The sequence below is a fragment of the Mesorhizobium sp. B2-4-6 genome (genome assembly GCF_006442775.1).
GTDB lineage: Bacteria > Pseudomonadota > Alphaproteobacteria > Rhizobiales > Rhizobiaceae > Mesorhizobium.
Window position 1 is genome coordinate 55,629 of the sequence record NZ_VFVI01000001.1, and the last position, 114,432, is coordinate 170,060.

Genomic DNA, 114,432 nt, shown 5'->3' on the forward strand with positions numbered 1-114,432 from the left:
CCGCTCCTGGACGCATCTGAGGACGCTGCGGCTGGCCGACGGGCCGGACGCGGTGCACCGGCGGCAGGTGGCGCGCACGGAACTCAGGAAATACACGCAGGAAAAGGTCTGACGATCATGACGCGTCCATCGCAAATGCGGGGCTTGCTGCTTGTCGGCGACGGTTACACCAGGACGCCTTCGGCGGCCGCGCTGGAGGCGATGGAGCCTTACCTCCAGCCCGGTAACATAGCCGTGCCGGCGCCAGGGCCGACACAGGCGCTGATCAAGGTCAGCCTCGCCTCGATCAATCCGTCCGACATCGCCTTCATCAAGGGCCAGTACGGCCAGCCGCGGGTCAAGGGCCGGCCGGCGGGTTTCGAGGGCGTCGGCATTGTCGTCGCCACGGGCGATGATCCCTATGCAAGGAGCCTCGCAGGGAAACGCGTCGCCTTCGCCACCGGCGTGTCGAACTGGGGCGCCTGGGCGGATTATGCCGTCGCCGAGGCGGCGTCCTGCATCCCGCTCATCGATACGGTGCGCGACGAGGACGGCGCCGCGATGATCGTCAATCCGTTGACGGCCTTGGCCATGTTCGACATCGTCAAGCAAGAGGGCGAAAAGGCCTTCGTCATGACCGCTGGCGCGAGCCAGCTCTGCAAGCTGATCATCGGGCTGGCGAAGGAGGCGGGTTTCCGGCCGATCGTCACGGTGCGTCGCGACGAGCAGATCCCGCTTTTGAAGGAGCTCGGCGCCGCCCATGTGCTCAACGAGAAGGCGGGAGATTTCGAGGCGGCGCTGCGCGAGGCGATGAAGGCTGAGCAGCCGCGCATCTTCCTCGACGCCGTTACCGGCACGCTGGCTTCCGCCATCTTCAACGCCATGCCGAAACGCGCGCGCTGGATCGTCTATGGCCGGCTCGACGCCGAGCCGACGGTGATCCGCGAGCCCGGCCAACTGATCTTCCAGCACAAACGTGTCGAAGGTTTCTGGCTGGCCGAATGGATGCGCCAGTTCCGCGACAGGCTGGGCCCGGCGGTGCTGGAAGCGCAGAAGCGCTTTTCCGACGGACGCTGGTCGACCGACGTCAATGCGGTTGTGCCGCTGGACGAAGCGATGGCGCGGCTGCCGGCCGAGCTCGCCAAGCCCAGCGGAAAGGTGTTCATCAAGCCGTAGGCACCCCCCGGGCGCCGATCGCAGCTGTTCAGACCACGGCCAACGCCTTGAACACAAAGCTGTGATCGACAAGGTGGCGGCGGAAAAACGCCGCTGTTGCGCCGTCCTTTGCCCCGCGCCGGTAACAGCCACGCTCGTATGTTCTATTTCATTTCGATGTGATATCTCGCCGGCGCTGAAGGCCAGGCGGCGATGGGAACGCCATCCTAGTCGGAACGCGGGGTGCGCTATGACGGTAACCAAGCCGGTTTTCGACCGTTTGGGGTTTTGGCTGTGGGTCGGGTCGTTTCTGATTGTGCTTGGCCTGGCGCTATGGTCGCCCGATACCCGTTCGGTGGTCTATATCTACAGACATGGCAGCGAAGCTTTCCTGAGCCGTGAACCGCTGTATCACGTCCAGGCCGCGATGGGGTATCTCTACGCGCCCGCCTTCGCCGCCCTTTACGTTCCCCTGGTGAAGCTCGGGCCGCATCTGGGCAGCGTTTTGTGGCATGTGCTGGGCTTCGGCGCGCTGACTTTCGCCGCAATGCGTCAGGTGCGCAAGATCGACGGCCAGGAGCAGACATGGCTGCTGTCCTTCGGCCTGTTCCTTGCCTTGCCAATGGCGCTGGCGGCGCTTCGCAACGGCCAGGCGACGATCCTGCTCACCGGGGCGTGCTGGTTTCTCACGCTCTCGGCGCTCGAGGGGCGCCGAGCTGAAAGCTTCTTCTGGGCCACGCTTGCGGTCATAGCCAAGCCCACGGCGATCATCATGCTGCTTCTGGTGGGAGCGCTGCGTCCCCGGCTGATACCGGTGCTGGTGCTGGCGGTGCTCGTCGTGCTCGCCGTCCCCTACGGCTTTGCGCCCGCGGACTACATCAACGCCCAGTACCACGATTTCTTCCGCATGCTGACGTCGATGACGATCGACCCAACCGGTCCCTTCGTTCCGGCCGACTTCACAGCGCCTTTCACGCGGTTTGGGATGCCGCTGTCCGAAGCCGGGGCGACGATCGTGCGCGTCGTCGCGGGGTTGCTTACGCTTTGGGCGGTGCTCCAGTTGGACCGCAGGCTGGACTCCAACATCGGCGGACTGGCCATATTCCTCATTGCGGCGTTCTACATGTGCGTCTTCAATCCGCGGGTCGAGCAGAACACCTATGCCATGGTGGCGGTGCCAGCCGGCCTTTCCATCGCCCTGATGTGGCGGGAGAAGGAAAACGCGGTCATGCGCTGGTTGCCGGCGATACTCCTCTTCGTTACCGGACTGACCAGTGTCGATCTCCGGCTGCACGCTCTTTTCCACTTGTGGCTGTGGCCAATCAGCACCAGCATAGTCGCCTGCATGCTTGTCGCCTGGTTCTGGGGGCGAGGCAGGGACAAAGTGCCGACCCCCGGAGCCGTCGCGCATGGCTGAGATGCTCGACGTCATCGCGCCGTTCTTCAACGAGGCCGAATCCGCGATCGCCTTCGTCGGGTTGCTCGACAGGCTGGAAGCGGCCGTGGCCGAGCGCTTCGGCATGACCGTCCGCAAGATACTGGTCGACGACGGCAGCCGCGACGGCAGCGCCGAGACATTCGCCGCGGCGTTGTGGGGCTCGTGGGAGATCGTGCGGCTCAGCCGCAATTTCGGCAAGGAAGCGGCGGTGCTCGCCGGACTCGATCATTCCCGCGGCGACATGGTCCTGATCATGGACTCCGACCTCCAGCATTCCATGGATATCAGCCTGAGGATGATCGGCGAACTGGTCGAGAATCCCGAAATCGATGTCGTCTACGCGCAGAACGACCGGCGCGAGGGGAGCTGGCGGCGCAGCCAACTGGCGCGGCTCTTCTACAGGCTGATCAACAGCAGCCAGCGCTTCGATATTCCCGAGAATGCCGGAGACTTCCGTGTCATGCGCGGCGCGGTGGCACGTGCCTTGACCAGCGTGCGCGACAAGCGGCGTTTCAACAAGGGCCTGTTCGCCTGGGCCGGCTTCCGCCAGAAGGCCGTGCTTTACTCGCCGGAAAACCGCTCCGGCGGCACGTCGAAATGGACCAGGTTCAACCTGATCGCGTTCTCGCTTGAAGGGTTCACCTCGTTTTCCGTGATCCCGCTGCGCGTCATCAGCCTCATCGGATTGCTCGCGGCATTCGCAGGTCTCGCCTATGGCGTGAAGGTGCTCTTCGAGGTGCTGTTCTACGGCATCGCCGTGCCAGGCTACCCCAGCATCATGGTCGCCGTCGTGCTTTTTGGAGGCCTCAACCTGGCGCTGCTCGGCTTGATCGGCGAGTATGTCTGGGTCACGCTCAGCGAAAGCAAGGACCGGCCCGTCTACATCGTGCGCGACGTGTTGCATGGCAATGCCGCCGAGCAAGTTGCTTCCGAGAGATGACCAGGTCGATCCGCCTGATCGCCGACGACTACGGGCTGGCGCCGGGGGTATCGGGTGCGATCCTCGACCTCATCGAGCGCGGCCGCCTGACCGGGACCAGCTGCATGACCGGCTTTCCCGAATGGGAAGAGGCGGCGGCGCGCATCAGGCCGTTCCGTCGAAGCGCGGCCGTCGGGCTGCACCTGACCCTGACCGATCAGATGGCCGTGACCGGATCGTCCAGCCTGGCGCCGGACGGCAAGTTGCCCGGGCTTGCCACTCTTGCGCTGCCGGTGCGGCGCGAGCGTATCGACGAGCGGGATGTTCATGCCGAGCTCGACGCCCAGTACGACCGCTTCGCCGAAGCGCTGGCCGGCCCGCCCGACCACATCGACGGACACCAGCACGTGCACTTCCTTCCGGCGGTGCGGAATTGGCTGCTTGCCCGATTTGGGGAAAGTGCGCGTAGGCCGGCGCTGCGAGGCGCGCCGGGACTTCCCGCCCTGGACGCGGCGGCGGCCAAGATCGCGGCGATCGCGACGCTGGCCGTGGGCTTCAACAGATCGATGCAACGGGCGGGCTTCAGCCTCATGACGCCGCTTTCCGGCATCTATGACTGGCGGAAGCCGGAGAAATTCGCTTCGACGCTGCGCGCCGCGATCGACACGTTGCCCGAACAAGGGGTGTTCATGTGCCATCCGGGCCGTGTCGATGAGATGCTGCGCGCTCGCGACCCGATGCAAAGCGTGCGCGAGGTCGAATTTGACTTTCTAACGTCAGACGATTTCGGCATCAGCCTCAAGCGGGCCGAAGCCCGTGTCATGGACGGCAATGCATGAGCGGGGCCGGCCAGCCGCGGCGTTCGACCGGCAACAAGATCGTCCGTTTTGCCTTGGTCGGGCTGGTGAACACCGGCATCGACCTTGCCGCTTTCTTCCTGCTGCTCGAGCTCGCGGTGCCGGCTTTGGCCGCCAATGTCGGCGCCTGGTTCATCGCCGTGCTCTTCTCCTTCGCGGCGAACGGCTTCTGGTCGTTCGAGCGGGACCCGAATATCCGGCTGCACCATTCCTTCCTGCGCTTCGTCTCGCTTGGAGCGCTGATTTCGCTTGGCGTCTCCAGTCTCTCGATCGCCGTCCTGGCCGGGGCCATCGGCGTGTGGCCGGCCAAGATCATCGGCGTCGTGGTGGCGGCGGTGCTGAACTTCCTGGCGGCGCGCTGGTCGATCGAAGGCCGGTTGTCGAGGTAGTCTACTCGGCCGGCTCCGCATCGGGATCTGATCCAACCATGATCTTTCCGAAAGCTGGTTCCCACTTTTCGGGATCATGGTCGATGTAGGCGGCTTCCTCGAGCTCACGCTTCAGGCGCGCTTCCTCGTGCGCTTTCGGCGTGACGAAGCGGCCAAGCAAGAGATAAGCGACAGGAGTCAGGAACAAAGTCGAGACGGTGGCGAGCCCTAGGCCGCCGACGATGACCCAGCCCAGCGCGACGCGGGCTTCCGCACCGGCGCCGGCGGCGAGCACCAGCGGCACGCCGCCGAGCACCGTGCAGATCATGGTCATCATCACCGGGCGCAGCCGAATGGTCGAAGCCTGTTCTATCGCTTCGCGCACGCCGAGCCCACGGTCGCGCAACTGGTTGGCGAACTCGACGATCAGGATGCCGTTCTTGGCCATGACGCCGACCAGAAGGACCAGTCCGATCTGGCTGTAGGCATTGAGGCTGGTACCCGACAGGAGCAGCGCGAAAATGGCGCAGGCGAGCCCGAGCGGCACCGTCGCCATGATGATGACGGCGCTGACGAAGCTCTCGAACTGGGCCGCCAGCACCAGAAGGATGATGACCAGCGAGAAGCTGAAGACGGCGATCATGGCGTTGTTGCTCTCGCCGAGCGTCGCGGCTTCGGCGAGCGGCAGGATGCGCGCGCCGGGTGGCAGCAGCGGCGCCGCGATCTGATCGGCGCGGGTCAGCGCCTCGCCGAGCGCGAAGCCGCTGCCGAGATTGGCGGTGATCGCGACCGAGGGCTGCTGCTGCTCGCGCGTCAGCGACGGCGGCACGGCGCGCTCGGTCAGCGTGGCGATGGTCGACATCGGCACGAAACGGCCATCGGACGTCTTCAGGAAGATGTTTTCCAGGTCGGTCGGGTCGTTGATCGGGTTGGTCGTCGAGACCAGCTTCACGCCATAGCTGCGGTCGGCGATGTAGACGTCGACGACATCGTTGCCGTCGAGCATGGCCTGCAGCGTGTCGGCCAGCCCGGTGATGTCGATGCCGAGATCGGAGGCGCGTTCGCGATCGATGGCCACGGCAAGCTGCGGCTGCGTCGGGTCGACGGAGAGACGCGGCGTCTGGAAGCGCGGATCCTGACGCATCTCGTCGACGATCTTCACCGCCGCCTCGCTCAGCGCCTTGCGGTCGTTGCCGACCAGCGCGAATTGCAGGCCGTTGCCGGCGCCGCGAATGCCGAGGCTGTTCGGCTGCACCGGAAAGACGCGCACGCTCGGTACCTGCCTGGTCAAGCGGCTGATGTCGGCCATGATCTCCTGCTGGCTGCGGCTGCGCTCGTCCCAGGGCGCCAGCGTCATCACCATGAAGCCCGAATTGTAGGAGCCGTTGTTGCCGGCGTTTTCGAAGGTTGAGCGGATCTCGCCGGAATCGCGCAGCGGCTGGATCAGCCGCTCGATCTTGCGCATCTGCTCGGTCGTGTAGTCGAGGCTGACGCCTTGCGGCGCGCTGATGCGCAACAGCACCACGGCACGGTCTTCCGTCGGCGTCAGTTCCTGGCGGATGGTGCCGAACAGCGTGAAGGCGGTGCCGGCGAAAATGAGCGCGACCAGGACAACGATCCAGGGCGCGTCGAGGCAAAGACGCAGGCAATGCTTGTAGAGCCCGTGCAAGGCGCCGCCGATCCGCGCGCCGATGCCGGTACCGCCTTCATGGTGAAGCGATGCGCTGGTCAGCATGCGCGAGGCAAGCATGGGGCAGAGCGTCAGCGCGACCATGCAGGAGAGCAGCACGGACATCGCCAGCACGAAATCGAATTCGCGGAACAGGCCGCCTGTCTGTCCCGGCAGGAAGGAGATCGGCACGAAGACGGCAACCAGGGTCAGCGTGGTGGCGACGACGGCGAAGAACACTTCCTGCGTGCCCAGCACCGCCGCGGCGCGCGGCCCCATGCCTTCGTTGCGGCGTCGCACGATGTTTTCGAGCACGACGATGGCGTCGTCGACGACAAGGCCGGTCGCCAGCACCAGCGCCAGCAGCGTCAGGATGTTGACGGAGAAGCCGGCGAGATAGATCGCGGCGATGGTGCCGATCATGGCGACGGGCATCGCCAGGCCGGGGATCAGCGTGGCGCGCCAGTCGAGCAGGAAAGCGTAGATGACGACGAGCACGATCGAGACCGACAGAGCCAGCGCGATCTCGACTTCATGCACGGCGCCGTTGACGAAGACGGCGTCGTCGCTGGTCACCTTGATGGACATGCCGGCGGGCAACGTCTCCTGCAGCTTGGCGACGGCGGCCCTCACGCCGGTCGAGATGTCGAGCGTGTTCGATTCCGCCTGGCGTATGATGCCGAGGCCGATACCGGTCTTGCCGTCGGAGCGCAGCGAAGTCTGGCCGATATCCGGCCCGAGCGTCACGGTGGCGACGTCGCGGATACGGGTCGCGCCGCCGATGACGATGTTCTCGAACTCCTCCGGCGTGGTCACGTCGGCGGTCGTGCGAACGATGAGGTCCTGATTGGTCGTGGTGATCGAGCCGGCCGGGGAATCGAAGGCGACCGAGGCCAGCGCCTTTCGAAGGTCGGCGACGGTGAAGCCAAGGCTCGCCAGTTTGTTCTGGTCGACGTCTATGCGGAAGATCTTGTCGCGGTCGCCGGAAACCTGGACGTCGGCGACACCCGGCACCGCGGCGAGCTCGTCCTCGATGCGGTCCTGCACGAACACCGTCATGTCCTGCACCGACATGGTGTCGGAGGTGACGGCCAGCCGCATCACCGGGTCCGAATTCGCGTCGGCCTTGACGATGCGCGGCGCGTCGGCAGTCTCGGGCAACTGATTGGTGATCCGGCTGACGGAATCGCGCACGTCGGAGGCCGCGACGTTGAGGTCGACGCCGTCGTTGAATTCGATGGTGACGCGGCTTTGGCCGAAGGAGGACGTGGACGAGATCGACTTGACGCCGGAAACGCGCGCGACGGCGCCTTCGATCGCGTCGGTCAGCTCACGGTCGACGGTTTCGGCGGCCGCGCCCTCGAAGGTGGTGTTGACGGTGATGACGGGGCGGTCGACATCCGGCAATTCGCGGATCTCGACGCCCCAGAAGGCAGCAAGCCCGGCAACCGCGATCAGCGTGTTGAGCACGAAGGCCATGACCGGCCTGCGGATGAAAAGCGCCGTCAGGCCAGATCCCGCGGCGGCGTCGCCGGCGCCGCTCATGAGCCCTCGGTTCCGGCGGCGCGATCCTCGCCGGCGATGCGGACATCGCCGCCTTCGCTGACGCTCTGCGTGCCTTCGGTCACCACCATGTCGCCGCTCACGACCGGAGCATCGATCAGCACGGTCTCGGTGTTGCGCTGGATGATGCGCACCGGAACGCGCTTGGCCTTGCCGTTGTCGACGGCCCAGATATAGGCGCCGTCGGTCCCCCACTGGATGGCGAGCGGGCTGACTGCCGGATAGGTATCGCCGGGGAACCGCATGGCAATCTGGAAGGACATGCCGGCGCGCAGCGAATCGGCGGGATTGGCGATCGTCGCCTTGACGAGCAGCGTGCGGCTGTTTTCGTCGATATGGTTGTCGATGGCCGAGACGGTGCCGGTATAGACCTGGTTGGGGTTGGCCAGAGGCGTGGCCGACAGCTGGGCGCCAGCCTTGACCGCGGAGGCGAAGCGTTCCGGCACCCAGAAATCGACCAGGATGCTGGAGCGGTCGTCGAGCGTGGCGATCGCCGACTGGCTGGTGACATAGTTGCCGGCGGCGATCGGCAGGATGCCGACGGTGCCTTCGATCGGCGCCACGATCGAGCGGCGCTCGAGCGCGAGCTCGGCATCGCGCAGCGCCAGCCTGGCGTTGGCGAGCGTCACCTGGGCATCGGCGACGGCAACGGGCGTGGCCGCATTGGACGCCCTGAGCGACTTCACCCGGTCGAGCTTGGACTGCGCATCCTCGATCGCCACCTGGGCGCGGTCGCGCGCGATCACTTCCGTTTCGGAATCGAGCCTGGCGATGACATCGCCCTTTTCTACATGCGTGCCGGACTGGACCAGCAGTTCGGTAAGGCGCCCGGACGAATATGGATTGACGGTGACGGTCGCGTTGGCACGGCCGGTGCCGATCGCCTGCAGCCTGTCGTTGATGGTGGCGGTGCCGGCAGGCGAAGCGACGATGGTGACGATCTGACCGGCGCGGTTGCGTCCGGACTGGCCGGGACCAGCGGCGGCGCTTTCTGTTGCAGGAGGTGTCGCGGCGATGGCCCAGTCCATTCCCCAGCTAGCCAATATCTGAGGCGCGCTGGGATAAAAGCGTGCCCAGGCGGCCACGGCGGCGATCAGAATCACAAGCGCTGCAACAATCTGTTTCCAGCTCGACATCGACACTCCAGCGGCAGGATTCGTCTGCCGGATTCCAGCGGAAGCAGGCACTTCGACGATACGGGCTGGGGGCGAAAACCGGCCACGCCAAACCCCAATATCAGCGGTTTATGGCAATTATCACGCAATCGTGCACATTAAATCTCGGTAACGTGAGGTCCGGACGCGGTTCGGACTCTTGCGTTTGCCGCATTTGGCAACCGGCAACCGGTTTCCGCCTCGCTAGCGCAAGCTCTCCAGATCGCGGATGCGCTTGGCGCCAGCCGCTTCCAATTGCCTGGTCACGGCGCCGATGAGGGTTTCGGCGACCACGAACAGGGCGGCGGAGGAATCCCAGGCCGACGGCACGGCGGTACGTCCGGCGATCACGTGGCGGGCGAAGCGGGCGATCGGCGACAGCCACTGGTCGGTGAAGAGAATGATCTGCACGCCGCGGTGATGCGCCTTCTCGGCAAAGCGGACGAGACTTTCCTGGTAGCGGCGGATGTCGAAGATCACCAGGACGTCTCGCTTGCCCATGTCGATCAGGCGGTCGCGCCAGATGCTCTCCTGGCCGGCGAGGTGATAGACATCCGGCTGGATGATGGCGAGATGGGCGGCCATGTAGCGGGCCAGCGGATCGGTGAAGCGGCCGCCGATGAGGAAGGTCTTGCCGCGCCGCTCGGCAAGCCGTGCGGCTATGTCGGCAAGCTGTCTGTCGGTGAGGTGCCGGAAGGTCTCGCGCATGTTGTCGAGCGTTGCCTCGAGCATCGGCGAGACGGCGCCGCCGGCCGAGCTTGGATCGAGCGTGCGCGAAGCGGGCGACTGCAATTGCGCCGCCAATTCATCCTGCAGCGCCGACTGGAATTCAGGATAGTTCTGGAAGCCGAGCCTGGCGACGAAGCGCAAGATCGTCGGCGAGGACACGCCGGCCGCGGCCGAGAATTCGGCGACCGTCTTCAGTCCGGTCAAAGGATAGTGAATCAGCGTCTGGGCGGCGCGGCGCTCGCCGGCCGGCATCGTCCCGATCCGGTCCGAGATCAGTTCGGCAATGCTGGAAATCATGTTTTCCCCCGCCTGTTGGCCGCCCGCCGCCGTTTTCCCGAATTCGCGTTTGACAAAGCCGGTTAAACTGTATGAAATCATTCATAGGGACGCAATGAGACAAAATACGTAACATACGATACAGCGCTCCCCCAGGGGACGGCAGCATGGAGAAAGCACGGCCTGTCAGCCTTGCACCGTCTGAAACCGTAAGGGTGACCAACCCTGCCGGATCCAGCCCCTTCGTCTTCACCTGCGACCACGCCTCCAACGTCCTTCCCGCCGAGTTCGGAACGCTCGGCCTGCCGGCCGCGGACCTTTCGCGCCATATCGCCTGGGACCCGGGCGCGCTTCCCGTCGCACACTGCATGGCCGAAGCGCTCGACGCGACCTTGATCGAGACCCGTGTGTCGCGGCTCGTCATCGATTGCAACCGGCCGCTGGACGCGCCGGACCTCGTTCCGCCGGTCAGCGAGACGACGGCCATTCCCGGTAATTCGGGCCTGTCCGACAAGCAGCGCGCCGCGCGGATCGATCTTGCCTGGCGCCCGTTCCACGACACGATCGCCCGGATCATCGACGAGCGGCTGGCGCGCGGCCAGGAGACACGGCTGGTGTCGGTGCACTCCTTCACGCCGATCTACAAGGGCAAGAGCCGGCCATGGCATATCGGCATCATCCACGACGAGGATCGCCGCCTGGCGGCGCCGCTGATATCGGCGCTGCAGCGGCTCTCCGGCGTCACGGTCGGCGTCAACGAACCCTATTCACCGGCCGACCGCGTCTATTTCACGCTGGAACGGCACGCGCGTTCGCGCGGCCTTGCCTGCGCGATGATCGAAATCCGCAACGACGAAATCGCCGGCGATGCCGGGCAGCGGAAATGGGCGGATCTGCTCACAGGCATATTCTCGAATCTGGAGCCCGACGAGGCCAGGGGCTTCCGACCGCGCGCAATGGGAAAGTCAGTAGGAACGGCCAGCCAAGAACGACAGGGGAACTCCAACATGACAACAGATCACGCAGAGAAATCGGAGGACGTAAAAATCCTTCACAGCATGGGCTATGCCCAGGAATTGGCCCGCCGCATGAGCGGCTTCTCCAACTTCGCCATTTCCTTCTCGATCATTTGCATTCTGGCCGGCGGCATCACGTCGTTCCCGCTGGCGATGGGCACCGGCAGCGGTTTCGAGGCGACCATCGGCTGGGTTATAGGCGGCCTGTTCGCCCTTGTGGTCGCGGCTTCGCTCGGCCAGATCGGTTCGGCCTATCCTACCGCCGGCGGGCTTTACCATTGGTCGTCGATCTTGGGCGGGCGCGGCTGGGGCTGGGCAACGGCCTGGATCAACCTGCTCGGCCTGATCTTCGTCGTCGCTTCGGTGAATGTCGGCGTTTACCTGTTGTTTTCCGGGCTCGTTGCGGGACCGATCCTTGGCCTGGACACATCGACCTGGGGTTTCTGGCAGCAGACGACGGCGGTTGTCATCATCACCGTCACCCAAGGCCTGTTCAACCATCTCGGCATCAAGACGACGACGATGTTGACCGACTTTTCAGGATACCTCATCCTCGTTGTCGCGGTCGTGCTGACGCTGACCTTCCTGATCTGGGGCGCGCATGGCTTCGATCTTTCGCGGTTGACGACTTTCGTCAACACGACCGGCGATGCCGGCGGCGGCTATGTTCCGACGGCCCGCACGGCGCTGGTGGCCTTCCTGATCGGCCTGCTTTACCCGCTTTATACGATCACCGGCTTTGACGCCTCGGCGCACACCGCCGAGGAGACGCACAATGCTCGCACCGCAGTGCCCAGGGGCATGATACACGCGGTTCTGTGGTCTCTCGTCTTCGGCTTCGTCATGGCGGTCTCCTTCGTCCTCGCGAGCCCCGATCTCGTGGCGACCGCAAAGGACGGCGGCAATGCCTGGTTCAACCTCTTCAACAACCTGCCGGCGCCAACCTGGCTGAAGGATCTGCTCGGCATCTGCATCGTGCTGGCGAATTATCTGTGCGCGCTGGCCGGGCTCACGTCGACCTCGCGTATGATCTTCGCCTTTTCGCGTGACGGAGGCCTGCCGGGGTCGTCTTTGTGGAAGCAGGTTTCGCCGACCTGGCGCACGCCCGTCCCGGCCATCTGGCTTGGCGTCGTGCTCTCGATCGCGGCCACGCTCTATTCGCCGGCCTTCGCAGCGTTGGCAGCAGGCTGCGCTCTCTTCCTTTACGTCTCCTATGCCATGCCGGTGGCGGCAGGCCTGCTTGCGGAAGGCAAGACTTGGACGGAGTTCGGCCCGTTCCGTCTCGGCGTCTGGTCAAAGCCTTTCGCCATCGTCACCGTGCTCGGGGTTCTGGTGCTGATGTATGCCGGCATCCAGCCGCCCTTCGACATTCTGATCAACTACGCCATCGGATTGATCATTCTGCTGGTGGTTTTGTGGTTTGGTATCGAATCGCGGCGTTTCAAGGGACCGCCGGTCGGTGCCGACATTGCTCGTCGCGCGGCGGAGATCGCGGCCGCGGAAAAAGCAGTCGGCCAGACGGCGAGCTAACGGCAAACGCAATATCGCCCGGTCGGCTCAGGCCGATCGGGCATCGAGGTGCAGGACCGGCCAGCCAAGAACCATAGGGGAATTCCAACATGACGACACCGGGTTATACAGACGTCGACAAGGCGGAGGACGTGAAAGCCCTCCACAGCATGGGCTATGCCCAGGAACTGGAGCGGCGGCTCAGCCGCTTCTCGAATTTCGCGGTTTCGTTCTCGATCATCTGCATCCTGTCGGGCGGCATCAATTCGCTGGCCCAGGCCACGTCGGGCGCCGGCGGCATCGGCATCGGCATCGGCTGGCTGGTCGGCTGCTTCGTGTCGCTCACCTTCGCGGTTGCCATGTCGCAGATCAGCTCGGCCTATCCGACGGCCGGCGGCCTCTACCACTGGGGCTCGATCCTCGGCAATCGCGGCACCGGCTGGGTCACGGCCTGGCTCAACCTGCTCGGCCTGATCACCGTGCTGGGCGCCATCAATGTCGGCACCTGGACGTTCTTCATCGGCGCCTTCGGACCGGCGCTCGGCATCGAGGGCACGCTGACCAACCAGATGATCTTCTTGGTCGTCATCACCGGCGCCCAGGCGCTGATCAACCATCTCGGCATCAAGCTGACAGCGAAACTGACCGATTTCTCGGGATATCTCATCTTCTTCGGCTCGATCCTGATCGCAGTGGTCTGCCTGCTTTCGGCCGAGACCTGGGATTTCAGCCGCCTCTTCACCTTCCATAACTACTCCGGCGACGCCGGCGGCGGTGTGTGGCCATCGGTTTCGAACGCCTGGGTGTTCGCGCTCGGCCTCCTGCTGCCGATCTACACGATCACCGGCTACGACGCCTCGGCGCATACGTCGGAAGAGACCATCAAGGCAGCCTCTTCGGTGCCGCGCGCGATGGTGATGTCGGTCGTCTGGTCGGCGCTGTTCGGCTACCTGTTCCTGGCCGCCTTCGTGCTGATGATCCCGAACATGGACGACGCCGCCAAGCAGGGCTGGAACGTGTTCTTCTGGGCTTTCGACCAGCGCGTCAGCCCCGGCCTCAAGGAGTTCGTCTACCTCGTCGTGTTCATCGCGCAGCTGCTGTGCGGTCTTGCCACCGTCACCTCGGCCTCGCGCATGATCTTCGCCTTCTCGCGTGACGGCGGCCTGCCGGGCTCGGCAGCGCTTGCCAAGGTCAGCCCGACCTATCGCACGCCGGTGGCGGCGATCTGGACGGCCTCGATCCTGTCGGTGCTGTTCGTGTGGGGTTCGACCCTTGTTTCGGTCGCCGGCACCTCGGCCTATACGATCGTTGTATCCTGCACGGTCATCTTCCTGTTTTTGTCCTTCATCGTGCCTATCGTGCTCGGCATGATGGCCTGGGGAACGCCGAAGTGGGACAAGATGGGCCCGTGGAACATGGGGCGCGCCGTCTTCATGCTGTTCGGCGTTCTCTCGATCCTGTCGATGATCCTGATCTTCGTCATCGGCATCCAGCCGCCGAACGACTGGGCGCTCTATATCACCGTCGGTTTCTTCATCCTGACGGCGATCGTCTGGTTCGCCTTCGAGCGCAACCGCTTCCAGGGTCCGCCGCTTGGCGACATCATCGCGGCGCGCCAGGCAGCGATCAAGGCGGCCGAACAGGCGGTCGGCGAGACCGGCCACTGATACTTCGCCTCATGGCCATGGCCGGCGCAACGCCGGCCATGGTTTTGTTTCCCCTCAATCGACAAGCGCTGGAGTGCCAAAGGAATGGCCGGGAATTTCTCGTTCGATCAGTTGAAGAAAGCGGTCTCGAACGGCGAGATCGACACGGTGCTGGCCTGCATCGTCGATATGCAGGGCCGGCTCTCGGGAAAACGCTTCCTGGCCCAGTATTTCGTCGATTCCGCGCATGGCGAGACGCATGGCTGCAACTATCTCTTGGCCTGCGACATCGATATGGAACCGGTGCCGGGCTACAAGGCGGCGAGCTGGTCGAAGGGCTACGGCGACTTCGTCATGAAGCCGGACCTGTCGACGCTGCGGCGCATTCCGTGGCTGGAGAAGACGGCGCTGGTCATCTGCGACGTGCTCGACCACCACACGCATGACGACCTTGGGCACTCACCCCGCGCGATCTTGAAGAAGCAGGTCAAGCGACTGCAGGAGCGCGGCTATATCGGCTATTTCGCCTCCGAGCTCGAATTCTACCTGTTCAGCGAAACCTACGATTCCGCGCGCAAGAAGCACTGGCAGGGACTCGACAGCGCCTCGCCCTATATCGGCGACTACCAGATCGGCATCACCAGCAAGGAAGAAGGCGTCATGCGCCGGCTTCGCAACGAGATGGAAGCGGCGGGCATTCCGATCGAGAATTCCAAGGGCGAGTGGGGTCCGGGCCAGGAAGAGATCAATGTGCGTTATGCCGAAGCGCTCGACATGGCCGACCGCCACGTCATCCTGAAGAACGGCGCCAAGGAGATCGCCGATTCCGAGGGCAAGGCCATCTCCTTCATGGCCAAATACAATTACGGCCTCGCCGGCAATTCCAGCCACATCCACAATTCGCTGTGGAGCGCCGATGGCAAGACGCCGCTGTTCTTCGACAAGAAGGCCGATTGGACGCTGTCGAGCCTCGGCCAGCAATGGGCGGCCGGGCAACTCAAATACGCCAAGGAATTCACTTGGTTCCTGGCGCCGTACATCAATTCCTACAAGCGCTTCCAGGCCGGCACCTTCGCGCCGACCAAGATCATGTGGAGCGAGGACAACCGCACCGCCGGCTTCCGGCTGTGCGGCGAGGGCACCAAGGGCATCCGCATGGAATGCCGCATCGGCGGCGCCGATCTGAATCCCTATCTCGCCTTCGCGGCGCTGATCGCGTCCGGCCTTGCCGGCATCGATGAGAAGCTGGAGCTGCAGAAGCCGTTCGTCGGCGACGCCTATCAGGCCTCGCGCCTGCCCGAGATTCCGAAGACTTTGCGCGACGCGACCGAGACGCTGGCCAAGTCGAAGATGCTGAAGCAGGCCTTCGGCGACGACGTGATCGAGCACTATGTGCACACCGCCCGCTGGGAGCAGTTCGAATACGACCGCCGCATCACGGATTGGGAGCTGCACAGGGGCTTTGAGAGGTATTGAAGCTGTAATCCGTGTTGACTGAACGTAACTAAAGCTGTAATTTCGGCCAGTTAAGTTCAGGAGCGTGAAATGGGAAAGTATTCGCCTTTGCGTTCGTACCTCATGGCTCAAGCCGGTGAGCGGGTTCCGATGTCGTTCAGCGACATCGAGAAGCTGCTTGGCGAAAAGCTGCCGGCGTCCAAGCAGTATCCGGCTTGGTGGAGCAACAACCCCAGCAACAATCCGATGACAAAAGAATGGCTGGCCGCGGGGTTCCAGACGGAGTCGGTCAATATTGGCGGCGAAAATCTGGTGTTTCGGCGCACCCAGGCAGGTTCGAGTGGCTCAGAGGGGTTTGGTGAATCGGCTCAAGCCGAAATCAGTGGAACACCGTCAAGACACCCGATCTTCGGCTGCATGAAGGGGACGCTTACGATCATGCCTGATGTCGATCTGACGGAGCCTGCCGACCCGGATTGGGGCAAGCTTTATGAAGACTGAGAACCTTCTGTTGGACACCTGCGCGGTCATCTGGATTTCGCAGGACGCACCGATTGCCGAGACGGCGACAAGGGCTATCAGCAAGGCTCCTCAGTCCGGCAGGCTGAATGTATCAGTCATGACGGCATGGGAGATGGGCATGCTCGTATCGAAGGGCAGGTTACCGTCGACGAAGACACCCGATCGCTGGTTCGACGAGTTCGTCAACGCGGCGGCCGTCACGGTGGAAGAGGTGACGCCGCGCATTCTCATTGCGGCCTCCTACCTGCCAGGCGTCGTTCACAACGATCCGATGGATCGAATTCTGATAGCCACCGCGCGGGAGCGCGATCTGACAATCGTAACGCGTGACAGGGCCATTCTGGCCTATGCAGCGCAAGGTCATATCCGGGCCATCGCCTGCTGAGAACAAGCAATTGGAGACGTCTTGTTGGAAACCGTAAAACTCAAATCCCCCATCGATGGCTCGATCTATGCCGAGCGGCCGGTCGCGAGCGACCAGGCGATCAACGCGGCCGTCGAGCGCGCCAGGGCGGCGCAGGAGAAGTGGGCCGAGACGCCGGTCGTCGAGCGCGGCAAATACATGTTGGCGATGCTGGAAGCCCTGGTTGCGATGACCGACGAGATCGTGCCCGAGATCGCCTGGCAGATGGGCCGGCCGGTGCGGTATGGCGGCGAGTTCGGCGGCGTCAAGGAACGCACCAACTACATGGTCGAGATCGCCGAAGCCGCGCTGAAGCCGGTGCTTGCCTCCAATACGAAGGACGGCTTCCGCCGCTATGTGAAGAAGGTGCCGCTCGGCGTCGTGCTGGTGATCGCACCGTGGAACTATCCCTATCTGACCGCCGTCAACACCATCGTGCCGGCGCTGATGGCCGGAAGCGCCGTCATCCTCAAGCATGCCGCGCAGACGCTGCTGGTCGGCGAACGCTTCAGCCAAGCCTTCGACAAGGCCGGCCTGCCGAAGGGACTGTTCCAGAACCTGGTCATGAACCACGCCCAGACCGAGAAGCTGCTCGGCTCGGGCAAGATCGACCATGTCAATTTCACCGGCTCCGTCGGCGGCGGCCGCGCCATCGAGAAGGCGGCCGCCGGCACCTTCATGACGCTCGGCCTCGAACTCGGCGGCAAGGACCCGGCCTATGTGCTGCCCGACGCCAAGATGGACCATGCCGTCGCCAATCTTGTCGACGGCGCCTTCTACAATTCAGGCCAGTGCTGCTGCGGCATCGAGCGCGTCTATGTGCATGAGAAGGTCTATGACGAGTTCGTCGAGGGTTTTGTCGCCGAGACCAGGAACTATGTCGTCGGCAATCCGCTGGACCAGGCGACCACGATGGGGCCGATGGCGCAGGCGCGCTTCGCCGACCTGATCCGCGAGCAGAAGGCAGAAGCGCTGCGCAAGGGCGCCAGGGCGCATATCGACATGAAGGTCGAGAACGACAAGCCGGGCTCGCCCTATCTGGCACCGGAAGTGCTGACCGACGTCGATCACCAGATGAGCGTCATGCGCGAGGAGAGCTTCGGGCCGATCGTCGGCATCATGAAGGTGCGCAACGACGAGGAGGCGATCGCGCTGATGAACGACAGCCCCTATGGGCTGACCGCCTCGATCTGGACGCGCGACGCGGAGCGCGCAATTGCCATCGGCGACCGTGTCGAAACCGGCACCGTGTTCATGAACCGCTGCGACTACCTCGACCCGGCGCTGGTCTGGACCGGCGTCAAGGACACCGGCAAGGGGGCGGCGCTTTCGGCCATCGGCTACGACAATCTGACCCGGCCGAAATCCTATCACCTGCGTGAAGCGATCTGACTTTTTGAAAGACAAGACATGTCCAAGCTCATCTCCAAATGGAACTATCCCACCACCGTCCGCTTCGGCGCCGGCCGCATCAAGGAACTGCCAGACGTACTGGCTGCGGCGGGTATCAAGCGCCCGCTCTTCGTCACCGACCCGGGCCTGGCAAAGCTCCCGGTTGTCGCCTCGACGCTGAAAATCCTCGACGACGCCAAGGTTCCCTATGGCGTGTTTTCAGAGGTGAAGCCGAACCCGGTCGAGTCCAACCTCACCGCCGGCATCGCCGTGTTCAAGAAAGGCAAGCATGACGGCGTGATCGCCTTCGGCGGCGGCTCGGCGCTCGACCTTGGCAAGCTGATCGCCTTCCAGGCCGGGCAGACTCGGCCCGTATGGGATTTCGAGGACGTCGGCGACTGGTGGACCAGGGCCAACTCGGACGCGATCGCGCCGATCATCGCCGTGCCGACCACGGCGGGAACCGGCTCCGAGGTCGGCCGCGCCGGCGTCATCACCAATGAGGCGACCCACACCAAGAAGGTCATCTTCCATCCGAAGCTTCTGCCGGCGATCGTCATTGCCGATCCGGAGCTGTCGGTCGGCATGCCGGCCTTCATCACCGCCGGCACGGGCATGGACGCGCTGGCCCATTGCCTCGAGGCCTATTGCGCGCCGGGCTATCACCCGATGGCCGACGGCATCGCGGTGGAAGGCATCCGGCTGGTGTTCGAGAACCTGCCCAAGGCCTTCGCCAACGGCAAGGATCTGGTCGCCCGCGCCCATATGATGAGCGCCGCCGCCATGGGGGCCGCGGCCTTCCAGAAAGGGCTCGGCGCTATCCATTCGCTGTCGCATCCGATCGGCGCGCTCTATGACACCCATCACGGCATGACCAATGCCGTGTTCATGCCCTATGTGCTCGCCTTCAACAGGGAGAGCATCGAGGAGCGCATCGCCCGGCTCGCCGCCTATTGCGGCATCAAGGGCGGCTTCGACGGCTTCGCCAAGGCGATCATCAAATTGCGCAAGGAATTGAAGGTGCCACACGCGCTCCCCGGCCTGATCAAGGGCCTCGACATGGACAAGAAGCGCAAGGCGCTGATCGCCGACATGGCGGTGGTCGACCCGACCGCCGGCGGCAATCCGGTCAAGCTCACCAAGAAAGCGGCCCTGACGCTGCTCGAAAATGCGATCGCCGGCTCCGTCTAAGAGCCGGCTTTCAATGCCGAAGAGTTGAATCAAGGGGCGTGCCAGAGCGGAGGGAGAGGGCAAAAGGCAAGGCGGCTAACCATTAGCCGGAAAATTAAGCGCGGGCTAATTGCTACAGTCCGTTAAAAAGAGTTAACTTTTTTGGCCGCGGGGCTCGGGTTTCAAAAAGCCTTCATCTGGCTGTCACACGAAAACGATACCCGCATCGCAGGCGCCCAACAGCGCCAGTTCAACGGAGAGAACACATGTTCAAGTTCACGGGGAAAGTGCTTTCCCTCTCGGCTGCGGCGCTCTTCGCGTCGACGGTGATTTCGTCTGCGGATTCGCTGGACGATCTCGTCAAGGCCGCGAAGGCTGAAGGCCAGCTCACCACCATCGCGCTTCCGCATGACTGGTGTGGCTACGGGGCAGTGATCGACGCTTTCAAGGCTAAGTATCCGGAAATCAAGATCAACGAACTCAACCCGGACGCCGGCTCGGGCGACGAGGTCGAGGCGATCAAGGCCAACAAGGACAACAAGGGCCCGCAGGCGCCCGACGTCATCGACGTCGGCCTGTCGTTCGGCCCGACCGCCAAGGCCGACGGCCTGCTGATGCCTTACAAGGTGTCGACCTGGGACTCGATTCCGGACAGCGCCAAGGATGCCGATGGCGCCTGGTACGGCGACTATTACGGCGTGCTGTCGTTCATGGTGAACAAGGACCTGGTCAAGGAATCGCCGGCCGACTGGGCCGACCTGCTGAAGCCGGAATTCGCCAATTCGGTCGCGCTCGCCGGTGATCCGCGTGCTTCGAACCAGGCCATCCAGGCGGTCTATGCCTCCGGTCTGTCGTCGGGAGCCGCCGCTGGTGAAGCCGCCGGCACCGCTGGTCTCGACTTCTTCAAGAAGCTCAATGCCGCCGGCAACTTCGTTCCGGTCGTCGGCAAGCCGGCGACGCTGGCCCAGGGCCAGACGCCGATCCTGATCAACTGGGACTACAACGCGCTTGCCGGCCGCGACACGCTGAAGGGCAACCCGCCCGTCGACGTGATCGTGCCGAAGACCGGCGTCGTCGCCGGCGTCTATGTGCAGGCGATCAGCGCTTACGCGCCGCATCCGAATGCCGCGAAGCTGTGGATGGAATACCTCTATTCCGACGAAGGCCAGATCGGCTGGCTGAAGGGCTACTGCCACCCGATCCGTTTCAACGATCTCGCCAAGAACGGCAAGATCCCGGCTGACGTGCTGGCCAAGCTGCCGCCGGCTGAGGCCTATGCCTCGGCGGCTTTCCCGACGCTCGACGAGCAGGGCAAGGCCAAGGAAGCCATCAGCAAGAACTGGGACGCCACCGTCGGCGCCAACGTCAAGTAAGACTTGAAGACCACCGGGCGGCCACTTGGCCGCCCGGCTTTCCCTCGAAAACGGTGCCGGGCGCATGACCGATCTATCGCTTTCAAATCAGTCTGTTGCCACCAAGTCTGCGCCGCCGAACGAGGCGACCGCCTTCCGCCTGCCGACGCAATGGATCGGTGTGGCCCCATTCTTCGTCTTCACACTGATGTTCCTGATCATGCCGACGCTTTATCTCGTCATCGGCGCGTTTCAGACCGGGGAAGGCGGGTTCACGCTCGACAACATCCTGCAGTTGGTCAGCGATCCTTCAATCAGCAATTCCTATTGGGTTTCGATCAAGATCAGCTTCTGGTCGGCCATCGTCGGCGCATTTGCCGGACTGGCGATCGCCGTGGCCATCGTGCGCGGCGGCCTGCCCAGCTGGGTTCGCTCCGCGACGCTGACCTTCTCGGGCGTCGCCTCCAATTTTGCCGGCTTGCCACTTGCCTTTGCGTTCATCGCAACGCTCGGCCGCGTCGGCATCGTGACGGTGCTGCTGCGCGACATATTCAACCTCAACATCTACGCGTTGGGGTTCAATTTCCTGACCACGTGGGGCCTGATCGTGGTCTATCTCTTCTTCCAGATCCCGCTGATGGTGGTCATCATCGTGCCGGCGATCGACGGTTTGAAGAAGGAATGGAACGAGGCCGCCGCTACGCTTGGCGCCACCCAGTGGCAGTACTGGCGCATGGTGGTGATACCGGTGCTGTTTCCGAGCTTCCTAGGCACCGTCATCCTTCTGTTCGCCAACGCCTTCGGCGCCATCGCAACGGCCTATGCGTTCGCCGGCCCGCAGCTCAACATCGTTCCCATCAAGCTCTATTCGCAGATCAACGGCGATGTGCTGCACAACCCGCAGCTCGGCTACGCGATCGCCTTCGGCATGATCGTCATCACCGGACTGGCGAATGTCTTCTACATCTGGTTCCGGACCCGTTCCGAGAGGTGGCTGAAATGAAGTCGGGCAAATTCTGGGCCTGGGTCGTCTTCGGAATCGGCACGGCCTATTTCTTCATCCCGCTGCTGGCGACGTTCGAGTTTTCGCTGCGCATGCGGCGCGGCGTCCATTCCTTCGACGCCTATCAAGTCGTGCTCGGCGATCCGCGCTTCCAGGCGACGTTCCTGTATTCGGTGGTCGCCGCGATCTTCACCATCATTCTCGGCGTGCTGATCGTGGTGCCGGCCGCCTATTGGATTCGTCTCCGTTTGCCTCAAATCAGGCCGATCGTCGAATTCATCACGCTGCTGCCGCTGGTCATTCCGGCGATCGTCATCGTGTTCGGCTATATCCGTATGTACGGCTCGAATTCGCCGCTGCCGTTCCTGGCCAGCGATCTCGGCGCCAGCGCCCTGCTGGTGATCGGCTATGCGACGCTGGCGTTGCCCTATATGTACCGCGCCGTCGACACCGGTCTTCGTACCATCGATGTCAGAACGCTGACGGAAGCCGCCCAAATCCTCGGCGCCGGTTGGGCCACGATCATTACCCGGGTCATTCTTCCCAATGTACTGATCGCCGTTCTGTCGGGCGCCTTCCTGACCTTCGCCATCGTCATCGGCGAGTTCACGATAGCCAGCCTGCTGAACCGTCCGGCCTTCGGCCCCTATCTGCAGAACATCGGCGCCAACCGCGCCTACGAGCCGGCGGCACTTGCCATCATCGCCTTCGCCATTACCTGGGGCTGCATGTCGCTGATCCAGATCCTGTCCCGTTTCGCGCCGAAATCGGCGAGCCGTCCGAATTGACCTGAGAGAAAAGCCATGGCCGAGCCATTCCTGTCCATCCAGCATGTGCGAAAGTCCTACGGCGCCAACACCGTGGTGCAGGATTTCAGCCTCGACGTAGAGCCCGGCGAGTTCGTCTCCTTCCTGGGGCCATCCGGCTGCGGCAAAACCACTGTGCTGCGCATGGTCGCCGGCTTCGAAGAGCCCTCGGCCGGCAAGATCGTCGTCGCCGGCAAGGACATCACCAGGCTGAAGCCCAATCAGCGCAATGTCGGCATGGTGTTCCAGGCCTACGCGCTGTTCCCGAACCTGACGGTGGCGCAGAACATCGCCTTCGGTCTGAAGGTGGCTGGCATGTCGAAGCCTGACGCGGACAAGCGCGTTGCAGAGATGCTCGACATGATCAAGCTGCCGCAGATGGCCGATCGCTATCCCTATCAGCTGTCCGGCGGCCAGCAGCAGCGTATCGCGCTCGCGCGGGCAATTGCTCCGAAACCCAAACTGCTTTTGCTCGACGAGCCGCTGTCGGCTCTCGACGCCAAGGTGCGCGTGTCGCTGCGCGAGGAAATCCGATCGATCCAGAAGAAGCTCGACATCACCACTATCTTCGTCACGCATGACCAAGAGGAGGCGCTGTCGATCTCGGACCGCATCGCGGTGATGTATGGCGGCAAGGCCGAGCAGGTCGGCACGCCGTTCGAGATCTACAACCGGCCGGCAACCAAGTTCGTCGCCAATTTCGTCGGCACGCTCAACGTGCTCGAAGGCAAGGTCACCGACGCCTCGACGGGCAAGGTGCAGGTCAACGCCCAGGAAGTCTCGCTCAAGGGCAAGCTCAATGGCTCGAAGTCCGGCGATATGCTGTCGCTGGCGCTGCGGCCGGAAGCGATTTCGCTGGCACGCCAGCCCGGGCACGACACCAGCCTTTCGGGCGAGATCGCCGAAGTGCATTTCCTCGGCTCGGTCATCCGGGTGCGCGTCGGCATCGGCGGCAACACGGTGTCGCTCGACACCTTCAACAACTCGACGACGCCGCCGCCGATCGTTGGCGACAAGGCGGATATTTCGTTCTCGTCGGGCGATATGCTGGTTCTGCACTGACGGCCTGGCCGTCTTGACGCCGATAAGACAGGCGAAGCCTTTGCGCCGGCCGAGGGGTAACCCGTCGATCGGCCGGGGCGCGGCCTGCCGGGTACCACAGGCCTTGTCGGATAAATCAACAGTATCCTGCTTCAGGGTACTGCCAAGCTTCGTGCTTCGCCGTTACGATAAGCCATGGCGCTGTTCGAACTTACCCTGATCCTGCTTCTCATCGCCGTCGCGCTGACGGCGGTATCGCGATGGCTGGAGGTACCTTACCCGTCGCTGCTGGCGCTTGCCGGAGTCGGGCTTGCCTTCGTGCCGGGCGCGCCGGTGATCGAGATCGATCCGGAACTGGCGCTTGCGCTGTTCATCGCGCCGGTGCTTCTCGATGCCGCCTATGACACCTCGCTGCGCGACCTGAAGCGCTATCGGCTATCGCTGGTGCTTTTGGCGCTCGGCGCCGTCATTTTCACCACCGTGGCGGTTGCCTTTGTCGGCTGGAAGATGGCCGGTCTGCCGATCGCGGCGGCGATCGCGCTGGGCGCCATCGTCGCGCCACCGGACGCTGTGGCGGCAAGCGCGGTGCTCAATCAGTTCAAGGTGCCGCACCGCCTCACCGCGATCCTGCAGGGCGAGAGCCTGCTCAACGATGCCACGGCGCTGTTGATCTACCGGATATCGGTTGCGGCAGCCATCGGCACGCTCATGCTCAAAGACGCAGTGCCGGTCATCCTGCTGGCGACGGTCGGCAGCGTTGTCGCCGGCTATCTGTTCGGCCGCTTCTCGCTGCTCACGCTGACGCGCATCGAGGATGCGGCAAGCAGCACTGTCGTGCAGTTCGCCGGAACCTTCGCGGTCTGGATCATTGCCGACAGACTCGGCCTTTCCGCCATCATCACCATCGTCGTCTATGCCATCACCATCGCGCGCACCGCGCCACGCCGCATGTCGGCCCGACGCCGCGTCAGCACCTATTCGGTCTGGGAATCGGCCGTGTTCGTACTCAATGTGCTGGCTTTCGTGCTGATGGGCTTGCAGGCCCGTTCGATTGTCGGCCGGCTTTCCGGCGACGGCCAAGGCGAAGCCTTTCTCTTCGCCGCAACGGTGCTTGCGGTCGTCATCGTGGCGCGCCTCGTCTGGGTGGCGGGCTATGTCGCGGTCATACGCTGGTTTGCCCGCCATGGCAGCGAGGAAGAAAGGCGCGATGCACCGACATTTCGCGGCGCCGCGCTTGTGGGCTGGTGCGGCATGCGCGGGCTGGTGACGCTGGTGGTGGCGATTGCCTTGCCGGCCGACTTTCCCGGCCGCGATCCGATCGTGCTGGCCGCCTTCGCGGTCGTCCTCGGAACGCTCGTGCTGCAAGGCATGAGCCTGAAGCCGCTGCTGCGCCGGCTCAATTTCGAGCGGGATACGACGATCGATCGCGAGGTGGCCGAGGCGCGCGTCGCCATCATGCAGGCCGCGCTCGATGTGCTGAGCCGCAAGACGTCGGCCGCTGCCGCCGTCGTGCGCGAGCAGTACGAGGCTCAACGCCGGATCGCCGAAAATCCCGACGACGCGCAAGCCGCGACGGAATACGACCGGTTGCGTCTCTACGCCATCAAGCGGCAGCGCGACAGGTTGGAGGAACTGCGCAGCAATGGCACGATCGGCGACGAGGCCTATCACCGGCTGGAAGAGGAGATCGACTGGTCGGAACTGGCGGCGTCGCCCGCCGGAAGCTTCCAGCCACTGACGACCTATTAGAGCGCAGCGGTTCGCTGGTCTCCGTTGGACTATTCCCCCTGGCCGCGCGGCACATTGCAACACCACCGGCGGGGCGATAGAGCGGCTCACCGAAGGCGGTGAACCACTCTACTCTTTGTTTTGACGCAATTCCGGACGGAAAACCGCTCACACTTTTCCTGCAATTGCGCTACTGCGATCACCAGAAGTGAGCCGGTTAATCAATGAAGCTGATCAGCTACAACATCCAGTACGGCTATGGCAGCGACGGGCGCTACGATCTCAGCCGCTGCGCCAGGCTGGCGAACGGCGCCGACATCATCGCGCTGCAGGAGGTCGAGCGGCACTGGCAGCGCACCAATGAGGACGATCAGCCCGAGATCCTGTCCAGCCTGCTGCCCGACTATTACTGGGCCTATGGCCCGGCCTTCGACATGGACGCCAGCGCGAGCCGCGACGGCCGCGTCTTCAACCGCCGGCGGCAGTTCGGCACGATGGTGCTGTCGAAGCTGCCGATCATCTGGTCGCGGTTGCACACGCTGCCGCTACGGCGCACGCTGAGGCCGCTCAACACCCGCAACGCGGCGCTGGAATGCATGATCCGCACGCCGGCGGGAGCGGTGCGAGTGCTTTCCTTGCATCTGGCGCATATCGCGGCGGAGGAGCGGCTGGAGCAGATCGACTATCTCAATGCCGAGCATCGCCGCGCGCCGTCCGACGGCGGCCCTTGGAGCGGCGTCGACGACGAGCCGCAGCGCAACTGGACGAACGGCCAGACGGAACCGGAAAATCCGTTCGCGGCGATCTGGCTGGGCGACTTCAACATGGAGCCGGGCAGCGCCGAATACCGGCGTATCGTCGGTAGCACGCCCTACCATCGGCGCGCCGCTTACATCGACGGATTCGTCGATGCCGTAGCGGTCGCCGGCGAGTCCGGGCCGGACTTCCATACGCACGAAAAGATCATCGATGGCAGGCTGGCGAAACGACGGCTCGACCATTGTTTCGTCGGCGGCGGGTTGGCCGATCGCGTGCGTTCGGTAACCGCCGATATCGGCGAGGTGGCTTCCGACCATTTTCCGCTCAGGGTCGATATCGATCTGGAAACGCCTTTCGGCTCGACAAGGTCGATGAAACCGACATGACGCTGTTCGTCTTCCTGGCGGTGCTCTCGGCGGCGGCCATGCATGCGATCTGGAACGCGCTGGTCAAGGTGCATCTGGACCGCTTTCTGTCGATCACGCTGATGACGCTCGGCATGGGATTTGCGGCGCTGTTCGCACTGCCTTTCGTCGAGTTTCCGAGGGCCGAAGTGTGGCCCTACATCATCGCCTCGGTGATCTTCCACATGGGCTATCGCACCTTCCTGGTCGGCGCCTACAAGGCGGGCGATTTCGCTCAGACCTATCCGCTGGCGCGCGGCACCGCACCGCTGCTCTCGGCGCTAGGCGGCATCTTCGTGGTCGGCGAGGTCCCGGCGCCGTTCGCCATCGTCGGCATCGTGCTTCTGTCGGCAGGCACGCTGGTCATGTCGTTCCGAGGCGGCGCGCATGTGGAGAAGCTCAATCTGCGCGCGGTCGGCTTCGCGCTCGGCACATCGATCTTCATCGCCAGCTACACACTCTCCGACGGCAGCGGCGCGCGGCTCGCGGCAACCGCGCAAAGCTATGCGGCCTGGCTGTTCGTCTGCGATGCGGCGTGGGCGCTCGTGCTGTGCATTGCGGTCCGCGGACCGCAGTCGCTTCCGGTGCTGGCACGCGACTGGAAAGCCGGGCTGTTCACCGGCGTGCTCAGCGGCGCGGCCTACTGGATCGTGATGTGGGCAATGACCAAGGCGCCGATCGCCTCGGTCGCATCGCTGCGCGAGACCTCGATCCTGTTCGCCATGCTGATCTCTGTGCTGGCGCTGGGTGAAAAGATGACGGCCTGGCGCGCAGCCGCGGCGCTCGGCATCGTTGCCGGCGTCGCGGCGCTCAGGCTCGGATAGCGGGCGCCGTCTCGCGGAAACGGCGCCCTCTATCTTTTCAATTGCGGACGGGCCGCGGCGAAGTCGCCGAGTCTGACTGTTTCACCCTTTTCCCGGAATTGCTCCAACCTCATGGTCCAACACGGTCATCACCTGGCCGCGCTTCTCAGGGCTGAAGCGGATGACGATGATGATGCAGACCGCGACCACACCGGCGAAGAGCGCCAGCGCGTAGCCATAGCTGCTGCCGGGCGCTTCGGCGATACCAGCCTGATACGGACCGCCATAGGACGCAGCGAGATTGCCGGCCTGATAGATGAAGCCGGGCAAGGTCGCCCGCACCGAGCCCGGCGATAGCTCGTTGAGATGTACCGGAATGACGCCCCAGGCGCCCTGCACCGCCACCTGCATGATGAAAGCGCCGATCGCCAACATGAAGGGCGTGGTCGTGTAGGCCCAGAGCGGAATGGCCGGCAAGGCGATCAGGCAAGCGAGCGTAATGGCGTTGACGCGGCCGATCTTCTCGGACAGCGCGCCGAAGGCCAGTCCGCCGACAATGGCGCCGATGTTGGCGACGATGGTGATCCAACTCACCGTATGCGGATCAAAGCCATGCTGCTTCTTGAGGAAGGTTGGATAGAGATCCTGCGTGCCGTGGCTGAAGAAGTTGAAGAACATCATCAGCACCACTGCATAGAGCGCGATGCCCCAGTGCTTCCGCAGCGTTTCGAGCAACCCTGGCTTCACGTGCTGGCGGGCTTCGACGAAGGCTGGCGATTCCGGCACATGCGAGCGGATGAAAAGCACGATCAGCGCCGGCACGAAGCTCAGGAGGAACATGGCGCGCCAGCCGAAGGTGAATTCGCCGATCTTCTGCCCGTAGAGCAGCCCGTAGACCACCGCCGCCAGCAGGTAGCCGGCCGGATAGCCGCATTGCAGGATGCCCGAGACCAGACCGCGCGCGCTCGGCGGAATGGATTCCATGGCAAGCGAGCTGCCGAGACCCCATTCGCCGCCCATGGCGATGCCGAACAGGGCGCGCAGCGCCAGGAAAATGCCGAGATTAGGCGAAAAGGCGGCTAAAGCGCCGATCACCGAATAGCTGACGATGTTCAGCATCAGAATGGGCTTGCGGCCGTATCTGTCGGCAAGCATGCCGAAGAAGAACGCGCCGATGAAACGCGTCGCCAAGGTCAGGAACAGCGCTTTGGAGACCGCCGGCACGTCGGTCTGGAATTCCGTTGCAATATCGGTGAGCAGGAAAGTCAGAAGGAAGAAATCAAAAGCGTCGAGCGTCCAGCCGAGGAACGACGCGAGTACGGTTTTCCTCTGCTCGGTGGTGAGGTTCAAGACGGTCCTCCTTTTGCATCCCCCAAAAGCAACGATATGTTCCAGGGCGGGTAAAAGAGAACCGGACTGCTGCCGGTTTTAAGCCGGCGAGCGGTCACATTTGCGTCACCTCGAGATCGATGACCGTCAGCCCCTCGGTGCCGCCTTCGAGGGCGGCGACCAGACGGGCGCCGGCGCGCTGATGCGCTTCGTGCACCAGATAGGCGTCACGCGCGGCGGCGTCGCGGAAGTCGATGGTGAAGCCGTGGCCGAAGCCGCGCGCGAACGGCTCCGGGCTGACATTGGCGCTGAACTCCACCTTGCCCATGCCGTCGATGACGGCGCGCAAGGCTTCGAGATCGGCATGGATCGCCGCCCGCTCGGTTTCAGGAACGTCGTCGCGAAAGCGGACAAAGACGCAGTGACGGATCATTATCGGTGTCTCATGCCGCCTGGTTGCCCTTGAACACGGCCGGCGGCAGCGGCTCGCGGCCGAGGATGAGGTCGGCACCTTTTTCACCGACCATGATCGTCGGCGCATTGGTGTTGGAGGACGGCACGCGCGGCATCACCGACGCATCGCAGATCCGGAGGCCTTCGATGCCGCGCAGCCTCAGGTCCGGCGTCACCACGGCCATCGCATCATGGCCCATGCGGCAGGTGCCGACGGGGTGATGATCGGTCTTGGAGGTGCGGCAGGCATAGTCGATGAGGTCGGCATCGCTCTCTAGGTTTGGCCCGGGCAGCACCTCGCGAAGTACGTAGGGGGCAAGCGCCTTCTGCCGCATGATCTCGCGCGCCAATCTAAGGCCCTTGATCGACATGTCGCGATCATAGGGATCGGACCAGTAGTTCGGATCGATGAGCGGATGATCGGCCGGGTCGGCGTTCTTCAGCCGCACCGTGCCGCGCGAGCGCGGGCGCAGGAAGGCGGAGTTCAGCGTCACGCCAGGGTTCTTCAGTTTTTCCACGCCGGCCTCGATGCCGGAGCCGAGGCCCAGATGGAACTGGATGTCGGGGGAGGCGGCCGTCGGGTCGGCGTACCAGAAGCCGCCGGTCTCGAACAGGCTCGAGGCGACCGGCCCCTTCTTGAGCAGCAGGTACTGCAGACCGGCCCATAGGGTGCGGTGCAGCTTGGCGTAATTGTCGTAGGTGTGGTCGCCGGTGCATTCGGCGATCACGAACAGGTCGAGATGGTCCTGCATGTTGGAGCCGACGCCGGGCAGGTCGTGAACGGGCGTGACGCCGACCGATTTCAAATGGTCGGCCGGGCCGATGCCCGACTGCATCAGGAGCTTGGGCGAACCAATGGCGCCGGAGGAAACGATCACCTCGCGTTCGGCGTGCAGGATCGTCTTTTCGCCGCCAGGTCTGTCGACAATCTCGACGCCGACGGCGCGGCCCTTCTCGACGACGACGCGGGTGACCAGCACATCGGTCCTGACCGTCAGGTTCTTGCGGGCGCCGATCGGCTTCAGATAGGCGACGGAGGCGGATGAGCGCCGCGCATTCTTTTGCGTCAGCTGATAGTAGCCGACGCCCTCCTGGCTCGCGCCATTGAAGTCCGGGTTGAAGGGTATGCCCATTTCCTGGCCGGCGCGGAAATACGCCTCGCAGATCGGCAGCGGCGAGATCGGGTTGGAGACACCGAGCGGTCCCTGGTCGCCGTGAAAATCATTGGCGAAGCGCTGGTTGTTCTCGGCGCGCTTGAAATAGGGCAGCACGTCGCGATAGCCCCAGCCGGCGAGACCTTCCTCCTTCTCCCAGGCGTCGTAGTCGCGGGCGTTGCCGCGCGTGTAGATCTGGGCGTTGATCGACGAGCCGCCGCCGACCACCTTGGCTTGGGTGTACCAGAAGACGCGATCCTTCATGTGCCTCTGCGGCACGGTCGACCAGCCCCAGGAGGCGATGCCCTTCGTCATCTTGGCGAAGCCCGCCGGCATATGGATCAGCGGATGCCAGTCCTTGCCGCCGGCTTCGAGCAGCAGGACGGAATTCGACGGATCCTCGCTCAGCCGGTTGGCGAGAACGCAGCCGGCCGGACCGGCGCCAACAATGATGTAATCAGCCATTGTTCCTCACAAGCGTGGCACGGAGAGCGCGCCGTCGACATCGATGATCGATCCGGTCGAAAAGCCGAACTTTCCGGAGGCAAGCGCGGCCACGACGGCCCCGATATCGGCGGCTTCGCCCCAGCGTTTTGCCGGCACCAGGCCGCTTTCGATCAACGCGTCGTATTTGGCGGAAACGCCCGCCGTCATGTCGGTTCGGATGATGCCAGGCCGGACCTCGAACACGCCGATATTTTCCGCCGCGAGTCGCACCGCCAGGTTCTTCACCCACATGGATAGGCCGGCTTTCGAGACGCAGTAGTCGGCGCGCTCCGGCGAGGCCATGGCGGCGCTCACCGAAGTGATTGTGATGATCGATCGGGCCGCATCCGAATGGGCTGCCAGCATTGCCTTGGCGACGGCCTGGCTGAGGAAGGCCGTGCCACGCAGATTGATGCCTAATGCGCGGTCGAAATTCTCCGGCTTCAGGTCCAGCAAGTCGCCGCGCACGACGGCTCCGACGCCGGCATTGTTGACCAGGCAGTCGATGCGGCCGAAGGCGCGCGTGGCGGCACCGATCAGCGTTGCATGATCGGCAAGGTTGGCAATATCACAGCGGTGGTAGGCGAAGGCTGCACCGCGGGTCGTGATGTTCTCTATAAGGCGTTCGGTGGGGTCGTCGGCAAGGTCAGCGACAAGAATGTCGAATCCCGCATCGGCCAAAGCCTCGGCGCAAGCGAGCCCTATGCCGCGCGCGCCGCCGGTGATGATGGCTGCCGGACGGGTCATGCGGCGAGCTCCGTCTTGCGGATGTGGTCAGCCACGCGCAACGCCTGCGCCGCGATCGATAGCGCCGGGTTGACGGCGGCCGATGTCGGCAGGAAGCCGCCGTCGACGACGTAGAGGTTCTGGTGGTCCCAGGCGCGGCAGAGCGGATCGAGCGGCGAGGTGGCCGGGTCGTTGCCCATCTTCACCGTGCCGCACTGATGCGAGGGCGTGCGCTTGTCGAAGGGCCGTGACAGCACGATCGGATAGCCGCAGGCGCGAAGGTTCTCTCGCATAACCTTGGCCAGGCCTTCCAGCGACTGCATATTGGAGCGCCGCCACTGCATGACGATCTCTTTGCCGTCGACCGTGATGCGGCTTTCCGGATCGGGAAGGTCCTCGCACATCAGGTACCAGTCGACGGCATGGCCGGCCATGTAGTCGAGCGCGAATTTCGGCATCGTCTTCACATTGGCCTTGAGCATGTTGCCGTCGATCTTGCCGAGGAGTTGCACATTGCCGAGCGGCTTGCCGCCCTTGCCGTCGGACAGATAGTAGTCGTTGAGCATCAGCGTCTTCTGGTAGACGCTGTCGTTGCGACGGCGCGGGTCGATCGCCAGCATCGCGCTCGAATTGTGATTCATGAAATTGCGCCCGACCTGGTCGGAGCTGTTGGCGAGGCCCTTGCCGCCTTTCTTGCTGGTATTGGGCGACGGCGAGCGCAGCAGGATGGCGGCCGAGTTGATCGCGCCCGCCGACAGGATGACGAGCTTCGGCGACAGCGTCTTTTGCCCACCGTTCTGGGTATAGTGGATGGCGGCGATCGACTTGCCGTCCGGCGCGGTTTCGAGCCAGTCGACATGGGCCCCGGTTTCGAGCCGGATGTTCGGATCCTTCAGCGCTTCGGTCAGCGGACCGGTCTGCGCGTCGATCTTGCCCTGGCCGGTGTTGGGGAATGCGTCCCAGCCCGTCTTGCCGTCTTTCAGCCAGGCCTCGATGTCGACGCCGAGCGGCAGCGATGCCGGATGCAGTCCGAGGCTCTTCAACTCGGCGCGGGCGCGCGCGATCGGCGGCTCGTCGGGCACCGGCTTGAAGGCGTAGGGGATCGAATGGAACGGCTCGGTCGGGTCCTCGCCGAGTGAGCCGCGCACGCGAAAAAGCTGCTCGGCTTTCGAATACCAGGGCTCGAACTCGTCATAGGAAAACGGCCAGGCCGGCGAGACGCCGCCGAAATGCTCGAGCTCGGCAAAATCCTCCTTGCGGTAGCGGATCAGCACCGCGCCGAAGAACTTCGAATTGCCGCCGACATAGTAGTAGTTGCCGGGGTTGAAGGCAGCACCGCCGGCCTCGCGCCACATCTCCTTCGGCCGGTAGTGCTCGTCGACGAAGATGGAACGCGTCGAGCGCGCATGCGGTGTCGCGGGCAGCGGTTCGCCGCGCTCCAGAATCAGGATCGAGGCGCCGCTGCCGGCCAAGCCGGAGGCGATCGTGGCGCCGCCGACGCCGGAGCCGATGATGACGATATCCGGATTTTTCATAGATCTTTGTTTTGCTGCATGTCGTTGCCCCAAAACCGGACCCAATTTTGGGCGAGAGGCATCAGAGGATGCGCTTCTCGGTCGCGGGGTCGAAGAACACCGCCTTGCTGAGGTTGAAGGCTAAAGGCGTGCTGGTGCCGGGCTGGATCCTGGCATCGGCCCGCAGCCGCGCCACGACGCCCTTGCCACCCAGATTGGTCACGGCGAACGTATCCGAACCCGCCGGCTCGACCACTTCGATATGGCAGTCGGCGGTGGCAATGTTCGAACCGTTGCGCTCGGCGCCTTCCGGGTCGGTCAGCGCTTCGGGGCGCACGCCGAAGATCACCTGCTTGTCCTTGAAGGCCGCAAGACCGGTAGGTGCGCCCGGCATCGGCAGCACGATCGGTTGGCGCGCCTCGCGGTCCAGCACCACCGACAGCCCATTGCCATTGGCGTCGATCTTGGCCGGGATCAGGTTCATCGCCGGCGAGCCCATGAAGTCGGCGACGAAGATGTTGGTCGGGTTGTTGTAGATCTCGGCCGGCGTGCCGAATTGCTGCACCTCGCCGTCGCGCATCACCGCGATCTTGGTCGCCAGCGTCATCGCCTCGATCTGGTCGTGCGTGACATAGACGATGGTCGTGCCGGTCGTGGCGTGCAGGCGCTTGATCTCGATGCGCATGTCGACGCGCAGCTTGGCGTCGAGATTGGAGAGCGGCTCGTCGAACAGGAAGAGTTTCGGGTCGCGCACCAGCGCGCGGCCCATGGCGACGCGCTGGCGCTGGCCACCGGAAAGTTGGCTGGGCTTGCGGTTGAGCAGGTGGCCGATCTGCAGGACCTTGGCCACCTTGTCGATCGCCGCCTGGCGCTCGGCCGCCGGCACGCCGCGCATCTCCATGCCGAAAGCGATGTTGCCGGCAACCGTCATGTTGGGATAGAGCGCGTAGCTCTGGAACACCATGGCGATGTCGCGCTTGGAAGGATGCAGGTCGTTGATCGCGCGGCCGTCGACGCGGATCTCGCCCTCGGTGATCTGCTCCAGGCCGGCAATGGTGTTGAGCAGCGTGGACTTGCCGCAGCCGGACGGGCCGACCAGCACCAGGAAGCCGCCCTTTTCGAGCTCGACATTGATGCCCTTCAGGATCTCGACATTCCCGAAGCGCTTCTTCAGCCCATCAATTTCCAGAAAAGCCATGATCGTTCCTTCCGAAAGAGATCATCCCTTGACCGCGCCAGCCATCAGCCCGCGCACGAAATAGCGGCCGGCGACGACATAGACGATCAGGGTGGGGAGCGCGGCGATCATCGCCGCCGCCATGTTGACGTTGTACTCGACCACGCCGGTCGAGGTGTTGACGACATTGTTCAGCGCCACCGTCATCGGCATCACGTCGCCGGAGCCGGCATAGGCGGACGCGAACAGGAAGTCGTTCCAGATGTTGGTGAACTGGTAGATCACAGTCACAACGATGATCGGCAGCGAATTGGGCAGCATGATGCGCCGAAATATCTGGAAGAAGGACGCGCCGTCGACCTGTGCCGCCTTCACCAGTTCGGTCGGGAAGGCCTCGTAATAGTTGCGGAAGAACAAAGTGGTGAAGCCGAGGCCGTAGACCACATGGACGAAAACCAGGTTCACAGTTGAATTGCCGAGGCCGAAATTGAACCCCGTCGCGTTCTGCAAGCCAGCGCCGAAGCGGCCGAGGCTGCCGAGGATCGTCGCCATCGGCAACAGCACCGACTGGAACGGGATGAAGCAGGCGAACAGCATCATGGCGAAAACCATCGTGTGGCCGCGGAAACGCCATTTGGTCAGCACATAGCCGTTCAAGGCGCCGAGCAGCGTCGAGATCAGCACCGCCGGAACGACCATCTTGATGGAGTTCCAGAAGTAACCCTTCATGCCGACGCAGGTCAGGCCCGAGCAGACTTCGCTCCACGCCTTTATCCATGGCGCGAAAGTGGGCGCATGCGGCAGCGCGAGCATGTTGCCGTTCTGGATCTCGTCCATGGTCTTGAACGAGGTGACGAGCATGACGAAGAGCGGCATCAAATAGAAGATCGCGAACAGCGCGAGCAGCCCATAGATGACGATGCGGTTGAGGGTCCTGGCGCGGACGCCGCTTGCGGCCTGGCTGGCGGGTGAAGCGACAGCGCTCATCGCGACTTCTCCCTGAGCTCGGAATAAAGATACGGAACGATGATGGCGGTGATGGTCATCAGCATGATCACCGCACTTGCCGAGCCGACCGCCATCTCGTTGCGCTTGAAGGTGAACTCATACATGAAATTGGAGGGCAGCCAGGCCGAGCCGCCGGGCCCGCCGCTGGTCAGCGCCACCACCAGGTCATAGGACTTGATGGCCAGATGCGCGAGCACGATGAAGGCCGATAGGAAGACCGGCCTGAGCAGCGGGATGACGATGCGCCGGTAGAGCTGGAAGGTGGATGCGCCGTCGATCTGCGCAGCCTTCATGATCTCGCCATCGATGCCGCGAAGGCCGGCCAGGAACATTGCCATGACGAAGCCGGAAGCCTGCCAGACGCCCGCGATCACCACGGTGTAGATGACGAAATCCTTGTTCTTGATCCAGTCGAAATGGAAGCTCGTCCAGCCCCATTGATGCAGCGTCTGCTCCAGCCCGAGGCCGGGATCGAGAAACCACTTCCAGGCGACGCCGGTGACGATGAAGGAGAGCGCCATCGGGTAGAGGTAGATCGGCCTCAAGACACCTTCGCCGCGGATTTTCTGGTCGAGCAGGATGGCCAGGAACAGGCCGAGCGCAAGGCAGATTCCGATATAAAGGAAGCCGAAGATGCCCATATTGGTGATCGAGGTGTACCAGCTCGACGGCGGGTCGCTCTCGAAGGTCCAGCGCCATAGCCGCTGATAGGCGCGGGGGCCGGTGATGGCATAGGACGGGAAGGTCTTGGAATTGGTGAAGGACAGGTAGATCGTCCACAGGATGAAGCCGTAGACGAAGACGATCGTCGCCGCGAAGCTTGGCGCCAACACGATCTTCGGCAACAGGTCCTGCAGCCGCGAACGGACCGACGCGCCAGGGCGGGCGTCGTGCTCCGGTGTCAGCTTGATCCGGGTTTCGGCAACTGTGCTCATCGGCTTGTCCAGTACCGGTTTGTCACGGGACCGACCGGCGCGAACCCACGCCAGCCCGAGCAATCCCGGACCTCGCTTCGGTAGAAGACCTCCCCCGCCAGGCAGGGGAGGCTCAGTTCAAGGCACGCTTACTTGGCGTCGTCGATTGCCTTGACCAGCTCGGTCACGGCTTCGTCGGAGGTCTTGATCTGACCATGGACGAACTTCGACACGACATCCTTGTAGGCGTTGGCGACGGCCGGCGGGGCGCCGTAGCCCTGCGCCAGCGAGCCGAACAACGTGCCGCCTTCATTGGCCTTCTTCAGGTCGGCGATACCCTTCTTGCCGCAAGCGTCGAAGTCGGTGTCCGGCACGTCGGTGCGGGCCGGGACAGAACCCTTCACCACGTTGAAGGCCGACTGGAAGCTCTTCGACAGGGTGGCAGTGGCCAGAGCGACCTGGGCGGCCTTGCGGTCGTCTGGAACGTTGAACATGCCGAACATATCGGAGTTGTAGATCACCGAGCCGTCGGTGCCTGGGAAGCGATAGCACAGGAAGTCGGTGCCCGGGGCCTTGTTGGCGGCGTGGAACTCGCCCTTGGCCCAGTCGCCCATGACCTGAACCAGCGCGTCGCCCTTGATGACCATGGCGGTGGCAAGGTTCCAGTCGCGGCCCGAGAAGTTCGGGTCGACATAGGTGACCAGCTTGGCGAGGTTGTCGAACGACTTCTTCATCGTGTCGGACTTGAGCGACTCTTCATCGAGGTCGTTCATCGCCTTCTTGTAGAACTCCGCACCGCCGGTCGACAGCACGACGGAGTCGAACATGGTGGCTTCCTGCCAGTTCTGGCCGCCGAGTGCCAGCGGGGTGACGCCGGCCGCCTTGGCCTTGTCGAGCAGGGCCACGAAGTCGTCGAAGGTCTTCGGCTCGGTGCCGCCGATCTTGTCCATCACCGCCTTGTTGATCCACAGCCAGTTGACCGAGTGGACGTTGACCGGAGCCGCGACCCACTTGCCGTCATAGACGGAGAACTTCTGCAGGGCGGCCGGAACCGACTTGTCCCAGCCTTCCTTCTTGGCGGTCTCGGTCAGGTCGCCCATGACGCCGGCGGCGGCGTAGTCGAGCACGGTGTAGCCGAGCATCTGCGATGCGGTCGGATAGTTGCCTGCCGCGACCATCGCCTTCAGCGCGGTCATGGCGGCGTCGCCGCCGCCGCCGGCCACCGGCACGTCCTTCCAGGCATAGCCTTCCTTGGCCAGATCCTGCTTCAGCACGTTCAGAGCAGCCGCTTCGCCGCCCGACGTCCACCAATGCAGCATCTGCACTTCCTTGACGTCCGCGGCATGCGCCGAGAACGCAAAGCTCGTCGCAAGAGCCGTTCCGATAAGCATTTTGCGCAACATGTACTACCTCCCTTGTTGCATACACATAACCGGCGCATATCCGCCGGGGTCTCCCAACTCAGCCGACCCACCACCCGGTGCGCTGGCCGCGATGAAACTGGATGGTCTTTTCCTCGGTATAGTCCTCGACGGCGCGCTTGCCGAGTTCGCGTCCCAGACCCGACTGCTTGTAGCCGCCGAAGGGCAGTTCGGGATAACCTTCCATGAACGTGTTCACCCAAACCGTCCCCGAACGCACACCGCGCGCCACCGACATGCACGTGTCGACGCCGGCGCTCCACACCCCTGCGGACAAACCATAGGGCGTGTTGTTGGCAATGTGCAATGCCTTTTCAATCGTTTCAAAAGTGAGCACGGACAGCACCGGTCCGAACACTTCCTCGCGCGCGATCGCCATATCTTCTGTAACGTTACGGATGATGGTCGGATCGAGATATTGGCCGGCATTGGATGCAAGCCGGGCGCCACCGGTGAAAACGTTGCCGCCGTCGGTTTTCGCCGCCGTTACGTAGCCGGCTACCTTTTCCACATGATCGGCGGAGATCATCGCGCCGACCTTGGTGCGGTCGTCGAGCGGATCGCCGACGCGGACCTTTTGGGCCAGCGTCTTGACCGCGTTGAGGAAGTCGTCGGCAATCGCCTCATGCACGATCAGGCGGCTGCCGGCATTGCAGCATTCGCCGGCGTTGAAGAAGCCGCCGAACACGGCGGCGTCCGCCGCCGCTTCGAGGTCGGCGTCGGGGAAGACGATCTGGCCGTTCTTGCCGCCGAGCTCCATCGAGACTTTCTTCAGGGAATTGGAGGCGGCCGCCATGGTCATCTTGCCGACGCGGGTCGAGCCGGTGAAGGACACCATCTCGACCAGCGGATGGCTGACCATCGGCGCGCCGACATCGGCGCCAAAGCCGGCAAGGATGTTGACGACGCCGGCCGGTAATCCGGCCTCGAGCAGGATGTCGCCGAGCACGAAGGTCGAGGCCGAAGTCATCTCGCTCGGCTTCACCACCGCCGTGCAGCCGGCGGCGAGCGCGAAGGGCAGCTTCTGGCTGACGATCAGGAAAGGGAAATTCCACGGCGTGACGATCGAGACGACGCCGATCGGCTCGCGCAGCACGACGCCCAACATATCGTCGCCGAGATTGGCGTAGCTTTCGCCATGCAGCGTGCGGGCGAGCGAGGCGGCATAGCGCCAGATGTCGATCGCGCCGCCGATCTCGCCGCGCGCCTGGGCGATCGGCTTGCCGGATTCCAGCGCATCGAGGCGGGCGATCTCTTCCAGCCGAGTCTCGATCAGGTCGGCCGTCTTCAGCAGAACCGCCGCGCGTTCGGATGCTTTCATGCGCGGCCACGGGCCGGTCTCGAAAGCCTTGTGCGCCGCCTGAACCGCAGCTTCGACGTCCGCTGCGCCCGCTTGGGCATAGCGGGACACGACGAAGCCATGGCCGGGACTGGCACGCTCGATGCTGCGGCCGTCGCGGGCTTCGACATGCCTGCCGTCGATCAGGAGCTTGTAGGCCCTCGGCGCCTGGGACGCCTCGGCCGGCATGGCAATATTGAGCGGTGCGTTCATCGTTTCTTCTCTAGGATCTCGAAAAGGCTGGCTTCTGCTTGGCCTTGAAGGCGCTGACGCCGGCCTTGAGGTCGTCTGTCAGCGCGATGAAGCCACTGGCCAGCGCCTCGGTCGCGGCGGCGTCTTCCTCGCCCTCGGCAACGCCGATCATCAGCTTGGCGGCCTCGGTCGCAAGCGGGCCGCGCTCGGCGATCTTCTCGGCCCAGCCCTTGGCTTCATCGAAAGCCTTACCGGTTTCGACGACACGGTCGACGATGCCGTGCGCCAGCGCGTCAGCCGCCAGGAAAATCTCGCCGCCAATCGCTATCCGGCGCACGATCTGTGCACCGAAGCGGCGCACGGCGCGCTGTGTGCCCGACCAGCCCGGCACCACGCCGATTGAGGTTTCCGGAAAACCGAGCTTGACCTGGGTTTCGGCGACGCGGAAATCGCAAGCGGCGGCCAGTTCCAGCCCGCCGCCCAGCGCGTGGCCGGAGAGCACCGCGATGGTCGGTTGCCGGAGCCGCGCCAGCCGGTCGAAGACACGGTGGCCGTAGCGCACCCATTGTACCTGGAAGTCGGCGGCACTCATCGCCCGCCAGGCCTCGACGTCGCCGCCGGCGCAAAAGCCCTTCCCTTCGCCACGGATGAGCACGGCGCGAACGCCCTCGGCCAGTTCCGCCTCGTCAAGCGCCGTTTCGAGCGCACGCAGCATCGGGATGTCGAGCGCGTTGAATTTATCCGGCCGCCGCAGCGTGACGATGCCGATGGCGCCGTCCTGTTCGAAGGTGACGAGGCGCTCAGCCATGGGCGACTCCAATTGATGCACCGCCATTCAGCGACAGGCCGATCAGGCGGTCATGATAGAGCGCCGCTGGTGTGACCTTGAGGTCGTTGGCGACGGCGAGCGGGATCTCAGCCTGCGACAGCACATCGCGTTCAAGGTCGATGCCGGGCGTGAGTTCCGTCACCATCAGGCCGTTTGGCGTCAGCTTCATCACGCAACGTTCGGTGACATAGGTGATGTCCTGGCCTTGGGCGACCGCGCGCTTGCCGGAGAAGGAGATGTGCTCGACCTCGTTGACCACCTTCTTGACCTTGCCTTCGGCGTCGATGCGGATGCCGCCATCGGCCAGCGACAGTTTGGCGCCGGCGTTGAAGAAGCCGGAGAACACGATCTTCTTCGCCCGCGCGGTGATGTCGACGAAGCCGCCGGCGCCGGCGGTGACATGCGGCCGGGCCGAAAGCTTCGAGACGTTGACCGAGCCGTGGCGGTCGATCTGCAGGAAAGACAGGAGCGAGGCGTCGAAGCCGCCGGCCTGGAAATAGATGAACTGGTGCGGCGAGGGCATGATCGCCTCGGCATTGGAGGCGCAGCCGAACTTGAAGTCGAGCAGCGGCACGCCGCCGACCGCGCCCTGCTCGATCACCCAGGTGACCTTGCCGTGCTGGCCTTCCTCGAGAAGGATGCGCGGGACGTTGGCCGAGATGCCGAAGCCGATGTTGACGGCCATGCCGTCGCGCAATTCCATGGCGACGCGGCGCGCGATCACCTTCTGCACGTTCATCTCGGCATTGCGGAAGCTCGACAGCGGCCGGAAGATTTCGCCCGAGATCGCCGGGTCGTAAGGCGTCAGCGTCGTCTGCAACTGGTCGGGCGCCACCACGATGTGGTCGACCAGCACGCCGGGCACGCGCACGTCATGCGGCTTCAGCGTGCCGTTTTCGACGACGCGCTTGACCTGCGCAATGACGATGCCGCCGTTGTTGCGGGCCGCCAGCGCCTGCTCCAGCCCGCCGAGATAAGCGCCCTCATGCTCGTAGGTGAGGTTGCCGCGCTCGTCGGCCGTGGTGGCGCGAATGATCGAGATGTTGGGAACGATGGCGCGGAAATAGAGCCATTCCTCGCCGTCGAACTGCTCAACCGAGACGATCGGCTCGCTGGCTGCCGCATTCATGGCGCAGCCCTGGTGACGCGGATCGGCGAACGTGTCGAGGCCGACCTTGGTCAGCACGCCGGGGCGCTTGGCGGCGGCCTCGCGATGCATGTCGAACAGGATGCCGGATGGCACGTTGTAGGCGGCGACGGAATTGTCGCCGATCATCTTCCAGATATGCGGCGGCTCGGCGGAGGAGGGGCCGGACGGATAGGAGCCGCAAAGCGTGCGCTTCAACAGACCCGGCTTGGCGAGATGGTCGATGCCCTTGATGCCGTACATGTCGCCGGCGGCGATCGGGTGCAGCGTGGTGATCGACTTCGGATGGCCCTCCGTGTCGAAACGCTCGCCGATCGCGGCAAGCACCGCGTCCGGGCAGCCAAGGCCGCTCGACGACGACACCGAGACGACCATGCCGTCCTTGATCAGGCTGGCGGCGTGGGCCGCCGAGACGAGCTTGCTCACGCGAGGCTCCCGAGTTGCGGGTCGATAGCGACGGTCTTGCCGGTCTTCGCCGACTGCAAAGCCGCTTCGGCCGAGGCCAGCGACCAGATGCCGTCCTCGCCGGTGGCCGAAGGCTGGCCTTTGTCCCGGATCGCGGCATGGAACTGGCGCAGCGAGCGGGCGTAGAGGTCCTCGCGGTCGAAGCTCAATTCTTCCTCGCCCTTGGCCGTGCGCAGCAGCACCGAGCCGACCGGCTTCTGCGTCATCACATTGGTGGCGATCAGCGAGCCTTCCGAGCCATGCACCTCGAAGCCGGTGCCGGCGAATTTTGTCGTGAAGCCTTCATGCGACTGCGCGATGACGCCCGACTTGAAGCGCCAGATGCACATGGCGCCGTCCTCGAGGCCGCCGCCGGCCATGCCCGCCGACTGCGTGAAGGCCGAAATCTCGACAGGATCGTCGCCGAGCACGAAGCGCAGCGTGTCGGCATCATGCACGGTGATGTCGAGCACCACACCGCCGCCGGCCTCGGGCTTGGTGATGCGCCAGCCCTGCAGGTTTTCCGGCAGGTAGACGGAATGGAAGACGCGCGCCGCGACCGGCTTGCCGATACGACCGGCGGCAATCGCCTCGCGCATGGCGCGATGGGCGCCGGCATTGCGCAAATGGTGGTTGGTGCCGAAGACGATGCCGGCGGCCTTGGCTGCCGCAACCATCTTGCGGGCATCGGCGCTGGTCAGCGCCAGCGGCTTTTCGCACAGCACATGCTTGCCGGCCTTGATTGCGGCAAGACCCTGCTCGAGATGCAGTTCGTTGGTGGTCGAGATGTAGACGGCGTCGATGTCGGCGTCGAGCAGCGCGTCGAGGGTCGAGACGGCGGCCGGAATGCCGTTCTCGCCGGCATAGGTCTCGGCGCGCTCGGGATTCGAGCTCATCACGGCGGCGACCTCGCCATCGGCCTGCGCGCGGATGGCATCGATCATGAACTGTCTGGCGATCGTGCTGGCGCCGATCAATCCCCATCGCACGCTCATGCCGCGTCTCCCACCTGGCTGTTGCGGTCCGGGCCGCTGCTTTCCCGCACGACCAGGCTGACGGCGCCGATATGGTCCTCGGCGCGCGTGGTGCGCGACTGGATCATTTTCAGCATGACGTGAGCGGCGCGCTCGCCGAGACCCGCTGTGTCGACGGCGACGCTGGTCAGCGCCGGACTGTAGTGCTCGGCCTCGGCGACGTCGTCGAAGCCGACGACGGCAAAGTCCGTCCCCGCCTCGAGACCTCGTTTGCGCAATGCCAGCATGACGCCGAAGGCAACCGCATCGTTGAAGCAAAGTGCGGCTGTCGCTGGCTGCGCTGCGGCAAGCGCTGTCTCCAGGCAAGCCATGCCGCCCTTGCGGCTGGTTTCGCCTTCGACGATCAGCCGGTCAGAGGCCGGAATGCCAAGCGTTTCGCAGGCTTCGAGGAAACCGCCCAGTCGCTCGTGATAGACGACGAGATCGGGCGATCCGCCGAAGAATGCCAGGCGGCGATGGCCCTTGCGGATCAGATGCTCGGTGGCAAGTACAGCGCCGCGATGATTGTCGGGCGCGATCACCGGGATGCGGCTTTCGGGCAGCCGGCGCATGGTAAAGACGATCGGCACGCCGGCCGTTTCGATGCGGCGGAAGGCGCCCGGCGTGGTGCCGCGCGCCGGCGAGACGATCAGCCCGGCCACACCCTGCTCCATCAGCGACTTCAGCACCTCTTCCTGGCGCACCGGGTTTTCCGCGGTGTTGGCGATGAAGGGGACGACGCCCGCCGCCTGGAAAACGCGCTCCATGCCGACGGCAAGCTCGGCGAAAAAGGGATTGGTGAGATCGTTGATCACCATGCCGATGACGTTGGAGTGGGCCTTGCGCAGATTGGCGGCGCCGCGGTTGTAGACATAGCCGACATCCTCGATCGCCTTGCGCACCTTGGTCGCGGTTTCAGGCCGGATCAGCCCGCTGCCCTGCAGCACGAGCGACACCGTCGATTTGGACACGCCGGCCTCGCGGGCGATGTCCAGGATCGTCGCCTTGGCCCGGCTGGCCATCCTCGTCCCGTCCTCCGTGTTTTCGATCGAATTTATTGGAACGTTCTAATCATCGTTCGAAATCAGAGTCAATTGCGATTCCGATGAGATTCAAAAAATTGATTGGAGCGGTTCAATATCTCAAGGAATGCAAGGATTGTTCTAGGGACACCGATGCTCTACCGGACTGGGTGCCTTGAATCATAAAGGTTCTTGATTTATTGGAACGTTCCATTTATAGCGACCGCAACGGGAGAGTTCCATGGACATCATCTTGCCTGCGGCAAATGGCGACCGGGTCAGCTACCGGCTCGTCGGCAAACCGGTCGAACCGAGCATGGGCGCGCGGTTTTCACGCATCGCCTATGCCGCCGCCCACGTCGTTGCCGACCCCATCGCCATGGCCAATCCATGGTCGCGGCCAGCAGTCGACTGGGACAGGACGATGGCGTTTCGCCATCATCTGTGGCGGCTCGGCTTCCGCATCGCCGAGGCCATGGACACGTCCCAGCGCGGCATGGGTTTCGACTGGGCGAGCGCGAAGGAGCTGATCCGCCGCTCGATCGCGGAGGCTAAAACGGTGGCGGGCGCCGACCTCGCCTCGGGGGCGGGGACCGATCATCTGGCGCCGACGGCGGCCAAAACGGTCGACGACGTCATCCGCGCCTATGAAGAACAATTCGCCTTCATCGAAGGCGAGGGCGGCAAGGCGATCATGATGGCGAGCCGCGCGCTGGCGGCGATCGCCAAGGGGCCTGACGATTATGCCCGCGTCTACGACCGCATGCTCTCCCAGGCGTCGGGCAAGGTCATCCTGCACTGGCTGGGCGACATGTTCGATCCGGCGCTCAAGGGTTATTGGGGCAGCAACGACTTCGACGCCGCGCTTGACACGGTCGTCGCCATCATCGGGCGGCACGCCGACAAGGTCGAGGGCATAAAGATATCGCTGCTCGATGCCGAGAAGGAAGTGCTGCTGCGCGGCCGCCTGCCCGGCGGGGTGGTGATGTTCACCGGCGACGATTTCAATTATCCGGAACTGATCGCCGGCGACGGCAGCCGGCATTCGCACGCGCTGCTCGGCATTTTCGACGCCATCGCACCCGTGGCAAATGCCGCGCTGGCGAAGCTGGCAGAAGGCGACAAGGCCGGCTACGACGCGCTGATGGTGCCGACCGTGCCGCTGTCGCGCAAGATCTTCGAGGCGCCGACCGAATACTACAAGGCCGGCATCGTCTTCATGGCCTGGCTGAACGGGCACCAGAACCATTTCACCATGATCGGCGGCATGCAGTCGGCGCGCGGCATATGCCATTACGCCGACGTCTTTCGGCTCTCCGACCAGGCCGGCCTGCTGGCAGACCCAGAGCTTGCCGTCGCCAGGATGAAGACCCTGCTGGCGATGGCGGGCATCTGAGCCCATCCCCCGCGCGGGGGATTTGCGTTCCGCCGGTAAATCGTATTCGCTTGCCGAAATAGGCGGGGACGAATATGGCAATGGCGGACAAAGTCGCCCTGGCAGACAAAGTTGCCCTGGCAGACAGGGTCGCCCTTATCACCGGCGTTACCGGGCAGGACGGGGCTTATCTGGCCGAACTGCTGCTCGGCAAGGGCTACACCGTCCACGGCGTCAAACGCCGGTCGTCCTCTTTCAACACCGAGCGCGTCAACGACATCTATGTCGATCCGCATGAGAGCGGGGCGCGCTTTTTCCTGCATCATGGCGATCTGACCGACGCGACCAATCTGATCCGCCTCGTGCAGGAGACGAAGCCCAGCGAAATCTACAATCTCGGCGCGGAAAGCCACGTCCAGGTGAGCTTCGAGACGCCGGAATACACGGCCGATGCCGATGCGCTGGGGACATTGAGGCTTCTGGAGGCGATCCGCATTCTCGGCCTGGAGAAATCGGTGCGCTTCTATCAGGCTTCGACCTCGGAGCTTTATGGCGAGGCGGCCGAGGTTCCGCAAAGCGAGAGCACGCCGTTCCGGCCGCGCTCGCCCTACGCGGCGGCCAAGCTCTATGCCTACTGGATCACGGTCAACTACCGCCAGGCCTATGGCATGTTCGCCGCCAACGGCATCCTGTTCAACCACGAGAGTCCGACGCGCGGTGAAACCTTCGTCACCCGCAAGATCACGCGTGCCGTCGCCGCGATCCATCACGGGCTGCAGGACACGCTCTATCTCGGCAATATCGATGCGTGTCGCGACTGGGGCCATGCGCGCGACTATGTCGAGGGCATGTGGCGCATCCTGCAGCATGACGAGCCGGACGATTTCGTGCCTGCGACCGGCCAGGCGCATTCGGTGCGCGAATTCGTGGAACTCGCCTTCGCCGAGGCCGGACGCATCATTCGCTGGCAGGGCAGCGGCGCCGATGAAGTCGGCATCGATGCTGCCCCCGGCGCCGCGCTGGTGCGGATCGATCCGCGCTACTTCCGGCCCACCGAGGTGGACACGCTGGTCGGCGACGCCGCCAAGGCAAGGAGCCTCTTGGGCTGGTCGCACACCGTCGGCTTCAAGGATCTGGCGGCGGAAATGGGTCCGCGCCGACCTGGCGCGCGTCGGCAGCGCAAGACGTAACGGTCGTTCCACCTAGAGGTTGCGTTATGGACAAGAGCTTCGATCTAGAAGGAAAGCGAATTTTCGTAGCCGGCCATCGCGGGATGGTCGGCTCGGCGCTGGTGCGCCGCCTGGCGGGCGAGAATTGCGAGATCGTGACGGTGGCGCGCAGCGAACTCGACCTTCTCGACCAGGCCGGCGTGCGCCGCTGGATGGAGGACCGGCGGCCGGACGCGGTAATCATGGCGGCCGCCAAGGTCGGCGGCATCCTGGCCAATGACAGCTTCCCGGTGGATTTTCTCTACGAAAACCTCGTCGTGCAGACCAACGTCATCGAGGCCGCCTTCCGCAGCGGGGTGCAGAAGCTCCTGTTCCTGGGCTCGTCCTGCATCTATCCGAAGCTTGCGCCGCAGCCGATCCCGGAAGACGCGCTGCTTACCGGCCCGCTCGAACCCACCAACGAATGGTATGCCGTCGCCAAGATCGCCGGATTGAAACTTTGCCAGGCCTACCGACGGCAATATGGCGTCAACTACATCTCGGCCATGCCGACCAACCTCTACGGCCCGGGCGACAATTTCGACCTCGACAGCAGCCATGTCGTGCCGGCGCTGATGCGCAAGGCGCATGAGGCGAAGCTCACCGGTCAAAAGACCCTGCAGGTGTGGGGGTCGGGCCGGCCGATGCGGGAATTCCTGCATGTCGACGACGCGGCCGACGCCTTTGTCTGGCTTTTGAAGAATTATTCCGGCGATGGCCACGTCAATGTCGGGAGCGGAGAGGACGTCACTATCGCCGAGCTTGCCGGCACCGTCGTATCGGTCGTCGGCGCCGGCGCCGCCATCGTGTTCGATCCGACGAAGCCGGACGGCACGCCGCGCAAGCTGATGGATGTCTCGCGCCTTTTCGCGACCGGCTGGCGTCCGAAATACGCGCTGCGCGATGGGCTGAAGGAGACCTATGCGTGGTTCCTCGAACATATCGAGAAGGGCGATATCCGTCTTGGCGCGGCATGACCCAGCCTCGACCGTGATCGCCGCCACCAGGACCGACGGTTTGGGTGGCCGCCTTCTGGCTATGGTCAACGCGAAGTCCCTCGCCGACACGCTTGGCTATCGCTTCGGCTTTGCCTGGGGGCCGATGCATGACGACAGATTTCACTCGGTCGAGAAGGTCGACAAGATATTCTCCGCCGATTTCATCGACAGACACTGGCTGGGGGAGAGGGTCGAACCCTCGGGTTTCGATGTCCTCGAGGAGATAGCCTTTACGCGTGCCAGTCTCGATGCCGCGGCGGGACGGCAAAGTTTCCGCGGCTGGATCTGCAACGAGTTTGAGATACTGGATTTTTTTCAGGGCCGACCCGAACTCGTCCGACGATCGGAGACATTGCGGGGTTTTGGTTTTTCCCAGGCCGTGAACCAGGCGCTCGATGCCGCCGACAAGCGTCCCTTTCCAGGGCCGATCGCCGCTTTGCACCTTCGCAGCGGCGACATCGTCCGCGGCAAGTATCGCTTCATGCTGGATTTCAGCGACAAGGTCGTGGCCTCGACCTTGGTCAAGGCCGTCGCGTCGGAGCTGTCGTCGAAAGGCCTGACAACCTTGCTGATCGGTCAAGATCGCGCGACGCTTGAATATCTGCGGTCGGAAACCGGAGCATTGCTGAGCGACGATCTGGGATCGGCGGAATTCGGGGATGAGACGCTCAAGGCATTCTTCGAAATGAGGCTGATGGCGCGGTGCCGGACAATCTATGCAGGCAGCAGCGTCTATGCGTCGATCGCATCGACGATGGGCGATGTCGCTCTCGTCCACCCGAAAACCTTGTTCGACGGTTCGAGAGCCGCGGAAATGATTCTGGCCGAACTGAGCCGCCATCAGACAGACTACCACCCGCTCGAAGCGGCCTTCGGCTATCAAAGCGCATTTCTAGATCTCGAAGATCAAATCAGCCCCGAGCGGGCAAGAGACATCCTCGAAAAGGCTCACACGCTGGATCCGCAGAACGACGTCTATCCGCTCAAAATCGCGGCGGCGTTCTTTCGCGAGCGCGACTATCGGTCAGGCGAAGCCGTTTTGAAGGCCCTCATGACGGGACAATTCGAAGCCTCTCCGGCAATGCCAGTGCGAGCGGTTGGCGTGCTGGTCTGCCGGACATGGCGTGGCGATGTCATGTCGAAAGATTTCGAAGCTTTCTTCGCGGCCGCCGCAGAGGGGCATCCTTACGCCGCGGCGTGCTCGGCGCATATCCTCCATGAAGCGTTCGGGAAGGTGAAGCCGGCGCTGCGGATGATTGCGAGGTCGCTGGAGGCGGAACCGGCCAATGCCTTGTTCAAGAGGATCAAACGGCACATACGGCCATTGACGACGCCTCGGTCCGGTCTTCTGGCGAAAGCGCGGCTGCGGCTCTGGAAGGCCGGGGTCCGAATATAGGCGACTGCCGCCATGCCCCTATCTCGAGTTCGTCACCGGCCATTTGTTGCACATCAACGGCGGCGCGCTCATGGTGTAGGCCTGCAATCATCAGGGAGCGCTTCAGCGTGAAGGGATACTGGCTCATCGTCGCAACAGAGATTTCGGACCAGGAGGCTCAGGCCGAATATGGCCGGCTGTGGAAGCCTATCGGCGAAAAGTACCAGGCGCGGACCAACACGACAAAACAGCCGCCTCTGCTCGTTGAGGCGCGCGATGCCGGCCGCATGATCCTGGTGGAATTTCCGTCCCTGGAGATCGCCAAAGCCTGCTATGCCGACCCGGCCTATGAGGAAGCCAAGCGCTTCGCGCTCAAGGCGTCGAACCGTATGCTCGTGATGTTCGAAGGGGATCTCGGGTAATCGCTATCTGCGGCGCCGCCAGACAGCCACGCGCAGGATTCTGTACTCGCCGGATGCCCAAGTTATTGGAAGGATGGTGGGCGTGACAAGGATTGAACTTGTGACCCCTGCAATGTCAATGCAGTGCTCTCCCGCTGAGCTACACGCCCATCCGAAGCCGCGCATACACCACTTTTGATCCGGCGCGTCAATAGCGGGAATGTGGAAAGACGGCTTCCGTTTGTCGCATCGGCGCAGCATGCGCCAACGCTTCCCTAAAGACGGCTCAGGCCGCCTGCAGCATCTTCTCGACCTCGTTGACGAGATCGCGCAGATGGAAGGGCTTCGACAGCACCTTGGCGTCCTTGGGCGCCTTGGAATCGGGATTGAGCGCGACCGCGGCAAAGCCGGTGATGAACATCACCTTGAGGTCCGGATCGATCTCGGTGGCGCGGCGGGCAAGCTCGATGCCATCCATCTCCGGCATGACGATGTCGGTCAGGAGCAGCGAAAAAGGTTCCTCGCGCAGCCGCTCATAGGCGCTGGCGCCATTGTCGAAATCGCTTACCTGGTAGCCGGCGCGTTCCAGCGCCTTGACGAGGAAGCGGCGCATATCGTCATCGTCTTCCGCCAGCAGAATGCGTGCCATCATGTCCCGTCCGAATCACCCGCCCCAAGCCTGCCGCCGGGCAAGGCCGTTAACCATCCTGTATATGAGGTGGAGCCGGTAAACATCAAGTGAATGAAGGGCATCCGACATCCGGCTCGAGGCGCGGTTTCACTGCCTGAAATGCTGGACATGCCGGGCGCAAGGTGGCAATTTCATGCCATGATGCAGTGCTGTTTCCTGGTTCGTACAAATTGAAGACGGCAGCCGAGGATTTTTCGGTCGTTCCACCCTTCGAAATCCGATCGGGCGCCGAACAGCGCGTGCCTTTCCTGTTCAACTCACCGCATAGCGGCCGCCACTATCCGGAGCGCTTCCTGGCCATGGCGCGGCTCGACCGCAACGCCATTCGCCGGTCGGAGGACTGCTACGTCGAGGAGCTTTTCGGCGGCGCCGTGGCGCTCGGCGCGCCGTTGCTGGCCGCCAATTTTCCGCGTGCCTATCTCGACGTCAACCGCGAGCCCTGGGAACTCGATCCGCGCATGTTCGCGGAGCCGGTGCCGTCCTTCTGCAACATCCGCTCGGCGCGTGTCGCCGGCGGGCTGGGCACGGTGCCGAAACTGGTCGGCGAGGGGCTCGATATCTATCCCGGCCGGCTGCCGCTGGCCGAGGCGGTGGGACGCGTCGAAGCGGTGTACAAGCCCTATCACGAGACGCTTAAGCGGCTCCTGACCAGGACGCATGCCAGGTTCGGCTATGCCGTGCTGATCGATTGCCATTCGATGCCGGCCAGCATTCGCGTCGGCGACAATGGTGTGCGGCCCGACTTCATCATCGGCGACCGGTTCGGCATTTCGGCATCGCCGGCGCTCACCGAGATGGCCATCAGCCTGCTGGTCGACATGGGCTACACGGTCGCGCACAACAAGCCCTATGCCGGAGGCTTCATCACCGAGCATTACGGCAGGCCGGCAAGGCATCTGCATGCGCTGCAGATCGAGGTCAATCGCGGGCTTTACATGGACGAGCGGACGTTCCAGAAATCGGCCGGCTTCGACGCTTTGGCCTGCGACCTCACCCGCTTCTCGGCCGACCTGATGTCGATGCCCGATCATCATTTCGTCGATTTGCCGCTGGCGGCGGAATGACGGCGCGGTCGGCGCGCCGAGTTCTTATAAACGCAATTCCGGACGGAAAACCGCTTCGCACTTTTCCCGGAATTGCTCGAAAAAAAGACCGCATCGTTTTCACGACACGGTCGAAGTCTAGGGAGGAAACGCCCAAGGAGGGCATGGACAGGAAAACCTGTCCGATGACAAAATTATTGTGCGCCGCACAAATGTCAATCGACAGCGGGCTTTTTTAATTCAATATGATGTGGAAATTCCGCTTCGGCGGCTCAGATGTGACATTCGGGCAACAGAAAACGGGCATCTGGCCGGTCTTCAGCGCGCCTGTTCCGCGAGAAAGCGCGGCCGGCAAGGGCCGCGATTGGGGAGAGCGACTTTGGATATCAGCACCGATTTCATGCGGCGCATCGCGCATGCCGCCGCCGCCGAAACCTTGCCGCGCTTCCGCAGCCAGGGCGCGGTCACCAACAAGCTTGCGGGAAGCTTCGATCCGGTAACGGAGGCCGATCGCGAGGCCGAACGCGCGATCCGGGCGCTGATTTCGTCCGAATATCCCGAGCACGGCATCCTTGGCGAGGAGCATGGCAGCCAGAACCTCGCCAGCCGGCATGTCTGGGTGATCGACCCGATCGACGGCACCCGCGCCTTCATTTCCGGCGTCCCGGTGTGGGGAACGCTGGTCGGGCTGACCGTCGATGGCGACGCGATCGCGGGCGTGATGTCGCAACCTTTCACCGGCGAGCTGTTCTACGCCAACGCTTCCGGCTCGCACTACGAGGGACCGGGCGGCCCGCGCAGGCTCGCGACCCGCAAGACGACCGACCTTGCGCAAGCGACGCTGTTCACGACCACGCCGGCCCTGTTCAAGGGCGATGCGCGCAAGCGCTACGACCAGTTCGAGACAAAGGTGCAACTCGCCCGCTACGGCACCGACTGCTACGCCTTCGCCATGCTGGCCGCGGGCTGCGTCGACATTGTCGCCGATCCGGGCTTGAAGCCCTACGACATCGTGGCGCTGATCCCGATCATCGAGAAGGCCGGCGGCGTCATCACCACTTTCGAAGGCGGAGCGGCGGAAAAGGGCGGCGACATACTGGCGGCCGCGACGCCGGAACTGCATGCGGCGGCGATGGCGGCGCTGCGCGGCTGATGCGCTCGGCGGCAAGGGCTGGTCGCCGCAAGATTTCGATCGCGCTCAGGGAGCGTCGCCGGTGCCCGGAATGAAGGCGTCGAAAGCGGCCAGGAGCTGCTCGCGGTAGATGTCCTTCTCCTGCAGGATTTCGTGCTCGGCGCCGTCGATCATCAACAGCGAGCCGACGCGCAGTTTCCTGGCATAGGCTTCCACCGCCCTGGTCGAGACCACCCGGTCGGCGCCGGCGGCGACGATCAGCATCGGCACCTTCACCCTTGCCATGAAATCGGGATCGCTGACGGCTTCCGCGGCGGCAGCGGCGGCCTTCAGCCAGCGGATCGTCGGGCCGCCGAGCGCGAGCTGCGGCCAGGCCTCGTAGATCCCGACATTGCGCCGGTAGCGCTCGGGATCCGAGGTCACCTTGTTCATTTCGAAAGGCGGCGGCACTTTCGGCCGCGGACCGAGCGCGGCATAGAGCCAGCCGAGACCCAGCGCGCAGAAGACCGCGCAGACGCGCCGCACCGTGCTTATCGAAACCGGTAGGTCGGGCACGGCGAGGAAGGGCGTCAGCAGCACCATGCGGCGCACGCGGTTGACCATCGATGGCGAGGCAAGCAGCGCAATCACCGCGCCCGTGGAGTGGGCGAGGATGTAATAGGGGCCGCGGCAGTCGGGCAGTACGATCTCCTCGAAGAATTGCTCGAGGTCGCGCGTATAGTCGCGAAAGCTGCGGACATAGCCGCGCTGGCGGTCGCGCAGCAGGCGGCTGGAATCGCCCTGGCCGCGCCAGTCGAGGACAGCGACGCTGAAGCCGCGATCGGCGAGATCGCGAATAGTCTCGAAATATTTCTCGATGCATTCGTTGCGCCCCGTCAGCAGAACCACCGTGCCCTGCAGCGGGCGGCTGACAGCGGCAAAGACGCCGTAGCGGATCTTCTTGCCGTCGCGCGTGGTGAAGAAGCCGCCCACGGCATTCCGCGGCGCGGGATTGTCTTCGGTGCGATGGAAAAGATCCGTCATTCGGCGCGTCGATGGTTGCTCTTTTGCCCGGACGGGCGAGGCGTCGGCATGGTGATAGACGGCCAGGCGGCAAAAGCAAAGGCGTTGCGAGGATTTACGCGGCTGCCAGCGCAGAGGGAAGGCCGGAAGTGCCTGCGGCGCACTTCCGGCCTCTGTCGATCCGGGAGGAAGGGACGTTGCACCCGGTTCGGCCTCGTCGCGGCGCAGGGAAAGAGGCGCCGCCTGTCTCTGTGTCTTGACGCAATTCCGGACGGAAAACCGCTTCACGCTTTTCCTGGAATTGCTCGAACGTGACCAAAGCCTAGCGCTGCATGACTGAACGGATGCCGAAGCGGTGGTTCATCCACCGTTCATGAACGTGGCCGCATTGCGACCGCGAAGAAAACCTTGAAATGGCTTTTTGAGCTTCCCAAATGAAGGCTGTGGCTGCCGATGTCGGGGCCGCTGGCCCATCCGGAACGCCTTTCGAGGGTTTCGCACCGGTCACACGCAAACCATGTTGCTCAAAAGGAGAACACCTATGCGTCACGTTGATTTTTCCCCGCTTTATCGTTCGACTGTCGGCTTCGACCGGCTGTTCACCATGCTCGACTCGCTCGGCCAGCCCGAGACCGCGCAGACCTACCCGCCCTATAATATCGAGCGCACCGGCGAGAACGCCTATCGCATCTCGATGGCCGTTGCCGGCTTCTCCGAAGACGAGATCTCGATCGAGGCGCACCGCAACGTGCTGACCGTCAAGGGCGAGCGCAAGGAAGAGGGCGACGGCGAGGGTTCGGAGCTGCTCTATCGCGGCATTGCCTCCCGCTCCTTCGAGCGCCGCTTCCAACTTGCCGATCATGTCGAAGTGGAAGGCGCCACGCTGAAGAATGGCCTGCTCTTCGTCGACCTCAAGCGCAACATTCCCGAGGAGCTGAAGCCGCGCAAGATCGCGATTACCCAGTCTTCGGACAAGGCCAAGCAGATCGAGGCCAAGGCCGCCGCGTAACCCGCGGGCTCCATCGCAGACGACGTCTCCCTCCCGAGACGGAAGCGGCGCCGAGAGGCGCCGCTTTTTCGTGCCACCCGCAACGAGCCTTTCTGGCCCTTTTGAAGCATGCGGCGGCGGATCATGAACGGCGATGTCCGATTTTTCCCTTCTGCTGACGCTCACCGTCGCAATCACTTTCCTTTTGGCCGGGATCGTCAAGGGCGTGACCGGCATGGGCCTGCCGACGCTGGCGATGGGATTGCTGGGCACCATCATGCCGCCGGTGACCGCGGCATCGCTGCTCATCGTGCCTTCCTTCGTCACCAATGTCTGGCAGCTTTTCGCCGGCCCGAGTTTTTCCGCGATCCTGCGCCGGCTGTGGCTGATGATGGCGGGCATCCTGATCGGCACCATCGCCGGCTCGCGGCTGCTCGCCAGCGACAACGTCAAATGGACGACCGCCGGCCTCGGCGCGGCATTGATCGTCTATGCCGCCTACAGCCTGCTCGCGCGGCAGCCTGTCGTTCCCGCGAAAGCGGAGCGCTGGTCGTCGCCGGTCGTGGGTTTCCTCACCGGCCTGGTCACGGGCGGCACCGGCGTCTTCGTCGTGCCTGCCGTCCCCTACATCCAGGCGCTGGGCTTGAGCCGGGACGACCTGATCCAGGCGCTCGGCCTCTCCTTCACGGTGTCGACGATCGCCCTGGCGCTAGGCCTTGCCTCGCATGGCGCCTTCGAGGCCGGGCATCTGGCGATGTCCTCGCTCGCCGTGCTGCCGGCCCTGCTCGGCATGTGGCTGGGCCAGGTGCTGCGCCAGAAAATCAGCCCGGTGACTTTCCGTCGATGGTTCCTGATTTTTCTGGTCCTGCTCGGCGTCGAGCTGTTGCTGCGGCCCTTCCTCGCCTAGCGCACATTACCGGCGCTTCGCCGCGATAACGGCCTCCACGTTCTGCCGGTGAACGGGTTCATAAGGCGCAAAATACTCAACCGCCGTTGTCGCAAAAATGTCGGCGCCGAAGGTCCTCAAATCCTGCTTCGCCAGGTTGGGATCTCGCCGGCAGGCAAGCAGCTTTCGGATATAGGCCTCGGTCGCCGCGATGAAGCTTCTGTCATAGCCGCCGGCTTCGATTGCCTCGAAGGAACCGTGGTTGGGCAGGATTCGATCGAACCGCCAGCCAGCCATGCGCTCGAGGTCGACCAAATGTTCGCCCAGGCGTTCCGGTTCGGAGACATAGGTGACGGAATCTTCCAGCGTATCGCCCGCAAGCAGCAGGCCAGCCTGGGGCATCAGCAGCACTGTGCCGTCATGGCTGTGGATTTCGACCTGCCGCAGTTCGATCGGGATCGCTCCCACCGTCAGGCTGAGGCTGTTGTCGAACGTCCTGTTGGGCATAACGAGCGGCTTGATCGGCGGGTTGCCGCTTTCGATCCCGGGGCGGCCGCGTTCGAGTGCCGAGGCAGTCAGGGTGTTGGCGATGATCTCGCAATCCTGGAACACCTCGTTGCCGGCGATATGGTCGTCATGCCAGTGGCTGAGCACGACGCGTATCGAGGTCACACCCAGCTCTTCGAGGGTTCGCCGGATGAAGTGGGCATGTGGTAGGGAGACGTGCGTGTCGTAGACGAGCGCCTGCGATCCATCGACGATCGCATAGGTGCAGTTGCCGAGCGTGTAAGCGCCGTCGTCGAGCCAATTCGACTCGTCCGACCAGATGCGTACGCCATCGACACGGCCGTCGTAGAAGCCGAGCACATTCGGCGCCGGACGGATCAGCCGCATCGTCGAGCCGAGAGGCGGTCTGGTCATCAGCTTGCCTCGATTATTAAAAACTCAGCCAAGCAACTGGCCGAGGCGGTCGATCTCTTGCGTCGTGGTGGCGAAGCTGGCGACGAAGCGGTAGATCGCTTCATTGTCGCCGAGGTGGCCATCGAAACCCTGCGGCACGCCCCATTCATAGAATTTGGCGCCGGCCGCCTGCAGCTTTTCCGCCGTGGCCCGACCGAGTATGGCGAAGACCTCATTGGCCTGCGGCAGCCAGGCGAGCTTGCCGACCGGCGCGTCCTCGATGGTCTCGGCCAAGTGTGCCGCCATCTGATTGGCCTGCCTCGCCATCCGCAGCCACAGATCGTCGGTGAGATAGGCCTCGAACTGGGCCGAGATGAAGCGGGCCTTGGAAAAAGTCTGTCCGGCGCGCTGACGCAGCAGGCGCAGATCCTTGCCGACGTCCGGATTGAGGATCACCACCGCGTCGGCCATCCAGCAGCCATTCTTGGTGCCGCCGAAGGAGATGAGGTCGACCCCGCTCTTCCAGGTCATTTCGGCCGGGCTGACGCCGGTCGCCGCAATTGCATTGGCGAAGCGCGCGCCGTCCATGTGCAGCGGCAGCTTGTGGCGGCGGCTGACCTCTGCGATCGCCTTGACGTCGTCGACGCCGTAGACCGTGCCGACCTCGGTCGCCTGGGTTACGGTGACCGCCATCGGCTGACCGGCGGGCGCCAGATCCTGAGAATAACGCCTTATCGCGCGGTCGAGAGCCTCCGGGTTCATGCGCCCCAGCGGTCCCGGCACCGGCGCCATGCGCGCGCCGCCGGTGTAGAAACCCATCGCGCCGAACTCGTCGACATTCATGTGCGCTTCGGAATGGCAGAGCGCGATGCCGCCGACGCGGTTCAATGCAGCCATCGAAAGCGCGTTGGCCGCCGTGCCGGTCGCGACGAAGAAGACCTGCACCTCGCGTTCGAAGATATCGTTGAAGCGGCGATAGACGGCGCGGTCCAGGTCGCCGTCACCGTAAGCGACGGCGGTGCCGGCGGCATGACGCGACAGGTTGGCCGAAATGTCGGGGTGGACGCCCGCCCAGTTGTCGGATGCAAAGAACATCGAAAGGTCCATATCGTGATTGGCAAAAGCGGCGGGACTTGACCGCTTCGGCAGTCGAAGCGCAAGGGCCAATCATCGGCAAAGCGGTGAAGCCAGCAATCGAGGCCAGAGGACCCGGACCAAAGCTTGCGTTTCCTGTGCTTGTCACGAAATTTTGTGTCGCGGCGCCGCCAAGTTTTTTGTGAATCGGTCTTGTGTGGCCACCTGATTTCTGGCATAAAAAATTTAGGACAGTAGTGCTGTCTTATTTTGTCGCACAAAACAGGCTGGACTGGCGTATGATCGCTGCCATTCCGGCCATTGTCGCGAGCGGCGGGTAGACGGCCCGGCTCTGGCCTGTACGATACCGGATGCGAACCGGGCGTATAGCCGTATGGTTCGATTGATTTCGCGAGACGTGCCGCAGGATGAAGGGGAAGCATCATGCTTCCCAAGGCAAACCAGCGCCCTGAAACGGTCGGGGCCAAGGTGGAGAACGGAGGATAGGACGATGACGGAACTGACGCCATCTGCGATCAACGGCCGGGCCGCGCAGACGAAAGCGACAGCCGTTAAAAATACCGTCCTGACCAAAGAGCTGCGAACTGCCAACGGCATGACCGCGCAGGGCCTTTACGATCCGCGCAACGAGCATGACGCCTGCGGCGTCGGCTTCATCGCCAATATGAAGGGGTTGAAGTCGCACCAGATCGTCGCGGACGGTCTGGCGATGCTGGAAAACCTCACCCATCGCGGCGCCGTCGGCGCCGATCCGCTGGTCGGCGACGGCGCCGGCGTGCTGGTGCAGATTCCGGACAGCTTCTTCCGCGATGAAATGGCCGCCAAGGGCGTAGAACTGCCGCCGGCCGGCCAATACGGCGTCGGCCATTGGTTCATGCCCCAAGACGCGGCACTGCGCGCCCATATCGAAGAGATCATCGCCGAATCGGCGCAGTCGGAAGGGCTGCCGCTCGTCGGCTTCCGCGATGTGCCGGTCGACAATTCGTCGCTTTCGAAGGCGCCCGGTATCGTGGCATCCGAGCCGTTCCATCGGCAGGTGTTCATCGGCCGCACGTCCGACATTACCGACGACGAGGAGTATGAGGCCAGGCTTTACCTGCTGCGCAAGGTGATTTCGGGCCGCATCTATGCCGAGAACGACAACAAGGACATCGGCGCCTATTGCGTGTCGCTGTCGGCGCGTACCATCGTCTACAAGGGCATGTTCCTGGCCTATCAGGTCGGCGCCTATTACAAGGATCTCACCGATCCGCGCTTCGAAACCGCGCTGATCCTCGTCCACCAGCGTTTCTCGACCAACACCTTCCCGTCCTGGAAGCTGGCGCATCCCTACCGCATGGTCGCGCATAATGGCGAGATCAACACGGTGCGCGGCAACAACAACTGGATGGCGGCGCGCCAGGCCTCGGTCGATTCCGAACTGTTCGGCAACAACATCTCGAAGTTGTGGCCGATCTCCTATGACGGCCAGTCCGACACGGCGTGCTTCGACAACGCGCTCGAGTTCCTGTTCCAGGGCGGCTATTCGCTCAGCCACGCCATGATGATGCTGATCCCGGAAGCCTGGGCCGGCAACAAGCTCATGGATGCAGACCGCAAGGCTTTCTACGAGTACCACGCGGCGCTCATGGAGCCGTGGGACGGACCGGCGGCGGTGGTCTTTACCGACGGCCGCCAGATCGGCGCCACCCTCGACCGCAACGGCCTGCGTCCGGCGCGCTACATCGTCACCGATGACGACCGCGTCATCATGGCGTCGGAGGCCGGCGTGCTGCCGGTGCCGGAGGAAAAGATCGTGCAGAAGTGGCGGCTGCAGCCGGGCCGCATGCTGCTCATCGATCTCGCCAAGGGCCGCATCGTCTCCGATGAGGAGATCAAGTCGGAGATCGCGACCAGACACCCCTACAAGACCTGGCTCGCCAACACGCAGCTCATTCTCGAAGACCTGAAGCCGGTCGAACCGCGCGCGCTGCGCAAGGATGTCAGCCTGCTCGATCGCCAGCAGTCCTTCGGCTACACGCAGGAAGACACCAAGCTTCTGATGGCGCCGATGGCCACCACCGGCCAGGAAGCGGTGGGTTCGATGGGAACCGACACGCCGATTTCGGCGATGTCGGACAAGTCGAAGCTGCTCTACACCTATTTCAAGCAGAACTTCGCCCAGGTCACCAACCCGCCGATCGACCCGATCCGCGAGGAGCTGGTGATGAGCCTGGTGTCGTTCATCGGCCCGCGGCCGAACATCTTCGACCTGGTCGGCACGTCGCGCCGCAAGCGGCTCGAAGTGCGACAGCCGATCCTGACCAATGGCGACCTGGAGAAGATCCGTTCCATCGGCCACACCGAAGACCGTTTCGATACCAAGACGATCGACATCACCTACGGCTCGAACGAGGGCGCTGCCGGCATGCAGGGCGCCATCGACCGGCTCTGCGAACGGGCCGAGGCGGCGGTCGCCGGCGGCTACAACATCATCATCCTGTCCGACCGGCAGGTCGGTCCGGACCGCATCGCCATTCCGTCGCTGCTGGCGACGGCGGCCGTGCACCATCACCTGATCCGCAAGGGCCTGCGCACCTCGGTCGGGCTGGTTGTGGAATCCGGCGAGCCGCGCGAAGTGCATCACTTCTGCTGCCTGGCCGGTTACGGCGCCGAGGCGATCAACCCGTATCTTGCCTTCGACACGCTGCTCGACATGCACAAGCGCGGCGAGCTGCCGGAAGAGGTCGACGAGTACGAGGTGGTCTCGCGTTACATCAAGTCGATCGGCAAGGGCATCCTCAAGGTGATGTCCAAGATGGGCATCTCGACCTACCAGTCCTACTGCGGCGCGCAGATCTTCGACGCCATCGGGCTGAAGTCCGATTTCGTCGAGAAGTATTTCACCGGCACCGCGACGCTGATCGAAGGCGTCGGCCTGGACGAGATCGCGACCGAGACGCTCAGCCGCCACAGCGATGGCTTCGGCAGCGATCCGGTGCTGCGCAACAACCTAGAGGTCGGCGGCGAATACATGTTCCGCATGCGCGGCGAGGCGCATATGTGGTCGCCCGACGCGGTGGCCAGCCTGCAGCACGCCGTGCGGCAGGGCTCATGGGATACGTTCAAGGACTATTCGGCGCAGATCGACAGCGCGACCGCGCGCGCCCAGACCATTCGCGGCCTGTTCAAGCTCAGAACCGCGGAAGAGACCGGCCGCAAGAAGGTCCCGATCGAGGACGTCATGCCGGCGGCCGAGATCGTCAAGCGCTTCTCGACCGGGGCGATGTCGTTCGGCTCGATCTCGCGCGAGGCGCATACCACGCTGGCGCGGGCCATGAACGCCATCGGCGGCAAGTCCAACACCGGCGAGGGCGGCGAAGAGGCCGACCGCTATCTGCCGCTGCCCGGCGGCGGCAAGAACCCGGAACGCTCGGCGATCAAGCAGGTCGCGTCCGGACGGTTCGGCGTCACGGCGGAATATCTGGTCAATTCCGACGTCATGCAGATCAAGGTCGCGCAGGGCGCGAAGCCTGGCGAGGGCGGCCAGCTGCCCGGACACAAAGTCGACGCCACCATCGCCAAGGTCAGGCATTCGACGCCCGGCGTCGGCCTGATCTCGCCGCCGCCGCATCACGACATCTATTCGATCGAGGATTTGGCGCAGCTGATCTACGACCTGAAGAACGTCAATCCGGCGGCCGACGTCTCGGTCAAGCTGGTGTCGGAAGTCGGCGTCGGCACAGTTGCGGCGGGCGTCGCCAAGGCGCGCGCCGACCACATCACCATCTCCGGCTATGACGGCGGCACCGGCGCTTCGCCGCTGACCTCACTCAAGCATGCCGGCAGCCCATGGGAAATGGGCCTTGCCGAGACGCACCAGACGCTGGTGCTCAACGGCTTGCGCTCACGCGTGGCGCTGCAGGTCGATGGCGGCCTGCGTACCGGGCGCGACGTCATCATCGGCGCGCTGCTCGGCGCCGACGAGTTCGGCTTCTCGACCGCGCCGCTGATCGCGGCCGGCTGCATCATGATGCGCAAGTGCCACCTCAACACCTGCCCGGTCGGCGTGGCGACGCAGGACCCGGTGCTGCGCAAGCGCTTCAAGGGCACGCCCGAGCACGTCATCAATTTCTTCTTCTACGTGGCGGAAGAGGTGCGGGCGCTGCTTGCCGAGATGGGCTACACCCATCTCGATCAGATCATCGGCGACACCGACCTTCTGGAAAAGCGCGACGTCATCCAGCATTGGAAGGCGCGCGGGCTCGACTTCTCCAAGATGTTCTTCAAGCCGGACGCGCCGCATGAGGCGCTGCACTGGACCGAGCGGCAGAAGCATCCGATCGACGACGTGCTCGACCGCAAGCTGATCGAGGCGGCAAAGCCGGCGCTGGATGCCAAGCAGTCCGTTACCATCGAGCTGCCGATCCGCAATGTCGACCGCTCTGTCGGCGCCATGCTGTCGGGCGAGGTCGCCAAGCGCTTCAAGCACAAGGGCCTGCGTGAAGACACGATCAAGGTGAAGCTGACCGGCACCGCCGGCCAGTCCTTCGGCGCCTTCCTGACGCGCGGCGTGTCGTTCGAGCTGGTCGGCGCCGGCAACGATTATGTCGGCAAGGGCCTGTCGGGCGGCCGCATCGTCATCCGCCCGCCGGAAGAGGCTAGAATCGTCGCGGCGGACTCGATCATCGTCGGCAACACGGTGCTTTACGGCGCCACCGAAGGGGAGGCTTACTTCGCCGGTGTCGCCGGCGAGCGCTTCGCCGTGCGCAATTCGGGCGTGGCGGCCGTCGTCGAGGGCGTCGGCGACCATGGCTGCGAATACATGACCGGCGGCATCGTCGTCGTGCTCGGCAAGACAGGGCGCAACTTCGCCGCCGGCATGTCGGGCGGCGTCGCCTATGTGCTGGACGAGAAGGGCGATTTCGCCGAGCGCTGCAACATGGCGATGGTCGAGCTGGAGCCGGTGCCGGAAGAGGACGACCTGATGGAGAAACTGCTCCATCACGGCGGCGACCTCGATCACAAGGGCCGCGTCGACGTGTCCGGCGACATGACCAGCCATGACGAGGAACGCCTCTACCAGCTGATCTCGAACCATGTGCATTTCACCGGTTCGGTGCGCGGCCGCGAGATTCTCGACGACTGGCAGAACTTCCGGCCGAAATTCCGAAAAATCATGCCGGTGGAATATCGCCGCGCATTGATCGAGATGGAACGCATGCGCATGAGCGTGGCGGCGGAATAAGCATCGGGCAGGCCGGAGAGATGGCTCTCCGGCCGGCATCCTCGCCAACAATCCTGACCCCGAGAGCATGACCCCGACAAGTGGGAACCGGTTTTCGGGCGAAGGTCATGCTCCAACAAGGTGCGGTTGCCAGGGCAGCCTTAAGGGGTTAACGGGTGCGCCGACAAAAAGCGTGCCTTCGGACAGCAGGGACTGACTATGGGCAAGGTAACAGGCTTTCTCGAGATCGACCGGCAGGTGCACAAGTACCAGCCTGCCTCGGACCGCATCCGGCATTTCCGCGAATTCACACTGCCGATGTCGGACAAGGAGGTCGAGAAACAGGCCGCGCGCTGCATGGATTGCGGCATTCCGTTCTGCCACGGGCCGACGGGCTGTCCGATCCACAACCAGATCCCCGACTGGAACGACCTCGTCTACAATGGCGACTGGGACAACGCGATCCGCAACCTGCATTCGACCAACAATTTCCCGGAGTTCACCGGCCGCATCTGCCCGGCGCCTTGCGAGGAAGCCTGCACGCTGAACCTCGAGGACATCCCGGTCGCCATCAAGACGGTGGAGCAGGCGATCGCCGACAAAGCCTATGAGACGGGCCACATCCGACCCTATCCGCCGGAAAGGAAGACCGGCAAGCGGGTTGCCGTCATCGGTTCCGGCCCGGCCGGCATGGCGGCGGCGCAGCAGCTGGGCCGCGCCGGCCACGACGTGCATGTCTATGAGCGCGAGAGCCGCCCCGGCGGGCTGATGCGTTACGGCATACCGGACTTCAAGATCGAGAAGCACTATATCGACCGTCGCATCGAGCAGATGCAGGGCGAGGGGGTGACCTTCCATTGCGGCGTCAATGTCGGCGTCGACATGAAAGTGGCTGACCTGCTCGGGGAATTCGACGCCGTGCTTTATTGCGGCGGCTCCGAAACGCCGCGCCCGGCCGGTATTCCGGGCGCCGATCTCAGCGGCGTCTACGACGCCATGCCCTATCTGGTGCAGCAGAACCGTCGTGTCGGCGGCGAGCCGATCCAGTCGGTGGCGTGGCCCTCGCACCCGATCATCGCCGGCGGCCAGCATGTCGTCGTCGTCGGTGGCGGGGACACCGCGTCCGACTGCATCGGCACCGCCTTCCGCCAGGGCGCGGTGCGCGTGACCCAGCTCGACATCCGTCCGCAGCCACCGGAGAAGGAAGACAAGCTTGCGGTTTGGCCCTACTGGGCGACCAAGATGCGCACCTCGTCCTCGCAGGCCGAGGGCGCCGAGCGCGAATTCCAGGTGGCGACGCTGGAGTTCATCGGTGAGGAAGGCCAGTTGACCGGTGTGCGCTGCTGCGAGGTCGACGACAAGCGCAAGCCGGTCGCCGGCACCGAGTTCGTCATCCGCGCCGATCTCGCCTTCATCGCCATCGGCTTCGCCGGACCGGCGGACGACAGCCTGATGAAGGAGCTCGACGGCGAGATCAAAGTCGTCACCGACAGCCGCCGCTCGAACAATGTCGAGGCCAACGATCGCGACTACAGGACCAGTGTCGACAAGCTCTATGCGGCGGGCGACGTGCGCCGCGGCCAGTCGCTGGTGGTGTGGGCGATCCGCGAGGGCCGCCAGGCGGCGCGCTCGATCGACGAGACGCTGATGGGATCGACGGTTCTGCCGCGTTAAATTGGGCTAACGAGCCGCAGCCTTTCGCGAAGCGCAGCCTAGCTAAGCAACAGCTTTATCGCCCAATAGAGGCCGATGGCCATCTGGACCAAGAACGCCGAAAATCGAGCCTTGACAGCGGTCGGACTTGTCGACGTCAAATGAATGGCCGACTGCACCAGCCTCGCGCCTAGAAACCAATATGCGAGCGGATCGGTAATCGAGGCGCGCGCGCTCATTATGGCCAGGGCCATGAGACCTCCGAATATGGGAAGGCCTTCGATGCAATTGGCATGGGCGCGCGCCAGCCGCTGCAAGAAGGGCGAAAGACCGGCGTTGTCCGGTGCGAAGCCATTCGCGGGGACGCGGCCGCTCACCACAAGATGGGTGCGCAGGATTTCCATCCATATGAGCAATAAGAGGGTCCAAGTCACGAACCCAAGCAAGGCATAGCCTGTTGCCGACATATTCGCCCCCCGACTTTGACTTCGGTCAAAATCCAACAATGTCATTGTTCGGCTTGGCGCGAAATTGCCGCTACGCAGGAATGTCGGTCACGGAGTCGCCGGCGCCGGGTCGGACTCTACAGCCGTGGTCGCCGGCTGCGGCTTCGGCGGCCAGGAAAAATCGTCGGCGCGGCCGGGAGAGGCGGCCGGCGCCTTGCCTTCCAGGATCAGCTTTCCGCCGGGCAGGTTCGGATCGGCCTTGGCCGGCTGCGCGGCGCCCAGCAGTTCGGTGCCGCCGTCGAGCGACGGGTCGCCGAGCAGCATCGGCGCGGTGCGGTCGACGATGACGGGCGCCGCGGCCGGCTTCGGCGCCTCGACCGGAGCGCCGGCCGGCGCCGACATGGTCGTGACGCTTCCCGGCGCCGCCAGGCCCAGGATCTTGGCCAACGGCTTTTCCGTGTAGAAAGCGAGCTTGCGCTTGCCGGCCTTGGTGACGTTGATGCCGTCGTCGGAACGCAAGCGAACCGGCTGGCCGTTGATGTCCGGGCCGGAGGTGACGAAAGCGCCGTTCTCGTCGACGAAGCCGTCCCAGACATCGACGAATTCGCCGCCATGCTTTTCGGCGGCCGAGTGATAGATGTCGTTGAAGGCAAGCATGTCCGAGTTCATCTTCGACACGCGGAAAGCCGGCATGCCGACCCATAGGAACGGCACTTTGGTGTCCTGGATGGCCTTGCCTAACGCATCGGTGCGGCGCTCGTATTCCTTGGTCCAGTTCTCCGAGCGGGGCTGCTCGCGCACCTCGCCGACCCGCATCTGCTGGCGGTCGTTGGAGCCCAGCATGACGATCACGGCCGACGGCTTCTCGGTCTCGATCAACGACTTGATCTCGACCGGCCAGTTATAGAAATCGTCGCGCACGAAGCCCGACGACCCGTTGCTGCGGGCAACGATCCTGATGGCGGGATTGTCGGCAAAGGCGGTGTCCAGGCCTTCGGCCAACCCGCCCGCCAGAAAATCGCCAACCACCAGCACGACACGGGCGTCGTTCGTCTTCTCAACGATCGGCGTTTCCGGCTCGGCCGGCGGGCGAGGCTTGGATTTCTTCTTCGGTTTCGGCCTTGATTTCTGGATCTCGACCGGTGGCTCGACGCGTTCGCTGCGGCGCGGGAACAGGAGGTCACGCAGCGACCAGCCGCGGCTTTCCTCCTGCGCGAATGCCGGTGCGTGGAAAGCGCCGGCGGCGGTGACGACAAGCACGGCCAGGGCGAGAATCAGGATCGGCGCCCGGCGAATGCCCTGCCTGATACGCGCGACCGACACCAAACACCTCTCCATCCCTTGGCGCATGACCAGGCAGACGCTGGAAAGTCATGCGCAAGCCGAAGCGCTACAGCATCCTTGCCGCCTTTGAAAGGATGCCTGCAGCCATGGGTGGCTCTACTGCTTGCGGAGCCATTTGAGCACTTCCATGCTCGGATAGCCATCCTGGTTCAAGCCGACCTTGGCCTGATAGGCCATGATGGCGGCCTTCGAGCCATCGCCGATCTTGCCGTCGAACTTGCCATCATAATAGCCGTGATCGGAAAGCCGCTTCTGCAGCTCCTGCCGCTCCTCGAAGCTGAGCTTGGTGAAAGGCCGCTGCCAGTCCTGCACCAGGCCGGTGCCGCCGGCGATCTCGTCGGCCAGGAGACCGACGGCCAAAGCGTATTTGTCGGCGTTGTTGTAGGCCTTGATGACCGAGAAATTCCTGATCATCAGGAAGGCGGGGCCGCCGCGGCCGTCCGGCACTTTCAGCGTCGCCTTGTCGGTCAGGTTCTTGAACGGCTTGCCGCTGGCCCTAACGACGCCGAGCGCCTGCCATTGAGCGATCGTCTTTGCGCCGCCGGGCAGCTTGCCGGCTGGTATGGTCACTTCATAGCCCCAGGTCTTGCCGGCCTGCCAGCCGTTCTTCTTCAAAAGGTTGGCGGAGGTCGCCAGCGCGTCGGGAATCGAATTCCAGATGTCACGCTTGCCGTTGCCGTCCATGTCGACCGCATAGCGCTGATAGCTGGTCGGGATGAACTGGGTCTGGCCCATCGCGCCGGCCCAGGAGCCCATCAGATGGCTCTCATCGATGTCGCCGGTCTGCAGGATCTTCAGGGCGGCGATCAGCTGGGTACGGGCATATTTCGAGCGCTTCGGGTCGCCATAGGCGAGCGTCGCCAGCGAACGGATGACGTTGCGCATGATGTCGTCGCGCTTGAGGATCTCGCCATAGTTCGATTCCATCGACCAGATGGCGAGAAGAACATTGCGGTCGACGCCGAACCGCGCCTCGATCCGGTCGAGCCACGGTTTCCATTTCCTCGCCATCGACTGGCCGTTGGCCACCGACTGGTCATGCACGCGGTTGTCGAAATAGTCCCAGGCGGGCGCGGTGAATTCCGGCTGGGTGCGGGCTTTTTCCAACACGACCGGGTCGGGCTCGATGCCTCTCATGGACTGATCGTAAACAGCGCCCGAAACGCCGCCCGCCACCGCGGTGGCGCGGAAACCCGAGACCCACTGGCGGAACCCGGCATCGGCGAAAGCGGGTCCGGCGGGCAGCAGCAAGGCCAGCGTGAGGCCGGCTGCCGTCACCAGTGCCGTCAGGCGCCTCGCGGTGTTGCGAACGGACATCATTTCCTCCTTCGTCAAATCAGGAAGGATCATTCAACGCCGAACCGGGTTAGTATTTAGTTTACCATAGGTGCCGCCGGGAACGAAAAGAGGTGTCGCGGCTTTTAGCTCTCATATTCAACTTGGCCGTTCGGTAGTCCAACATTCCGGCGTGAAAATGATTTCCGCGTGAAAATCTCTGGGGGGATTGCGGAGCATGTAGCCGAGCGGATAATTGGCTGAAACGCAGGGGTGTCGGCATGAAGCGCGTTCGCAAGGCAGTTTTCCCGGTCGCGGGCCTCGGCACGCGGTTTCTTCCAGCCACCAAGGCCATCCCGAAGGAAATGCTGACCGTCGTCGACCGGCCGGTCATCCAATATGTGGTCGATGAGGCGCGCGAGGCCGGCATCGAGCATTTCATCTTCGTGACCGGGCGCAACAAGGCGGTCATCGAGGACCATTTCGACGTCCAGTTCGAGCTGTATGACACGCTCGCCCAGCGTGGCAAGGACGAGCAGCTCGCCCGCCTGCAGCGGCTCCAGCCGGCGCCGGGACAGACGAGCTTCACGCGCCAGCAGGTGCCGATGGGCCTCGGCCACGCTGTCTGGTGCGCCCGCGAACTGGTCGGCGACGAACCGTTCGCGCTGCTTTTGCCGGACATGATCATGCAGTCGGAAAAGAGCTGCATGAAGGACATGGTCGAGCTCTATGCCGAGACCGGCAACAACATCATCGCCGTGCAGGAATGCGATCCGGCCGAGGCGCATAAATACGGCATTGTCGGCCGCGGCGAGGCTACGCATCACGGCTTCCGCATCACCGGTATGGTGGAGAAGCCGAAGCAGGGCACAGCGCCCTCCAACCTCTTCATCAACGGCCGCTACATCCTGCAGCCGGAAATCTTCGGCATCCTGGAAAGCCAGGAACGCGGCGCCGGCAACGAGATCCAGCTGACCGACGCGATGCTGAAGCTGGAGAAGAAGCAGCCCTTCTACGGCTATCACTACAAGGGGCGCACCTTCGACTGCGGCTCGCCGGAAGGTTTCGTCGAGGCCAATGTCGCCTTTGCTCTGTGGCGCAGCGACATGAACGAAAGCATGGCCGGCGTCATCCGCACGCTGCTCGACGAGGTGCGGCCGGCAGAGCGCCGCGGGGCGGCGTTCTAGCCTATGCCGATATTCAGGTGAGGCCGGTCTGCGAACGGCCGGTTCCTGCGCTTCCGGTGCTCACATACTTTGAGTACGCTCCGCTCCGGTTCTCGGAACCCACCGCTCTCGACTCGGCCTGACCTGAATCTCGACATAGGCTTGGTCGTCCACTGCGTTCAGCGCTGGACCTTCAATCCGAGATAGACGCTGTTGGCCGTGTAGTCGCGTCCTGGCAGGTTGCTGGTCAGCTTCTCCGTCCTCACCCTGGTGGTGACCCCGGCATAGCGGTTCAGCCACCAGGTCAGCCCGGCCTCGGCGCTCAGGATCATGTCGTGGCCGTCGGAGCCGGTGTAATCGCGCCAGTCGAGGCCCAGCGCCGAGTTCGCCGTCAGATTGGCGCGGATCTGGCGCTCGCCGGTCAAACGGCCGGAGTAGAGGATATCGCCGCTCTGGCCTGCCGTCGTGGTGGTCTCTACTTCGGTCTTTCCGGTGAGCCCGATGGTTGTGCCGCGCTCGGGCGACCATTTGAGGTCGGCGTTGACGCTGGGACCGGCGATCGTCGGGAGGCGGCTGTCGTCGAGCGCCTCGCGCAGCCAGCCAACGGAGAATTCGCCCGAAAGCTTGTCACCCATATCGAGCTCGAGGCCGGCGCGCGCTCCGAACCTCTTGGAGGAGCGAGCGAAATCGTCGGCATCGAGACGCTGATCATAGACCCTACGGCCGAGCTCGACTTCCGTGAAGGGCGTCAGCGCTGGCGAGATCTCATAACCGGTGCGCAAGGTGGCGGTGTAGAGCGTGTTGTTGCGATCTTTCTGCGAGATGCTGGTGCCGTCGGTGAGCTCGGCGTCGCCGTAGAAGTCGTGCGAGACCGCGCCGGTCAGCGCGTAATGCATCTTGCCGATACTTTTTTCGAGACCAAGGCTGCCGTCGACGGTCTGGCGCAGCGGCTGCGAGGTGACGCCGGCGATCGCATCCGGCGAGGAGGCCGATTCGGGCGCGGCTTCATAGCCCAGCTTGGCAATGGCGCGCAGCTCGTTGTCGAGATCGACATTGAGCTGACCTTCAATGCGGCCTTGCGCATCGTTGATCTTTTCGCCCGAGACGCTGTTGCGGAACTGACCGTAGCCGGTGACCAAGGCTGAATTCTCGCGCCAGTCGGAGGTCGCGGTGAAACGCAGCGCCGTCTCGGACAGAACCGCCGATTTGCCGGTGCTGCTGGAATCGGCGTTGGAGGTCGCGGTGAAGCCCTGCTCGAGCGTCGGCCGGAAGACAAAGGTGCCGACCTTGACACCGGGAGCGGCGAAAGGATCGTCCTCCGGCTTGACCTTCTGGCCTTCGATGGATGCCGTGCGCTCCTGGCCTGGGTCGAGCTTCTGCTTGTCGACGCTGTCGATGGTGACGGCACGCCGGTTGCTGCCGTCATCGTCGGTCGCCGCAGCATCAGCCTGGTCGCCGGTGGCGGTGGTCGCGGCGGTGGTCGTGCCGTCGGTAGCCTCGCCCGCCTTCTTCTTGGCCTTCTTCTTGTCGGCGGTCTTGGTATTCGCCTTGGCGGCGGACTTGGCGTCCCGGGCACGCTGAGCAGCCGTCGATGGCCGGCGGGGTTTTGCCGGCGCCTTCGTGTCGACCAATGGATCGTCTGTTACCTGCGGCTGGTCGAAGATGCTGTCCGTCGCGCCCGCCGTCTGATCGTCATCGGGAACGGCGCCGGGGCTCGACGGCTGGTAGGTCGTCGGTGCCGTGTTCTGAGCGGCCGCGGGCGGGGTCTGATCCAGCGACCCTTGCGCCCTCAACTGCCTGGCCTTGCGCTGCTGGTCGGCGAGTATGGCCGATTCGGAGACCTCGCCGCGCAGCTCTGTTTCCTGGGAAAATGCCGGAGCGGGACGCAGCAAGGCAAGCGCGCTTGCCGTCAGCAGCAGTGCCGCGACAGCAATGCCCCTTCGACCGATTTTCGTTTCAGACTGGCCCCCGGACATCGTCACCACTGCTTGCGCGGCGCAGTTGCGCCATACTTACCGAACCGTAAATGCGGATGGTTAACGGAGGGTTGAGACAGCCGCCTTGGAGCCGCCCGGATCGGCAGGCCGCGGCAATTCTGTTGGACAGGGGCGCGGCAAAGCGCTAATCGCTTGCGCCATGCATGCGGGGTCCCCAGAAAGAAAGCAGCCGGACAGGCAGGCTGCGATCGAATCGGCGCTGAGAACGGTGGCGACGGAGCAGGCGGGTGTGGCTGCCCTGGCCGCCGCGCTCGCAGACGGGCTGGCCGAGCCTTTTGCCGCCGCGATCGACCTGATCTCGCGGATCGAGGGCCGCGTCATTGTCACCGGCGTCGGCAAGAGCGGCCATATCGGCGCCAAGATCGCCGCGACGCTTGCCTCGACCGGCACGCCTGCCTTTTTCGTCCATCCGGCCGAGGCCAATCACGGCGATCTCGGCATGATCGCCCGGGATGACGCCATCATCGCCATGTCCTGGTCGGGCGAGAGCAAGGAATTGATGGGCATCGTCGCCTACTCCAGGCGTTTTTCCATTCCGTTGATCGCCATCACCTCTGGCGAGAGCTCGGCGCTGGCGCGGGCCGCCGATGTCGTGCTGCTCCTGCCGGCGGTGCCGGAGGCCTGTCCGCACGGGCTGGCGCCGACAACGTCGGCCTTGCTGCAACTCGTAATGGGCGATGCGCTGGCGATCGCGCTGCTCGAGGCGCGGGGCTTCACGCCGGACCATTTCCGCACCTTCCACCCGGGCGGGCAGCTTGGAGCCAATCTGACCCAGCTGCGCGAAATCATGCATGTCGGTGAAAGGCTGCCGCTGGTGCCGTCGGGCACCGCAATGCGTGAGGCAATCCTGGAGCTGTCGCGTAAGGGCTTCGGCTGCGTGGCGATCACCGCCGCCGACGGCGCGCTGGTCGGCATCATCACCGACGGCGATATCCGCCGCCATATCGGCAACGACATTCTGACGATGAGCGTCGATCAGGTGATGACCAAGAAGCCGAAGACGGCGAGTCCGGACACGCTGGTGGCGACGGCGCTGCAGACGATCAATACATCCGCCATCACCAGCCTGATGGTTGTCGAGGGCGGACGGCCCGTCGGGCTCGTCCATCTCCACGATCTGTTGCGCATCGGCGCCGCTTAGGTCCGCCTTCAGATCGCTTCGACTGTAAGCTCCAGATCGGTATCCGCGGCTCCCGTGACGCGCACCTGCGCGCCGACCGGCAGGTCGGGACCGGAGACGCGCCACAGCGTGTCGCCGAGCCGGATGCGGCCGCGGCCGTTCTTGATCGGCTCGGCCAGCGTCGCCGTGCGGCCGACCATCTGCGCGCCGCGGCGGTTGAGCAGCGGCTGGTCGCCGCTGCCCTGCCGGCTGAAGGCGATCTGCCTGCCGACATAGGCCGACACAACGGCCAGCACGAGGAAGGCGAGGACCTGGACCTGCCAGGTCCAGAAGGCGGCGTCCCAGATCGCCAGCGACACAGCGCCGATGATCAGCGCCGCGATGCCGATCCACAGCATGAAGACGCCTGGCGCAACGATCTCCATCACCAGGAGCACGAAGCCCAGAACCATCCAGTTCCACGGGCCGAGTTCGGAAACGATACGGTCTATCATAATGCCCACCTATACCGCAGACATCAGTTGTCGTTCGGGCGAACCACCGGCGGGCGCGCCGTCTGCCGTTGCGTGCCGGCGCTACCGTCGTTCTTGAACATTTCCCTGGCGATCTCACCGATGCCACCCAGCGTGCCGATGAGCGACGAGGCCTCCAGCGGCATCAGCACGATCTTGCTGTTCGTAGCCGAGCCGATCTTGGTCAGCGCCTCGGTGTATTTCTGGGCGATGAAGTAGTTGAGCGCCTGGACGTCGCCCTTGGCGATAGCTTCCGACACGACCTGCGTCGCCTTGGCCTCCGCTTCAGCCGAGCGCTCGCGCGCCTCGGCGTCGCGGAAGGCTGCTTCCTTGCGGCCCTCGGCCTCGAGGATCTGCGACTGCTTGAGGCCTTCGGCGGCCAGGATCTGGGCGCGCTTGTTGCGCTCGGCCGTCATCTGGCGGCCCATCGATTCGATGAGATTGGCCGGCGGATTGATGTCCTTGATCTCGACGCGGGTGATCTTGATGCCCCACGGATGCGCCGCCTCGTCGACGACACGCAACAGGCGCTCGTTGATGGCGTCGCGGTTGGACAGCAATTCGTCGAGGTCCATCGAACCCATGACGGTGCGGATGTTGGTCATGGTCAGGTTGAGGATGGCGTTCTGCAGTCCGGAGACCTGATAGGCTGCCTGAGGGGCGTTGAGTATCTGGTAGAAGGCGATGCCGTCGACACCGACGATGGCGTTGTCGCGGGTGATGATCTCCTGCGTCGGCACATCGAGCACCTGCTCCATCATGTTCATCTTGGCACCGACGCGCTCGAAGATGGGGTTGATGATGTTCAGGCCGGGAGTCAGCGTCTTTGTGTACCGGCCGAAGCGTTCCACCGTGTAATTGTAACCTTGCGGCACCGTCTTGATGCCTTTGAAAAGAAGGATGATGACCAGGAAGACAAGAACGACGATAGCAATATCGAAACCGCTGAAGCCCATTTCGTATCTCCCTCAATAGGCACCGACTTCACGGAATCACTTAAGTGTGTTTCCGCAACGTTACAATCAGGTGATCGGGAATATTGGTTAGCGAAGGCTTTTGCGCACCGGTTTCAAGCTAAAGCGCGTCGCGCTGAAACGGATTCAGTCGACACGCTTTAAGTCATTGTCTTGATGCATGTCGTTGTCCCAGAACCGCTGCACACTTCTGGGCGACATGCATCAGTCGGTGAAGGCGGTCACACCCAGCCGGCAAGCTCGCGCCGCACCAGCGCCTCGATGACCGCCATGCCCTCGACGCTGTCGTTGAGACAGGGGATGTGGGCAAAATTCTTGCCGCCGGCGTGATGGAAGGTTTCGGCCGCCTCGCGGCCGATCTCGTCCAGCGTCTCGATGCAGTCGACGGAGAAGCCCGGGTTGACGACGGCGATCGACTTCACGCCGTCCTTAGCCAGTTTCTCGACCGTGACGTCGGTATAGGGCTGCAGCCATTCCTGCGCGCCGAAGCGCGACTGGAAGGTGGTGATGAGCTTGTTCTCGTCCCAGCCGAGCCTTGCCCGCAGCAGCCGCGTCGTCTCGAGGCAATGCGCCCCGTAGGGATCGCCCTTGTCGGAGTAGGGTTTCGGAATACCGTGATAGGAGGCGATGACCACTTCCGGCTGAAAATCGAGGCTCGCCAGATGCCGTTCGATCGACTGCGCCAGCGCTTCGATGTAAACCGGCTCGTCGTAATAGGGCGGCACGCTGCGGACCGCCGGCGCGCGGCGCATCTTCATCAGCGCGCGAAACAGCTGGTCGTTCGCGGTCGCTGTCGTCGTCGCCGAATATTGCGGGTACAGGGGGAAGGAAAGGATGCGCTCGCAGCCTTGCGCGACCAGCTTTTGTGCGACGCTCGCCGTCGAGGGGTTGCCGTAGCGCATCGCCCAGTCGACCGTCGCGTTGGGCAAGTCGCCGAGCGCTACGGCGAGTTTTTCGGCCTGGGCGCGGGTGAACGTGCGCAGCGGCGACTCGTTCATCTCCCGGTTCCAGATACGGGCGTAGTTGGCGCCGGATTTTTTCGGCCGAGTGGTCAGCACGAGGCCGTAGAGGATCGGATACCAGATCGCCTTGTTGAGCTCGATGACGCGCGGGTCGGAGAGGAATTCGCGCAGGTAGCGCCACATCGGCTTGAAATCGGTGCCGTCCGGCGTGCCGAGATTGACCAGCATGATGCCGATCTTGCCCGTCCTGGCTGGTGCAGCGCTCGCCGGCGGCGGGCCAGCGGCCTTTGCGGCTTTGGCATCGGTGGGGCTGGCAAGCGTCATGAACAGTCTCCGGTAGCGCCGCGAAACTAGCGATGCCCTGCCGGTTTTCAATGCTGCGTCTGGCCGCACCTTATCGTGTTTGGCACCGGAAAAGGAACACCAGCCCGTTTCCGGGCGGGCGCCATGAATTCCGGGTGGCCGCTTACTTCGCGGCCGGCGGAATGGTCAGCGTCGCGCCGAGCGGCAGGCGGCGCGGCTTATAATCCTTGTTGGCTTCGGAGATGAGCTTCCACTTGGTGGCATCGCCATAGGCTTGCTTGGCCAGGTCCCAATAGGTATCGCCGGCGCCGACGGTGTGGCTGGTCTCGGCCGGCGGTGCTTCAGCGGACTTGGCAGGCTCGGCGGCTGGTGCAGGAGTTGCCGGGGCAGCCTCGGCAGGCTTTGCTGGTTCCGCGGCCGGCGCCGCGGGGGCGGTTTCAGCCGGAACCGCCGGCGGCGTGCCGGCGATGTCGCTGGAACCGGAGGGCAGAGCCGGCATTGCCGGTTCGCTCGCGGCCGGTGCGGTCTCGGCCGGTTTTGCCGCCTCGGCTGCCGGCGCCTGGGTCGTGGCTGCAGGAGCGGCCTCAGCCGGCTTTGCCGGCTCCGCCGGTGCGGGAGTTGTTGCGGCCGTCTCGGCTGGTTTTGCCGGCTCAGCCGCCGCGGTCGTTGCCGCAATCTCGGTGATGCGGCCGTCAAGCTTCGGCGTGTAGGGCTGGTGGGCGCCGAGATAGTCGGCCACCACCTGCTCGAGGCCGGGACCGTAATCATAGGCGTCCGTGGCCTTGTCGGCGAAGACCTTGTAGCCGTCGCCGCCCTGGCGAACGTAATTGTTGGTGGCGACGAGGTACTGCTTGTCGGGATTGATCGGCGCCCATGCGCCGTTCTCCATCACCTCGACCAATTTGACGCGGCCGGCATTGGGCGCGACCGATCTGTCGAAGGAATATTTGATGCCGGCGACCTGCGGGAAACGGCCGGCGCCGTCCTCTATCTGGCTGAGGCCGCTTTCGAGGCCCGCGACCAGGTCCTTGCCCGAGATCTTGAAGGTGGCCAGCGTGTTCTGGAACGGCAGCACGGTCAGTACCTCGCCCATGGTCACCGTACCCTGGTCGATCGAAGCGCGCAGGCCACCGCCGTTCGAGATGACGATTTCGACGCCCTGGCCCTTGGTGCGGTCGAGAACGGCGTCGGAGACGAGGTTGCCCATCTCGCATTCGCGCGCGCGGCAATTCTCCCGGCTGCCGTCGATCGCCTTGGTGGTCTCGGCCACCTCCTTGTTCTTCAGCGCCTCGATCGGCGCGCCGAGTTCCTTGATGCGGGCCAGCACGGCCGGATCGGGGGTGATCGACTTGTCGAGGTAGATCGGGTCGCCGCTGGCCTCCTTGACGACGCCGTTGTCGTCGAACACGACCTTGAACTCGCCGAGATATTTCGAATAGGACGCCGCCTGCACCACCGGCACCTTGGAGCCGTCGGGGTTGTCGACCATCGTAGGATAGGGACCCTCGGCCTTCGGGTCGGTGTTCGACAGAAGCGTATGGCTGTGGCCGCCGACCACCACGTCGATGCCGGGAATTTTCGCTATGACGTCGCGCTCGCGCCTATAGCCGATATGCGTCACGGCGATGATCTTGTTGATGCCTTGCGCCTTCAGCTTCTCGACCTCGGCCGTGATCGACTTGACATCGTCGGCGATGGCGATGTTCGGGCCGGGCGAGGCGAGTTCCGGCGTGTCGTTGGTGACGGCGCCGATGATGCCGATCTTCTGGCCGCCGACCTCGACGACGATCGAAGGCTTGATCTTGCCCGCCGCACCCGACTTGTCGTTGGGCACGACATTGGCGCTGACGATCGGGAATTTCGCCTTGTCGAGGAACGGCACCAGCGCGGTCTCGCCGTCGTCGAACTCATGGTTGCCGAGCGTTACCGCGTCGGGCTTGATCTGATTGAGGAACTCCTCTTCCACCGCACCCTTGTAGGTGGTGTAGAACAGCGATCCCTGGAAGTTGTCGCCGGCGTTGAGCAGCAGCACGTTCTGGCCTTCGAGCTTCTTGCGCTGCTCAGCAATCGCGGTGATCAGCCGGCCGGCGCCGCCGATGCATTCGCCCTTGGTCTCCTCGTCGGCGGAACAGGTCGACTCGTATTTGTTGTTGCCTTCGATGCGGCTGTGCCAATCGTTGAAATGCAGGATGTTCAGCGTGTAGTCGGCAAAAGATGCGCCGGCAGACAGGCCGAGCGTCGAGGCGGAGAGGGCTAGGATCGCGGCAATCTTCTTCATCTTCGTCTCCCGGATGAGCTGACTTCGAAGGTGCTTGATGACCCCGCTTGACCGGACAATAACAGTCAGCCTCGGGTCATGTTCACATCGGGTCCCGGGCGATGCAAGTGGAAATCCGGAAGTGTTTTGCCGGCACAAAAAAGGACGGCGGCCTGCGCCGCCGTTCTGTCAGCCGACGATTTGCGAACCCTCAAGCCCGGCGCGTCAGCACGAAATTCTGGCCGCTGGCGCTGGTGCAGTTGAGCTGGCTGGTGGAGATCATCAGGCAGTTGAAGCTGACCGGGGTCTGGCGGATCAACGAGGTGCCATGGATCTCGACCGAGGTCGCGCCGGTCATGGTGTAGCTGCCTTCCGACAGCTTCTGGCCGGTGTCGGTTGCGACGGTGGTGAAGCTGCCAGCCGTGAAGGTCGACAGGCCGGTGCCCTTGGCGTCGATCCAGTTGCCCTCGACGCCCTTCGGCGCCGCCGCCATCGACGGCTGGTCCGAGGGACCGGTGGTGGTGCAGGCGGCCGCAGCCAAAAGGCTTGCCGCGGCGCCTGCCGAAAGCAGTTTGCGCGCAATGGTCATTTTTGAAAATCCTCTCCTCAGTCCGCATCCTTCAATCGCCCGATTTCCGGGCGATTGCAAGGCGGTGGCTCTGGTCAGTCCCGGCGCTATCGGACCAGAATGTTGCGGAACTGCCACGGATCGTCCTTGTCCAGATCCTCCGGGAAGAGACCCGGCCGATTATCCAGCGGCGTCCAGTCAGTGTAGTAGCCCCTGACCGGCCCGAGATAAGGCGACTGCACTTCGAGGCAACGCCGGTAGTCCATCTCGTCGGCCTCCACGATACCGGCGGTCGGATTCTCCAGCGCCCAGACCATGCCGGCGAGCACCGCCGAGGTGACCTGCAGGCCGGTGGCGTTCTGGTAGGGGGCGAGCTTGCGCGCCTCGGCCAGCGACAGCTGCGAGCCGTACCAGTAGGCGTTCTTGTCATGGCCGTAGAGCAGCACGCCTAGCTCGTCGACGCCGTCGACCAGCTCGTTTTCGTCGAGCACGTGGTGAACCGGCTGCGGCTTGCCGGCGGCGCCGAACATCTCGTCCAGCGACAGCAAGGCGTCGTTGCAGGGATGGTAGGCGTAGTGGCAGGTCGGGCGGTATTGAAGCTTGCCCTTCTTCGAGCGCACGGTGAAGAAATCGGCGATCGAGATCGCCTCGTTATGCGTCACCAGGAGGCCGTATTGCGCGCCCGGCGTCGGGCACCAGGAGCGCACGCGCGTGTTGGCGCCCGGCTGTTCCAGATAGATCGCCGCCTTGGAACCGTGCTTGTGCTTCTTGCCGTTCTTCGGCATCCACTTCTCATGCGTGCCCCAGCCGAGCTCGGCCGGCTGCAGTCCCTCCGAGATGAAGCCTTCGACCGACCAGGTGTTCCAGAACACGTTCATCGGCTTCGGCTTCTTGGTGCGCTGTGTGTCGCGCTCGGCGATATGGATGCCCTTGACGCCAGCCTTCTTCATCAGCCTGGCCCAGGCCTCGCGGTCTTCCTGCGCGGGCTCTGAAAACACGAGACCGAGATCGGTGGCGAGGTTGACCAGCGCCTTCTTGACGAACCACGAGACCATGCCGGGATTGGCGCCGCAGGTGGAGACCGCCGTCGGGCCGCCGGGCTTGTCCTGCTTTTCCTCAATCATCGCCTCGCGCAGCGCATAGTTGGTGCGGCTGGCATTGTCGGCCTCGGAGTCGAAATAGAAGCCGAGCCACGGCTCGACGACGGTGTCGATGTAGAGCACGCCGAGCTTGCGGCACAATTTCATCAGGTCCACCGAGCCGGTGTCGACCGACAGGTTGGCGCAAAAGCCCTGGCCGCCGCCATTGGTCAGAAGCGGCGTCAGCAGCTTCTTGTAATTCTTCTCGGTCACCGCGTCCTGGACGAAGGCGATGCCACGCTCGTCGAGCAGCTTGCGGTCGGTGTCGCGCGGATCGACGACCGTCATGCGCGACTTGTCGAACTTGAAATGGCGTTCGATCAGCGGCAGCGTTCCCCGCCCGATCGAACCGAAGCCGATCATCACGACGGGACCGGTGATTTCACCGTAAACGGGCCAGTTTTCATTCGCCATTTTTTCGCACACTCCTTCAAACACGCGTAAAACCGAGCGTTTTTCGCCCGACGGCCAAGCCGTACACCACAGATCATTGTCATAAACCAGCGAAAAGCGCCAATCGCGGGTAAGTCGGTTTGGCGGCGTGGTTAAGCTGATCCGGCGATACCGTTTAGGAATGCAACCAGCCGGTCTCGGTCGGCGGTCAGGCCCTTGTAGTCGAGTTGTTGCTGGTCGAGGGCCAGGAGCTGCTCCACGAAGGATGCAGCCAGCGTTGCCCGGTCCGGATGGGCATCGAGCACCTTGAGCGGATCGAGATGGATGCGGATGGTGAACAGGATGTCGCGCGACGCGGGAAGCTTGCGCAGCGTCTGGCGTTCGACGCGGATGAAGGCGTGGGCGTCGACATCGCCGTCGGGGAAGCGGCTCGGGCGGCTCGTGGCGCGGTCGATGCGCTCGACATTGGAAAGCGGATGATAGAGCCTGTCATCCGCCTGGATCGACCAGTTGAAGCGCTCGACCGCCTGGCCCTGCAGGCCGTCGAACATGCGGTTGATGAGTTCGGCCGGCCGCGTGCCGGGTCCGAATCCAGGCACCGGTTCGTGGATTTCCTGCAGCGGCTTGCCGAATTTTTCCTGGAGCGACCAGGACGAGGGAAAGCAAAGCGAGCCGGCGGCGAGCCGCCAGCCGCGCTCGTCGCGGCGCATCAGGATCAGGTCCTCCTGGACCAGCAGCGAAGCCTGTGCGAGCGGTGCCTCGCGCAGGGCAGGAGGCAACCGGTCGATCGTCCGGTCGAAACCGATCGGCTTGAAATCGGCTCGGTCACGGCGGTGCGTGCCGGAATGCGCGGCCTCGAGATGGGCGACGAGCAGGTCGAGCACCTCGCGTTGAGCGTCGCGGGTGCCGCCTTCCTCGACAAAGACCTTTTGCGGGATCTCCCTGTAGAGCCGCTGCTTTTCGGCCAGATGCGGCAACAGGAATTCATCGACCTCGATCCAGCGGTCGAAGTCGAGCGGCTTCAGCCCGATGGCGAAGAGTTTCGAGGATCCGTCATAGGGCGTGTGGGTCGGCTGGCGAAGGATCATTCTTTGCTTCAAACAGTACGCTGTGTCAGCCCAGTTGCGCCGGGACCAGCCCGCGCAGCGAATTGCCGACGAAGATCGCCTTCGCCGCCTTCAGGTCATCGAAGCTGTAGATCGCTTCCACCGCGCGGCCTTCGTCCAGAAGCTGGCCGCGCAATATTCCAGGCAAAAGGCCGCAGTCGAGGCGGGGCGTGGCGAGCGGGCCGCTGCCGAAATCGGCGAAGAGATTGGTGATCGTGCCCTCGCAGAGCTCGCCGCGCTCGTTGGCCAGCAGCACCTCGTCGGCGTGGGTCGCGAGATATTCGGCGCGTGCCTGCGTGTAGACTTGGCGCCGGCTTGTCTTGTGGCGCAGCAGCGTGTCGCCGGAATCGAGACGGACACGCGCCAGTTGCAGCCGCCAGACCTTGTCGGCGGGCAGCGGTTCATAGGGTTGCGCAGCAGCTGTCACTTCGCCATTGCGCTGCAAGGCAAGGCGCACGCGCGAGGCAGTTCGGTGTCCGCTGACGGTGTTCGACAGCACTTCGCCGATCCGTCCGGGATCGCAGGCGAAGCCGAGTTCGGCGGCGGACGCATAAAGCCTGGCCAGGTGGCGCTCGAAGCGCAGGAAGCCGGAACCGGGCTCCCAGCGCATGGTCTCGATCAGTTCGAAGCCGGCGCCGTTCCCGTCGCGAAGCGCGCTTTCAACAGACACTCCCGATACTCCTCCTCGGCGGTCGAATCGAAGACGACGCCGCCGCCGACATTGTAGACGGCCTCGCCGTCGGCAAAGAGCGAGATGGTGCGGATCGCCACCGAAAACCGCATCCTGCCGCCGGGCGCGATCCAGCCGATGGCGCCGCAATAGACGTCACGCGGCGCGTCTTCCAGCTCGTGCAGGATTTCCATGGCGCGGATTTTCGGCGCGCCGGTGATCGAGCCGCAGGGGAAGATCGCGGCGAAGAGCTGGCGGATGCCGATGCCGGGCAAAAGCCGCGCCCGCACGCGGCTCACCATCTGGTGCACCGTCGGATAGGTCTCGATGCGGAACAGTTCCGGCACGTCCAGCGTGCCGACTTCGCTGATCAGGGAAATGTCGTTGCGCAAAAGGTCGACGATCATCCGGTTCTCGGCCTGGTTCTTCTCGTCGTTGCGCAGGAAGGCCTTCAGCCGCGCGTCCTCGGCCTTGGTCGCGCCGCGTGGCGCGGTGCCTTTCATCGGGTGTGTCTCGATCATGCCGTCGGCATCGATCTCGAAGAACAATTCGGGAGAGCGCGACAGGACGACCGGATCGCCGAGCGAGACCAGCGCGCCATATTTGACCGGCTGGCGTTCCGTCAGCGCGTCGAAGGCCGCAAGCGGATCGCCGGACCATTGCGCGCGAACCGGGAAGGTGAGGTTGCCCTGGTAGCAATCGCCCTTGCGGATGTGGTTGTGAAGGCGCGCGAAGCGGCCGGCATAGGCCTCGGCGGACCATGTTGCCCTTGCATCGAAGATCGGGCCGTTGCTGGCGGGTCCTGCTTTTTGCGGCACCGCTTGCTCGACAGGCGCATCGAAGACGCCAAGGCAGACCAGCGGCGCACGGCGGCCTTCGGGCAACAGCGGCACCAGTTTCGGCTCGAGCAGGTAACCGGCTTCGTAGGAGAAATAGCCTGCCAGCCATTTGCCGGCGTCCGATGCGGCCTGCGCCCTTTCAAGCGCGGGCATGAACTCTTCCGCGGCCTGCGCGACGATGATCTCGCGCGGCCGGTCGAAGACCAGCTGACGAGCGGTCGCGTCGTTGCGGAAAAGGGCTGCTGGCAGGGACATGAGCCTCGAATGCGGACAAAAAGCACCGTCGACCGCTCTATATGGGGGGCCGGTGGGGCGCAATCGAGGGAGCGGCGTCCGGCGGCGCAAAGGTGGCTGGCCCAAAACAAAGACGGCGTCCATATGGACGCCGCCTTGCTGCCAACCAAGCCTGGTTGCTCAGGTGTTGCTTGCGGTTCCGGCCGTCGGGAATTGACGGGCGAACTCGGCCTCATTGCCGGCGGCCAGCAATTTCGCCTGCTCGATCCATTTTTCGCGCGCGATACGGCCGTCGAAATTGAGCACTTCCTCGATGCGTTTGACGTCGGCGGCGGTCCAGGCGGCGATCTCGGCATAGGTGGTGACGCCGAGGCCTTTGAGCAGCCTTTCGTTGACCGGGCCAATGCCGATGAGGCGGCGCAGATTGTCGGCCTTGCCGGTCGCGGCCTGCGGCGCTGCCGCCTTCTTTGCCGCGGGTGCTGCCGCCTTCTTGGGCGCGGCGGCTTTGGCCGCCGGCTTCGGTGCCGCTGCAGTCTTCGTTGCGGCCGGCTTCTTTGCAGCGGCGGGCTTTGTGGGCCCGGCCTTTGCCGCCGCCGATGTCGCGGTCATCAGCGCTGCCGGTGCCGGCGTGGCGGCCTTATCGGCGCCGGCCTTCGCGGAAGGCGCATCACGCAACCGGCCTTCGAGGTCGGCGCGGGCACGGCCGCAGGCGTCGAGATCGCCCTTCAACCGATCGCTGTCGGCGCGCAGCCTGTCGCGCTCGCTTCGCGTGCGGTCGAGATCGCCACGCAGACTGTCGAGTTCGCCGCGCAGGCGGCCCCAGATGAACCAGCCAACCAGGATACCCACAACGAACGCCAGGAGCATGTAGAAGAAAGTGCTCATTTCCCTCTCCAGTCCGATCTGTCGGCCGAGGCCCGGAAAGGCGAGCTCACGCCAAGGATCGTCAAAGGTTCCGTGGTCGGCGGAACCGCCGGCTTCAATCGAGCCATCGGCGTTCGGCCTTGTCCGGGCCGAAGGCCATCATCGCATTCGCCGTGGCGTAGCGGCCGGCCATCTCTGGCCCGCGCGATGCGTCCGGCTGAGCTTGAGGCCGGACGCTATCATATGGCTTGTCGAAAGCTAGTTGAAAAATGCGCCGGAGAGTTATTCAAGAACAGCTATTTAGGGCAAGAATAGACCCTTGCTAATATGCATCCCGGCTAAACTATTACGACCGATGCCCGCGCCGTAGTTGTCGTCAACTATCGAGCGCTTCCAATTCGTCGATCAACGAACCGATGACGCCGAGGCCGATCTGCCAGAATGCGGGATCGGTGGCGTCGAGGCCGAAGGGCGCAAGAAGCTCGGAGTGATGCTTCGTGCCGCCGGCGCGCAGCATCTCGAAATACTTCTCCTGAAATCCGCGCTCGGCATTCTGGTAGACGGCATAGAGCGAATTCACCAGGCAATCGCCGAAAGCATAGGCATAGACGTAGAAAGGCGAGTGGATGAAATGCGGGATATAGGTCCAGAAGACCTCGTATCCCTCGCGCAGCTTGATCGCCGGCCCCAGGCTCTCGGCCTGCACTTCCAGCCAGAATTCGCCGAGCCTGTCCGAGGTCAGCTCGCCGTTCTTGCGTTCGGCATGCACCTTGCGCTCGAACTCGTAGAAGGCGATCTGGCGCACGACGGTGTTGATCATGTCCTCGACCTTCTGGGCGAGCATGGCCTTGCGCTCGCGCTTGTCGCCGGTCTGCTCGAGCAGCGAGCGGAAGGTCAGCATCTCGCCGAAGACGGAGGCGGTTTCGGCCAGCGTCAGCGGCGTCGAGGCCATCAGCGCGCCCTGGCCGGCGGCCAGCACCTGGTGCACGCCATGGCCGAGCTCATGCGCCAGCGTCATCACATCGCGCGGCTTGCCCATGTAGTTGAGCAGCACGTAGGGATGCGCCGACGGCACCGTCGGGTGGGCGAAGGCGCCCGGGGACTTGCCGGGCCGCACCGGCGCGTCGATCCATCTGCGATCGAAAAAGCCGCGGGCGATTTCGGCCATGTCCGGCGAGAAGCGCTGGTACGCGGAGAGCACCGTGTCCCTGGCGTCGTCCCAGCTGATCACCGCCTGCGGCGTTTCCGGCAGGGGCGCGTTGCGGTCCCAATGGTTCATCACCTCCATGCCGAGCCAGCGCGCCTTCATCGCGTAATAGCGGTGCGACAGCCGCGGATAGGCCTCGCGCACAGCCGCGGCCAGCGCATCGACCACATCGCGCTCGACACGGTTGGCGAGGTGGCGCGAGTCGGCGATATCCTGGAAGCCGCGCCAGCGGTCGGAGATTTCCTTGTCCTTGGCCAAAGTGTTGGTGATGAGCGTGAAGGTGCGCAGGTTCTTGCGGAACGTGGCGGCCAGCGCCTCGGAGGCGCGGCGGCGCACCTCGCCGTTCGAATCCTGCAGCCGGTTCAGCGCCGGCTCGAGCGTCAGTTCCTCGCCGTCGACGTCGAAGCGCAGGTCGGTCATCGTCTCGTCGAACAGGCGGTTCCAGGCGCCGCGCCCGGTGACCGACTTTTCGTGGAACAACTGCTCGACGCGGTCCTCGAGCTGGTAGGGTTTGTCCTTCCTGAGGTCGAGCACCCAAGGCCGGTAGTGGCCGAAGGCCTTGTCGGCGGCCAAAGCGCTTTCGATCGCCGCATCGTCGATCAGGTTGAGCTCAAGCGCGAAGAACAGGAGATGCGCGCTGGCGTCCGTCATCTTTTCCTGGACGTCGCCATAGAGCTTGGCGCGCTGCGGATCGGCCGTGTTGCCGGCATAGACGAGGCCGGCATACGAAACGATGCGGCCGATCAGTTCCTCGAGCGCCTCATAGGCCTTGAGCGCCTCGCCCAGCTGGCCGGCGGCGCCGCGCCCGGCTTCCGCGGCCAGCGTACCCTTCCAGCGGCTCTCGAAGGCGATGGCGTCGCTGGCCGCCTTGGCGATGTCGCGCTTCAACTCCGGCGCTTCCATGCCGGAATAGAGATCGGCGAGATTCCACTCCGGCAGGGCGCCAAGCTCCGCCGCGCCCTGTCCGGACGACGCCGCCGCAAGCCGCTGACCAAACATCATGCGCATCAACAATACCTTTTTTGAACCAAGGAGCCAGAATCAAAGGGAAAGGAGAAGCCGGTCAAATCCTAAGGAATTCGTTCACCGGGTTTTTTGAAACCTTATTTAGAACCCTGTGCCAAGATGATCCACGGGGATTTTCTCGGGCGGACAACTCAAACAGTCATGACAGGTTCCATACTCATAGTCGATGACGATCCGGTGCAGCGCAGGCTGGTCGAGGCCGCGCTGACCAAGTTCGGCCACAGAGCGATCGTCAGGGATAGCGGCGAGGCCGGCCTCGACGCGCTCGATGGCCCGAACGCGCGCGAGATCTCCGTCGTCATTCTCGATCTCGTCATGCCCGGCCTCGACGGCATCGGCGTGCTGAAGGCGATGCGCGAGCGCGCCATCAACATTCCCGTCATCGTGCAGACGGCCCAAGGCGGCATCGAGACCGTCGTCTCGGCGATGCGGCATGGCGCCTTTGATTTCGTCGTCAAGCCGGCGTCGCCCGACAGGCTGCAGACCGCGATCTCCAACGCGCTCAAGGTGGAAGCCGTCGAGGACGAGATGAAGCGCGCGTCGCGGCGCCGCGGCGGCGGCCATCTCACCTTCAAGGACATGATCACGCGCAGCCCGGCAATGGACCGGGTGATACGCCTTGGACAGAAAGCGGCGGCCTCCAACATCCCGATCCTGATCGAGGGCGAATCCGGCGTCGGCAAGGAACTGGTGGCGCGCGCCATCCAGGGCAGCGGCGACCGCCGCTCGAAACCGTTCGTCACCGTCAATTGCGGCGCCATCCCTGACAATCTCGTCGAATCGATCCTGTTCGGCCACGAGAAGGGTTCCTTCACCGGCGCTACCGACAAGCACACCGGCAAATTCGTCGAGGCGAATTCCGGCACGCTGTTCCTCGACGAGATCGGCGATCTGCCGCTCGACGTCCAGGTCAAGCTGCTGCGCGCCGTGCAGGAGGGCGAGGTCGACCCGGTCGGCGGCCGTTCGACCGTCAAGGTCGATATAAGGCTGATCTCGGCCACGCACCGGAACCTCCTGCAGCAGGTCAAGGACGGCAAGTTCCGCGAGGACCTGTTCTACCGGCTGAACGTCTATCCGATCTTCGTGCCGCCACTGCGCGACCGCCGCGACGACGTTCCCTACCTTGTCCGGCATTTCATGGAGAAGGTCGCGCCGACCGATCCGCGCCGCCGCCTTGCCGGCATATCGGCCGCGGCGCTTGCCATGCTGCAGGCCTATGACTGGCCGGGCAATATCCGCCAGCTGGAAAATGCGGTCTTCCGCGCCTCGGTGCTTGCCGAGGGGGATGTGCTGACCGAGGAGGAGTTCCCGCAGATTCGGGCGCAGGTGGAAGGCACGGTCAATCTCGAAGCGGAACCGGCATCCGCAGTCGCCGAAACGATTGCGGACGCGTCCCGGCAAGCGGAGGAGACCGTTGCCGACGCAACGGCGGCCGGTTTGGCCGACGGCGAGGCGCCGGCCAGGCCGCAGCCGCGTTTCGGGACGCTTCGCGCGCTTGACGAGCGCGGCAATGTGCGGGCGCTGGCCGATGTCGAGCTCGAAATGATCAAGCTTGCGATCGACCACTACAATGGCCAGATGAGCGAAGTCGCCCGCCGGTTGGGCATCGGCCGCTCAACGCTCTACCGCAAGTTGAAGGAATATGGCATTGACCCCGAAGCCGGCCGCGTCGACCGGCTTGCCTCATGACAGGCAAGCCTCGAACCAGCTTGCTTGCCTAAAATCCGAGTCAAATTGTCGCTTTTGACGTGAAAACATAGGGTTTTCAGCGGTTGGCGTTGCCGAGGATCACGCATTAACCCCAACGGTAACAGATCGTGTTCTGGCCGAGGCCGGATTCTCGATCTAAACCAGCGGTTTACCACGAAATGCTGTGCATAATTTTTGACGGGATATCGCCACGGTGTTACCGCATTTCGGCTTCAATAAACGATGATTAACCATTAGGATCGATATTCGGATGTGAAAACCACGCATCCGTTTTGTCAAATCCGGGGACAAACGGCAGCCTGAAAGCCATTTGATTTGAACAAAGTCGAACGACGCAAAAACGGGCGGCATTTTCACATGAGCGTCTGGCCGAGGTGGCTGACGTTCGTGATTTTGGCCGTCGGGTTCCTTTCTGTGGTGACGTCGGGCGCCAGGGCCGAAGTGCGTACGCTCAAGCTCTATCACCTGCACACGCACGAGAAGGCCGAGATCGTCTACAAGCGCAATGGCCGCTACGATTCGGAAGGCCTGCGCAAGATCAACATCATTCTGCGCGACTGGCGCCGCAACGAGCCGACCAAGATGGATCCGCGGCTGCTCGATCTCGTCTGGGAAGCCTATCGCGAAAGCGGCGCCACCGACTATATCCAAGTGGTCTGCGGCTATCGTTCGCCGTCAACCAACGCGCTGTTGCGTTCGCGCAGCCGCGGCGTCGCCGAGAAGAGCCAGCACATGCTGGGTAAGGCGATGGATTTCTACATTCCCGGCGTGCCGCTGAAGAAACTGCGCAACATCGGCCTCAAGATGCAGGGCGGCGGCGTCGGCTATTACCCGACTTCCGGCTCGCCATTCGTGCATATGGATGTCGGCAACGTGCGCCATTGGCCGGGCATCAGCCGCCAGGAACTGGTCAGCCTGTTCCCCAACGGCAAGACGCTGCATGTGCCGAGCGACGGACGCCCGTTGCCCGGCTATGAGCAGGCAGTGGCAGCGTATCAGGCGCGGAAGGGGGCCGGCACCCCGAACATCGAACTGGCCAGCGCCGGCGGCTCGCCCAAGCGCTCCGGCGGCCTTTTTGCCTGGTTCGGCGGCGGCGCCGACGAGGCCGATGACGACGCCGACGAAAGTGCCCCGGCGCCTCAGCGGAAAGCCGTGAAGCAGGTTCAGGTCGCCAGCGCCGCCACGGCACGCGACAGCAATCTTCCGGGCATCGCGATTGTCGCACCGAAGGATGCCAAGCGCGCCAACATCCCGCAGATCGCGGATGACAGCGCCGACGAGCAGCAGCAGCCGCAGCAGGATACGCCGGAGACGATCATCGCCGCCCTGCCGCCCAAGGAAATCCCGCTGCCCGACTTCGCGCCGCGTCCGAAGGCCGATGTCGGCCAGCAGACGCCGCAGAACGTGCCGTTCGCCACGGCGGACGCCTCGGCGACGACGGAGCAGGCGGTTGCGACGGCCCAGGCGCCCGTGCCGGACAAGGTTCCGTTCGGCACAGCCAGCGCCGCGGAGGCCGCGAGCACCGATCCGGCGCAGGTGGCGGTCAACAACATCCCGCTGCCGACCTGGCGTCCTGACCGCTCGACGCCGGCGGAACTCGCGCCGAAGGACAAGAACGTGCTTCTGGCGTTGGCCGAAACCGCTTCGCAGGACAAGAGCGCGACCGACGCGTTCTCGGTGCTGCCGACCGCACGGCCGCAGCCTGGCAAGCAGGATGAGGTGAAAGCCGTTCTCGAACAGGCCAATGCAACCGTAGGGGCCGATGGCGGCGGCGCCGAGTATCAGCTCGCGTCGCTGACCGAACCGGAACCGCGCTCCGCATTCAACGATCCGTCGGGCGTCGATGCGGCCTCGCCGCGCCAGGCCATCGCCGCGCTTCCGGCCGGGACCGATCCGGCGAAGGCGATCGGCGCCGGCGTGAAGACGACGGCCAAGGAAGGCAGGGCATCCGCCCACGATCTGAAGCCCGGGCCCAAGGCCATGGTGGTGGCGGCGCCGCCGCAAGCCGCGCGCTGGGCACTGGGCGCTGGCGTCAACATCGCCTCGGTTTCCGACCCGACGACAGCGCCGCGATATGCCTACAACATCGTGCATACGCCGCCGAGCGAAGTGTATACGGCCGGCTTCCAGGCGGACGGCGGCGTGCCTGACGCAAGCCGGTTCACCGGCAACGCGGTGAAGTTCCTCTCGGTCGCGCGCTTTCAAACGAAATAGCGACGAGTCAGCGTGGCCACCCACAAAGCCGCGTTGGCCCGCCAGCGCGGCTTTTGTCTTTCATGGCAGCGCCGCTACCTGTTAGCCAGAAGGTCTTCCCGCTTCGTCTAATGGTAGGACAGCGCCCTTTGAAGGCGTGAATCGTGGTTCGAATCCATGAGCGGGAACCAGACATGGCAATGCCCCGGTCGGCGTTCGGTGTGCGCATCTTCACGCCAGGCTAAACTTACCGTGAGGTTGGAGCGCCGCGCCCAATGATGGGCTAGAAGGGGTTCGTTCCAGACTGGGGATATTCATGAAGAAGATTGTATTGGCGTCAGTTCTGGCGCTCGCCGCGGCATCGGCTGTCGTCGCTCCCTCGCAAGCCGAAACCGTGATCGTCAAGACCGGACGACATCATTGCGTGACCAAGCTGGTGACGCATTGGCGCCACCACCACAAGGTGGTCGAGAAGGTCAGAGTCTGCAGATAGTTGCGTTTGCAAGACCAATCCCGGCCGGCGCAAGGCGGCCGGTTTTTTAGTGCTCAGTCAATTTTCAGCGTGGCCGCTTCGCCCCTGGCCAGAAGCCGCGCGGAGTCGCGCGCGGGCGGCACTCCGAACTGGCGCGTATATTCGCGGCTGAACTGCGAGGCGCTTTCGTAGCCGACGGTGAAAGCGACATGCGCGGCGCTGCCCGGTTGCGCGATCAGCAGATGGCGCGCCTCCAGAAGGCGAAGCTGCTTTTGATACTGGATAGGGCTCATCGCCGTCGCCGCCTTGAAGTGGCGATGAAAGACGGCGTTGCTCATATGCGACAGCCAGTCGCCCAACGTCATGGGCTATGGCAGTTCGAAGACCGCGCTCAACGCCGTAAACACTGGCCTTCGCGCGAGAGCTTGCGCCTCGCGGCATCATGGTCAACGCCGCCGCTCCCGGCTACACCGCGACGGAACTCAATGCGCACAGAGGCGGGCGCACGGTGCAGCAGGCGGCCGAGATCATCGTGCGGCTGGCGATGCTGGAGCCAGGCGGGATCGACGGGCGGCTACTTCGATGAGAACGGCGCGCTGCCCTGGTGAGGGCGCTGATTACTTCCTGAGCTTGCTCGCCTCACGCGCCAGCGCTTCGATCTCGTCCCACTTGCCGGCCTTGATGAGATCGTCGGGCGCCACCCAGGAGCCGCCGACGCAGGTGACGTTGGGCAGGCTCAGATAGTCGGCGGCGTTCCTGGCCGTTATGCCGCCGGTGGGGCAGAATTTCACATCGGCGAGTGGCGACGCGAAGGCTTTCAGCGAAGCGATGCCGCCGGATTGCTCGGCCGGGAAGAATTTCAGGAAGCGCAGGCCGGCTTCGCGAGCGGCCATGATCTCGCCGGGCGTGATGGCGCCGGGCAGCAGCGGCACGGGGCTGTCCTTGGCCGCGTCGAGAAGCTCTCTGGTGATGCCGGGACTGACGATGAATTTCGAGCCGGCGCGTGCTGCTTCATCGAACTGCTTGGCATCGAGGATAGTGCCGGCGCCGACGATCGCCTCTTCGACCTCGGCAGCCACGCGGCGGATCGCCTCCAGCGCGTCGGCGGTGCGCAGCGTGATTTCGATCGCCGGCAGGCCACCGCGTGAAAGGGCGCGAGCGAGCGGCACCGCGTCCGCGACATTGGCGATCTTCAGCACCGGGATGACCGGTTGACCGTTGAGAAGCGACAGGAGCTTTTCGGCCTTGCTGGTCATGTGCTGGTCTCCATTTCTATCACTTTAAACCGATTAGCAGAAGGATCCGCTCAAGTCCACGAAGCCCGGCGTGTCGCGATGCCGCGCACCTAAAGCGCGTCGCGTCGAAACGGATCCACGCGACGCGCTTTTAGGTCGTTGCTTGATGCATGTCGTTGTCGCAAAACCGAGGCCACTTTGCGCGACATGCATTAACCGCCTTCCTGCTTTGCCTTGAAACGGCTTTCAGCACGGCCTAAAGCGGACCGCCGTTTCCTGGAAACGGCAACCGCTCTATCTTTAATTTTTGCGCAATTCCGGACGGAAAACCGCTTCGCACTTTTCCTGGAGTTGCTCTATGGCATGGCCATGACAACGACAACACAAAATCCGGTCCGCGTCGCGGCGCTCTACAAATTCGCGCGGCTCGACGGATACGAGACCCTGCGCGCGCCGCTCGCGGCCTTCTGTTGCGGACGCGGCATCAAGGGTACGTTGCTTCTGGCGCATGAAGGCATCAACGGCACCGTCGCCGGCAGCGAGGAGGCGATCGCCGCGCTGCTGGGTCACCTCGAGGCCATCGAAGGCCTTGCCGGGCTGGAAGTCAAATACAGCAGCGCCGCCGAAATGCCGTTCCACCGCATGAAGGTGCGGTTGAAGCGCGAGATCGTCACCATGGGCGTCGAGGATATCGATCCGGCGGCGAGCGCAGGCACCTATGTCGCGCCGGCCGACTGGAACGCGCTGATTTCCGATGCCGATACCTTGGTGATCGACACGCGCAACGCCTATGAAGTTTCGCTTGGCACCTTCAAGGGCGCGGTCGACCCCGGGACCACCAGCTTCCGCGAGTTCCCGGCCTGGGTTGAGCAACACCGCGAGGACCTTGAAGGCCGCAAGGTGGCGATGTTCTGCACCGGCGGCATTCGCTGCGAGAAGGCGACGGCCTATGTGAAGTCGCTCGGCCTCAAAAACGTCTTTCATCTCAAGGGCGGCATCCTGAAATATCTGGAAGAGGTCCCGGCCGAGGAGAGCTTCTGGCAAGGCGAATGTTTCGTCTTCGACGAGCGGGTGTCCGTCTCGCACGGTCTCGCGGAGGGCGAAGCCGAACTCTGCCGCGCCTGTCGACACCCGCTGACGGTCGAGGACAGGTTGTCGCCGAAATACGTGCTCGGCGTTTCATGCCCGCATTGCTTCGAAACGCGGTCCGATACGGATCGCGAGCGCTATGCCGAACGCCACCGTCAGGTCGAACTTGCGCAAGCGCGCGGCGGCAAGCGCCATATCGGAAGCTAGAGCCACGCCCTTGCGCGTAAAACTCGCCTCGTCATTGTAATGTCCATGCGCGGGGCCTACCTCTTGCCGGTCCGAAACCATGCCCGCGCGCATTTCGGCCGGGCCAATTCTGGAGGCATTGATGCTCGACCCCAAGAAGCTGCTCGACGACCTTCTCGGCTCGCAAATTCCCGGCACCGGATCGACCGTCCGCGACAAGGCGGGGCAGGCGGTGCAAATGGCGAAGGACAACCCGCTCGCCGCCGGCGCGCTTGCCGCCGTGCTGCTCGGCACCGGCGCCGGCCGGCAGGTGACGGGCGCGGCCGTCAAGCTCGGCGGCCTGGCGGCGATCGGCGGCCTCGCCTACAAGGCCTATCAGAACTACAAGAACGGCGCGGAGCCGGCCCAGGCGCCAGCATCCGGCGAGCCGGAATTGCTGCCGCCGCCCGCCGATACCGCCTTCGATCCCTCGCAGGCGCCGCAAGGCGAAGCCGAGTTCACGCTGACGCTGGTCAGGGCGATGATCTCGGCGGCGAAGGCCGACGGCCATGTCGATGACGACGAGCGCAGGAAGATCGCCGACAAGCTCAAGCTCGCCGGCATCGGCGCTGAAGCGGAAAAATTCCTGCTCGCCGAGCTCGAAAGCCCGCTCGATCTCGACACGCTGGTCGCCGGCGCCAAGACCGATGCGCAGAAGCTGGAGCTCTACACCGCCTCGCGGCTGGCCATCGATCCCGACACGCGCGCCGAGCGCGGCTACCTCGACCTGCTCGCCGGCCGCCTCGGCCTCCCGGACGCCCTGGTCGATCATGTCGAGGCGACGGTTTCGGCGGCAAAGGTGCCCGCGGGAAGCGCGCCCAGCTCGCCCCGGTGAGCACTAGATCAGGATGACGTTTCGTTGGATCGTCATCCCGATCTGACTCTTTGTTGGAACATGATCTTCTCCGAAAACCGGTTCCCACTTTTCGGGATTATGCCCCAAGGTTAGCGGGTGTGGTTGCCGTTAACTTCTCGTTAACCCAGCAAGCGCATCATTCTAACCAGTCGGACCGGCTTTTCCTCCTCCCAAGCGCGGTTCAGATCGGGGCGGTCGCTAATGGCCGCCCTTTTTGTTGGCCTCTTCTTTATCACCAACAGCTGCTTGCCATGACCCATGGCATTTGCGATGCCACGTTCTTCCATCCATGACCGGGAGGACGGCGATGACAGCCATAGCACACAAGACCGCCATCGTTACCGGCGCCGGCACCGGCATCGGCAAGAGCGTCGCGACGGCGCTGCTCAAGGCAGGCTGGAACACGGTGTTCTGCGGCCGCCGCAAGAAAGTGCTGGAAGAAGCGATCGCCGAGGCGGGGAAGACGCAAGCCAGGGCATTGGCCGTCGCCTGCGACATCAGCAAGGCCGACGAGGTGGACGACATGTTCGAGACCGTGCTCGAGGCCTTCGGCCGCGTCGACCTGCTCTTCAACAATGCCGGCATGGGTTACAAGTCGACGCTGATCGACGAAATCCCGGTCGAGGTCTGGAACGACGTCGTCGGCGTCAACCTCACAGGCTCGTTCCTATGCGCCCGCGCAGCCTTCGGCGCCATGCGCCGGCAGAAGCCGATGGGGGGCCGTATCATCAACAACGGCTCGGTGTCGGCCTATGCGCCTCGCCCCGGCTCCGCGCCCTATACGGCGACCAAGCATGCGATCACCGGGCTCACCAAGACGCTGGCACTCGACGGCCGGCCTTTCGACATCGCCTGCGGCCAGATCGACATCGGCAATGCGCTGACCGAGATGGCGCAGCCGATGACGATCGGCGTGCCGCAGGCCAATGGCTCGATCGCCGCCGAAGCGGTGATGGATGTCGAGCGCGTGGCCGATGCGGTGCTGCACATGGCGAGCCTGCCGCTCGACGCCAACGTGCTGTTCATGACGGTGATGGCGACGAAGATGCCGTTTGTCGGGCGCGGGTGAACGCGCCCGACGGGTCACTTTTTCAGAAACGCCTCGGTCCGTTCCAGCGCGCGCAGGATGTTCTCCTCGGAATTGGCATAGGAAAGCCGGATATAACCTTCGCCGAGAACGCCGAAATCGGGGCCGCCGATCAACGCCACGCCGGCATCCTCCAATAGCGCCGAAGCGAGCTTCTTGGCCTTCCAGCCGGTTTTCGAGACGTTGGGGAAGGCATAGAAGGCGCCCTTCGGCGTGATGCAGGAAATGCCGGGGAGCGCGTTCAGCCCCTCGACCACGATCTTCCTGCGGTTGTCGAAGGCGCGCATCATCTTCTCGACATCGTCCTGCGGGCCGTCGATCGCCGCGATGCCGGCGAACTGGCTCGGCGCGTTGACGCAGGACCAGCAATTGACCGCCAGCTTGCGCACCTTGTCGTAGAGATGCGCGCCCTTGTCGCCGTTCGGCCAGATCGACCAGCCCATGCGCCAGCCGGTCATCGCCCAGGTCTTCGACCAGCCGTTGAGCACGATCAGCCGATCACGAATTTCGGGGAAGTTCAGCAGCGAGCAATGAGTCTCGCCGTCATAGGTCATGACGTCGTAGATCTCGTCCGACATGATGGCGACCTGAGGGTGCTCCTCCAGGCCCTTGACCAGCTTCTCGATCTCGACCCGCGGAGTGACGCCACCGGTCGGATTGGCGGGCGAGTTGAGGATGAGCAGCCTGGTCTTCGGCGTGATCAGCGCCAGCGTCTCTTCCGCGGAGAAGGCAAAGCCGTTTTCCTCGCGGATCGGCACCGGCACCGGCGTGGCGCCGGTGAACTCTATCATCGAGCGGTAGATCGGAAAGCCGGGATCGGGGTAGAGGATCTCGGCGCCCGCCTCGCCGAACATCAGAATCGCGGCAAACATCGTCGGCTTGCCGCCCGGCAGGATCATCACATTCTCGGGCGACACCTCGACGCCGGTGGTGGTCAGCGTGCGGCGCACGACCGCCTCGCGGGTGGCTAAAAGGCCGTTGGCCGGCGTGTAGCCATGGTGGCCGTCACGCAGCGCCTTGATCGCCGCCTCGACGATGTGCTGCGGCGTCTTGAAGTCGGGCTGCCCGATGCCGAGGTTGACGATGTCGCGCCCCTGATGGGCAAGCGCGGTGGCCCTCGCCAGCACCGCGAAGGCATTTTCCTCGCCGAGACGGTCGAAGGCCGCGATCGTGTGGAGCATTTTTCCCGTCCCTGTGGTTCTTTCTGTGAGCGAGCGTTTTTGTGACGGTCCGCAGGTAAAAGTCAACGGATTGGAGTGGCCGGTGTCGGAAGATCTGAAGAATTGGCAGCCGCGTCCGCGGCCGGAACGCAAGGTGCTCGAAGGCCGTTATGTGCGGCTTGAGTCGTTCAGCGCGGCAAAGCATGGCGATGGCCTCTATGAAACCTCGTCGGTCGCCGATATCGATGGGCGCTTCGCATGGTTGCCGGACTATCCGCCGAAAAGCCGCGCCGCCTTCCAGCCATGGCTCGACAAGGCCGAGGCGCTTGAGGATCCGCTGTTCTTCACAGTCATCGACAAGGCAAGCGGCAAGGTCGCCGGACGACAGACGCTGATGCGCATCGATGCCAACAACGGCGTCATCGAGATCGGCAACATCTATTGGGGACCGTTGATCTCGCGCAAGCCGGCGGCGACCGAAGCGCAGTTCCTGTTCATGAAATACGTCTTCGACGAGCTCGGCTATCGCCGTTACGAGTGGAAGTGCAACAATCGCAACGAGCCGTCGAAGCGCGCGGCCGAGCGGTTCGGCTTCAAGTTCGAGGGGATCTTCCGCCAGCATTTCGTGATCAAGGGTGAAAACCGCGATACGGCGTGGTATTCGGTCATCGACAAGGAGTGGCCGGCACTCCGAAAAGCCTATGAGGCCTGGCTCGATCCGGCAAATTTCGATGCCCAGGGAAGCCAGAGACGGCGGCTTGAAGATTTCCGCGCCGAGTTCGGCGCGTAGATCATGATCCTGAGAACCGGGATACCGGTTTTCAGGACCATGGTCGGCAGACAGGAGTTGGGCGGTGGCGCATGACCATGCTTCGGACGACCACGGCCCGGCCGGTCATAGCCACAGCCATGGCGCCGGGCATGTGCATGGCTCAACCGACAAGAAGCGGGTGCTGATCGCTGCCTGTTTGACCGCCGGCTTCATGGTCGCCGAGGCGCTGGGCGGCTGGCTTACCGGGTCGCTGGCGCTGGTCGCCGATGCCGGGCACATGCTGGCTGACGCCATCGCGCTCGGCCTAGCCTGGTACGCCTTTCATCTCGCCGGGCGTCCTGCCACCGGCCGTCTCACCTATGGCTTCGCCCGGGTGAAGACGCTGGTCGCCTACACCAACGGTATCGCCATCTTCGTCATCGCGCTCTGGATCGTCTACGAGGCCTGGGGCCGGCTGATGACGCCGGCCCCGGTGCTGGGCGGGCCGATGCTGGTGGTGGCGGTGGCAGGCCTCCTGGTCAACATCGCCTCCTTCCTCGTGCTGCATGGCGGCGATCGAGAGAGCCTCAACATGCGTGGCGCCATCCTGCATGTGCTGGGCGATCTGCTGGGGTCGGCCGCGGCCATCGTCGCCGCCATCGTCATCTTGGCGACGGGCTGGACGCCGATCGATCCGATCCTGTCGGTGCTGGTGTCGCTGCTCATCCTGTCGACGGCATGGTCGCTGATGCGCGCGGCCGCCAATGTCCTGCTCGAGGGGGTGCCGGCCAGCCTCGACCGCGACCTGATCGCCAGGGATATCGAAGGCGCGGTGAAGGGCGTGCGCGAGGTGCATCACATGCATGTCTGGTCGCTCGACGGCACCTCCAACATGGCGACGCTGCATGCTTGCCTGAACGACGGCGTCGATGCGCATGTGGCGGTGAGCGCCATCAAGAAACGGCTTGCGGCCGAGCATGGTATCGAGCATGCCACCGTCGAACCCGAATTCGGCCAATGCGCGGACAGCCATGACGAGCACGACCACCATCACGATCACGACCACGCGCATGATGCGCCGCGCGACCGCCGGCACTATCACTGACCGCGGCCTGATGACAAAACCGAGCAGCCTCGACATGAAGAACGCCCGCTGATGGATCGTGACACTCGCAACGCTGCGGCCGCCGCGGCGGTGATACTGGTTGTGTTCGGCCTCGCCGCCTATTTCCTGCCGGCCATCATGCTGGCCGCTGGCAAGGTATCGACGGTCCTGGCGGCCGCCATCGCCGTGGTCTTCATGGTCGGGCTGTTCGTCGTCCTGTGGCTGCGCGGACGCAGCCAGCGCAAGAAAGGTCTCTGAAGATGAGAATACTGGTCACCGGCGCCGCCGGCATGGTGGGCCGCAAGCTTATCGCGCGCCTGGCCAGGGACGGCGCCCTACGCGGGCGCAAGATTACGGCGCTCGACCTGCACGACATCGTGGCGCCGCAGGCGCCGGCGCTCGTGGGCGTGGATGTCTCGATCCACACCGGCGATCTTTCCGCGCCCGGCGCCATGGCCGCTCTCGTGGCTCCCCGCCCGGATGTGATCTTCCATCTGGCCGGCATCGTGTCGGGCGAGGCGGAGGCCAATTTCGACCTCGGCTATCGCGTCAATCTCGACGGCACGCGCGCGCTGTTCGACGCCGTGCGGCTGGCGGCGTTCGCGCCGCGCCTTGTCTTCACATCGTCGATCGCCGTGTTCGGCGCGCCGTTTCCGAACGTCATCCCGGATGAATTCCATCCGACGCCGCTCACTTCATACGGCACGCAGAAGCAGATGAGCGAAGCGCTGCTTGCCGACTATACGCGGCGCGGCTTCTTCGACGGCATCGGCATCCGGCTGCCGACGATCTGCGTCCGCCCCGGCAAGCCGAACAAGGCGGCGTCAAGTTTCTTCTCCGGCATCATCCGCGAGCCGCTCGCTGGCCAGGAGGCAATCCTGCCGGTGCCGCGCTCGGTGCTGCACACCCATGCCAGCCCGCGCTCGGCGGTCAATTTCCTCATCCATGCTGCCGAAATCGACGGCGACAAGGTCGGACCGCGCCGCAATCTCACAATGCCGGGCGTCGCCGTCACTGTCGGCGAGCAGATCGAGGCGCTTGAGCGCATCGCCGGCGCCGAGGTCGTGAAGCGGATCCGCGAGCAGCCCGACGAGGTCATCTGGGCGATCGTCAAAGGCTGGCCGACGCGGTTCGAGGCAAGGCGGGCGAGGGAGCTAGGCTTCGCCGCCGAAAGCAATTTCGACGAAATCATCCGCGCGCATATCGAGGACGAACTGGGTGGGAAGATCGCCTGATGTCTGTCGATACCAGGTGATGCTGGGCTGACCCGCAGATCGACCCAGCTCGGCCACTGCTTTTGATCAGACGCCGCCCGACAGGCTGGCCGACAGAAGCAGCAGTCCGATCAGGAAGATGAAGGCGGCGCCGCCGATCTCGACGATCGAATGGATACGGTTGCCGATGCGTCCGTCGCCGGCGAAATAGACCGCCCAGTTCTTGGCCAGCACGGCGATCGTCGCCAGCGCCGAGACGGTGATCGCGGTGCCGATCGACATTGCCAGCACGGACAGCAAGCCACCGAACCAAAGCCCGTTGAGCAGCGCGAAGCTCAGCACGATCAGCGCGCCGGAGCAGGGGCGGATGCCGACGGCGGCGACCGCCGACCAGGCCGTGCGCCAGTCGAAGCGGTCGCCCGACAGCATTGCCGGATCCGGCGCATGCGAATGGCCGCAGGTCTCGCAGACTTCGCCCGGGCCGTGGTCGTGGTGGGCGTGGTCGGCGTGATGGTGGTGTTCATGCGCGTCGAGATCATGGGCGTGCGCATGCGAATGGTCATGATGATCGTGATCGTCATGCACGTGCATGGTACGGGAATGCGCGGCGTGCGCATGTGCGTGGGAATGGCCCGCATGCGAATGCCCGCCATGCGAATGGCCGGCATGAGCCGCCGACAGGCTGTAGGCGGGCGCTCTGCCGAACAGTCGCAGCACCGACGGACCGAGCTTGCGCCACAGCAGCCAGGCGCCGAACAAGGTGACCAGCGCAAAGCTGGAGATTTCGAGGAACCAGGCGGCGTCCGTCATCGAGATCGCGGTGCCGCGCAGCACGAAATAGGCAAGCATCATGACGACCACCGCCGTCAGGCCCTGCAGCAGCGCCGAGACGAAGGAAAGCAGGATGCCGCGCCGGAGCGCGACTTCGTTGGCGATCATATAGGAGGAGATCACCGCCTTGCCGTGGCCGGGGCCTGCGGCATGGAAGATGCCGTAGGCGAAGGACAGGCCGATCAGCAGCCAGAGCTTGCTGCCGTCCTGGCGCATCGCCTTCATGGCGGCGGCGAGCGAATGGTAGAATTCCTGCTGCCGGAGATTGATCCACATCAGGATATGGGCGAACGGCCCCGTGGTGGTTGGCGCCATGCCGTCATTGGTGCCGATGCCGAGCGAGCTTTGCGCGTGCGCGACGACGGGCAAATGGGCGATCACCAAGGTGGCGGCCAGCAGGCCGAGCGCTAAGCGGATATTCGTGGGATGCCCCACGAATATCCGCCTAGATTCCTTTGGTTGTCGCAGGTTCCGATCGCAAAACCGCAGGGCACTTTTGCGAAACCTGCTTGCGCGCAGCGACGGTTTCATCACCAAATCATCCTTCCGGCGGGCAGTCCAATTCGAGCTTGGTAGCGAAGATCTTGCTCATGTCGGTGCCTGTCGGATCGTTGAAGAACGCGTCCGTCAGGGTCTTCTGGTTTTCCTTGATCGCCTCGTCCGGATCCGGCCGGACGACCTTCTTGGTACAGGTCGAGGGCAGGCCTTCGACGGTGAGGTTGGTGTCGTCGGTGAAATCGATCGCCGTGTAGAAGGTCGGATCGTAGACGCCGATGTCGATCTTGCCGTCGAGCTTGATCGGCTTCTTGGGCTGCGACTCGAACAGGATGATCAGCTGGTCGTTGTCGAAGTTCGCCATCAGATGCGGCGGCGGAACCATCGGCACGTCCTTGCCGTCCTGGGTGACGAGCTGGAAATAGTTGAACTCGGCCAGCGAGGAATGGACGGTGTCGGCCACTTCCTTGAGCTCTTTGTCGTCAAGCTTCAGATCGGAGTTCTTGTCGAACTCCATCATCACTGTACTCGAAAACAGGTCATCGAAGCGCCAAAGGTGGCGCAGCGCCGTCACACTTTGGTGATCCTGGCTGAGGATGACGTCGAGCCGGGCTTCGGCGAAGACATGCGGGTGCACTTCGGCCTGCTCGACCGAGGCCAATGTGGCCGCAAGGGCCGAAGCCAGCATGGTGGCTTGCCGTTTCAGATGCATTCCTTGCCGCGATTCCATTGACGTCGAGAGCGAGCCCGAGAGTTGACAGAAAGCGGGCGAAATTGGGACGCGCATTGATTTCAATGCATGTCGTTCTCCCAAAACCGCACTTTGGGCGCCATGCCTCGGCTTCATTTCGATGCGCGCCGTTGCAAACGTTCGCGCGGCGGCATCAGGCGGTGTCGCGCGTCCTGAACCATTGCACCAGGAAGTCGACGAATACCCGCACCTTGGCCGGCAGATAGCGGCGGTGCGGGTAGACGGCGAAGATGCCGGTGCCCGTCGGAATACGGTCGTCGAGCGCGGTGACCAGCTTGCCGGACGCGACGTCGGGGGCGGCGATGAAATCCGGCAGCATGGCGAAGCCCAGGCCGGAGAGCGCGGCGGCTCTCGCCACGATCGGGCTGTTGACCTCGATCGGACCCGAAACGGCGACGCTGATGGAGTCTTCGCCTTCGCCCTTGAAGCGCCAGTTGGCCAGCGAGCGGCCGTTGGTGTCGACGATGCAGGGCATGTTGGCGAGATCCTGCGGCCGTGTCGGCTTGCCGTGCTTGGCGATCAGTTCCGGCGACGCGCAAAGCCTGACCGAAAACGGCGCCAGCCGCCTGGCGATGAGCGAGGAATTCTCCAGCCGCGAGATGCGCACGGCAAGGTCGAACCCTTCCTCGACAAGATCGACGAAGCGGTCGTCGAGATGGATGTCGAGCACGATGTCGGGGTGCTGCCTGGCGAAGTCGACCAGCGACTGGCCGATCGGCGCGTCGGCGAAGGTGCGGGCGGCCGACAGCTTGATCCTGCCGCGGACGTCGCCGGAAGACTGGCGCACAGCCTCGGCCAGGCTGTCGACCTCACGCACGATCTCGGAGGCGCGCTGATAATAGGTGTGGCCGGCTTCGGTCAGCGAGAACTGGCGCGTGGTGCGGTTGAGCAGCAGCGCGCCCAGCTCGTCCTCCAGCTCGCGCACATATTTAGACAAGAGCGCCTTGGAGCGGCCGATCTTGCGCGCCGCGGCCGAAAAGCCTTCCGCCTCGACCACGTCGATGAAGGCGCGCATGCGCGTCAATGTATCCATGGTCAGACCTTTCGTGCCGCGTCGAGAATCTTGCGGCCGAGCCGTATCAGGGCAACGTCGCTGCCGGAAGGTCCGAGCAGCGACAGGCCGAAGGGTGCGCCGTCGACGGAGCCGATCGGCAAGGTGATCTGCGGAAAGCCCGAAAGACCGGAAAGGCATAAAAGATGCAGCGCTCTTTCGCGATAGGCCTGGAACTGTTCCGGTATGCCCGCGGCGAGCGGCGCCGCGCCGGGAACGGTCGGCAGGACGAGGAAGCCGTTGTTGCCGAGCAGCGCGCCGAACTCGGCCCGGAACGCCAGCCGGCGCGCGGCTTCGGCCGCGGCGGCCCTGGCGTCGATGGTGCGGCCGAAGCCGAAACGCTCCTCGACGCCGGGGCTCAGGCGGCCACCGGCCGAGATCCAGGGACCATGCTCGCGCCAGGCCTCGAACGCCTGCAAGCGGCGAAAGCACCAGTAAAGCTCGTCGGGGAACGAGGCAAAGGCGTATTCGGTCTCCGCAGGCTGGCCGATGACGCCGGCGGCCAGCGCCTTCATGCGCGCATATTCGGCGGCTTCCGCCGGACCCATGACGAAGGCATCCAGCCAGCGGATCGACAGCGGGCGGTTGAGCGGGTGCTGGTGCGGATCGCGGCCGAGCAAAAGCTTGCCGACCGTCTCATAGGTCTCGATGTCGTCGGCGAACCAGCCGAAAGTGTCGAAACTCGATGCCAGCTTCATCGCACCGTCGAGCGGAATGCGGCCATGGGTGGTACGCAGCCCGATCAGGCCACAGAAGCTAGCCGGCGCGCGGATCGAGCCGCCGGTGTCGGAGCCGGTGGCGATGTTCGCCAGACCGCCTGCAACCGCGGCCGCCGAGCCGGAGGAGGAGCCGCCGGTGACCCGCTCGGGCGCGGCGGGATTGACCGGGTAAGGGAAATGCGCGTTCTGGCCGAACAGCGAGAAGGCCAGCTCGTCGGTCTGGGTCTTGCCGACGAATCGCGCGCCAGCATCGAGGATCATCTGTACCGCTTGCGCCGTGCGCGAGGCGGCATGGGCCTCCTCGAATCTCTGCGGGTTGCCGCAGCCGGTGCGGTAGCCGGCGACGTCATAGATGTCCTTGACGGCCAGGCGCAGGCCGGCGAGCGGGCCCAATTCCGCATTCGCCACAGGCATTTGGCGCAGATCGAGGAAGGCGTTCAGCGGTCCTTGAGTTCCTGGCATCGTTCGATTTCCGGATACAGTGCGACAAACATTGTTCGATGCCAGAAATTTTACAACCTGCGCTTACGATTTTTATTGATTGTGAAACCCTTCGCTCCTATATCGCGCTTGCCCAAAGTCGCACGTGCCTGTGGGTGTCCGCCGATCCTCGAATGGTGAGGGCAATCGGTAAGGTAACTGGAGCCAACCCCTCCAGTCGGTCAGTGGCCAACCACAAGACCGAGGACACCTTGAAGCAACGACGGTGCGGGCCTTTCTGGTTCTCTTCCGGTTGTCCAAAGACCGGGGTTACTAAAGAGGCACACCTTCATTGCCGGCAGTGCGGACGGGTCTCCCATCCAAGCCAAGGCAGACAAAGCGAACCGAGGCCGGGCAAGGCCAAGGTTCACCGCCGCGAGACGGCGTTTCATGGTTCCGGGGTCTCCACCGGCTGGTTCCATGGATTTCCGTCCCGCCTTTGTCCACCGCGTGTTCGCGAGGCCGACAGCCCGCGTCCCGCAGCCTTATTGCGCGCCGAAAGGCGTTATGGAGAGACCCCGATGGCCACCCAGCGCATCCTTGATTTCCTCGCCACCCGACGTCCGAACGGCCCCTGCCTCGTCGTCGACCTCGATGTCGTGCGCGACAATTTCCGCGCCTTCGAGAAGGCGTTGCCCGATTCCAAGATCTACTATGCGGTGAAAGCAAATCCGGCGCCGGAAATCCTGCGCCTGCTTGCTGCGATGGGCTCGTCCTTCGACACCGCATCGGTTGCCGAGGTCGAGATGGCGATGGATGCCGGTGCGCCGGCCGACCGCATTTCCTTCGGCAACACCATCAAGAAGGAGCGTGACATCGCACGCGCCTACCAACTCGGCATCCGCCTGTTCGCCGTGGACTGCGTCGAGGAGGTCGAGAAGATCGCCCGCGTCGCCCCTGGCTCGCGCGTGTTCTGCCGCGTGCTGACCGACGGTGAAGGCGCCGAGTGGCCGCTGTCGCGCAAGTTCGGCTGCGTGCCGGCGATGGCCGTCGACGTGCTGCGCCATGCCAAGAGCCTCGGCCTCGACGCCTATGGCGTGTCGTTCCATGTCGGCTCGCAGCAGACCGACCTGACGGCCTGGGATCGCGCGCTGGGCGACGCCAAGAAGGTGTTCGCGACGCTCGCCGAGGAAGGCATCGTGCTCAAGATGGTCAACATGGGCGGCGGTTTCCCGACCCGTTACCTGAAGGACGTGCCGGTGGCCCAGGCCTATGGCCAGGCGATCTTCTCGGCGCTGCGCAAGCATTTCGGCAACGCGCTGCCCGAAACGATCATCGAGCCGGGCCGGGGCATGGTCGGCAATGCCGGCGTCATCAAGTCGGAAGTCGTGCTGATCTCGAAGAAGGCCGACAACGACAATGTGCGCTGGGTGTTCCTCGATATCGGCAAGTTCGGCGGTCTCGCCGAGACGATGGACGAGGCGATCCGCTATCCGCTGGTCACCCGCCATGACGGCTCGGAGACCGCGCCTTGCGTGCTCGCCGGCCCGACCTGCGATTCGGCCGACGTGATGTACGAGAAGACGCCTTATCCGCTGCCCTTGTCGCTGACCATCGGCGACGAGGTGCTGATCGAAGGCACCGGAGCCTACACGACCACCTACTCGGCGGTCGCCTTCAACGGCTTCGAGCCTCTCCGATCCTACGTGATCTGAGCGGCTCGCAAAGGCCGCTCAGATCATCCGGCGCGGGCGATCATGTCGCCCGCCCGGGCTCGCTTGTGGAACAGATCTCCGCTCGTGAAGGATCGCGGACATGGAATACCTGACCAAATCGGCCGTTGCGGCCACCGAAATTGCCCCCTCGTCCGGACCGTCGGCTGAGCTTTTCTCCGCGGGGAAGAATGGCTCGACGGCAGTGCTTCTTGGCGCATTTTCTTACGGCGAACCGGTTTCCACTTCGCCTGAAAATGCGTTGGCGCCTTCCCTGGCCCTCCGGGCGCAGGCTGGCTCGCGCGGCGCGCCGGACGAGGGGGCTACCCAGGCGCCTGCCTTCGTCATCCTTGGCGAAGGCGCGGGCGACGCCGCGGCGCGCGAAACGCTGCTCGACCGCGCCATGGGGCCGAAGCGCAAGAAGAAGTCATCCGAGAAGCTGCGGCGCGGCCGCCGGCCCTCGGAAGGCCTGGCCTTTGTCGCCCGCGATCCCTCGGGCGCGGTCGTCGGCACGGTGCGGCTGTGGGATGTGAGGCTGGGCGAGGGCGGTCCATCGGCACTCCTGCTCGGCCCGCTCGCGGTCGAACCGGGATTGAAGAGCGGCGGCATCGGCTCAGCGCTGATGCGGCATGCGACCGCCGAAGCCGCGCGGCTCGGCCATGGCGCGATCCTGCTCGTCGGCGACGCGCCCTATTACGGACGGTTCGGCTTCTCGGCCGACCGCACCGGAGCGCTTGCCATGCCTGGCCCCTATGAGCGGCACCGGCTTCTGGCGCTGGAGCTGAAGGAAGGCGCGCTGGACGGCGCCACGGGCACGATCAAGCCCGCCGGCCGCAAGATCAAGGGGCAGGCGCCGGGTTTCGCCGCTTGAGTCTTTGTTTTCACGCAATTCCGGACGGAAACCGCTAAGCAATTTTCCTGGAATTGCTCTAAAGCGCGTCGCGCTGAAGCGGATTCAGGCGACGCGCTTTAGGCCTTTGTTTTCATGCTGTCGTTATCGCAAAACCGCTGCGCACTTTTGCGCGACATGCATTAGGTTCGACAAAAAGCAGAACGCCGCCCATCGGGGCGGCGTTCTGCTTTTTTGCGAAGGATCAGCCGAGCAGCTGGCTGAGCGCCATGGCGACGGTCATGTCGCCTTCGACCTTCAGCTTGCCGGCCATGAAGGCCATGGTCGGGTTGAGGTCGCCGGCAATCAGCGAATCCAGATCGTCGAGCGACAGCTTGATCGTGCAGTCGGCCGGCGCGTCGGTGGTCGAGACGGTCGCGCCGTCGATGACGATGACGCCGTCGCTGCCAGTGTCGAACTTGACGGAATGCTCGAAGCCGGCGCTTGCCACGCGCGACTTGATCTTGTCGGCAATCTCCTGAACGCCCATGGCGGTTCTCCTCGTTGGTTGCGTTGACGCGCACCGGCGCTTGGCCGCTGGGCGAGGTAGACGCGCCGCGCTCCAGCGCGACCACAGGCGCATATAGCTTCGAGTTGACGTTAACGTCAACGCGGTCACCTTGCGTCATATCGCGGAGGCGAGCTGGGCCACGCCTGTCGCCGCCGGACGGCGGCCAGGCGGTCAATGCTCGGGCGCTGCCTGAAAGGGCTTGGTCATCGCCGCCGCGGTTTCGCCGGCATTCTTGCGGCGGCGAAGCGCGTTGTCGCGGATATCATCCTTGGAGAGGAAATTGACCTGGTCGATCAGCACCTCGTGTACCAGTTCGACGCCGACCCGGCTGTTGATGGTGTCTCGGATCGACTTGCGGAAGGCGTCGAGATCGATCGATTCCTTCTTGGTGAAATCGATCTGCGGGTTGGAATAGAGATAGGAATAGACTTGGTCGGTCATCAGCGCCTGCGCCGGGATCGACAGCTTCTTTATCTGTTCCGGCTCCACCGTGTAGACCAGCTTGGTGAGGAAATAGCCGTCGATCGTGCCGTCGCGCAGCAACGGCACCGAGATCATGTCGGTCTTGACGTAGTCGAGGCCGCCCAGCATCGGCTTCGGCGGTTCGGCCGCGCCGCGCTGGCCGGCCGCCTGGAAGGAATAGAAGACCGCGCCGAGCGTCACGGCGCAGATCCACAGCGCGGCGGCGATGAACTTTATCACCGGGTCTGTCCTTGCGCCCCGATCATCTCAATCAGGCCCGCGCCATGCCGAACTCGCCGGCCGAATAGGTGCCGTCGGTATCGGCGCGCTGGATGGCGTTCCTCAGAAGCGTGGCGACCTCGTTGACCGCGTTGAGATGGGCGAGGATCGCCGCCTCGTTCTTCGCCAGCTTCTGGCGCAGCCGCAGCAGGCCTTCGCGATGCTGCTCGAGGAACTCTACCTCGTTGGCGCCCTTCAAGGCGCGGTTCAGCTCGTACAGGTATCGGCTCTTGCGCGCGTTCGAGGCCTTGAGGTCATAGGCCGTTCCGCTGCGGATGCCGGCGGTCTCCTCGTCCACGACTTCCTCGATGCGGCCGATGATGGCGGCGAGGTTGCCTGGTCGTGCGGCGGCGGGCGCCTCCATTGCGTTGGTGCGCGCGGGAAGGTTGGAAAGGTCCGTTTGGTCGGCCATGTAGGTCCCTAGATATTGATGTCCGTTTTTATGGTTGTGTCGTCGCCGGTCATCGACCGTGCGGCTTTGCGCTCAAGCTCCTCGATCATCGAGGTCGAAAGCCGGGTCTGCTGGTCGATCTCGGTTTTCTGCGGTCCGCCGGCAACGGAGCCGACCGGCACCTTGTGCTTGCCGTCGAGATAGTGGTCGGCGAGCATCGATTTGGCGATGCCGATGCCGCCATGCGCAGCCATGACATCGGCCACCTTTTCGGCGAGTTGCGACTTCCACATGTCGCCGGCCAGACCCTTGCCGTAAACACCCTCGGTGTCCTTGGGCATCATGTTCTGGATGAAGGTCGTCAGCACCATCGCCTCGAAGCGCTGGAACTTCTTCGCCGGATTGGCGGCTTCCGCCTTGTCCGCCGTTGCACGCGAGAGAATGGAGCCGGCATCGACCGTCGCAGAGGGATCGACAGAGAATGCTGTCGAGGCGCCATTCGCCCTTCTCGCAAGCGCCGCGCGCGCAGCCTCGACATCGGCCGGTTCCGCTGCGCGGGCGACGTCCATGACGATGTCGCTGGGTGGGGAAATGGCCAAGAAAGTCCGCCCTTTGCCGGTTTTGTCATCCGCACAATGACTGAACAAGCTTGTGGCAGGCTTGCGGGCGGTCAGCCTTCGTCCACTCGCATCTGCGTGAGGAGATCGAGCCGCTCGCGGTCGGAGCGCTCGCGCTCGTCGCGGCGGCGCACGTCCCTGTAGGCGCGCTCGACCATGTTGGTGCGCGCCGTCGCGGTGGCGATCAACGCGGCTTCCTGGCGGGCGTCTTCCAGGTTCTTTTTCTGGCGCTCGAGCGCGCCGGTGATGCGGCGATGATAGATTTCCGGAAAGAGAGCGCCCAGCGAAGCGTCGGTGTCGAAACGCTCGATCAGGCCCCTGGCCTCAGCTTCGGCCTTGACGGCGGCGGCGAGGAAGCCGGCATGGCGGGTCTCGTGCAGGACTTTCAACTGCTCCTGCACCTTGACCAGTTTCTTCAGGCGGTCCTTTCGCGTGGTCATGGCTATCTCGCCAGCGTGAGGTCGACGAAGCCGTCGACGAACAGCGACAGCAGCGTGCCGACGGCGAAATAGAAGATGATCATGCCGCCGGCGATGACGAAGGGCAGCGAGATGAAATAGACCGGGATCTGCGGCGTCAGCTTGTTGACGAAGCCGATCGTCAGATTGACCAGGATGGCATAGGCGACGAAAGGGCTGCCGAGCCGGATGACCAGGAAGAAGGCGTCCGACACGGTGTCGGTGACGTCGACCAGCGCCGCCTGCGGGTTGAAGAACACGTTGACCGGAGCGACCTGATAGGAGGCGACGAGCGCCTTGACGATCTCGTGGTCGAAGTCGAACACGAAGAGCAGGAGCAGCGCCGAGAACGAGATGATGGCGGCGAGCGCCGCCTGCGGTTCCGGCTCCTCGATCGCCGGTCCACCCGAGCCGCCATAGCCGATCAGCATGGCGATGGCCGAGCCCATGAAACGCAGTGCCTCCATGTAGAGCCTGGTCATGGCGCCGATCAGCCCGCCGACCAGCAACTCGGAGACGATCATCGGCGCCAGGACCTGCGGGCGCGGATCGACGAACGGATAGATACGGTCCCACAGGAAAGCGAGCAGGCCGCCAGTGGCGGCGAGCGAGACAAACAGCCTGATCTGCAGCGGCACGCGGGCGCTGGACAGGCCCGGCATCAGCATGAAGCAGGCGCCGATACGGCAGAAGGCGAGGAAGGCGGCGATGACGACGCCTTGCGAGAGCGCGTTCACGAGATGGTTCCGAGCACCTTGATCTCGACGCCCTTGGCGATCTCGACATGGCTGAGAACCGGAAGCGTCGTGAACAGCCGCTCGATGATCATGCGCACATAGGGACGCGCGTCGGGCGCGGTGACGAGCACGAAGCGCTCGCCCGCCTCGAGATGCTTGCGGATCGCCTTGGTGGCGTCCTGGCCGAATTCCTCGAGCTGGCGCGGATCGATGTCGAACTCGCGCACCTCGCCCTTGGCGTCGCGCTTGAGGCTCTGGTGGAAGGCGAGATCCCAGCGATTGCCGAGGCGCAGCACCTTGAGCGTGCCGCCTTCGGAGAGGTCGCCGCAGATCTGCTGCGCCATACGGATGCGAACATGCTCGACGATCTGCTCGGTGCGGCGCACATGCGGCGCAATCTCGGCGATAGCCTCGATGATCAGATGCAGGTTGCGGATCGAGACGCGCTCGGCGAGCAGCAGCTTCAGCACCGCCTGCAGGCCGGGATAGGAGATGTGCGAGGTGCAGATCTCGTCGGCGAGCTTGCGGTATTCCGGATCGAGCCGCTCCAGCAACGCCTTCATGTCCTTGTAGGACAGAAGCTGCGGCAGGTTGTTGCGGATGACTTCCGAAAGATGGGTGAGCAGCACCGACATGTTGTCGGCGAAGGTGAAGTTCTCGCGCTTCAGGTCCTCGGCGAAGGTTTCGAGTACGGAATAGGCGCGCATGCCGAAGGCCGGCTCGCGGATTTCCTCGCCGGGGATCTCCGGCACGCCGCGCGTGCCGAGCAGCACCATGATCTCGCCGACGCGCATCTGGTATTCGGCGACCACAGTGCCATGCACCTTGATCTGGTAGCTCTTCGGCGGGATGGCGAAGTCGTCGGCGACGCGTACCTCCGGCACAACGAAGCCATATTGCTGGGCGAATTTCTTGCGCATCTTCGACATGCGGAACACCAGTTCCTGATGCGCCACCATCAGCCTGGTCGAAAGCTGCTTGCCGATCAGAAGCTCGATCTCGGCGGTGACCAGCGAGGCCTTGACCGAGTTCTTCTCCTCCTCGACCTTGTTCGCCTTTTCCTGCGTCTTCAAGGCTTCGGCGGCGGCGCGCTCGCGGCTCTGGCGCAGCGGGATGATGTAGCCGAGGCCGGCCATGCCGCCGGCAAGCGCGAAGAAGGGGAACAGCGGAAGGCCGGGCATGAGGCCGAGGATGACCAGCAGCGAGGCCGCGACGTAGAGCGCGCGCGGATGTGCGCCGAGCTGACCGAACACCGCCTGGTTGGTCGAGCCGCGCGTGCCGCCCTTGGAGACGAGCATGCCGGCGGCGAGCGAGACGATGAGCGCCGGGATCTGGGTGACGAGGCCGTCGCCGACCGACAGCTTGATGAAGACGTCGGCCGCCTGGCCGAGACCCATGCCGTGGCGCAGATAGCCGATGGCGATGCCGCCGACGATATTGATGGCGGTGATGATCAGGCCGGCGATGGCGTCGCCGCGCACGAATTTCGAGGCACCGTCCATCGAGCCGAAGAAGGAGGATTCCTCCTCCAGCTCGCGGCGGCGCAGCTGCGCCGTCTTCTCGTCGATCATGCCGGCGGAAAGGTCGGCGTCGATCGACATCTGCTTGCCGGGGATGGCGTCGAGAGTGAAACGCGCGCCGACTTCGGCGATACGGGTCGCGCCCTTGGTGATGACGATGAAGTTCACCACGATCAGGATCATGAAGACGATGAGGCCGATGACGAAGTCGCTCGACATCACCAACTTGGAGAAGCCCGAGATGACGTAGCCGGCGGCATGCGTGCCCTCGTTGCCGTGCGACAGGATCATGCGGGTGGTGGCGATGTTGAGCGACAGGCGCAGCATGGTGGCAATCAGCAGCACGGTCGGGAAGGACGAGAAGTCAAGCGGCCGCTGGATCCACAGCGCCACCATCAGGATCAGCACCGAAAGCGCGATCGAGAAGGCGAGGCCGATATCGATGAGGAAGGCGGGGATCGGCAGGAACAGCACCGCCAGGATGAAGACGATGCCCAGCGCGAAGAAGACGTCGCGGCCGTTCTTCGCCACCAGGCCGGACGGGAGTGTTTCGCTGATCGCCATGTCGTTCCCAAATCAAGAGCCGCCACGCACGGGGCAGGCCCCTTGACCGTAACCCTCCAAGCTTGCGCGAAGGTGGGAGAGCGGCTACGGGACCTGGCCACGATCTTGCGAAAGGACGGCAGATGCTCCTGGTCACCGGCACGATCCGGCTGCCAGCCGACAGGCTCGACCAGGCAAAGCCGGCGATGCAACGCATGATCCTGGCAAGCCGCGCCGAACCGGGCTGCCTCGGCTATTCCTACGCGCAGGATGTGCTGGATGCCGGGCTGATGCATGTTTCGGAGGCCTGGAGTGACCGTGCAGCGCTCGAAGCGCATTTCAAATCGGCGCATATCGCCGAATGGCGCGCGAGCTGGGCGGAACTCGGCATCGGCGACCGCAAGCTCATGCTTTACGAGACGGACGGCGGCGCGCCAACCTGATCGTCAGAGGCATTTACGGCTGTGCCGCATCGGCGGTCGCGACGGCGACCAGCCAGCGCCGCACGGCGCGCTCCTCCTCGGCGGAGAGGCCGGCGGTGAGCTCGCCTTCCAATTTGTAAACCCGCTCACGGCATTTCTTCAGCAAGGCGCGGCCGCTGTCCGAAAGGTCGAGATGCTGGATACGGCCGTGGACGGCATGGGGCCGGCGGAGAAGGGAACCGGCCTTTTCCAGATTGCCGACAATCACGCTCACCGTCTGCGGCGTCAGCACCGCGAGCCGGGCCAGATCGGCATTGGATAGGCCGGGATAGGCCGAGATCATGGTGAGGGCCGCGAACTGCGCCTGTGTCACGCGAAATTCATCCAGCGCCCGCTCCACCTTCAGGCGGTAGGCGCCAGCCGCCTGGCGCAGCAGATAGCCCAGATAGCCTTGCTCGCCGCGCTTGCCTTCACCGGCGGACGGAATGGATGGATTCGCCTTGCGCATAATATCATAGCTCTCATATGTTGTTCGTATTCTGATATTATCGCGTCAAGGAGCGAAAGACGATGGGCCATCGCATTTTTCTTGCGGGCGCCTCGGGCGCGATCGGCCGCCGGTTGGTGCCGCAGCTGGTGGCGGCCGGGCATGGGGTGACGGCGACGACGCGTCAAGCGGCAAAAGCAGAAGATATTCGAGCGCTCGGCGCCGATCCGGTGGTGGTTGATGTGTTCGATGCGAGCGGATTGCGCGCGGCTGTCTTGGCGGCAAAGCCGGAGATCGTCATCCACCAGCTCACGGACCTCCCGGCCGGGCTCGATCCATCCAAAATGGCCGAGGCAATCGCTCGGAACGCGCGCATCCGCGATGAAGGAACCCGCAACCTCGTCGAAGCGGCGAGGGCGGCCGGTGCGAAGCGGCTGATCGCGCAAAGCATCGCCTGGGCCTACGCGCCGGGACCCGAGCCACACGACGAAACCGATCCTTTGGACAGTGGCGCGGAAGGCGGTCGGGCCGTCAGCGTCGGCGGCGTCATTGCGCTGGAGAAGCACGTGCTCGGCGCTTCGCCGATCGCCGGCATCGTGCTGCGCTACGGTCATCTCTACGGGCCAGGCACCGGCGCGGCAGCCGCCGCGGACCCGGCGGTGCATGTCGATGCCGCCGCCAACGCGGCTCAGCTTGCCGTCGAGCGGGGGACGCGGGGCGCCTTCAATGTCGCGGAGCCGAACGGCCATATCACGACCGACAAGGCTGTCGCCGAGCTCGGCTGGCGCGCCGGCTTTCGCCTGGCCGAGTAAGCGAGGGAGTTGCCGTCATGATCGAAGATGTTTCTTCACGCGGCCTGATCGGCGTCGCCGCCATCGCTGCGGGGTTGCTTGGCATGGCCGTAGTCCAGAGCAACAGGGCATCCACCGCCGCTGGCGAAATGGGCGCGCATGTCCACATGATGGGGGCTGATGCCGGGGAGGGAGCGACGGCGCGTCCGACCACCACGGTGAAGCCGCTCTCCTGCGAAAAGCTGCCGAATGTGCCTGGGCATTCGATCACCACGGCGCTGGTCGAGTTTCCGCCCAATGCCTATACGCCGCGACATCGCCATCCCGGTTCCGTCACGGCCTTCGTCATCAAGGGAGCGCTGCGTTCGCAGATGGAGGGCGGACCGGCTGTTACTTACAGTCAAGGCCAGACCTGGTTCGAAGCGCCAGGCGCGATCCATTCTTTCGCCGAGAACGCCAGCGCCACCGAGCCGGCGGAACTGCTGGCGATCTTCGTCGCGGAGGACGACTGCGGCCCGCTGACCATTCCGTTACCCAACTAAATCTATCGCCTTTATCGCGGCGGTAAGCCTTCTTAACGCTAATTCGCGCAACGCCAAAATGGCGCCACAAGCGGTCGGCATTGCGGTTGCCACGCAAGGCCGCCGCGCGTATCAGGCACGGCAGTTGTTTATCTTTCGCATACCGGCGAGCCGTTCCGTTGCCTGCCAGAAACGACCCACAAGTCTATGCCCGCCGGCTTCGCGCGGTGCTGATCAGTTCGATCCCCGTGCTCGAGGCGCGCGGCATCGCGATCGTGCTGATGGCCGGCATGGTCGGCGCCATCGCGGGCGCGCTGGTCACCGGCATGAGCGCGCTGGTGCAAGGCATGCATTGGCTGCTGTTCGACGTGCAGCCGGGCGGCCGCCTTTCGGCGATGTTCTCGCTCGCCGATCCGGTGCAGGCGATGTTCCCGGCGATCGGCGGCCTGCTGCTCGGCCTTTCCGTCATCTGGCTCAGAAAGCGCAAGTTTCGCACCCCGGTCGACCCGATCGAGGCCAACGCGCTCTATGGCGGGCGCATGTCGCTCACCGACACTTTCATCATCGTGGCGCAGACGATGATTTCCAGCGGCTTCGGTGCCTCGGTGGGATTGGAAGCCGGCTATACGCAGATCGGCTCCGGCGTAGCTTCCCGGCTTGCGCGCGCGTTCCGGTTGCGTCGCAATGACGTCCGCATCTTGGTCGGCTGCGGTGCCGCCGGTGCGATTGCCGCCGCTTTCGACGCGCCACTGACCGGGGCCTTCTACGGTTTCGAACTGGTCATCGGCATCTACTCCGTCGTCAATGTGGCGCCGGTGATGACGGCGGCGATCGCCGCCTCGCTGACGGCGGAAATGTTCGGTGGCGTGCCGTTCCCGCTGGAACTGTCAGGTCTGCCGAATCTGACCGCCAGCGAGTATGTGCCGTTCCTGCTGCTCGGACTGCTCGGCGGGGCAGCCTCGATCGCCATCATGCATCTGGTGAGCATCGTCGAGCGTCTCTTCGTGCGGCTCTCGATCGACGCCTCGGTCCGGCCGTTCATCGGCGGCATCTTCGTCGGCCTGCTTGGGCTGGTCACGCCGCAGGTGCTCTCCAGCGGCCATGGCGCGCTGCATCGCGAGTTCGCTATGAATTATGCGCTGCCGGTGGTGGCGAGCGTCTTCGTGATGAAGCTGGCGGCCTCCGCCATCTCGCTCGGCTCGGGCTTCCGCGGCGGCCTGTTCTTCGCTTCGCTGTTCCTGGGAGCGCTGCTCGGCAAGGTCTTCGCCGGCGTCATGGCGCTGACCGCGCCGTCCGTCGGTATCGACCCGGCGGTCGCCGCCGTCGTCGGCATGACCTCGCTTGCGGTTGGCGTTGTCGGCGGCCCGCTGACCATGACCTTCCTGGCGCTGGAATCCACCCGCGACCTGACGCTCACCGGCGTGGTGCTGGCGGCCTCGATCATGTCGGCGATCCTGGTGCGCGAGACCTTCGGCTACTCCTTCTCGACCTGGCGTTTCCATCTGCGCGGCGAGACGATCCGCAGCGCCCATGACGTCGGCTGGATGCGCAGCCTCACCGTCGGCTCGATGATGCGCAAGGACGTCCGCACCATTCCTGCCTCGACCACGCTTGCCGAATTCCGCAAGGAGATACCGCTCGGCTCCGGCCAGCGCGTCATCGCCGTCGAACAGGCCGACCAATATGTCGGCATGCTGCTTGTGCCGGAACTGCACAGCGATCCCTCCGATGGCGAGACGCCGGTGAGCGCGCTCGCCCAGTTCAAGGATGCGGTGCTGGTGCCCTCGATGAATGTCCAGACCGCCGCCGAGACCTTCCAGCGCACCGGAGCCGAAGAACTGGCGGTGGTCGAGGACTTCGACGAACGCATCGTGCTTGGCCTGCTCACCGAGAGCCATCTGATGCGCCGCTATGCCGAAGAACTCGATAAGGCGCGCCGGGACCTGGCCGGCGAGGGCTAGTTTTCAACACAGGAAGCCTGCCGGTGCAGACTACCCGGCACGTTGCAGCCCCGGAGATTAGCCGAGACGTCTAAACTTCGTCACCCACGGGCGGAGCGGGGCAAAGCGGACGCGCAGACCCGAGGATCCATGCCGGATCCTCGGACGAGAAGTAAAAGTGGTGCAAAACAGAGGTCATTTTGTGCCGCTGCAAGTTCACAGGCAACGGCTCAACCAGACTGGTCACGGGGGGGAACCGCGAGGTCTTGGCCGCCGGTAGGTCTGCAGCCTGTCAATCCAGGCTGGTAAATTGATCTCAATTCCGGAAGAGTGAGTATCGGTTCGCTCCCGTTATGAAGGCGCCTGCAGCGACGGACTCTCGCCGCTTGCCTTTTGTACAGTGTCACTGTACAAACTGTTCAGTGGAGAACAAACGAGATGCCCAAGGCTTCCGATAAGGGCCAGGCTTCAACCGGGAACAGGAACGGTTCGGTCGCAACAGCCGCCCAGGAGGTGCTCGGCATGCGGCTCAAGAGCCTGCGCCTTGCCCGCAGGCTTTCCTTGCGCGACCTCGCCGAGGCGACCGGAACCAGCGCCAGCTTCATCAGCCAATTGGAGCGCGGCCTGACGGGCGCCAGCACGGCATCGCTCAACCAGATGGCTTCGGCGCTCGGAGTCAGCGTCGCGCTGCTGTTTGCCGAAAGCATGGCTCAAAATCACCACGGCGTGCTGCGGCGCAGCGAGCGGCCCAGCCTGCCGCCTAGCGACGGGTGCCGCAAGATGCTCTTGTCGCGGCCCCCGTTGAGCGACATGGAAGTCTATGTCGGGGAGTTCGAGATCGGCGGCTCGACCGGCTCCGACCAATACACGCATGGCGATGCGCATGAGATGTTGATCGTCCTGCGCGGCGTCGTCGAGGTGTCGCTCGGCGAGGCGAGCCATGTCCTCGAGGAGGGCGACAGCGTCGAATACACCACCTCCACCCCGCATCGCACGGAGAACATCGGCAGCGGCCGGGCCGAAGTGATGTGGATCATCGCGCCGCCGACCTCGGCGCGCGCCGAGCTCGACCAATACACGACCTGGAAACCGCCCGCCGCCAGGTAGCTGATCAAACGCGGGCATGAATGGGAGAGTTATCGTTATGTT

102 protein-coding genes, 2 tRNA genes and 2 pseudogenes (2 of these 106 running past the window's edge) are annotated in these 114,432 nt (G+C 64.1%); 54 read left to right on the forward strand and 52 right to left on the reverse strand.

The features are described 5' to 3' along the window. The 6 genes from FJ957_RS00285 to FJ957_RS00310 all read left to right on the forward strand — a co-directional run. Positions 1-112: the 3' portion of an acyl-CoA dehydrogenase family protein gene (locus FJ957_RS00285; protein ID WP_140827275.1), read on the forward strand. It extends 1,130 nt beyond the left edge of the window; the window shows 112 of its 1,242 coding nt (coding positions 1,131-1,242); its start codon lies off the left edge, out of view; its stop codon occupies positions 110-112. A gap of 5 nt (positions 113-117) precedes the next feature. Further along, entirely contained in the window at positions 118-1,155 is a 1,038-nt protein-coding gene (locus FJ957_RS00290; protein WP_140827280.1) for a zinc-binding dehydrogenase, read from the forward strand. Between the two features lie 229 nt (positions 1,156-1,384). Continuing rightward, on the forward strand, positions 1,385-2,551 hold the full coding sequence (locus tag FJ957_RS00295) for a glycosyltransferase 87 family protein (protein WP_140827282.1): 1,167 nt from the start codon (positions 1,385-1,387) through the stop codon (positions 2,549-2,551). Next, positions 2,544-3,512: a glycosyltransferase family 2 protein gene (locus FJ957_RS00300; RefSeq protein ID WP_140827283.1), complete on the forward strand. Its 969-nt coding sequence runs from the start codon at positions 2,544-2,546 to the stop codon at positions 3,510-3,512. Before FJ957_RS00295 ends, FJ957_RS00300 begins: the two co-directional genes overlap by 8 nt. Then, the gene (locus FJ957_RS00305; RefSeq protein WP_140827285.1) at positions 3,509-4,330 is read left to right on the forward strand and encodes a ChbG/HpnK family deacetylase; all 822 of its coding nucleotides are present in this window, start codon (positions 3,509-3,511) and stop codon (positions 4,328-4,330) included. Before FJ957_RS00300 ends, FJ957_RS00305 begins: the two co-directional genes overlap by 4 nt. Continuing rightward, entirely contained in the window at positions 4,327-4,737 is a 411-nt protein-coding gene (locus FJ957_RS00310) for a GtrA family protein (RefSeq protein ID WP_140827287.1), read from the forward strand. Before FJ957_RS00305 ends, FJ957_RS00310 begins: the two co-directional genes overlap by 4 nt. 1 nt (position 4,738) lies before the next feature. Here the strand turns inward: FJ957_RS00310 and FJ957_RS00315 are convergent, their stop codons facing one another. The 3 genes from FJ957_RS00315 to FJ957_RS00325 form a co-directional block, all read right to left on the reverse strand. Further along, complete coding sequence (locus tag FJ957_RS00315) at positions 4,739-7,930, reverse strand: efflux RND transporter permease subunit (protein WP_140827288.1); 3,192 nt, start codon at positions 7,928-7,930, stop codon at positions 4,739-4,741. Next, positions 7,927-9,084 carry an efflux RND transporter periplasmic adaptor subunit gene (locus tag FJ957_RS00320; RefSeq protein ID WP_140827290.1) on the reverse strand — a complete coding sequence of 386 codons (1,158 nt, stop codon included), beginning with the start codon at positions 9,082-9,084 and terminating at the stop codon, positions 7,927-7,929. Before FJ957_RS00320 ends, FJ957_RS00315 begins: the two co-directional genes overlap by 4 nt. A 222-nt stretch (positions 9,085-9,306) precedes the next feature. Then, positions 9,307-10,128, reverse strand: coding sequence for a MurR/RpiR family transcriptional regulator (locus FJ957_RS00325; RefSeq protein WP_140827292.1), 822 nt, complete (start codon positions 10,126-10,128; stop codon positions 9,307-9,309). A gap of 146 nt (positions 10,129-10,274) precedes the next feature. Between FJ957_RS00325 and FJ957_RS32505 the strand changes: the two are divergent. From FJ957_RS32505 to FJ957_RS00400, 15 genes and pseudogenes are all read left to right on the forward strand, one after another. Further along, positions 10,275-10,967 (forward strand): annotated as a pseudogene (locus tag FJ957_RS32505) (N-formylglutamate amidohydrolase); the annotation flags it as partial. A gap of 96 nt (positions 10,968-11,063) precedes the next feature. Next, positions 11,064-12,653 (forward strand): amino acid permease, encoded by a 1,590-nt coding sequence (locus tag FJ957_RS32105; RefSeq protein ID WP_348642542.1) that lies wholly within the window; start codon positions 11,064-11,066, stop codon positions 12,651-12,653. A gap of 89 nt (positions 12,654-12,742) precedes the next feature. Then, positions 12,743-14,299, forward strand: a complete 1,557-nt coding sequence (locus FJ957_RS00340) for an amino acid permease (protein ID WP_140642353.1) — start codon at positions 12,743-12,745, stop codon at positions 14,297-14,299. An 84-nt stretch (positions 14,300-14,383) separates the two neighbouring features. Further along, on the forward strand, positions 14,384-15,754 hold the full coding sequence (locus FJ957_RS00345; RefSeq protein ID WP_140827293.1) for a glutamine synthetase family protein: 1,371 nt from the start codon (positions 14,384-14,386) through the stop codon (positions 15,752-15,754). A gap of 69 nt (positions 15,755-15,823) precedes the next feature. Then, entirely contained in the window at positions 15,824-16,234 is a 411-nt protein-coding gene (locus tag FJ957_RS00350; protein WP_140827295.1) for a hypothetical protein, read from the forward strand. Next, on the forward strand, positions 16,224-16,640 hold the full coding sequence (locus FJ957_RS00355) for a type II toxin-antitoxin system VapC family toxin (protein WP_140827296.1): 417 nt from the start codon (positions 16,224-16,226) through the stop codon (positions 16,638-16,640). Before FJ957_RS00350 ends, FJ957_RS00355 begins: the two co-directional genes overlap by 11 nt. A gap of 21 nt (positions 16,641-16,661) precedes the next feature. Next, positions 16,662-18,050 (forward strand): aldehyde dehydrogenase family protein, encoded by a 1,389-nt coding sequence (locus FJ957_RS00360; protein WP_140827298.1) that lies wholly within the window; start codon positions 16,662-16,664, stop codon positions 18,048-18,050. 18 nt (positions 18,051-18,068) lie between these two features. Continuing rightward, positions 18,069-19,241: an iron-containing alcohol dehydrogenase gene (locus FJ957_RS00365; protein ID WP_140651450.1), complete on the forward strand. Its 1,173-nt coding sequence runs from the start codon at positions 18,069-18,071 to the stop codon at positions 19,239-19,241. Between the two features lie 245 nt (positions 19,242-19,486). Then, positions 19,487-20,593: an ABC transporter substrate-binding protein gene (locus tag FJ957_RS00370; RefSeq protein WP_140827300.1), complete on the forward strand. Its 1,107-nt coding sequence runs from the start codon at positions 19,487-19,489 to the stop codon at positions 20,591-20,593. A 187-nt stretch (positions 20,594-20,780) separates the two neighbouring features. Next, on the forward strand, positions 20,781-21,575 hold the full coding sequence (locus FJ957_RS00375; protein ID WP_246674334.1) for an ABC transporter permease subunit: 795 nt from the start codon (positions 20,781-20,783) through the stop codon (positions 21,573-21,575). Beyond that, the gene (locus tag FJ957_RS00380; RefSeq protein WP_140827303.1) at positions 21,572-22,363 is read left to right on the forward strand and encodes an ABC transporter permease; all 792 of its coding nucleotides are present in this window, start codon (positions 21,572-21,574) and stop codon (positions 22,361-22,363) included. Before FJ957_RS00375 ends, FJ957_RS00380 begins: the two co-directional genes overlap by 4 nt. A 15-nt stretch (positions 22,364-22,378) precedes the next feature. Next, the gene (locus tag FJ957_RS00385; RefSeq protein WP_140827305.1) at positions 22,379-23,443 is read left to right on the forward strand and encodes an ABC transporter ATP-binding protein; all 1,065 of its coding nucleotides are present in this window, start codon (positions 22,379-22,381) and stop codon (positions 23,441-23,443) included. Between the two features lie 174 nt (positions 23,444-23,617). Beyond that, positions 23,618-25,171, forward strand: coding sequence for a sodium:proton antiporter (locus tag FJ957_RS00390; RefSeq protein WP_140827306.1), 1,554 nt, complete (start codon positions 23,618-23,620; stop codon positions 25,169-25,171). Positions 25,172-25,374: 203 nt separating this feature from the next. Then, positions 25,375-26,295, forward strand: a complete 921-nt coding sequence (locus FJ957_RS00395) for an endonuclease/exonuclease/phosphatase family protein (protein WP_140827308.1) — start codon at positions 25,375-25,377, stop codon at positions 26,293-26,295. Further along, positions 26,292-27,137, forward strand: a complete 846-nt coding sequence (locus tag FJ957_RS00400) for an EamA family transporter (protein ID WP_140827309.1) — start codon at positions 26,292-26,294, stop codon at positions 27,135-27,137. The genes FJ957_RS00395 and FJ957_RS00400 overlap by 4 nt, the downstream gene beginning before the upstream one ends. An 81-nt stretch (positions 27,138-27,218) precedes the next feature. On the opposite strand, the gene FJ957_RS00405 is transcribed toward FJ957_RS00400, so the two are convergent. From FJ957_RS00405 to FJ957_RS00470, 14 genes are all read right to left on the reverse strand, one after another. After that, a complete protein-coding gene (locus FJ957_RS00405; RefSeq protein ID WP_140827311.1) occupies positions 27,219-28,466 on the reverse strand; it encodes an MFS transporter in 1,248 nt (415 codons plus the stop codon). 94 nt (positions 28,467-28,560) lie between these two features. Then, complete coding sequence (locus FJ957_RS00410; RefSeq protein WP_140827313.1) at positions 28,561-28,878, reverse strand: Dabb family protein; 318 nt, start codon at positions 28,876-28,878, stop codon at positions 28,561-28,563. A gap of 10 nt (positions 28,879-28,888) precedes the next feature. Further along, positions 28,889-30,517, reverse strand: a complete 1,629-nt coding sequence (locus FJ957_RS00415; protein ID WP_140827315.1) for a GMC family oxidoreductase N-terminal domain-containing protein — start codon at positions 30,515-30,517, stop codon at positions 28,889-28,891. 6 nt (positions 30,518-30,523) lie between these two features. Beyond that, a complete protein-coding gene (locus tag FJ957_RS00420; protein WP_140827318.1) occupies positions 30,524-31,285 on the reverse strand; it encodes a 3-ketoacyl-ACP reductase in 762 nt (253 codons plus the stop codon). Beyond that, the gene (locus tag FJ957_RS00425) at positions 31,282-32,799 is read right to left on the reverse strand and encodes a GMC family oxidoreductase (protein WP_140827320.1); all 1,518 of its coding nucleotides are present in this window, start codon (positions 32,797-32,799) and stop codon (positions 31,282-31,284) included. Before FJ957_RS00425 ends, FJ957_RS00420 begins: the two co-directional genes overlap by 4 nt. A 61-nt stretch (positions 32,800-32,860) precedes the next feature. Next, positions 32,861-33,976 (reverse strand): ABC transporter ATP-binding protein, encoded by a 1,116-nt coding sequence (locus FJ957_RS00430; protein WP_140827322.1) that lies wholly within the window; start codon positions 33,974-33,976, stop codon positions 32,861-32,863. A 21-nt stretch (positions 33,977-33,997) separates the two neighbouring features. Further along, positions 33,998-34,942: a carbohydrate ABC transporter permease gene (locus FJ957_RS00435; RefSeq protein ID WP_140827324.1), complete on the reverse strand. Its 945-nt coding sequence runs from the start codon at positions 34,940-34,942 to the stop codon at positions 33,998-34,000. Then, positions 34,939-35,898 carry a sugar ABC transporter permease gene (locus FJ957_RS00440; RefSeq protein ID WP_140827326.1) on the reverse strand — a complete coding sequence of 320 codons (960 nt, stop codon included), beginning with the start codon at positions 35,896-35,898 and terminating at the stop codon, positions 34,939-34,941. The genes FJ957_RS00435 and FJ957_RS00440 overlap by 4 nt, the downstream gene beginning before the upstream one ends. A 128-nt stretch (positions 35,899-36,026) precedes the next feature. After that, positions 36,027-37,280 carry an ABC transporter substrate-binding protein gene (locus tag FJ957_RS00445; RefSeq protein ID WP_140827330.1) on the reverse strand — a complete coding sequence of 418 codons (1,254 nt, stop codon included), beginning with the start codon at positions 37,278-37,280 and terminating at the stop codon, positions 36,027-36,029. Between the two features lie 58 nt (positions 37,281-37,338). Next, positions 37,339-38,850: an aldehyde dehydrogenase family protein gene (locus FJ957_RS00450; RefSeq protein WP_140827333.1), complete on the reverse strand. Its 1,512-nt coding sequence runs from the start codon at positions 38,848-38,850 to the stop codon at positions 37,339-37,341. A 10-nt stretch (positions 38,851-38,860) separates the two neighbouring features. Then, positions 38,861-39,637 carry an enoyl-CoA hydratase/isomerase family protein gene (locus FJ957_RS00455; protein WP_140827335.1) on the reverse strand — a complete coding sequence of 259 codons (777 nt, stop codon included), beginning with the start codon at positions 39,635-39,637 and terminating at the stop codon, positions 38,861-38,863. After that, entirely contained in the window at positions 39,630-41,231 is a 1,602-nt protein-coding gene (locus tag FJ957_RS00460; protein ID WP_140827337.1) for an acyl CoA:acetate/3-ketoacid CoA transferase, read from the reverse strand. The genes FJ957_RS00455 and FJ957_RS00460 overlap by 8 nt, the downstream gene beginning before the upstream one ends. Further along, positions 41,228-42,244, reverse strand: a complete 1,017-nt coding sequence (locus FJ957_RS00465; RefSeq protein ID WP_140827339.1) for a Gfo/Idh/MocA family oxidoreductase — start codon at positions 42,242-42,244, stop codon at positions 41,228-41,230. Before FJ957_RS00465 ends, FJ957_RS00460 begins: the two co-directional genes overlap by 4 nt. Then, positions 42,241-43,284, reverse strand: coding sequence for a LacI family DNA-binding transcriptional regulator (locus FJ957_RS00470; RefSeq protein ID WP_140827342.1), 1,044 nt, complete (start codon positions 43,282-43,284; stop codon positions 42,241-42,243). The genes FJ957_RS00465 and FJ957_RS00470 overlap by 4 nt, the downstream gene beginning before the upstream one ends. Positions 43,285-43,525: 241 nt before the next feature. On the opposite strand from FJ957_RS00470, the gene FJ957_RS00475 reads away from it, so the two are divergent. The 5 genes from FJ957_RS00475 (at position 43,526) to FJ957_RS00495 (ending at position 48,662) form a co-directional block, all read left to right on the forward strand. Then, positions 43,526-44,680, forward strand: coding sequence for a dihydrodipicolinate synthase family protein (locus FJ957_RS00475; protein ID WP_140827346.1), 1,155 nt, complete (start codon positions 43,526-43,528; stop codon positions 44,678-44,680). 80 nt (positions 44,681-44,760) lie between these two features. Continuing rightward, the gene (gmd, locus tag FJ957_RS00480; protein WP_140827347.1) at positions 44,761-45,849 is read left to right on the forward strand and encodes a GDP-mannose 4,6-dehydratase; all 1,089 of its coding nucleotides are present in this window, start codon (positions 44,761-44,763) and stop codon (positions 45,847-45,849) included. A gap of 26 nt (positions 45,850-45,875) precedes the next feature. Continuing rightward, positions 45,876-46,844, forward strand: coding sequence for a GDP-L-fucose synthase (locus FJ957_RS00485; RefSeq protein ID WP_140827349.1), 969 nt, complete (start codon positions 45,876-45,878; stop codon positions 46,842-46,844). Further along, positions 46,831-48,261, forward strand: a complete 1,431-nt coding sequence (locus tag FJ957_RS00490; RefSeq protein ID WP_246685741.1) for a hypothetical protein — start codon at positions 46,831-46,833, stop codon at positions 48,259-48,261. Before FJ957_RS00485 ends, FJ957_RS00490 begins: the two co-directional genes overlap by 14 nt. Before the next feature lie 107 nt (positions 48,262-48,368). Then, entirely contained in the window at positions 48,369-48,662 is a 294-nt protein-coding gene (locus tag FJ957_RS00495) for a DUF1330 domain-containing protein (RefSeq protein WP_140827350.1), read from the forward strand. A 74-nt stretch (positions 48,663-48,736) separates the two neighbouring features. Here FJ957_RS00495 and FJ957_RS00500 read toward each other — a convergent pair. Then, a tRNA-Val gene (locus FJ957_RS00500) sits at positions 48,737-48,811 on the reverse strand. A gap of 116 nt (positions 48,812-48,927) precedes the next feature. Continuing rightward, the gene (locus tag FJ957_RS00505; protein ID WP_006199474.1) at positions 48,928-49,290 is read right to left on the reverse strand and encodes a response regulator; all 363 of its coding nucleotides are present in this window, start codon (positions 49,288-49,290) and stop codon (positions 48,928-48,930) included. A gap of 164 nt (positions 49,291-49,454) precedes the next feature. Here FJ957_RS00505 and FJ957_RS00510 point away from each other — a divergent pair, with 164 nt between their 5' ends. Together FJ957_RS00510 and hisN are read left to right on the forward strand one after the other, a co-directional pair. Continuing rightward, positions 49,455-50,396 (forward strand): N-formylglutamate amidohydrolase, encoded by a 942-nt coding sequence (locus FJ957_RS00510; RefSeq protein ID WP_140673697.1) that lies wholly within the window; start codon positions 49,455-49,457, stop codon positions 50,394-50,396. A 358-nt stretch (positions 50,397-50,754) separates the two neighbouring features. After that, the gene (gene hisN / locus FJ957_RS00515; RefSeq protein WP_140827352.1) at positions 50,755-51,528 is read left to right on the forward strand and encodes a histidinol-phosphatase; all 774 of its coding nucleotides are present in this window, start codon (positions 50,755-50,757) and stop codon (positions 51,526-51,528) included. A gap of 45 nt (positions 51,529-51,573) precedes the next feature. Here the strand turns inward: hisN and FJ957_RS00520 are convergent, their stop codons facing one another. After that, positions 51,574-52,530 (reverse strand): alpha/beta hydrolase, encoded by a 957-nt coding sequence (locus FJ957_RS00520; RefSeq protein WP_140827354.1) that lies wholly within the window; start codon positions 52,528-52,530, stop codon positions 51,574-51,576. A 520-nt stretch (positions 52,531-53,050) separates the two neighbouring features. On the opposite strand from FJ957_RS00520, the gene FJ957_RS00525 reads away from it, so the two are divergent. Both FJ957_RS00525 and FJ957_RS00530 read left to right on the forward strand, forming a co-directional pair. Next, entirely contained in the window at positions 53,051-53,518 is a 468-nt protein-coding gene (locus tag FJ957_RS00525) for an Hsp20 family protein (RefSeq protein ID WP_140827358.1), read from the forward strand. 133 nt (positions 53,519-53,651) lie between these two features. Then, the gene (locus FJ957_RS00530) at positions 53,652-54,404 is read left to right on the forward strand and encodes a sulfite exporter TauE/SafE family protein (protein ID WP_140827363.1); all 753 of its coding nucleotides are present in this window, start codon (positions 53,652-53,654) and stop codon (positions 54,402-54,404) included. 6 nt (positions 54,405-54,410) lie between these two features. Here FJ957_RS00530 and FJ957_RS00535 read toward each other — a convergent pair whose 3' ends face one another. Both FJ957_RS00535 and FJ957_RS00540 read right to left on the reverse strand, forming a co-directional pair. Beyond that, positions 54,411-55,304: an MBL fold metallo-hydrolase gene (locus FJ957_RS00535; protein WP_140827365.1), complete on the reverse strand. Its 894-nt coding sequence runs from the start codon at positions 55,302-55,304 to the stop codon at positions 54,411-54,413. 24 nt (positions 55,305-55,328) lie between these two features. Beyond that, the gene (locus tag FJ957_RS00540; RefSeq protein WP_140827367.1) at positions 55,329-56,378 is read right to left on the reverse strand and encodes a low specificity L-threonine aldolase; all 1,050 of its coding nucleotides are present in this window, start codon (positions 56,376-56,378) and stop codon (positions 55,329-55,331) included. Between the two features lie 490 nt (positions 56,379-56,868). Between FJ957_RS00540 and gltB the strand changes: the two genes are divergently transcribed. Both gltB and FJ957_RS00550 read left to right on the forward strand, forming a co-directional pair. After that, the gene (gene gltB, locus FJ957_RS00545; RefSeq protein ID WP_140827372.1) at positions 56,869-61,605 is read left to right on the forward strand and encodes a glutamate synthase large subunit; all 4,737 of its coding nucleotides are present in this window, start codon (positions 56,869-56,871) and stop codon (positions 61,603-61,605) included. 198 nt (positions 61,606-61,803) lie between these two features. Continuing rightward, positions 61,804-63,258, forward strand: coding sequence for a glutamate synthase subunit beta (locus FJ957_RS00550; protein ID WP_140827374.1), 1,455 nt, complete (start codon positions 61,804-61,806; stop codon positions 63,256-63,258). A gap of 38 nt (positions 63,259-63,296) precedes the next feature. Here FJ957_RS00550 and FJ957_RS00555 read toward each other — a convergent pair whose 3' ends face one another. From FJ957_RS00555 to FJ957_RS00565, 3 genes are all read right to left on the reverse strand, one after another. Then, the gene (locus FJ957_RS00555) at positions 63,297-63,704 is read right to left on the reverse strand and encodes an MAPEG family protein (protein ID WP_140651499.1); all 408 of its coding nucleotides are present in this window, start codon (positions 63,702-63,704) and stop codon (positions 63,297-63,299) included. 87 nt (positions 63,705-63,791) lie between these two features. Continuing rightward, positions 63,792-65,009, reverse strand: a complete 1,218-nt coding sequence (locus FJ957_RS00560; protein ID WP_140827376.1) for a DUF459 domain-containing protein — start codon at positions 65,007-65,009, stop codon at positions 63,792-63,794. 114 nt (positions 65,010-65,123) lie between these two features. Then, positions 65,124-66,344, reverse strand: a complete 1,221-nt coding sequence (locus FJ957_RS00565; protein WP_140706920.1) for a lytic murein transglycosylase — start codon at positions 66,342-66,344, stop codon at positions 65,124-65,126. Between the two features lie 239 nt (positions 66,345-66,583). Between FJ957_RS00565 and galU the strand changes: the two genes are divergently transcribed. Further along, a complete protein-coding gene (galU, locus tag FJ957_RS00570; RefSeq protein WP_140706922.1) occupies positions 66,584-67,489 on the forward strand; it encodes a UTP--glucose-1-phosphate uridylyltransferase GalU in 906 nt (301 codons plus the stop codon). Between the two features lie 158 nt (positions 67,490-67,647). On the opposite strand, the gene FJ957_RS00575 is transcribed toward galU, so the two are convergent. After that, positions 67,648-69,444, reverse strand: coding sequence for an outer membrane beta-barrel protein (locus tag FJ957_RS00575; RefSeq protein WP_140827378.1), 1,797 nt, complete (start codon positions 69,442-69,444; stop codon positions 67,648-67,650). A 160-nt stretch (positions 69,445-69,604) separates the two neighbouring features. Here FJ957_RS00575 and FJ957_RS00580 point away from each other — a divergent pair, with 160 nt between their 5' ends. After that, positions 69,605-70,606: a KpsF/GutQ family sugar-phosphate isomerase gene (locus FJ957_RS00580; RefSeq protein ID WP_140827380.1), complete on the forward strand. Its 1,002-nt coding sequence runs from the start codon at positions 69,605-69,607 to the stop codon at positions 70,604-70,606. 8 nt (positions 70,607-70,614) lie between these two features. Here FJ957_RS00580 and FJ957_RS00585 read toward each other — a convergent pair whose 3' ends face one another. The 11 genes from FJ957_RS00585 to FJ957_RS00635 all read right to left on the reverse strand — a co-directional run bounded on the left by FJ957_RS00585 (position 70,615) and on the right by FJ957_RS00635 (position 83,621). Next, positions 70,615-71,079, reverse strand: a complete 465-nt coding sequence (locus FJ957_RS00585) for an NfeD family protein (RefSeq protein WP_140706926.1) — start codon at positions 71,077-71,079, stop codon at positions 70,615-70,617. Positions 71,080-71,102: 23 nt separating this feature from the next. After that, positions 71,103-72,053, reverse strand: a complete 951-nt coding sequence (locus FJ957_RS00590; RefSeq protein WP_140827381.1) for an SPFH domain-containing protein — start codon at positions 72,051-72,053, stop codon at positions 71,103-71,105. Positions 72,054-72,292: 239 nt separating this feature from the next. Next, on the reverse strand, positions 72,293-73,357 hold the full coding sequence (gene hemH, locus FJ957_RS00595; RefSeq protein ID WP_140827383.1) for a ferrochelatase: 1,065 nt from the start codon (positions 73,355-73,357) through the stop codon (positions 72,293-72,295). 142 nt (positions 73,358-73,499) lie between these two features. Further along, positions 73,500-75,614, reverse strand: coding sequence for a bifunctional metallophosphatase/5'-nucleotidase (locus FJ957_RS00600; RefSeq protein ID WP_140827385.1), 2,115 nt, complete (start codon positions 75,612-75,614; stop codon positions 73,500-73,502). Between the two features lie 190 nt (positions 75,615-75,804). Continuing rightward, the gene (locus FJ957_RS00605; protein WP_140827387.1) at positions 75,805-76,182 is read right to left on the reverse strand and encodes a hypothetical protein; all 378 of its coding nucleotides are present in this window, start codon (positions 76,180-76,182) and stop codon (positions 75,805-75,807) included. A gap of 86 nt (positions 76,183-76,268) precedes the next feature. Further along, positions 76,269-77,714: a homospermidine synthase gene (locus tag FJ957_RS00610; RefSeq protein WP_140827389.1), complete on the reverse strand. Its 1,446-nt coding sequence runs from the start codon at positions 77,712-77,714 to the stop codon at positions 76,269-76,271. 131 nt (positions 77,715-77,845) lie between these two features. Beyond that, positions 77,846-78,781 (reverse strand): DUF3445 domain-containing protein, encoded by a 936-nt coding sequence (locus FJ957_RS00615; RefSeq protein ID WP_140827393.1) that lies wholly within the window; start codon positions 78,779-78,781, stop codon positions 77,846-77,848. Between the two features lie 25 nt (positions 78,782-78,806). Continuing rightward, positions 78,807-79,469: an aminotransferase class IV family protein gene (locus tag FJ957_RS00620; RefSeq protein ID WP_140827398.1), complete on the reverse strand. Its 663-nt coding sequence runs from the start codon at positions 79,467-79,469 to the stop codon at positions 78,807-78,809. Next, a complete protein-coding gene (locus FJ957_RS00625) occupies positions 79,418-80,563 on the reverse strand; it encodes an aminodeoxychorismate synthase component I (protein ID WP_140827402.1) in 1,146 nt (381 codons plus the stop codon). The genes FJ957_RS00620 and FJ957_RS00625 overlap by 52 nt, the downstream gene beginning before the upstream one ends. 159 nt (positions 80,564-80,722) lie before the next feature. Further along, complete coding sequence (locus FJ957_RS00630; protein ID WP_140827403.1) at positions 80,723-81,427, reverse strand: proton-conducting membrane transporter; 705 nt, start codon at positions 81,425-81,427, stop codon at positions 80,723-80,725. Positions 81,428-81,782: 355 nt separating this feature from the next. After that, on the reverse strand, positions 81,783-83,621 hold the full coding sequence (locus FJ957_RS00635) for a M3 family oligoendopeptidase (protein WP_181177459.1): 1,839 nt from the start codon (positions 83,619-83,621) through the stop codon (positions 81,783-81,785). 159 nt (positions 83,622-83,780) lie between these two features. Here FJ957_RS00635 and FJ957_RS00640 point away from each other — a divergent pair, with 159 nt between their 5' ends. From FJ957_RS00640 to FJ957_RS31730, 4 genes are all read left to right on the forward strand, one after another. Continuing rightward, complete coding sequence (locus FJ957_RS00640; RefSeq protein ID WP_140827405.1) at positions 83,781-85,328, forward strand: sigma-54 dependent transcriptional regulator; 1,548 nt, start codon at positions 83,781-83,783, stop codon at positions 85,326-85,328. 378 nt (positions 85,329-85,706) lie between these two features. Then, the gene (locus FJ957_RS00645; protein WP_140827406.1) at positions 85,707-87,563 is read left to right on the forward strand and encodes a DUF882 domain-containing protein; all 1,857 of its coding nucleotides are present in this window, start codon (positions 85,707-85,709) and stop codon (positions 87,561-87,563) included. 96 nt (positions 87,564-87,659) lie between these two features. Beyond that, positions 87,660-87,733, forward strand: a tRNA-Gln gene (locus tag FJ957_RS00650). A gap of 125 nt (positions 87,734-87,858) precedes the next feature. Next, complete coding sequence (locus FJ957_RS31730) at positions 87,859-88,035, forward strand: hypothetical protein (protein ID WP_181167050.1); 177 nt, start codon at positions 87,859-87,861, stop codon at positions 88,033-88,035. Positions 88,036-88,088: 53 nt separating this feature from the next. Here the strand turns inward: FJ957_RS31730 and FJ957_RS00655 are convergent. After that, a pseudogene (locus FJ957_RS00655) lies at positions 88,089-88,361 on the reverse strand (AraC family transcriptional regulator); the annotation flags it as partial. 95 nt (positions 88,362-88,456) lie between these two features. On the opposite strand from FJ957_RS00655, the gene FJ957_RS32405 reads away from it, so the two are divergent. Next, positions 88,457-88,600: a hypothetical protein gene (locus FJ957_RS32405; protein ID WP_281407666.1), complete on the forward strand. Its 144-nt coding sequence runs from the start codon at positions 88,457-88,459 to the stop codon at positions 88,598-88,600. Positions 88,601-88,631: 31 nt separating this feature from the next. Here FJ957_RS32405 and FJ957_RS00665 read toward each other — a convergent pair whose 3' ends face one another. Beyond that, positions 88,632-89,270: a 2-dehydro-3-deoxy-phosphogluconate aldolase gene (locus FJ957_RS00665; protein ID WP_140827408.1), complete on the reverse strand. Its 639-nt coding sequence runs from the start codon at positions 89,268-89,270 to the stop codon at positions 88,632-88,634. Between the two features lie 348 nt (positions 89,271-89,618). Here FJ957_RS00665 and FJ957_RS00670 point away from each other — a divergent pair, with 348 nt between their 5' ends. The 3 genes from FJ957_RS00670 to FJ957_RS00680 all read left to right on the forward strand — a co-directional run bounded on the left by FJ957_RS00670 (position 89,619) and on the right by FJ957_RS00680 (position 92,488). Next, on the forward strand, positions 89,619-90,545 hold the full coding sequence (locus FJ957_RS00670; protein WP_140827410.1) for a rhodanese-related sulfurtransferase: 927 nt from the start codon (positions 89,619-89,621) through the stop codon (positions 90,543-90,545). Positions 90,546-90,666: 121 nt separating this feature from the next. Further along, complete coding sequence (locus FJ957_RS00675) at positions 90,667-91,398, forward strand: tellurite resistance TerB family protein (protein ID WP_140827411.1); 732 nt, start codon at positions 90,667-90,669, stop codon at positions 91,396-91,398. 328 nt (positions 91,399-91,726) lie between these two features. Further along, entirely contained in the window at positions 91,727-92,488 is a 762-nt protein-coding gene (locus tag FJ957_RS00680) for an SDR family oxidoreductase (protein ID WP_140827413.1), read from the forward strand. A 14-nt stretch (positions 92,489-92,502) separates the two neighbouring features. Here the strand turns inward: FJ957_RS00680 and FJ957_RS00685 are convergent, their stop codons facing one another. Next, entirely contained in the window at positions 92,503-93,687 is a 1,185-nt protein-coding gene (locus FJ957_RS00685; protein WP_140827416.1) for a pyridoxal phosphate-dependent aminotransferase, read from the reverse strand. An 82-nt stretch (positions 93,688-93,769) separates the two neighbouring features. Here FJ957_RS00685 and FJ957_RS00690 point away from each other — a divergent pair, with 82 nt between their 5' ends. The 4 genes from FJ957_RS00690 (at position 93,770) to denD (ending at position 96,757) form a co-directional block, all read left to right on the forward strand. After that, positions 93,770-94,456: a GNAT family protein gene (locus tag FJ957_RS00690; protein WP_140827419.1), complete on the forward strand. Its 687-nt coding sequence runs from the start codon at positions 93,770-93,772 to the stop codon at positions 94,454-94,456. A 64-nt stretch (positions 94,457-94,520) separates the two neighbouring features. After that, the gene (locus FJ957_RS00695; protein ID WP_140827421.1) at positions 94,521-95,522 is read left to right on the forward strand and encodes a cation diffusion facilitator family transporter; all 1,002 of its coding nucleotides are present in this window, start codon (positions 94,521-94,523) and stop codon (positions 95,520-95,522) included. A gap of 51 nt (positions 95,523-95,573) precedes the next feature. Further along, positions 95,574-95,780 (forward strand): hypothetical protein, encoded by a 207-nt coding sequence (locus FJ957_RS00700; RefSeq protein WP_140827422.1) that lies wholly within the window; start codon positions 95,574-95,576, stop codon positions 95,778-95,780. A 2-nt stretch (positions 95,781-95,782) separates the two neighbouring features. Continuing rightward, positions 95,783-96,757 carry a D-erythronate dehydrogenase gene (gene denD, locus FJ957_RS00705; protein WP_140827427.1) on the forward strand — a complete coding sequence of 325 codons (975 nt, stop codon included), beginning with the start codon at positions 95,783-95,785 and terminating at the stop codon, positions 96,755-96,757. Between the two features lie 66 nt (positions 96,758-96,823). On the opposite strand, the gene FJ957_RS00710 is transcribed toward denD, so the two are convergent. From FJ957_RS00710 to FJ957_RS00725, 4 genes are all read right to left on the reverse strand, one after another. Then, a complete protein-coding gene (locus FJ957_RS00710) occupies positions 96,824-98,002 on the reverse strand; it encodes a nickel/cobalt transporter (RefSeq protein WP_246685742.1) in 1,179 nt (392 codons plus the stop codon). A gap of 103 nt (positions 98,003-98,105) precedes the next feature. Beyond that, a complete protein-coding gene (locus tag FJ957_RS00715) occupies positions 98,106-98,774 on the reverse strand; it encodes a DUF1007 family protein (protein ID WP_140827432.1) in 669 nt (222 codons plus the stop codon). A 172-nt stretch (positions 98,775-98,946) separates the two neighbouring features. Further along, positions 98,947-99,846, reverse strand: a complete 900-nt coding sequence (locus FJ957_RS00720) for a LysR family transcriptional regulator (protein WP_140827434.1) — start codon at positions 99,844-99,846, stop codon at positions 98,947-98,949. Positions 99,847-99,848: 2 nt separating this feature from the next. Further along, positions 99,849-101,045: an amidase gene (locus FJ957_RS00725; RefSeq protein ID WP_140827436.1), complete on the reverse strand. Its 1,197-nt coding sequence runs from the start codon at positions 101,043-101,045 to the stop codon at positions 99,849-99,851. A gap of 539 nt (positions 101,046-101,584) precedes the next feature. Here FJ957_RS00725 and odc2 point away from each other — a divergent pair. Together odc2 and FJ957_RS00735 are read left to right on the forward strand one after the other, a co-directional pair. After that, positions 101,585-102,718: an ornithine/lysine decarboxylase gene (gene odc2 / locus FJ957_RS00730; protein ID WP_140827438.1), complete on the forward strand. Its 1,134-nt coding sequence runs from the start codon at positions 101,585-101,587 to the stop codon at positions 102,716-102,718. 343 nt (positions 102,719-103,061) lie between these two features. Beyond that, positions 103,062-103,586: an N-acetyltransferase gene (locus tag FJ957_RS00735; protein WP_246685770.1), complete on the forward strand. Its 525-nt coding sequence runs from the start codon at positions 103,062-103,064 to the stop codon at positions 103,584-103,586. 223 nt (positions 103,587-103,809) lie between these two features. Here the strand turns inward: FJ957_RS00735 and FJ957_RS00740 are convergent, their stop codons facing one another. The 7 genes from FJ957_RS00740 to flhA all read right to left on the reverse strand — a co-directional run bounded on the left by FJ957_RS00740 (position 103,810) and on the right by flhA (position 109,143). Then, positions 103,810-104,094, reverse strand: coding sequence for an SCP2 sterol-binding domain-containing protein (locus FJ957_RS00740; protein ID WP_112096391.1), 285 nt, complete (start codon positions 104,092-104,094; stop codon positions 103,810-103,812). 192 nt (positions 104,095-104,286) lie between these two features. Next, positions 104,287-104,817 carry a hypothetical protein gene (locus tag FJ957_RS00745; RefSeq protein WP_140803149.1) on the reverse strand — a complete coding sequence of 177 codons (531 nt, stop codon included), beginning with the start codon at positions 104,815-104,817 and terminating at the stop codon, positions 104,287-104,289. Positions 104,818-104,848: 31 nt separating this feature from the next. Further along, positions 104,849-105,268 carry a hypothetical protein gene (locus tag FJ957_RS00750; protein ID WP_140827439.1) on the reverse strand — a complete coding sequence of 140 codons (420 nt, stop codon included), beginning with the start codon at positions 105,266-105,268 and terminating at the stop codon, positions 104,849-104,851. An 8-nt stretch (positions 105,269-105,276) separates the two neighbouring features. Further along, on the reverse strand, positions 105,277-105,846 hold the full coding sequence (locus FJ957_RS00755) for a rod-binding protein (protein WP_246685743.1): 570 nt from the start codon (positions 105,844-105,846) through the stop codon (positions 105,277-105,279). Positions 105,847-105,917: 71 nt separating this feature from the next. Then, positions 105,918-106,304 (reverse strand): hypothetical protein, encoded by a 387-nt coding sequence (locus FJ957_RS00760; protein ID WP_140827441.1) that lies wholly within the window; start codon positions 106,302-106,304, stop codon positions 105,918-105,920. 2 nt (positions 106,305-106,306) lie between these two features. Next, positions 106,307-107,059 carry a flagellar biosynthetic protein FliR gene (fliR, locus tag FJ957_RS00765; protein ID WP_095766355.1) on the reverse strand — a complete coding sequence of 251 codons (753 nt, stop codon included), beginning with the start codon at positions 107,057-107,059 and terminating at the stop codon, positions 106,307-106,309. Further along, a complete protein-coding gene (gene flhA / locus FJ957_RS00770; RefSeq protein ID WP_140827443.1) occupies positions 107,056-109,143 on the reverse strand; it encodes a flagellar biosynthesis protein FlhA in 2,088 nt (695 codons plus the stop codon). The genes fliR and flhA overlap by 4 nt, the downstream gene beginning before the upstream one ends. A gap of 122 nt (positions 109,144-109,265) precedes the next feature. Here flhA and FJ957_RS00775 point away from each other — a divergent pair, with 122 nt between their 5' ends. Next, complete coding sequence (locus tag FJ957_RS00775) at positions 109,266-109,565, forward strand: putative quinol monooxygenase (RefSeq protein ID WP_140827445.1); 300 nt, start codon at positions 109,266-109,268, stop codon at positions 109,563-109,565. A gap of 13 nt (positions 109,566-109,578) precedes the next feature. On the opposite strand, the gene FJ957_RS00780 is transcribed toward FJ957_RS00775, so the two are convergent. After that, complete coding sequence (locus FJ957_RS00780; RefSeq protein WP_140827446.1) at positions 109,579-110,052, reverse strand: MarR family transcriptional regulator; 474 nt, start codon at positions 110,050-110,052, stop codon at positions 109,579-109,581. Between the two features lie 62 nt (positions 110,053-110,114). Between FJ957_RS00780 and FJ957_RS00785 the strand changes: the two genes are divergently transcribed. From FJ957_RS00785 to FJ957_RS00805, 5 genes are all read left to right on the forward strand, one after another. Beyond that, positions 110,115-110,843, forward strand: a complete 729-nt coding sequence (locus FJ957_RS00785) for an NAD(P)-dependent oxidoreductase (protein WP_140827448.1) — start codon at positions 110,115-110,117, stop codon at positions 110,841-110,843. A gap of 17 nt (positions 110,844-110,860) precedes the next feature. Beyond that, positions 110,861-111,364, forward strand: a complete 504-nt coding sequence (locus tag FJ957_RS00790; protein WP_140827450.1) for a cupin domain-containing protein — start codon at positions 110,861-110,863, stop codon at positions 111,362-111,364. Positions 111,365-111,522: 158 nt separating this feature from the next. After that, positions 111,523-113,304 carry a chloride channel protein gene (locus FJ957_RS00795; RefSeq protein WP_140827452.1) on the forward strand — a complete coding sequence of 594 codons (1,782 nt, stop codon included), beginning with the start codon at positions 111,523-111,525 and terminating at the stop codon, positions 113,302-113,304. Positions 113,305-113,721: 417 nt separating this feature from the next. Continuing rightward, positions 113,722-114,390 carry an XRE family transcriptional regulator gene (locus FJ957_RS00800; RefSeq protein WP_140827454.1) on the forward strand — a complete coding sequence of 223 codons (669 nt, stop codon included), beginning with the start codon at positions 113,722-113,724 and terminating at the stop codon, positions 114,388-114,390. Positions 114,391-114,427: 37 nt separating this feature from the next. Further along, positions 114,428-114,432 carry the 5' end (the start) of a PotD/PotF family extracellular solute-binding protein gene (locus FJ957_RS00805; RefSeq protein ID WP_140827458.1) on the forward strand. Its footprint extends 1,069 nt past the window's final position, so 5 of the gene's 1,074 nt are visible here — the first part of the coding sequence; the start codon lies at positions 114,428-114,430; its stop codon lies off the right edge, out of view.

What these genes read in the sequence shown, in the direction of transcription:
- FJ957_RS00540 (WP_140827367.1), bottom strand. Translation starts at nt 56,378, where the DNA reads ATGTTCTTTGCATCCGACAACTGGGCGGGCGTCCACCCCGACATTTCG.
- FJ957_RS00415 (WP_140827315.1), bottom strand. Translation starts at nt 30,517, where the DNA reads ATGGCTGATTACATCATTGTTGGCGCCGGTCCGGCCGGCTGCGTTCTC.
- FJ957_RS00340 (WP_140642353.1), top strand. Translation starts at nt 12,743, where the DNA reads ATGACGACACCGGGTTATACAGACGTCGACAAGGCGGAGGACGTGAAA.
- FJ957_RS00640 (WP_140827405.1), top strand. Translation starts at nt 83,781, where the DNA reads ATGACAGGTTCCATACTCATAGTCGATGACGATCCGGTGCAGCGCAGG.
- FJ957_RS00465 (WP_140827339.1), bottom strand. Translation starts at nt 42,244, where the DNA reads ATGAGCGTGCGATGGGGATTGATCGGCGCCAGCACGATCGCCAGACAG.
- FJ957_RS00775 (WP_140827445.1), top strand. Translation starts at nt 109,266, where the DNA reads ATGCTCCTGGTCACCGGCACGATCCGGCTGCCAGCCGACAGGCTCGAC.
- FJ957_RS31730 (WP_181167050.1), top strand. Translation starts at nt 87,859, where the DNA reads ATGAAGAAGATTGTATTGGCGTCAGTTCTGGCGCTCGCCGCGGCATCG.
- denD (WP_140827427.1), top strand. Translation starts at nt 95,783, where the DNA reads ATGAGAATACTGGTCACCGGCGCCGCCGGCATGGTGGGCCGCAAGCTT.
- FJ957_RS00470 (WP_140827342.1), bottom strand. Translation starts at nt 43,284, where the DNA reads ATGGCCAGCCGGGCCAAGGCGACGATCCTGGACATCGCCCGCGAGGCC.
- FJ957_RS00680 (WP_140827413.1), top strand. Translation starts at nt 91,727, where the DNA reads ATGACAGCCATAGCACACAAGACCGCCATCGTTACCGGCGCCGGCACC.
- FJ957_RS00580 (WP_140827380.1), top strand. Translation starts at nt 69,605, where the DNA reads ATGCATGCGGGGTCCCCAGAAAGAAAGCAGCCGGACAGGCAGGCTGCG.
- FJ957_RS00450 (WP_140827333.1), bottom strand. Translation starts at nt 38,850, where the DNA reads ATGAACGCACCGCTCAATATTGCCATGCCGGCCGAGGCGTCCCAGGCG.
- FJ957_RS00715 (WP_140827432.1), bottom strand. Translation starts at nt 98,774, where the DNA reads ATGCATCTGAAACGGCAAGCCACCATGCTGGCTTCGGCCCTTGCGGCC.
- FJ957_RS00345 (WP_140827293.1), top strand. Translation starts at nt 14,384, where the DNA reads ATGGCCGGGAATTTCTCGTTCGATCAGTTGAAGAAAGCGGTCTCGAAC.
- FJ957_RS00435 (WP_140827324.1), bottom strand. Translation starts at nt 34,942, where the DNA reads ATGAGCGCTGTCGCTTCACCCGCCAGCCAGGCCGCAAGCGGCGTCCGC.
- FJ957_RS00310 (WP_140827287.1), top strand. Translation starts at nt 4,327, where the DNA reads ATGAGCGGGGCCGGCCAGCCGCGGCGTTCGACCGGCAACAAGATCGTC.
- FJ957_RS00400 (WP_140827309.1), top strand. Translation starts at nt 26,292, where the DNA reads ATGACGCTGTTCGTCTTCCTGGCGGTGCTCTCGGCGGCGGCCATGCAT.
- FJ957_RS00565 (WP_140706920.1), bottom strand. Translation starts at nt 66,344, where the DNA reads ATGTCCGTTCGCAACACCGCGAGGCGCCTGACGGCACTGGTGACGGCA.
- FJ957_RS00685 (WP_140827416.1), bottom strand. Translation starts at nt 93,687, where the DNA reads ATGCTCCACACGATCGCGGCCTTCGACCGTCTCGGCGAGGAAAATGCC.
- FJ957_RS00380 (WP_140827303.1), top strand. Translation starts at nt 21,572, where the DNA reads ATGAAGTCGGGCAAATTCTGGGCCTGGGTCGTCTTCGGAATCGGCACG.
- FJ957_RS00325 (WP_140827292.1), bottom strand. Translation starts at nt 10,128, where the DNA reads ATGATTTCCAGCATTGCCGAACTGATCTCGGACCGGATCGGGACGATG.
- FJ957_RS00645 (WP_140827406.1), top strand. Translation starts at nt 85,707, where the DNA reads ATGAGCGTCTGGCCGAGGTGGCTGACGTTCGTGATTTTGGCCGTCGGG.
- FJ957_RS00320 (WP_140827290.1), bottom strand. Translation starts at nt 9,084, where the DNA reads ATGTCGAGCTGGAAACAGATTGTTGCAGCGCTTGTGATTCTGATCGCC.
- FJ957_RS00475 (WP_140827346.1), top strand. Translation starts at nt 43,526, where the DNA reads ATGGACATCATCTTGCCTGCGGCAAATGGCGACCGGGTCAGCTACCGG.
- gmd (WP_140827347.1), top strand. Translation starts at nt 44,761, where the DNA reads ATGGCGGACAAAGTCGCCCTGGCAGACAAAGTTGCCCTGGCAGACAGG.
- FJ957_RS00290 (WP_140827280.1), top strand. Translation starts at nt 118, where the DNA reads ATGACGCGTCCATCGCAAATGCGGGGCTTGCTGCTTGTCGGCGACGGT.
- FJ957_RS00700 (WP_140827422.1), top strand. Translation starts at nt 95,574, where the DNA reads ATGGATCGTGACACTCGCAACGCTGCGGCCGCCGCGGCGGTGATACTG.
- FJ957_RS00670 (WP_140827410.1), top strand. Translation starts at nt 89,619, where the DNA reads ATGACAACGACAACACAAAATCCGGTCCGCGTCGCGGCGCTCTACAAA.
- FJ957_RS00590 (WP_140827381.1), bottom strand. Translation starts at nt 72,053, where the DNA reads ATGGGCTTCAGCGGTTTCGATATTGCTATCGTCGTTCTTGTCTTCCTG.
- FJ957_RS00790 (WP_140827450.1), top strand. Translation starts at nt 110,861, where the DNA reads ATGATCGAAGATGTTTCTTCACGCGGCCTGATCGGCGTCGCCGCCATC.
- FJ957_RS00365 (WP_140651450.1), top strand. Translation starts at nt 18,069, where the DNA reads ATGTCCAAGCTCATCTCCAAATGGAACTATCCCACCACCGTCCGCTTC.
- hemH (WP_140827383.1), bottom strand. Translation starts at nt 73,357, where the DNA reads ATGACGCTTGCCAGCCCCACCGATGCCAAAGCCGCAAAGGCCGCTGGC.
- FJ957_RS00720 (WP_140827434.1), bottom strand. Translation starts at nt 99,846, where the DNA reads ATGGATACATTGACGCGCATGCGCGCCTTCATCGACGTGGTCGAGGCG.
- FJ957_RS00630 (WP_140827403.1), bottom strand. Translation starts at nt 81,427, where the DNA reads ATGAGCACTTTCTTCTACATGCTCCTGGCGTTCGTTGTGGGTATCCTG.
- FJ957_RS00625 (WP_140827402.1), bottom strand. Translation starts at nt 80,563, where the DNA reads ATGTCCCTGCCAGCAGCCCTTTTCCGCAACGACGCGACCGCTCGTCAG.
- galU (WP_140706922.1), top strand. Translation starts at nt 66,584, where the DNA reads ATGAAGCGCGTTCGCAAGGCAGTTTTCCCGGTCGCGGGCCTCGGCACG.
- FJ957_RS00530 (WP_140827363.1), top strand. Translation starts at nt 53,652, where the DNA reads ATGTCCGATTTTTCCCTTCTGCTGACGCTCACCGTCGCAATCACTTTC.
- FJ957_RS32405 (WP_281407666.1), top strand. Translation starts at nt 88,457, where the DNA reads ATGGTCAACGCCGCCGCTCCCGGCTACACCGCGACGGAACTCAATGCG.
- FJ957_RS00585 (WP_140706926.1), bottom strand. Translation starts at nt 71,079, where the DNA reads ATGATAGACCGTATCGTTTCCGAACTCGGCCCGTGGAACTGGATGGTT.
- FJ957_RS00665 (WP_140827408.1), bottom strand. Translation starts at nt 89,270, where the DNA reads ATGACCAGCAAGGCCGAAAAGCTCCTGTCGCTTCTCAACGGTCAACCG.
- FJ957_RS00555 (WP_140651499.1), bottom strand. Translation starts at nt 63,704, where the DNA reads ATGTCGGCAACAGGCTATGCCTTGCTTGGGTTCGTGACTTGGACCCTC.
- FJ957_RS00520 (WP_140827354.1), bottom strand. Translation starts at nt 52,530, where the DNA reads ATGACGGATCTTTTCCATCGCACCGAAGACAATCCCGCGCCGCGGAAT.
- gltB (WP_140827372.1), top strand. Translation starts at nt 56,869, where the DNA reads ATGACGGAACTGACGCCATCTGCGATCAACGGCCGGGCCGCGCAGACG.
- FJ957_RS00385 (WP_140827305.1), top strand. Translation starts at nt 22,379, where the DNA reads ATGGCCGAGCCATTCCTGTCCATCCAGCATGTGCGAAAGTCCTACGGC.
- FJ957_RS00420 (WP_140827318.1), bottom strand. Translation starts at nt 31,285, where the DNA reads ATGACCCGTCCGGCAGCCATCATCACCGGCGGCGCGCGCGGCATAGGG.
- FJ957_RS00370 (WP_140827300.1), top strand. Translation starts at nt 19,487, where the DNA reads ATGTTCAAGTTCACGGGGAAAGTGCTTTCCCTCTCGGCTGCGGCGCTC.
- FJ957_RS32105 (WP_348642542.1), top strand. Translation starts at nt 11,064, where the DNA reads ATGGGAAAGTCAGTAGGAACGGCCAGCCAAGAACGACAGGGGAACTCC.
- odc2 (WP_140827438.1), top strand. Translation starts at nt 101,585, where the DNA reads ATGGCCACCCAGCGCATCCTTGATTTCCTCGCCACCCGACGTCCGAAC.
- FJ957_RS00440 (WP_140827326.1), bottom strand. Translation starts at nt 35,898, where the DNA reads ATGAGCACAGTTGCCGAAACCCGGATCAAGCTGACACCGGAGCACGAC.
- FJ957_RS00505 (WP_006199474.1), bottom strand. Translation starts at nt 49,290, where the DNA reads ATGGCACGCATTCTGCTGGCGGAAGACGATGACGATATGCGCCGCTTC.
- FJ957_RS00455 (WP_140827335.1), bottom strand. Translation starts at nt 39,637, where the DNA reads ATGGCTGAGCGCCTCGTCACCTTCGAACAGGACGGCGCCATCGGCATC.
- FJ957_RS00295 (WP_140827282.1), top strand. Translation starts at nt 1,385, where the DNA reads ATGACGGTAACCAAGCCGGTTTTCGACCGTTTGGGGTTTTGGCTGTGG.
- FJ957_RS00550 (WP_140827374.1), top strand. Translation starts at nt 61,804, where the DNA reads ATGGGCAAGGTAACAGGCTTTCTCGAGATCGACCGGCAGGTGCACAAG.
- FJ957_RS00410 (WP_140827313.1), bottom strand. Translation starts at nt 28,878, where the DNA reads ATGATCCGTCACTGCGTCTTTGTCCGCTTTCGCGACGACGTTCCTGAA.
- FJ957_RS00575 (WP_140827378.1), bottom strand. Translation starts at nt 69,444, where the DNA reads ATGTCCGGGGGCCAGTCTGAAACGAAAATCGGTCGAAGGGGCATTGCT.
- FJ957_RS00355 (WP_140827296.1), top strand. Translation starts at nt 16,224, where the DNA reads ATGAAGACTGAGAACCTTCTGTTGGACACCTGCGCGGTCATCTGGATT.
- FJ957_RS00600 (WP_140827385.1), bottom strand. Translation starts at nt 75,614, where the DNA reads ATGAAGAAGATTGCCGCGATCCTAGCCCTCTCCGCCTCGACGCTCGGC.
- FJ957_RS00675 (WP_140827411.1), top strand. Translation starts at nt 90,667, where the DNA reads ATGCTCGACCCCAAGAAGCTGCTCGACGACCTTCTCGGCTCGCAAATT.
- FJ957_RS00305 (WP_140827285.1), top strand. Translation starts at nt 3,509, where the DNA reads ATGACCAGGTCGATCCGCCTGATCGCCGACGACTACGGGCTGGCGCCG.
- FJ957_RS00780 (WP_140827446.1), bottom strand. Translation starts at nt 110,052, where the DNA reads ATGCGCAAGGCGAATCCATCCATTCCGTCCGCCGGTGAAGGCAAGCGC.
- FJ957_RS00375 (WP_246674334.1), top strand. Translation starts at nt 20,781, where the DNA reads ATGTTCCTGATCATGCCGACGCTTTATCTCGTCATCGGCGCGTTTCAG.
- FJ957_RS00760 (WP_140827441.1), bottom strand. Translation starts at nt 106,304, where the DNA reads ATGACCACGCGAAAGGACCGCCTGAAGAAACTGGTCAAGGTGCAGGAG.
- FJ957_RS00615 (WP_140827393.1), bottom strand. Translation starts at nt 78,781, where the DNA reads ATGATCCTTCGCCAGCCGACCCACACGCCCTATGACGGATCCTCGAAA.
- FJ957_RS00610 (WP_140827389.1), bottom strand. Translation starts at nt 77,714, where the DNA reads ATGGCGAATGAAAACTGGCCCGTTTACGGTGAAATCACCGGTCCCGTC.
- FJ957_RS00395 (WP_140827308.1), top strand. Translation starts at nt 25,375, where the DNA reads ATGAAGCTGATCAGCTACAACATCCAGTACGGCTATGGCAGCGACGGG.
- FJ957_RS00300 (WP_140827283.1), top strand. Translation starts at nt 2,544, where the DNA reads ATGGCTGAGATGCTCGACGTCATCGCGCCGTTCTTCAACGAGGCCGAA.
- flhA (WP_140827443.1), bottom strand. Translation starts at nt 109,143, where the DNA reads ATGGCGATCAGCGAAACACTCCCGTCCGGCCTGGTGGCGAAGAACGGC.
- FJ957_RS00605 (WP_140827387.1), bottom strand. Translation starts at nt 76,182, where the DNA reads ATGACCATTGCGCGCAAACTGCTTTCGGCAGGCGCCGCGGCAAGCCTT.
- FJ957_RS00315 (WP_140827288.1), bottom strand. Translation starts at nt 7,930, where the DNA reads ATGAGCGGCGCCGGCGACGCCGCCGCGGGATCTGGCCTGACGGCGCTT.
- FJ957_RS00725 (WP_140827436.1), bottom strand. Translation starts at nt 101,045, where the DNA reads ATGCCAGGAACTCAAGGACCGCTGAACGCCTTCCTCGATCTGCGCCAA.
- FJ957_RS00430 (WP_140827322.1), bottom strand. Translation starts at nt 33,976, where the DNA reads ATGGCTTTTCTGGAAATTGATGGGCTGAAGAAGCGCTTCGGGAATGTC.
- FJ957_RS00800 (WP_140827454.1), top strand. Translation starts at nt 113,722, where the DNA reads ATGCCCAAGGCTTCCGATAAGGGCCAGGCTTCAACCGGGAACAGGAAC.
- FJ957_RS00390 (WP_140827306.1), top strand. Translation starts at nt 23,618, where the DNA reads ATGGCGCTGTTCGAACTTACCCTGATCCTGCTTCTCATCGCCGTCGCG.
- FJ957_RS00525 (WP_140827358.1), top strand. Translation starts at nt 53,051, where the DNA reads ATGCGTCACGTTGATTTTTCCCCGCTTTATCGTTCGACTGTCGGCTTC.
- FJ957_RS00635 (WP_181177459.1), bottom strand. Translation starts at nt 83,621, where the DNA reads ATGCGCATGATGTTTGGTCAGCGGCTTGCGGCGGCGTCGTCCGGACAG.
- FJ957_RS00785 (WP_140827448.1), top strand. Translation starts at nt 110,115, where the DNA reads ATGGGCCATCGCATTTTTCTTGCGGGCGCCTCGGGCGCGATCGGCCGC.
- FJ957_RS00740 (WP_112096391.1), bottom strand. Translation starts at nt 104,094, where the DNA reads ATGGGCGTTCAGGAGATTGCCGACAAGATCAAGTCGCGCGTGGCAAGC.
- FJ957_RS00425 (WP_140827320.1), bottom strand. Translation starts at nt 32,799, where the DNA reads ATGAAAAATCCGGATATCGTCATCATCGGCTCCGGCGTCGGCGGCGCC.
- FJ957_RS00350 (WP_140827295.1), top strand. Translation starts at nt 15,824, where the DNA reads ATGGGAAAGTATTCGCCTTTGCGTTCGTACCTCATGGCTCAAGCCGGT.
- FJ957_RS00750 (WP_140827439.1), bottom strand. Translation starts at nt 105,268, where the DNA reads ATGGCCGACCAAACGGACCTTTCCAACCTTCCCGCGCGCACCAACGCA.
- FJ957_RS00535 (WP_140827365.1), bottom strand. Translation starts at nt 55,304, where the DNA reads ATGACCAGACCGCCTCTCGGCTCGACGATGCGGCTGATCCGTCCGGCG.
- FJ957_RS00485 (WP_140827349.1), top strand. Translation starts at nt 45,876, where the DNA reads ATGGACAAGAGCTTCGATCTAGAAGGAAAGCGAATTTTCGTAGCCGGC.
- FJ957_RS00445 (WP_140827330.1), bottom strand. Translation starts at nt 37,280, where the DNA reads ATGTTGCGCAAAATGCTTATCGGAACGGCTCTTGCGACGAGCTTTGCG.